General features: G+C 48.9%; 87 protein-coding genes (2 of these 87 cut by a window edge). 22 read left to right on the top strand and 65 right to left on the bottom strand.

Annotated features, from left to right (window positions below):
* The 11 genes from DWZ56_RS00270 to DWZ56_RS23395 all read right to left on the bottom strand — a co-directional run.
* Nucleotides 1-750: the 5' portion of a DNA-3-methyladenine glycosylase family protein gene (locus tag DWZ56_RS00270; RefSeq protein WP_118554386.1), read on the bottom strand. 66 nt of this gene lie to the left of the window's left edge; the window shows 750 of its 816 coding nt (coding positions 1-750); its start codon is at nucleotides 748-750; its stop codon lies beyond the left edge, outside the window.
* 49 nt (nucleotides 751-799) lie between these two features.
* Nucleotides 800-1,303 carry a GreA/GreB family elongation factor gene (locus tag DWZ56_RS00275; RefSeq protein ID WP_118554387.1) on the bottom strand — a complete coding sequence of 168 codons (504 nt, stop codon included), beginning with the start codon at nucleotides 1,301-1,303 and terminating at the stop codon, nucleotides 800-802.
* 18 nt (nucleotides 1,304-1,321) lie between these two features.
* The gene (locus DWZ56_RS00280; protein WP_118554388.1) at nucleotides 1,322-4,018 is read right to left on the bottom strand and encodes a sensor domain-containing phosphodiesterase; all 2,697 of its coding nucleotides are present in this window, start codon (nucleotides 4,016-4,018) and stop codon (nucleotides 1,322-1,324) included.
* A 156-nt stretch (nucleotides 4,019-4,174) separates the two neighbouring features.
* Entirely contained in the window at nucleotides 4,175-4,447 is a 273-nt protein-coding gene (locus DWZ56_RS00285; protein WP_118554389.1) for a DUF1905 domain-containing protein, read from the bottom strand.
* On the bottom strand, nucleotides 4,444-4,863 hold the full coding sequence (locus tag DWZ56_RS00290) for a DUF3842 family protein (RefSeq protein WP_118554390.1): 420 nt from the start codon (nucleotides 4,861-4,863) through the stop codon (nucleotides 4,444-4,446). Before DWZ56_RS00290 ends, DWZ56_RS00285 begins: the two co-directional genes overlap by 4 nt.
* A gap of 115 nt (nucleotides 4,864-4,978) precedes the next feature.
* Nucleotides 4,979-5,959: an alpha/beta hydrolase gene (locus tag DWZ56_RS00295; RefSeq protein WP_118554391.1), complete on the bottom strand. Its 981-nt coding sequence runs from the start codon at nucleotides 5,957-5,959 to the stop codon at nucleotides 4,979-4,981.
* A gap of 279 nt (nucleotides 5,960-6,238) precedes the next feature.
* Nucleotides 6,239-7,405, bottom strand: coding sequence for an iron-containing alcohol dehydrogenase (locus DWZ56_RS00300; RefSeq protein WP_118554392.1), 1,167 nt, complete (start codon nucleotides 7,403-7,405; stop codon nucleotides 6,239-6,241).
* A 116-nt stretch (nucleotides 7,406-7,521) separates the two neighbouring features.
* On the bottom strand, nucleotides 7,522-8,622 hold the full coding sequence (locus tag DWZ56_RS23000) for a flavodoxin (protein ID WP_243094990.1): 1,101 nt from the start codon (nucleotides 8,620-8,622) through the stop codon (nucleotides 7,522-7,524).
* Nucleotides 8,623-8,652: 30 nt separating this feature from the next.
* A complete protein-coding gene (locus DWZ56_RS00315; RefSeq protein WP_118554393.1) occupies nucleotides 8,653-9,195 on the bottom strand; it encodes a flavodoxin family protein in 543 nt (180 codons plus the stop codon).
* 48 nt (nucleotides 9,196-9,243) lie between these two features.
* The gene (locus DWZ56_RS00320) at nucleotides 9,244-10,125 is read right to left on the bottom strand and encodes a DUF3737 family protein (RefSeq protein ID WP_330424808.1); all 882 of its coding nucleotides are present in this window, start codon (nucleotides 10,123-10,125) and stop codon (nucleotides 9,244-9,246) included.
* Nucleotides 10,109-10,483 carry a hypothetical protein gene (locus DWZ56_RS23395; RefSeq protein ID WP_330424809.1) on the bottom strand — a complete coding sequence of 125 codons (375 nt, stop codon included), beginning with the start codon at nucleotides 10,481-10,483 and terminating at the stop codon, nucleotides 10,109-10,111. The genes DWZ56_RS00320 and DWZ56_RS23395 overlap by 17 nt, the downstream gene beginning before the upstream one ends.
* A gap of 245 nt (nucleotides 10,484-10,728) precedes the next feature.
* Here DWZ56_RS23395 and DWZ56_RS00330 point away from each other — a divergent pair, with 245 nt between their 5' ends.
* Nucleotides 10,729-11,634, top strand: a complete 906-nt coding sequence (locus DWZ56_RS00330) for a LysR family transcriptional regulator (RefSeq protein WP_118554395.1) — start codon at nucleotides 10,729-10,731, stop codon at nucleotides 11,632-11,634.
* Here DWZ56_RS00330 and DWZ56_RS00335 read toward each other — a convergent pair.
* Nucleotides 11,608-12,405, bottom strand: coding sequence for a protein-ADP-ribose hydrolase (locus DWZ56_RS00335; protein WP_118554396.1), 798 nt, complete (start codon nucleotides 12,403-12,405; stop codon nucleotides 11,608-11,610). The two genes, DWZ56_RS00330 and DWZ56_RS00335, sit on opposite strands and share 27 nt — an antisense overlap.
* Before the next feature lie 78 nt (nucleotides 12,406-12,483).
* Nucleotides 12,484-13,317 (bottom strand): SIR2 family NAD-dependent protein deacylase, encoded by an 834-nt coding sequence (locus tag DWZ56_RS00340; RefSeq protein WP_118554397.1) that lies wholly within the window; start codon nucleotides 13,315-13,317, stop codon nucleotides 12,484-12,486.
* A 144-nt stretch (nucleotides 13,318-13,461) separates the two neighbouring features.
* On the opposite strand from DWZ56_RS00340, the gene DWZ56_RS00345 reads away from it, so the two are divergent.
* Nucleotides 13,462-13,791: a winged helix-turn-helix transcriptional regulator gene (locus DWZ56_RS00345; RefSeq protein ID WP_118554398.1), complete on the top strand. Its 330-nt coding sequence runs from the start codon at nucleotides 13,462-13,464 to the stop codon at nucleotides 13,789-13,791.
* 182 nt (nucleotides 13,792-13,973) lie between these two features.
* On the opposite strand, the gene DWZ56_RS00350 is transcribed toward DWZ56_RS00345, so the two are convergent.
* The 4 genes from DWZ56_RS00350 to DWZ56_RS23705 all read right to left on the bottom strand — a co-directional run bounded on the left by DWZ56_RS00350 (nucleotide 13,974) and on the right by DWZ56_RS23705 (nucleotide 18,585).
* A complete protein-coding gene (locus DWZ56_RS00350; RefSeq protein ID WP_118554399.1) occupies nucleotides 13,974-15,467 on the bottom strand; it encodes an IMP dehydrogenase in 1,494 nt (497 codons plus the stop codon).
* A gap of 300 nt (nucleotides 15,468-15,767) precedes the next feature.
* Nucleotides 15,768-16,793, bottom strand: coding sequence for an RQC-minor-1 family DNA-binding protein (locus DWZ56_RS00355; protein WP_118554400.1), 1,026 nt, complete (start codon nucleotides 16,791-16,793; stop codon nucleotides 15,768-15,770).
* Nucleotides 16,794-16,913: 120 nt separating this feature from the next.
* Nucleotides 16,914-18,341: a plasmid pRiA4b ORF-3 family protein gene (locus tag DWZ56_RS00360; protein ID WP_243094993.1), complete on the bottom strand. Its 1,428-nt coding sequence runs from the start codon at nucleotides 18,339-18,341 to the stop codon at nucleotides 16,914-16,916.
* 88 nt (nucleotides 18,342-18,429) lie between these two features.
* A complete protein-coding gene (locus DWZ56_RS23705) occupies nucleotides 18,430-18,585 on the bottom strand; it encodes a DUF4238 domain-containing protein (protein ID WP_118554402.1) in 156 nt (51 codons plus the stop codon).
* A gap of 383 nt (nucleotides 18,586-18,968) precedes the next feature.
* Here DWZ56_RS23705 and DWZ56_RS00370 point away from each other — a divergent pair, with 383 nt between their 5' ends.
* The gene (locus DWZ56_RS00370; protein WP_118554403.1) at nucleotides 18,969-19,808 is read left to right on the top strand and encodes an alpha/beta hydrolase; all 840 of its coding nucleotides are present in this window, start codon (nucleotides 18,969-18,971) and stop codon (nucleotides 19,806-19,808) included.
* A gap of 28 nt (nucleotides 19,809-19,836) precedes the next feature.
* Nucleotides 19,837-21,345 carry an alpha/beta hydrolase family esterase gene (locus DWZ56_RS00375; RefSeq protein WP_118554404.1) on the top strand — a complete coding sequence of 503 codons (1,509 nt, stop codon included), beginning with the start codon at nucleotides 19,837-19,839 and terminating at the stop codon, nucleotides 21,343-21,345.
* A 23-nt stretch (nucleotides 21,346-21,368) separates the two neighbouring features.
* Here the strand turns inward: DWZ56_RS00375 and DWZ56_RS00380 are convergent, their stop codons facing one another.
* Genes DWZ56_RS00380 through DWZ56_RS00405 form a run of 6 tightly spaced genes read right to left on the bottom strand, consistent with a single transcriptional unit; the run spans nucleotide 21,369 to nucleotide 29,516 of the window.
* Nucleotides 21,369-22,973, bottom strand: coding sequence for a response regulator transcription factor (locus DWZ56_RS00380; RefSeq protein ID WP_118554405.1), 1,605 nt, complete (start codon nucleotides 22,971-22,973; stop codon nucleotides 21,369-21,371).
* Nucleotides 22,970-24,709 carry a sensor histidine kinase gene (locus tag DWZ56_RS00385; protein ID WP_118554406.1) on the bottom strand — a complete coding sequence of 580 codons (1,740 nt, stop codon included), beginning with the start codon at nucleotides 24,707-24,709 and terminating at the stop codon, nucleotides 22,970-22,972. The genes DWZ56_RS00380 and DWZ56_RS00385 overlap by 4 nt, the downstream gene beginning before the upstream one ends.
* Before the next feature lie 58 nt (nucleotides 24,710-24,767).
* The gene (locus tag DWZ56_RS00390; RefSeq protein WP_118554407.1) at nucleotides 24,768-26,147 is read right to left on the bottom strand and encodes an MATE family efflux transporter; all 1,380 of its coding nucleotides are present in this window, start codon (nucleotides 26,145-26,147) and stop codon (nucleotides 24,768-24,770) included.
* A gap of 58 nt (nucleotides 26,148-26,205) precedes the next feature.
* Nucleotides 26,206-27,669, bottom strand: a complete 1,464-nt coding sequence (gtfA, locus tag DWZ56_RS00395; RefSeq protein ID WP_118554408.1) for a sucrose phosphorylase — start codon at nucleotides 27,667-27,669, stop codon at nucleotides 26,206-26,208.
* A gap of 5 nt (nucleotides 27,670-27,674) precedes the next feature.
* Nucleotides 27,675-28,562, bottom strand: a complete 888-nt coding sequence (locus DWZ56_RS00400; RefSeq protein WP_118554409.1) for a carbohydrate ABC transporter permease — start codon at nucleotides 28,560-28,562, stop codon at nucleotides 27,675-27,677.
* 24 nt (nucleotides 28,563-28,586) lie between these two features.
* Nucleotides 28,587-29,516, bottom strand: coding sequence for an ABC transporter permease (locus DWZ56_RS00405; RefSeq protein WP_118554410.1), 930 nt, complete (start codon nucleotides 29,514-29,516; stop codon nucleotides 28,587-28,589).
* Nucleotides 29,517-29,771: 255 nt separating this feature from the next.
* Here DWZ56_RS00405 and DWZ56_RS00410 point away from each other — a divergent pair, with 255 nt between their 5' ends.
* Nucleotides 29,772-31,328: an ABC transporter substrate-binding protein gene (locus DWZ56_RS00410; protein WP_118554411.1), complete on the top strand. Its 1,557-nt coding sequence runs from the start codon at nucleotides 29,772-29,774 to the stop codon at nucleotides 31,326-31,328.
* A gap of 80 nt (nucleotides 31,329-31,408) precedes the next feature.
* Here the strand turns inward: DWZ56_RS00410 and DWZ56_RS00415 are convergent, their stop codons facing one another.
* Complete coding sequence (locus tag DWZ56_RS00415; RefSeq protein ID WP_118554412.1) at nucleotides 31,409-32,209, bottom strand: alpha/beta hydrolase; 801 nt, start codon at nucleotides 32,207-32,209, stop codon at nucleotides 31,409-31,411.
* Between the two features lie 338 nt (nucleotides 32,210-32,547).
* On the opposite strand from DWZ56_RS00415, the gene DWZ56_RS00420 reads away from it, so the two are divergent.
* The gene (locus tag DWZ56_RS00420) at nucleotides 32,548-32,871 is read left to right on the top strand and encodes a type II toxin-antitoxin system Phd/YefM family antitoxin (protein ID WP_118554413.1); all 324 of its coding nucleotides are present in this window, start codon (nucleotides 32,548-32,550) and stop codon (nucleotides 32,869-32,871) included.
* A gap of 78 nt (nucleotides 32,872-32,949) precedes the next feature.
* On the opposite strand, the gene DWZ56_RS23710 is transcribed toward DWZ56_RS00420, so the two are convergent.
* The 7 genes from DWZ56_RS23710 to DWZ56_RS00450 all read right to left on the bottom strand — a co-directional run bounded on the left by DWZ56_RS23710 (nucleotide 32,950) and on the right by DWZ56_RS00450 (nucleotide 42,561).
* Nucleotides 32,950-33,252 (bottom strand): PDDEXK nuclease domain-containing protein, encoded by a 303-nt coding sequence (locus DWZ56_RS23710; protein WP_330424810.1) that lies wholly within the window; start codon nucleotides 33,250-33,252, stop codon nucleotides 32,950-32,952.
* A 7-nt stretch (nucleotides 33,253-33,259) separates the two neighbouring features.
* Nucleotides 33,260-33,565: a DUF1016 N-terminal domain-containing protein gene (locus tag DWZ56_RS23715; RefSeq protein WP_330424811.1), complete on the bottom strand. Its 306-nt coding sequence runs from the start codon at nucleotides 33,563-33,565 to the stop codon at nucleotides 33,260-33,262.
* A gap of 441 nt (nucleotides 33,566-34,006) precedes the next feature.
* Nucleotides 34,007-35,056 (bottom strand): hypothetical protein, encoded by a 1,050-nt coding sequence (locus tag DWZ56_RS00430; protein WP_118554414.1) that lies wholly within the window; start codon nucleotides 35,054-35,056, stop codon nucleotides 34,007-34,009.
* A 28-nt stretch (nucleotides 35,057-35,084) separates the two neighbouring features.
* Nucleotides 35,085-38,162: an SIR2 family protein gene (locus DWZ56_RS00435; RefSeq protein ID WP_147369364.1), complete on the bottom strand. Its 3,078-nt coding sequence runs from the start codon at nucleotides 38,160-38,162 to the stop codon at nucleotides 35,085-35,087.
* 324 nt (nucleotides 38,163-38,486) lie between these two features.
* Complete coding sequence (gene rlmD / locus DWZ56_RS00440) at nucleotides 38,487-39,845, bottom strand: 23S rRNA (uracil(1939)-C(5))-methyltransferase RlmD (RefSeq protein ID WP_118554416.1); 1,359 nt, start codon at nucleotides 39,843-39,845, stop codon at nucleotides 38,487-38,489.
* Between the two features lie 126 nt (nucleotides 39,846-39,971).
* Nucleotides 39,972-40,922, bottom strand: a complete 951-nt coding sequence (locus DWZ56_RS00445; protein WP_118554765.1) for a 3'-5' exoribonuclease YhaM family protein — start codon at nucleotides 40,920-40,922, stop codon at nucleotides 39,972-39,974.
* A gap of 292 nt (nucleotides 40,923-41,214) precedes the next feature.
* Complete coding sequence (locus DWZ56_RS00450; RefSeq protein ID WP_118554417.1) at nucleotides 41,215-42,561, bottom strand: S1C family serine protease; 1,347 nt, start codon at nucleotides 42,559-42,561, stop codon at nucleotides 41,215-41,217.
* Nucleotides 42,562-42,771: 210 nt separating this feature from the next.
* On the opposite strand from DWZ56_RS00450, the gene DWZ56_RS00455 reads away from it, so the two are divergent.
* From DWZ56_RS00455 to DWZ56_RS00465, 3 genes are all read left to right on the top strand, one after another.
* Nucleotides 42,772-45,183 carry an endonuclease MutS2 gene (locus DWZ56_RS00455; RefSeq protein WP_118554418.1) on the top strand — a complete coding sequence of 804 codons (2,412 nt, stop codon included), beginning with the start codon at nucleotides 42,772-42,774 and terminating at the stop codon, nucleotides 45,181-45,183.
* A gap of 86 nt (nucleotides 45,184-45,269) precedes the next feature.
* Nucleotides 45,270-45,977 carry a response regulator transcription factor gene (locus tag DWZ56_RS00460; RefSeq protein ID WP_118554419.1) on the top strand — a complete coding sequence of 236 codons (708 nt, stop codon included), beginning with the start codon at nucleotides 45,270-45,272 and terminating at the stop codon, nucleotides 45,975-45,977.
* Nucleotides 45,974-47,383: a HAMP domain-containing sensor histidine kinase gene (locus tag DWZ56_RS00465; RefSeq protein ID WP_118554420.1), complete on the top strand. Its 1,410-nt coding sequence runs from the start codon at nucleotides 45,974-45,976 to the stop codon at nucleotides 47,381-47,383. Before DWZ56_RS00460 ends, DWZ56_RS00465 begins: the two co-directional genes overlap by 4 nt.
* 102 nt (nucleotides 47,384-47,485) lie before the next feature.
* On the opposite strand, the gene DWZ56_RS00470 is transcribed toward DWZ56_RS00465, so the two are convergent.
* The 12 genes from DWZ56_RS00470 to DWZ56_RS00530 form a co-directional block, all read right to left on the bottom strand.
* Nucleotides 47,486-49,042, bottom strand: a complete 1,557-nt coding sequence (locus DWZ56_RS00470; RefSeq protein ID WP_118554421.1) for a cation:proton antiporter — start codon at nucleotides 49,040-49,042, stop codon at nucleotides 47,486-47,488.
* A 61-nt stretch (nucleotides 49,043-49,103) separates the two neighbouring features.
* Nucleotides 49,104-49,460, bottom strand: coding sequence for an arsenate reductase family protein (locus DWZ56_RS00475; protein WP_118554422.1), 357 nt, complete (start codon nucleotides 49,458-49,460; stop codon nucleotides 49,104-49,106).
* A 53-nt stretch (nucleotides 49,461-49,513) separates the two neighbouring features.
* Nucleotides 49,514-51,319 (bottom strand): glycerophosphodiester phosphodiesterase, encoded by a 1,806-nt coding sequence (locus DWZ56_RS00480; protein WP_118554423.1) that lies wholly within the window; start codon nucleotides 51,317-51,319, stop codon nucleotides 49,514-49,516.
* Nucleotides 51,320-52,505: 1,186 nt separating this feature from the next.
* Nucleotides 52,506-53,762 (bottom strand): ABC transporter permease, encoded by a 1,257-nt coding sequence (locus tag DWZ56_RS00490; protein ID WP_118554425.1) that lies wholly within the window; start codon nucleotides 53,760-53,762, stop codon nucleotides 52,506-52,508.
* Nucleotides 53,759-54,676, bottom strand: a complete 918-nt coding sequence (locus tag DWZ56_RS00495; protein WP_118554426.1) for an ABC transporter ATP-binding protein — start codon at nucleotides 54,674-54,676, stop codon at nucleotides 53,759-53,761. The genes DWZ56_RS00490 and DWZ56_RS00495 overlap by 4 nt, the downstream gene beginning before the upstream one ends.
* Before the next feature lie 48 nt (nucleotides 54,677-54,724).
* Nucleotides 54,725-55,837: a DUF2812 domain-containing protein gene (locus DWZ56_RS00500; RefSeq protein ID WP_118554427.1), complete on the bottom strand. Its 1,113-nt coding sequence runs from the start codon at nucleotides 55,835-55,837 to the stop codon at nucleotides 54,725-54,727.
* Entirely contained in the window at nucleotides 55,838-56,176 is a 339-nt protein-coding gene (locus DWZ56_RS00505; protein ID WP_118554428.1) for a PadR family transcriptional regulator, read from the bottom strand. It abuts the gene before it with no gap.
* A gap of 341 nt (nucleotides 56,177-56,517) precedes the next feature.
* Complete coding sequence (locus DWZ56_RS00510) at nucleotides 56,518-58,137, bottom strand: response regulator transcription factor (RefSeq protein WP_118554429.1); 1,620 nt, start codon at nucleotides 58,135-58,137, stop codon at nucleotides 56,518-56,520.
* A gap of 27 nt (nucleotides 58,138-58,164) precedes the next feature.
* Entirely contained in the window at nucleotides 58,165-59,952 is a 1,788-nt protein-coding gene (locus tag DWZ56_RS00515) for a cache domain-containing sensor histidine kinase (protein WP_158584364.1), read from the bottom strand.
* A 92-nt stretch (nucleotides 59,953-60,044) separates the two neighbouring features.
* Nucleotides 60,045-61,592, bottom strand: coding sequence for an extracellular solute-binding protein (locus DWZ56_RS00520; RefSeq protein ID WP_118554431.1), 1,548 nt, complete (start codon nucleotides 61,590-61,592; stop codon nucleotides 60,045-60,047).
* Nucleotides 61,593-61,605: 13 nt separating this feature from the next.
* Nucleotides 61,606-62,460, bottom strand: coding sequence for a carbohydrate ABC transporter permease (locus DWZ56_RS00525; protein ID WP_118554432.1), 855 nt, complete (start codon nucleotides 62,458-62,460; stop codon nucleotides 61,606-61,608).
* Nucleotides 62,457-63,347 carry an ABC transporter permease gene (locus tag DWZ56_RS00530; protein WP_118554433.1) on the bottom strand — a complete coding sequence of 297 codons (891 nt, stop codon included), beginning with the start codon at nucleotides 63,345-63,347 and terminating at the stop codon, nucleotides 62,457-62,459. Before DWZ56_RS00530 ends, DWZ56_RS00525 begins: the two co-directional genes overlap by 4 nt.
* Before the next feature lie 260 nt (nucleotides 63,348-63,607).
* Here DWZ56_RS00530 and DWZ56_RS00535 point away from each other — a divergent pair, with 260 nt between their 5' ends.
* Together DWZ56_RS00535 and DWZ56_RS00540 are read left to right on the top strand one after the other, a co-directional pair.
* Nucleotides 63,608-66,190 (top strand): exo-rhamnogalacturonan lyase family protein, encoded by a 2,583-nt coding sequence (locus DWZ56_RS00535; RefSeq protein WP_118554434.1) that lies wholly within the window; start codon nucleotides 63,608-63,610, stop codon nucleotides 66,188-66,190.
* A gap of 153 nt (nucleotides 66,191-66,343) precedes the next feature.
* A complete protein-coding gene (locus tag DWZ56_RS00540) occupies nucleotides 66,344-66,772 on the top strand; it encodes a hypothetical protein (protein ID WP_118554435.1) in 429 nt (142 codons plus the stop codon).
* 77 nt (nucleotides 66,773-66,849) lie between these two features.
* On the opposite strand, the gene DWZ56_RS00545 is transcribed toward DWZ56_RS00540, so the two are convergent.
* The 6 genes from DWZ56_RS00545 to DWZ56_RS00570 form a co-directional block, all read right to left on the bottom strand.
* A complete protein-coding gene (locus tag DWZ56_RS00545; protein ID WP_118554436.1) occupies nucleotides 66,850-68,895 on the bottom strand; it encodes a beta-galactosidase in 2,046 nt (681 codons plus the stop codon).
* An 18-nt stretch (nucleotides 68,896-68,913) separates the two neighbouring features.
* Entirely contained in the window at nucleotides 68,914-69,930 is a 1,017-nt protein-coding gene (locus tag DWZ56_RS00550) for an FAD-dependent oxidoreductase (RefSeq protein WP_158584365.1), read from the bottom strand.
* Nucleotides 69,902-71,497: an FAD-dependent oxidoreductase gene (locus DWZ56_RS00555; RefSeq protein WP_158584366.1), complete on the bottom strand. Its 1,596-nt coding sequence runs from the start codon at nucleotides 71,495-71,497 to the stop codon at nucleotides 69,902-69,904. The genes DWZ56_RS00550 and DWZ56_RS00555 overlap by 29 nt, the downstream gene beginning before the upstream one ends.
* 64 nt (nucleotides 71,498-71,561) lie before the next feature.
* Nucleotides 71,562-72,401 (bottom strand): carbohydrate ABC transporter permease, encoded by an 840-nt coding sequence (locus tag DWZ56_RS00560; protein ID WP_118554439.1) that lies wholly within the window; start codon nucleotides 72,399-72,401, stop codon nucleotides 71,562-71,564.
* A gap of 3 nt (nucleotides 72,402-72,404) precedes the next feature.
* The gene (locus tag DWZ56_RS00565) at nucleotides 72,405-73,280 is read right to left on the bottom strand and encodes a carbohydrate ABC transporter permease (protein WP_118554440.1); all 876 of its coding nucleotides are present in this window, start codon (nucleotides 73,278-73,280) and stop codon (nucleotides 72,405-72,407) included.
* A gap of 79 nt (nucleotides 73,281-73,359) precedes the next feature.
* Nucleotides 73,360-74,751, bottom strand: a complete 1,392-nt coding sequence (locus tag DWZ56_RS00570; RefSeq protein ID WP_118554441.1) for an ABC transporter substrate-binding protein — start codon at nucleotides 74,749-74,751, stop codon at nucleotides 73,360-73,362.
* A 175-nt stretch (nucleotides 74,752-74,926) separates the two neighbouring features.
* Here DWZ56_RS00570 and DWZ56_RS00575 point away from each other — a divergent pair, with 175 nt between their 5' ends.
* From DWZ56_RS00575 to DWZ56_RS00600, 6 genes are all read left to right on the top strand, one after another.
* Nucleotides 74,927-75,664 (top strand): response regulator transcription factor, encoded by a 738-nt coding sequence (locus DWZ56_RS00575; RefSeq protein ID WP_158584367.1) that lies wholly within the window; start codon nucleotides 74,927-74,929, stop codon nucleotides 75,662-75,664.
* The gene (locus DWZ56_RS00580) at nucleotides 75,661-77,445 is read left to right on the top strand and encodes a sensor histidine kinase (protein ID WP_118554443.1); all 1,785 of its coding nucleotides are present in this window, start codon (nucleotides 75,661-75,663) and stop codon (nucleotides 77,443-77,445) included. The genes DWZ56_RS00575 and DWZ56_RS00580 overlap by 4 nt, the downstream gene beginning before the upstream one ends.
* A 352-nt stretch (nucleotides 77,446-77,797) precedes the next feature.
* Entirely contained in the window at nucleotides 77,798-78,451 is a 654-nt protein-coding gene (gene sdaAB, locus DWZ56_RS00585; RefSeq protein ID WP_118554444.1) for an L-serine ammonia-lyase, iron-sulfur-dependent subunit beta, read from the top strand.
* 122 nt (nucleotides 78,452-78,573) lie between these two features.
* Nucleotides 78,574-79,440: an L-serine ammonia-lyase, iron-sulfur-dependent, subunit alpha gene (gene sdaAA / locus DWZ56_RS00590; protein ID WP_118554445.1), complete on the top strand. Its 867-nt coding sequence runs from the start codon at nucleotides 78,574-78,576 to the stop codon at nucleotides 79,438-79,440.
* A gap of 37 nt (nucleotides 79,441-79,477) precedes the next feature.
* The gene (locus tag DWZ56_RS00595) at nucleotides 79,478-80,746 is read left to right on the top strand and encodes a DNA polymerase Y family protein (protein ID WP_243094996.1); all 1,269 of its coding nucleotides are present in this window, start codon (nucleotides 79,478-79,480) and stop codon (nucleotides 80,744-80,746) included.
* A 23-nt stretch (nucleotides 80,747-80,769) separates the two neighbouring features.
* Nucleotides 80,770-81,282 carry a signal peptidase II gene (locus DWZ56_RS00600; protein ID WP_118554446.1) on the top strand — a complete coding sequence of 171 codons (513 nt, stop codon included), beginning with the start codon at nucleotides 80,770-80,772 and terminating at the stop codon, nucleotides 81,280-81,282.
* Nucleotides 81,283-81,429: 147 nt separating this feature from the next.
* Here the strand turns inward: DWZ56_RS00600 and DWZ56_RS00605 are convergent, their stop codons facing one another.
* The 3 genes from DWZ56_RS00605 to DWZ56_RS00615 all read right to left on the bottom strand — a co-directional run bounded on the left by DWZ56_RS00605 (nucleotide 81,430) and on the right by DWZ56_RS00615 (nucleotide 86,982).
* On the bottom strand, nucleotides 81,430-82,089 hold the full coding sequence (locus DWZ56_RS00605) for a GTP pyrophosphokinase (RefSeq protein ID WP_118554447.1): 660 nt from the start codon (nucleotides 82,087-82,089) through the stop codon (nucleotides 81,430-81,432).
* 1 nt (nucleotide 82,090) lies between these two features.
* Nucleotides 82,091-83,086: a S1 RNA-binding domain-containing protein gene (locus DWZ56_RS00610; RefSeq protein ID WP_118554448.1), complete on the bottom strand. Its 996-nt coding sequence runs from the start codon at nucleotides 83,084-83,086 to the stop codon at nucleotides 82,091-82,093.
* A 182-nt stretch (nucleotides 83,087-83,268) separates the two neighbouring features.
* Nucleotides 83,269-86,982 carry an ABC transporter permease gene (locus DWZ56_RS00615; RefSeq protein WP_118554449.1) on the bottom strand — a complete coding sequence of 1,238 codons (3,714 nt, stop codon included), beginning with the start codon at nucleotides 86,980-86,982 and terminating at the stop codon, nucleotides 83,269-83,271.
* Nucleotides 86,983-87,198: 216 nt separating this feature from the next.
* Here DWZ56_RS00615 and DWZ56_RS00620 point away from each other — a divergent pair, with 216 nt between their 5' ends.
* A complete protein-coding gene (locus DWZ56_RS00620; protein WP_118554450.1) occupies nucleotides 87,199-88,032 on the top strand; it encodes an HAD family hydrolase in 834 nt (277 codons plus the stop codon).
* Between the two features lie 239 nt (nucleotides 88,033-88,271).
* Entirely contained in the window at nucleotides 88,272-88,598 is a 327-nt protein-coding gene (locus tag DWZ56_RS00630; RefSeq protein ID WP_118554451.1) for a cupin domain-containing protein, read from the top strand.
* A gap of 62 nt (nucleotides 88,599-88,660) precedes the next feature.
* Here the strand turns inward: DWZ56_RS00630 and DWZ56_RS00635 are convergent, their stop codons facing one another.
* The 5 genes from DWZ56_RS00635 to DWZ56_RS00655 form a co-directional block, all read right to left on the bottom strand.
* Nucleotides 88,661-90,334, bottom strand: a complete 1,674-nt coding sequence (locus DWZ56_RS00635; RefSeq protein ID WP_118554452.1) for a hypothetical protein — start codon at nucleotides 90,332-90,334, stop codon at nucleotides 88,661-88,663.
* Nucleotides 90,315-92,438 carry a glycoside hydrolase family 88/105 protein gene (locus DWZ56_RS00640; RefSeq protein ID WP_118554453.1) on the bottom strand — a complete coding sequence of 708 codons (2,124 nt, stop codon included), beginning with the start codon at nucleotides 92,436-92,438 and terminating at the stop codon, nucleotides 90,315-90,317. Before DWZ56_RS00640 ends, DWZ56_RS00635 begins: the two co-directional genes overlap by 20 nt.
* A gap of 75 nt (nucleotides 92,439-92,513) precedes the next feature.
* A complete protein-coding gene (locus DWZ56_RS00645; RefSeq protein WP_118554454.1) occupies nucleotides 92,514-94,151 on the bottom strand; it encodes an ABC transporter substrate-binding protein in 1,638 nt (545 codons plus the stop codon).
* A gap of 33 nt (nucleotides 94,152-94,184) precedes the next feature.
* Nucleotides 94,185-95,063, bottom strand: coding sequence for a carbohydrate ABC transporter permease (locus DWZ56_RS00650; protein ID WP_118554455.1), 879 nt, complete (start codon nucleotides 95,061-95,063; stop codon nucleotides 94,185-94,187).
* Nucleotides 95,064-95,080: 17 nt separating this feature from the next.
* The gene (locus DWZ56_RS00655; RefSeq protein ID WP_199679531.1) at nucleotides 95,081-96,013 is read right to left on the bottom strand and encodes an ABC transporter permease; all 933 of its coding nucleotides are present in this window, start codon (nucleotides 96,011-96,013) and stop codon (nucleotides 95,081-95,083) included.
* A gap of 181 nt (nucleotides 96,014-96,194) precedes the next feature.
* On the opposite strand from DWZ56_RS00655, the gene DWZ56_RS00660 reads away from it, so the two are divergent.
* Together DWZ56_RS00660 and DWZ56_RS00665 are read left to right on the top strand one after the other, a co-directional pair.
* Entirely contained in the window at nucleotides 96,195-97,406 is a 1,212-nt protein-coding gene (locus DWZ56_RS00660) for a response regulator transcription factor (RefSeq protein WP_158584368.1), read from the top strand.
* 33 nt (nucleotides 97,407-97,439) lie between these two features.
* Nucleotides 97,440-99,224, top strand: coding sequence for a cache domain-containing sensor histidine kinase (locus tag DWZ56_RS00665; RefSeq protein WP_118554458.1), 1,785 nt, complete (start codon nucleotides 97,440-97,442; stop codon nucleotides 99,222-99,224).
* A gap of 399 nt (nucleotides 99,225-99,623) precedes the next feature.
* On the opposite strand, the gene DWZ56_RS00670 is transcribed toward DWZ56_RS00665, so the two are convergent.
* Together DWZ56_RS00670 and sfsA are read right to left on the bottom strand one after the other, a co-directional pair.
* Entirely contained in the window at nucleotides 99,624-105,752 is a 6,129-nt protein-coding gene (locus tag DWZ56_RS00670) for a glycoside hydrolase family 99-like domain-containing protein (protein ID WP_118554459.1), read from the bottom strand.
* Nucleotides 105,753-106,058: 306 nt separating this feature from the next.
* Nucleotides 106,059-106,739 (bottom strand): DNA/RNA nuclease SfsA, encoded by a 681-nt coding sequence (gene sfsA, locus DWZ56_RS00675; RefSeq protein ID WP_118554460.1) that lies wholly within the window; start codon nucleotides 106,737-106,739, stop codon nucleotides 106,059-106,061.
* A 200-nt stretch (nucleotides 106,740-106,939) separates the two neighbouring features.
* On the opposite strand from sfsA, the gene DWZ56_RS22640 reads away from it, so the two are divergent.
* The gene (locus DWZ56_RS22640) at nucleotides 106,940-107,182 is read left to right on the top strand and encodes a FeoA family protein (protein ID WP_158584369.1); all 243 of its coding nucleotides are present in this window, start codon (nucleotides 106,940-106,942) and stop codon (nucleotides 107,180-107,182) included.
* A 79-nt stretch (nucleotides 107,183-107,261) separates the two neighbouring features.
* On the opposite strand, the gene DWZ56_RS00685 is transcribed toward DWZ56_RS22640, so the two are convergent.
* The 6 genes from DWZ56_RS00685 to DWZ56_RS00710 form a co-directional block, all read right to left on the bottom strand.
* Nucleotides 107,262-107,900: an HAD family hydrolase gene (locus DWZ56_RS00685; RefSeq protein WP_158584370.1), complete on the bottom strand. Its 639-nt coding sequence runs from the start codon at nucleotides 107,898-107,900 to the stop codon at nucleotides 107,262-107,264.
* Complete coding sequence (locus DWZ56_RS00690) at nucleotides 107,890-109,647, bottom strand: DUF4091 domain-containing protein (protein WP_118554463.1); 1,758 nt, start codon at nucleotides 109,645-109,647, stop codon at nucleotides 107,890-107,892. Before DWZ56_RS00690 ends, DWZ56_RS00685 begins: the two co-directional genes overlap by 11 nt.
* Nucleotides 109,648-109,713: 66 nt before the next feature.
* A complete protein-coding gene (locus DWZ56_RS00695; protein ID WP_158584371.1) occupies nucleotides 109,714-111,822 on the bottom strand; it encodes a helix-turn-helix domain-containing protein in 2,109 nt (702 codons plus the stop codon).
* Between the two features lie 117 nt (nucleotides 111,823-111,939).
* Complete coding sequence (locus DWZ56_RS00700) at nucleotides 111,940-113,703, bottom strand: extracellular solute-binding protein (protein ID WP_118554465.1); 1,764 nt, start codon at nucleotides 113,701-113,703, stop codon at nucleotides 111,940-111,942.
* Nucleotides 113,704-113,771: 68 nt separating this feature from the next.
* Nucleotides 113,772-114,674, bottom strand: a complete 903-nt coding sequence (locus DWZ56_RS00705) for a carbohydrate ABC transporter permease (RefSeq protein WP_118554466.1) — start codon at nucleotides 114,672-114,674, stop codon at nucleotides 113,772-113,774.
* Between the two features lie 11 nt (nucleotides 114,675-114,685).
* Nucleotides 114,686-115,343, bottom strand: partial view of an ABC transporter permease gene (locus DWZ56_RS00710; RefSeq protein ID WP_199679532.1) — the 3' portion only. The gene runs 272 nt beyond the window's last position; the window shows 658 of its 930 coding nt (coding positions 273-930); the start codon falls outside the window, past its right edge — the gene reads right to left on this strand; it ends in the stop codon at nucleotides 114,686-114,688.

The raw sequence follows: 115,343 nt of genomic DNA on the forward strand, positions 1-115,343 counted from the left end.
CGCATAGCGTTCGAAGGGAAAGCCCTGCGGATACTGTTCTTTCAACACCCGTTCAATATGAGTATCGACAGGGAAGGCCTCTATATGATGGAGGGCGAAGAGACATATGCAGTCGGCCACCTTTACGCCGACTCCGCAGAGCTTCATAAGCTCTGACTTTGCCGTCTCATAGTCCATGCCCTCAAGCGCTTCCAGACAGAAACTCCCTCTGTCCACCGCAGCTGCGGCCTCCTGAATATAGCGCTTGCGGTAACCCAGGCCGCAGGCGTTAAATCCTGCCTCGTTGAGACAATGCAGCTGTGCCGGCGTAGGAAAGGCATAGTAGATATCTCCCCTAAGATTTGTACACCGCGTGCCAAAGGTCCTGCACAGGGATTCCACACATTTCCGGATCCTGGGAATGTTGTTTCTCTGCGACAGAATAAATGTGATCAGCATCTCCCAGGAATCCTGCCGCAGGATGCGTATTCCGCTGCCAAAGGATGCGGCACGGCGCATGTAGGAATCCTCTTCTTTGATACAGGCCTGTATGGCGCCGTAATCGGTATCCAGATCGAAATACTTACGCCACCGGCCCTCAAATTCTTCCTCATCACAGGAAAATATGACTTCTGAACCTGACTGGCGTATCTCCAGCCAGTCGGATCCGGCCGTCAGCACAAAGGTGTCCGGCGCTGTCCTGACCAGCCGGAAGCATTGCCCGGAATCTGCGATCTGTCCTATATCAAATTGGCTTAGCGTTCGTCTCATCTCTTCCTCATCTCTTCCTCATCTCTTCCGCTTCTCCGCTTTTCTCCGATTAAAACTTGCGTATCCGGTCTTCCTCATCCCCCACGCTTTTATCGATCGATCTGATCACCACATAATAGCCCCGTTTTTCGTCAATCTTCACGTATACCCGGTCGTTCACCCTGTGATGGACGATCGCCCTTCCAAGAGGAGAATCGATGCTGATCATGCCGGCCAGCGAATTTCCCCTTATGGTAGTCACCAGCTTATAGGTTTCAGTTTCATCGTCGTCCTCAAAATATACTTCCACCACATTGTTCAGGCCGACCTCGTTTTCTCCCGATTCATCGGACACGATTCTGGCGGTCCTGATCATTTTTTCAAGATAGCGTATGCGGCTCTCGTTTTTGTTCTTGTCCTTCTTCGCCGCATGATATTCGAAGTTCTCGCTCAAATCACCCTGTGCCCGGGCTTCCTTTACCGCCTCCAGTGCCTGTTTGCGCACCACCAGCCTGCGGTATTCGATCTCTTCCTCCATTTTTTTAATATCACTTTCCGTCAAACGGTCATACATCGGATTCAAGCCTCCTGTTTACAGATATTTCTTTTCATATTCCTCTATCGGTATCGGCCGGCTGAACAAATAGCCCTGTACCAGCTCCACGCCGCAGCCTTTTAACGCCGTCAGCTGTTCTTCCTTCTCAATTCCCTCCGCAATGAGCTTTATTCCCATCTCCCTGCAGAGCTGTGCGATGGTCTTAACGATTCTGCGCGTCTTCGGATTGTCCGCCACATCGTCCACCATGGTTTTATCCAGCTTGAGCACGTCAAAATCCACAGCGGTCAACAGAGAGAGATTCGCATACTCCGTCCCGAAATCATCGATCGCAACGGCAAATCCCGCCCGCCTAAGCTCCTCAATGAGTTCCTTTAACTCGAAGTCCTTAGCATCGCGCATGCTTTCCGTGATTTCGATCTCCAGATAATTCGGTGAGATTGTGTACTTTTCACTGATATCTACCAGTCTCTTTACAAAGCCCGGCCCGGTCAGAGATGCGCGTGAGAAATTAACGGAAACCGGAAACGCCTTTTTCCCCTCATTCACCCACTTTTTCAGCTTGGAACACACGAACTCAAATACGAAAAAGTCGATCTGCATCACAGAGCCCGCCTCTTCAAGCAGCGGCAGAAAATTCCCCGGCAGAACCAGAGCGCCTTCTCTTGGCTGATAGCGGATCAGCGCTTCCGCTCCCACTGTGTTGCCCGCATCGGAGGATACCTTGGGCTGGAAATACACGACAAACTGTTCCTTGCTGATCTTGTCCTGCAATACCTTAGGATCTGTCAGAGGCAGCACTTCATCGCTCTCATGGCGGTAGCGGACTGTGGAAGGATGCCTGCGGTAATAATCCTTCTTATCCTCATACATCCTGGAATCGGCATCTCCCACGATTTGGCCGATATCTTCAACGGTTTCTGACCAGCAGGACCCGATCGCAGCCTTGCAGTTCTGGTCCGCATGGAAACATCGCTTGAGCTGCTTGACTCTGTCCGCAAAAAGATCGCTGCTGATCTTATAGCTTATGATCACAAATTCATCTCCGCCAATCCGGTAATACTCCGCATCCCCAAAGACTTCCCGCATCTTCTGCGCGCTTTCCTGAAGCACTTTATCCCCAAATGCATGGCCGCAGCGGTCGTTGATCTCTTTCAGACCGTTCACATCCAGAAATACGATCCCCAAGGGAGCGCGTTCATGAGACAGCGCCTTAAGATCCTGAATATATCGGTTGCGGTTATAAAATGTCGTCAGTGTATCGTAAAAACTCAATCTGGAAAGCTGCTGCTCATTATCCGCCCGGCGGTAGCTTAACATCAGAAAGTAGCAGAGGGTCTGAAGCAGGGAAGCGATGTTCTGGAGACGCTGCGGCGGCGGATTGTCCACTCCCAGATAACCTTTCAGCTCGCCGCCCTGCTCCATAGGTGCGGCTACCAGACTGCGGATGTTCTGCATAGTGAGCACCCGGTATTCCTCCGGTGATGTGTCTTTAAGCTTCTCAACATCTTCCACTATCACACATTCGTTCTTTGAAAATACGGATCTCCAACGGTCGATCAGGCTCTCCGGCATTCCCTGAAGCTGCTCACGCTGCGGTATTACCCCCATAGCACACCATTCAAAATCATTGTACATCCGTCCGTCGCGGATAAAAAAGAGATATGCACGCTCCGCAGATAAAAAGCTGCCGAGCCGTTTTAGGACTTCGGATACGCCGGCTACAAGATCCTGCCCCTGATAGAGAATCTGCACACTTCCCATCACCATTTTTTCCGCATCCAGCGTGAACTTAAGCTGCTGCTTCTCCATCTCTGACTCCGTGGTATCAAATGCGATCTCCATTCGGGCCGGCCGGCCTTCCCACTCGATTATGCGGTCCTTAAGCAGATAATGCCGCTTTGTCAGCGGATTGGTATATTCCCATGTGTAATTTTCCCCCGGACTTAAATGCTCATTGGTGCAGAACGGGCAGGGCGTCTTTCGTCCCTGCAGAAGGGCATAGCATTTCCTGCCGGTAAAATCCTCAATGCCGAAATTTTTGCGTCCGGCTTCATTAAGAAAGAGAAGCTCATAGGTATCCATATCGGAGACATACATCAATTCGGAGATCTCATCCATCGGAGCCCGCAGCTCTCTGGATATTTTGCTTAAATAGCTGCTTCTCTCCCGATTCTCAACCTCCTGCTGTCTAAGCACCTCCCGTCTTTTGTTCTGTCGCCAGCCGATCCAAGACAGGAGGATACAGGCCGCGCCAAATGCGACTGCAACATAAGCCATGATCTGCCTAGTCTGATACACGCGCTTTTCCGTATACTTTTCAGCCTCCTCCACCGCGGTATTGGCCAATTCGAAATAATCCTCGCTTAAACGGAACAGTTCATTGCCGTCAGCCCCCTGACGGACCCGGCCGATCTCCGCCTTAAGCTCTTCCCAGCCATCCTGCATGACGGATATTATCCGCTGAAATTCATTGCTATTAAGTCTGATCAGGCCGTTCTCCCCACTGCCGGTGGAAAGTTCTTCCAAAAGGCTGTCCAGATACCCGATCAACACATCGTCGGGCTCATGGGCGAGTTCCTGCTTGATCAGGCGCTGCGTGCCGCCCCGCACCACTCCCGCATAATTAATTACTCTGGCATTGCCCTGCAGCGTATGGATACAGGCCAGGGATATACCCACCGATATTATAAGCGCCAATCCCAGCACCGCTGGAATTATTTTTCTCTGCATATGCTTTCTCCGCCCACTTATGTAATACGACCATCATAACAAATTTAGCGCGAAAGTACAACCTAATCCGCCCAAATGGCGCAGGGCATATAAGCCGCCCAAATGGCGCAGGGCAGAGCATGCCCCTCATTGGGATACGCTCCGCCCTGTCATACGCTACTGTCTCTCTGTAATTGTTACATGCACTGTATCGCCCGGCTGTTTGCCGATCGCCGCCCGTATATCCTTGCGCAGTCCGAGGATATGGCACGGAGTTCCCATGCGCACGATGCTCCCATCGTATTCCGCCGTATCGAATACGGCATGTACCTTTACCCGGCCTTTCCCAAACTCCTTCTTTACATCAAAGGGGATCTCCACATATGCCCCGTCGATATCCGGGACCTTTTTGATCACGGCATCGAACTCATAAACTTCGCTGCTGCTCATATATGCTCCTTTATCAGATCTACCGCCCGGTCCGTCAATTCACCCGCCGTAAGCGTGCCGCTCATCCCAGCCACAAGGATCTCACAGCGGTTCATGGGGATGAGGATCTTTACTGCCCGGCTCTGCCCCACCGCTGCAGCCATAACCGGAGTGACCTCTCCCAGCAGGCTGTCAGCCACCACGATGCCCACCGGCCCGACAATAATATCCGCATACCGGCATGCCGCAACAACCGGATTCTCGCCGGTTGCCGCATTCTCAGCGCCGCCTTTGATCATGTTGGAAGTGGCAATGCTGTTGGTCCCCACCGCGATGATCTCCTCATCCGGCAGCGAAGCCTTTATTTTTTCAATCAGAAGCTTCCCGATCCGTCCGCCCTGACCGTCGATTACCAATACTGTCTTATGTTCGCTCATGCGCGCTTCTCCTCATTCTGATACAGATATTTGGCGGCATGTCATGTGCCTGGCCGCCTCCCTTTATTTTAGCATAGAATGGACGCTGCCGCCAGGGGGGCAGATCGCTCAACTACTATTCGCATTTTCTAAGGCCATCTGCTTCATTGGCTTTGCAGATCCATTGTGTGGACAGATCCATAGCCGCTCTGCAGGCCTGCGTCTGATCCAGGGAATTCAGCATGACAAAATCATGTATGATCGCCTGAAACTGCACGGAGATCACGGGCACTCCGGCCTCCCTAAGTTTCACCGCATAGGCCTCTCCTTCGTCACGCAGCACATCCGCCTGACCGCTTAGGATCATCGCGTCGGGGAGACCCTCCAGCTGGCTCGTATCCGCACGCAGCGGGGATGCAAATATCTGATCTCTGTCCCGGCAGCTTGCGGTGTACTGATCCCAGAACCAGATCATCCCGTCCCTGTAGAGATAATAGTCTTCGGCAAAGGCGCAGTAAGAGGCGGTATCAAAACATGCATTGGTCACTGGATAGTACAGAAGCTGCTTTTGAATATGAGGCCCCCTTTTATATTTTGCCATCAGCGTCATAGCGATCGCCAGCTGGCCCCCGGCGCTGTCCCCGGCCACCGTCAGCGTATCCGGATTCATCGAGAAGCCTGCCCGGGCTGCAAGTTCCTGCACCATGCACAAGACGGAGTAGCACTGCTCGATGGCAATGGGATATCTGGCCTCCGGAGCGCGGGAATACTCAGGGAATATCACGATGCACCCTGTCCTTGCGGCCAGCTCCCTGACCAGTTTTTCATGGGTATGAAAGCTTCCGAATACCCATCCGGCTCCGTGGATGTAAAAAATCACATTCGCCGGGCTGCATACCTGCTCCGGTATCACCGTATATACAGAAACCGCACCCCATCTGCCGGTCATCACCGAAGTGCATTCTATCCGCGCCGGATAAAGAAAAGCCGGCGCGTTCTGGGTCTCTTCCAGGATTTCCCTCCCCTTAGCCGGGGGAAGCTGATAAATTCTCGGGCACTTCATGCTCTCATTGCTGACAGCCTCCGCCGCCTTTTCCAACTGTACCGCTCGTTTCATATAGTCTCCTTTTATGATCTTTATGCTCTATCATATGCGGCGGTACAACTTTTCCGTTCAAACAGGATCAAATGTTTCGATCGCCTTATCTTAGCCGGGGGAGAATCTCCCCCAGGACCTCTGCCGCACGGTTGAGCTACCTCGCCAACTGCGTGCTCCTGCCTTACAGACGCGCCAGGGCCACCAGGCATCTGTGGGAACAGTACCGTGCGGCAGGCCCATCGGTTGGCTCGGGGGCAGATTTGAACAAAGGCTGTCTCATCAGTTTGAGACACCGGGCTATAGGCTTTCTTTAAAAATATCCACGATTTCCACACGATTAAGCGCCTTGTAACCGCCGTCCATCAGAAGGGTGGCATCGGCCAGACCCTCCACCATATCTTCGTCTGCTCCCAGCTCGCGGATATTCGTGACAAGGCCCAGTTCCTTCATCCAGCACTCCATGGCGGTAAGGCCCTCGCGGGCGATCGCTTCATCCGTTTTGCCGGCGGCATCCACATTCCATACATTCACTGCAAAACGACGGAATTTCGCAAGGCCATAGGGCAGAATATGCCGGTAGTAGGGCAGTGATACGGCGGCCAGCGTCATGCCATGTGTGGCGTCGGTATACGCGCCCACCGCCTGGCCCAGCATGTGAACCATCCAGTCGGTGCTCTTGCCCTGGGCGATCAGAGTGTTCAGCGCCCAGGTCGCCGTCCACATGAGGTTGCTGCGGGCCTCGTAATCGGCAGGGTCTTTAACCGCGATGCGGCTGGCATGGAGCACCGAACGCATCAGCCCCTCGGCAATGTAATCTGAGGTGTTGTCGTCCTCACCGGAGAAGTACTGCTCGCAGATGTGGTTGAAGATGTCATAAATTCCGGACACCATCTGATATCTGGGCAGCGTGAAGGTGAAACGTGGGTTGAGGATGGAAAACTTCGGGAAGACCTCTGTGCCGAAAACATGACCGATTTTACGCTTCTGCCCGTGGTTGGTAATCACCGCGCCGCCGTTCATCTCGCTTCCGGTGCCCACCATCGTTAGCACGCAGCCCACCGGTACAATCTCGCAAGTAGGTTCTTCAAAGTGCAGATAATATTTCACCCACGGGTCCTCTTCGCAGTGGACAGACACCGAAACCGCCTTGGCGTAATCGCACACCGAACCGCCGCCCACGGCGAGGATCAAATCCGCCTTGCAGGACCGTGCCCGCTGCACACCCTGGTACAGCTTTTCCACCGTGGGGTTAGGCATGACGCCGGGATCCTCGGTGACAGACTTGCCGCACTCCCGCAGCACAGCCAGAACCTGATCATAAATACCGTTTTTCTTAATAGAACCGCCGCCATAGCACAGCAGCACGCTGGGCCCGTATTGCTCCAATTCCTGTTTGAGATGGGCCATGGCGTCCTCGCCAAAATGCAGGCGGGTGGGGTTGCAATAACTAAAATTTCCAAGCATTTTCATCACTCCTATATTTATTCAATGTTTTCCGGTTTAATCCGGGATTTATTTTACTGATCGTAAGCAGAGTAAAACGTCCATATCCTCCAGCTTGAAATGATTGATACATGTAATTATTCCCCCATCGAGAAGGTGACAGTTACATCGCCGTTTCCAAGGGCTTCCTCCCATCCGTTCAAATCTTCAATCCTGCCAAGGCGAGTATAACTCCAGGAATTGGAACCATAAAAGATGACGACCTGGTTCCCTTGATATAGCACAATATCCCCCGCCTGAGTGGTGGTCTGACTGTTGCTGGTGGGAAGGCTTAGTCCCAAAGGGCCCACTTTCTCAAAACTGGAATAATCGCTCATCTGGATAACCACCGGAGCCTCGCGCATCATTTCGGTCAAAGCCTCTGCGGCATCGTTGTTTTCCGGAGTCGCAGTGAAAGTCTGCCCATCCACCTGGACAGTCCATTTCATCTGAGCCGCCTCCTTTTCTGTTGATTCTGACTGTGGGGACGTGGGCGCAGAAGGCTGGACTCTGGAAGACTCCTTGTCAGGCAGCGAGTCCGGCTGCCTGTTTTCCACCGGCAGGTTAAGGCTTTTGATCCATTCCTCTATTTCTGCCTGGGAACTTCCGTCCGCAAAACGCCGGCCGGGCAGCCAGTCGGCATCGGCCGCCAGGCCCTGGATATTTGTGCTGCTGGAACCGATCCCGCTGCTGCCGGAGGTACAGAAGGGAACAATGATTTTCCCACTAAAATCATAGCTCTCCAAAAAAGTGCTGATGATACGAGGGGCCTGGCCGTTCCAGATGGGGTAGCCCAAAAACAGGATGCCGCAGTCCTCCATTTTCCCCACCTCACCGGAAATTGCAGGCCGGGCGCTGGGGTCATTCTGCTCCGCCTGGGAACGGCTGGAGGGATCGCTGTAGTCTAAATCTTCTAAAGTATATGGGGTTTCCGGCACGATCTCATAGAGGTCGGCATCTAAAACATCCGCCACACCCTCGGCAAGCGTCCGGGTAGTGCCGGTGGCAGAAAAATAAGCCACCAACATTTTGCCACTCTCTTTACTGTCCATCGTTTCCGAGCCGGAAGACGCCGAAACCGTTTCCTTAGAAGAGGGAAAATTTGCGTTTCCCGTCTCTGCCGGAGCGGATGGGGTTTTGCAGCCAGAAGTGGCCAGTATACAAATAGCTGATAAAATGAGTGCTGCAAATTTTTTCACAGCCGCACCTCCTTGTGACTTTTAAACGGATTACTGAATTGCTTTTCCCATCTCACAGGCTTTTCGGAGCGCAGGGTGCCCAGCGATTTCGCCGGGATCGTTCACGCCGCCTGCAAACACCGTACCGGCTAACCGGGCGCGCTCAAAGCAGGCAATCCAGCCTTCCAAACCGCTGACCGCGCGGCCGTCCACACCTTCTTCATCCTCCGCAGCGGCAGACAGCATGTAAATATCCCGAAAAGCATAGTCCGAACCGAACAGGGAGTTGGCACGGTCAAGCAGCGTTTTCATCTGCCCGGACATTTCGTAGTAGTAGATGGGCGTGGCAAAGACAATCACATCCGCATCGTGCATCTGCCGGACGATTTCCACCGCATCATCCCGGATGATACAGCTGCCGTTTTTTTGGCAGGCAAAACACCCTGTACAAAAGCCAATGGTTTTCTTTCGCAGGCTGACCTTCTGCACCGTATGCCCGGCCTCCATGGCGCCTTTTGCAAAAGCGTCCGCGAGAGCCTCCGAATTGCTGTTTTTCCGTAGGCTGGTCGATAGAACCAAAATAAGTTTGCTCATAACAATATCTCCTTTTCTATGTTTAGTTAAGTGGTCAAATCGAAACCTTTATGCACAGGCGCAGTCACAAACCGCTTCTTTTTCCCCCTGCTGCCCATTCATCACGATCTCAGCTTTTGCGTTCTCATCATCCAGGATGATTTCGCCCACGCTGGGAACGGTGATGCGGCCCGCATAGGGATTCTTGATGCTGATGACCGGGGTGGTAACAGTTGCCTGCACCCCGCTTTTTTCAAAAGCGAAATCCGCCCCTTCCATCTCGCAGTCGATGAGCTTTAAGTTTTTGCAGTAGCACAGCGGCTGTGTGCCGATGATCCTGCAGTGCTCAAAAGTGACATTTTCGCAGTACCAGGCCAGGTATTCGCCCTTCACGGTGCTGTTTCTGACCACGATGTTTTTGGCGTGCCAGAAGGCGTCCTTAGTGTCGAACACACAGTCTTCAAACACCGAGTCCTCGATGTACTGGAAGGAGTATTTCCCCTCCATCCGCACGTTTTTAAAGTGCAGATTATCAGAGCGCATCATAAAATATTCACTCTGGGCTGTACAGTCTTCCATTTCAATGCCCCGCACCGACCAGCCAAATTCCGGAGAGATAATGTCGCATCCACGCATTTTCACATTGCTGCATTCCCGCAGCGCCTTGATTCCGTGCAGCTTGGTGTCGTTGATTTCAATCCGGTCCGAATACCACAGGGCGGCCCGGCAGAGCTTAGTCAGCTCCGAATCGCGGATTTGAAGCCCATGGCCGTGCCAGAAGGGATACCGCAGATTAAAGAAGCAGTGGTCTGCAGCGATGTCCTCGCACTCTTTGAAGGCGCTCTCCCCATCGGCGGGGCCGTCAAAGGAGCAGTTTTTTATCATTAAGCCCTTCCTGCCGTACAGGGCACGCTCCATATCAAATGTCTTTTTTTCAATGAACTCCATCATTTTTCCTCCTACTTTTCCTGTCACTAACCGCAGATTGATGACCTGCGCACACTTCAGTGTGCTTCCACTTTTTCCTGTCACCAACCGCAGGTTGATGACCTGCGCACACTTCAGTGTGCTTCCACTTCTTGCTCAGTTGATAAACCAGATAATCCAAACAGTCGATTTTCTTTTCCTCCCTGTGCACTTTTTCGAGAAGATGATCCCTGTGCACAGACAAGAGATTCCTCTGTTGCTGCATACTTCCGCTTTTTTCAAAGGAAAGAAAGCGTTCTATCGTCTCTAAGTCACATCCGGCGTCCTTCAGATTCTGGATAATCGCCTGGGCAGAAAGATTTTCAGGCATATTTTCGTCCATATTTCTCCGCTCACTTTTTCTTTATTTTGTTGGACTGATTCGTACATCCTTATTGCTCCGGCCTGCCGGCAGAAAGTGTTTTTGTCTTTTTTCGGTTTTAGTATATCTCCGGTTCTCTTATATAGCAAATACTTATTTATTATTGCTTTGTATAGTTGTATCCTATAAATGTTTCTGATATAATTAGGCCAGTAATAAAGTGTAGTTATTTGGTATTCGGGGTACGAATACTAGGAGGTGTTTTAATGGAGCTGCGCGTTTTACAATATTTTTTGGCGGTGGCAAGGGAGCAGAGCATTTCAGCGGCGGCGGAGTCCCTGCATCTTACACAGCCAACGCTTTCCACACAGCTGAAGGCTATGGAGGACGAACTGGGCAAACAGCTTTTAATCAGAGGGACGAAAGGTTCCCGCAAGGTGACCTTGACCGAAGAGGGTATGATCCTTCGCAAGCGGGCGGAAGAAATCCTCCAGCTGGTAAAAAAAACGGAGGAAGAGGTAACCCAGTCTGATGAAACGATTGCGGGAAATGTTTTTATCGGAGCCGGGGAAACAGATGGGATACGCTTTCTGATAAAGGCCCAGCATGCTCTGCAGCAGAAATATCCTCTAGTTTATTTTCACATCCAGAGCGGGGACCGCAAAGACATACTGGAATCTTTGGATCGGGGGCTTTGCGATTTTGGACTTATACTGGGGGAAGCGGATACCTCGAAATATGATTATCTGGATATTCCCAGTCAGGATACCTGGGGAGTTTTGATGCGCCAGGACTCGCCGTTAGCGGATAAAGAAGTGATTAAGCCGGAAGATCTGTGGGATAAGCCGCTCATTCTGTCCCGCCAGGAATGTTTAGAAGGCATTCTTTTGCCCTGGCTGGGAAAAGAACGGGGGCAGATCAGGAAAGTCGCCACTTATAGCCTTCTGTTTAACGCTTCCCTGATGGTTGAGGAGGGGCTGGGGTACGCCGTTTGTCTGGACAAAATTATCAACACCAGCGGCGAAAGCAAGTTGTGTTTTCGGCCGCTGTCCCCCAAAGTGGATATGAAAATGCATGTTATTTGGAAAAAGTATCAGGTATTTTCTAAAGCAGCAGATAAATATCTGCAGCAGCTGCGGCAGTCTTTAGAGCAAAACTTGATCTTCCCCTAACAATCTGCGGTAAATCTCCAGATCAATATCTTTATAAACATTAAAAACAACCCGTTGTATCCGATTATCTGTCTGTAGAAATTCTTTGACTGTTATCACGGCGATTTCAGCTGCCTCTTCATTTGGGAAGTGGAATTCGCCAGTTGAGATACAGCAAAAAGCGATACTTTTTAACCCATTGTCAGCCGCCAGTTTCAAACAGGAACGATAGCAGGAGGCCAGCAGTTCCCGATCTTGCCTCGTAACCCTGCCGCGAATAATCGGGCCTACCGTATGCAGAATATATCGGCAGGGCAGATTGTAAGCCGGCGTAATTTTTGCCCGCCCGGTGGGTTCGTCATGCCCCTGTGCTCTCATGATTTCGCTGCACTTTAAGCGCAATTCTATCCCGCTCTTTGAATGCACAATATTATCCGCACAGTTGTGAAGGGGGCAGAAACAACCCAAAAGTGCGGAATTGGCCGGATTCACTATGGAATCTATCCTCAGGCTCGTCATATCTCCCTGCCAGAGAATCATCCTGTCATCCATTTTCAGCGGTGATAAGTGATTCACATCTGTAATGCCCGCTGATTTATTTTCTGCAGTCAGATAATCATCCTGAATTTCAAGGAACTCCGGGCTGACAGGCGCAGGCGGCCGAACATTCATCAGGCTGCGCAGCAGATCTTTTTGGCCCTGCACACCGTCAGGTATCTGCACAGCCGAGTATTCATCTTTTTCCGACAGCAGATACTGAATCATCCATATTCTCTGCTCATCATGTGTCATAATTCTACTCCTTTCCCTCCGCCGGCAGTGTTCGTATAAGACAGCGGCGTGTTTCTTCCTGTGTGGTCCTCTCCTCTGTCATTGTGCTCTCACCTCATTTAGTATTTCTGCAATATCCCCGTCCATACACAGGGATCTCTCTGAGATCTCTTCAGGCGCCCAGGCCTGCCCGCGGTTCACGCAGATATAGAACGCGCGGTCCAGCTTCCGAGTCATCTGCCAGAACGGATATTTGATGATGACCGGGGTATTCATGCCCACTCCCAGCTCCAGAAACAGCACGCGTTTTTCCTGATTTTCCGCCAGGAAAACCTCATAGCGGGCTTCAGCCTCATGCCACGCTTCATCCTCCACAAAATACTGGTCACAGCGCAGATTCACTTCCATATTGCCGCCGCAGACCGGACATCTTGGCACCAGTTCCTCCGGAATCCGGCAGTTTCTCTGGAGAGCAAGCATGGCCCTGACCTGCGCCTCGTTATCATACAGTTTCTCATGGCATGCTCTGGCACACTGGAACTTTCCATAATCCCCCTGGGTAGCAAAGATTCTCTCCGGCTGAAAGCCTGCCAGCCAGAACTGATGGTCCACATTGGTGGTGATGACGAAATAGTTCTTATCCCGCACCAGATTAAGCAGATCCAGATAGGCTTTCCCCGCATCCTGATCATAGCGGTTATAATAGATATGGCGGCTCCAGTACGCCCATTTTTCCTCCTGTGTTTGGAACGGATAAAATCCGGCGGAATACATATCCGTCATATGATACCGCTCTATAAACTCGCTGAAATGGCGTGTAAACCGTTCCCCTGTATATGTGAAACCCGCTGCCGCGGACAGCCCGGAGCCCGCGCCGATGACCACGGCCTGCGCCTGTGCCAGCTGCTCTATCATGCTTTCTATACCGTTCATATACTCACCTTTTGCTTTCTCTGTATTTTTCAGCCGCCTTAGCCGGGCTTATCTCTTAATATTTTTAGATACTTACTATTTTGTACCTATGCATGTATAATAGAGGTAAATTCATTCAGTTTAAATCATTCAGGAGGTGCTTTCATGAATCCGACAAAAAAGATACCGGACTGTCCTGTGGAAATGACTCTGCAGCTCATCGGGGACAAATGGAAGGTCCTGATCATCCGTGATCTGCTGACAGGGACCAAGCGCTTTAGCGAGCTGATGCGTTCCGTAAACGGCATCACACAGAAAGTTCTGACCGGCCATCTGCGCGCCATGGAACAGGACGGTCTGCTCACCCGCAAAATCTACCCGGAAGTTCCTCCCAGAGTGGAATATACCCTGACTGAAACAGGATACAGCCTGAAGCCGATCCTCGAGTCCATGTTCCAGTGGGGGACCGATTACAAAAACGGCCTGAATCCTTAACGTTTCTATTCTTATCTTAAACCAGTATGGGATCTTTGAAAAGAATGCACTTTAAAGTGGTTTGGTATCAAAAGCGGGCCATAGTTACCGGAAGGAAACCATGACCCGCTTATACTTGATTAACATTTATACCGGTGACAGAGAAAGCTCTTTAAAACGTTATAAAACCGTCTTCGGCCGATCTATCTCTTGTCCCGAAGCGTAACATCATGCGCTCCGCCTTCCACAATGCTGGTCGCGGAAACCAATGTTATCTTCGCTTTTTCCTGCAGCTCCGGAATGGTCAGAGCTCCGCAGTTGCACATTGTGGAGCGCACTTTACTTAAGGTCAGATTCACGTTGTCCTTTAAGCTTCCGGCATAGGGCACCAGGGAATCAACGCCTTCTTCAAAGGAAAGCTTCTTCTCCCCTCCCATATCGTAGCGCTGCCAGTTTCTTGCCCGGGCGCTTCCTTCTCCCCAGTATTCTTTCATATAGCTCCCGTTAATATTGACTCTCTTGGTAGGGCTCTCGTCAAATCTGGCAAAATATCTGCCCAGCATTACGAAATCCGCTCCCATGGCCAGGGCCAGCGTTATATGGTAGTCATGCACGATGCCGCCGTCGGAGCAGACGGGAACATAGATCCCGGTTTCCTCATAATAGGCATCTCTGGCCTTTGCCACCTCGATCAGCGCGGTGGCCTGGCCCCTGCCGATGCCTTTCTGCTCACGGGTGATGCAGATCGCTCCGCCTCCGATCCCGACCTTGACAAAGTCGGCTCCTGCGTCCGCAAGAAAGCGGAATCCGTCCGCATCCACCACGTTGCCGGCTCCCACCTTCACACTGTCCCCATAATTCTTCCGGATATAATCGATTGTCAGCTTCTGCCACTCGGAAAAACCTTCTGAGCTGTCTATACAGAGCGCATCCGCGCCGGCCTCTATAAGCGCCGGAACTCTCTGCTCATAATCCCTGGTATTGATACCGGCCCCTACCATATAGCGTTTAGAGCTGTCGATGGACTCATTTTCATTCTTCTTATGCGTATCATAATCCTTGCGGAATACCAGATACACCAGCTCCTGGTTTTTATTTACCAGCGGCAGGCAGTTGATCTTATGCTCCCAGATGATATCGTTGGCCTCTTTCAGCGTGGTCTCCTCATCCGCATACACGAGATTCTCAAATCTGGTCATAAATTCTTTTACCTGAGTATCCGGACTCATACGGCTCACCCGGTAATCCTTGTTCGTAACTATTCCCAGAAGCTTTCCATTGGGACCGCCGTCCGCTGTCACAGGGATTGTGGAATGGCCTGTCCGTTCCGTGAGCTCCAGCACGTCCTTCAACGTCATCTCCGGTGACACATTGGAATCGCTCACCACAAAACCGGCCTTGTAATTCTTCACACGCCGAACCATCTTCGCCTGCTCTTCCACAGTCTGAGAGCCGTAAATGAAGGACAGCCCTCCTTCCTGCGCAAGCGCGATCGCCAGCCGGTCATCGGAAACCGACTGCATGATGGCGGAAACCATCGGAATATGTATGGATAACGCGGGCTCCTCACCTTTTTTATACCTGACAAGAGGGGTCTTTAAATCCACATTCGCCGGTATGCATTTGGCGGAGGAATAACCCGGAATTAAAAGGTATTCGCTGAATGTTCTGGACGGTTCTTCGTAATAGTGTGCCATGTCATCTCTCCTTTTCTTAATGTTTTTTTTGTAAATCATCTGCAATAGGTATCTGGATTATATCATATTTTCCAAATTAAGACGATACATTTGCCCACTTTATTTCAGCCTTTATTTCACCGCTTTATTTCGCCCAGGGGCAGCCAGGCTTTCATCCCGTACGGCTTCTCATCCGCTGCGTAATATGCTGAAATACCCCCAGGCACAAAATGCACCGGAGGTATCTGTTATGACATTTCAGCAACACAGTTCGTTGGGATAGGGTAATATCTAGATTTTATCGGTTTATATAGTTTTATGCTATACCTTTTGAAAAACCGTATACTTCATTGCGCAGTTTTTTCCGATCCCCATCTGATATTTTCGTATAATGTGATACCCCATATCCTCATAAGGCTGATGCATCGGAAGGGAAACTTCCAGTTCAATCGTATCATAATCCTTTTTTAACATGGCTTCCAATGCCTGAAGTGTCCGAACACCGTACGTTTCTAATTCATCGGGCATTTCGTAAAGTTCAACAATTCGGTTTTGCTCCGTTTGCGCAGTACCGATGATCTTATCGCAGCGCTTCACGATCCATACTGATTCGTTATCAATCAGTCCCTGGATCCGCTGCCTGCTGTAATACATATCCATAAATCTCACGACATCGCCACTGTAATATTTTCCGTAAACATTCTGCGCAGCGCTGTGAATCAGATTCATAATTTCCCGCCAGTTTTCCCTTTTTGCCCTGGACAGCTTCAAAATGCTCTCATCTCCCGGAACTTTAAGGGATGTGATCACAGCTGAAATACGGGCCTGCACCTTTTGAACCTCACCCATTTTCCAGTTTTCTAATAGAGGAATCAAACGTACATCCCTGCTGCTGCGGATTTTCTCGAGGACCTCGAATGCCACCTGCCGGTTCGCGTTTCGCAGACTGGGAAGTACCTCATACTGTCCTTTCTCCATGTCCTCGCAGCATTTTTCGTACAATTCCTCTGCATAGGTTTCCGCCTCAATCGACCATCCCCGTTCGGAAAACACCAGCACCGGAAGCTTCCAGTTATACTCGATCCTAAGATAATCTTCCCGGATCATCCAGTCGATCCGGCTTATGATCTCCTGAATCGTGATCTTTTGGTAAAAGCCATACGCCGGGCATTGGTCCAGCTTATGCTCCAGCACCTTCTTATCCTTTGAGCCTTTGAGAATTTTTGCAAGAAGATTCCGCCCGCCTACAGAAATCAGTTCATCCGCGGCTCGTAGTATCATTCGGATTTCCGGCTCTGAAAGAGCGGCTTGTGATTGTGTGGGGTATGTACTGTGTGAACGTGGCATTTCAATTTCCCTCCTTTTCCAGTCACCGGCCGAAGGCGGCTGACTGGTGTACTCTTCAGTATACTTCCGCTTAGCAGTTTTTATCCAAGCTGCTATTTTTACTCAGCATATTTAGGGGCGTTATTGAAAAGGCGATTCCTCATCGAACAAAGACAGCTGTTGGTATTCGTCCTTCCTGTATTTCCCATATTCTCCCCAGGTATATCCCTTCAACACGGCGGAAGGAAATTCATTGCGGAACTTAAGAAATATATTCCCCATAGCCTTTGTCATATGTATCTTATAATTCTCCATCTCCTCCTGAATCCAATAGAGATATTCCTGCTCCGGAGTCCCCGTGGCAATAAGCATTACTAATTGCTCCAAAAAATCAAACGCTTCATCCGGTATCCAGCCCTTCTCCTGAAGCAGATAACTGAACGTATTTACATAAACAGGATAGGCTGTCCGCCAGTCACCGGACCGCAGCGTATCCTGTATACCCTTACTTAATTTACAGTACCTCTTTACGGGATATTTTTCTCTTCCGTGCAGAACTTCTACGAGGACCGAATCAGAATAAACGCTGATATATGTCGTTCCGTCAGCATCTTCCATACAATTCCAGAACTCCCACCGGCTAAGCTTTTCAACTGCATCCTCAACCAGTTCCTTTGAACCTGCCAAAGTATCTGCATTCTCACAAAGCAGCTCATAAAGCATATTCCGCTCAACCACACCATAAATATTCACAAGAGACAACAGCGTAAATTCAAGATCACACCGTTTTTGAAGGTGTTCCAAAGCTTTATACTCTGTATCACCCGCTTTCCCCTGTTTCACTTTAAGGAAAAAATGCTCTTCACTCTCATCTATTTCAGTCAGACCTGCTTCCTCTAATCGGTACAGCAAATCTATTTCCTCATCTACGGCCATCACAAAATCCTTTTTGACCAGGCGAAGCCATGTGTTCTGAAGCAAAGCCGGTACTGCCATGAGCTTCTCTTCGATCACTCTTTCTTCTTCAATTTCCGGTGTACATATGATCTCTGCCGTTGAATCAGAATCGTCTTCGTCTAAATCGTCTTCATCTTCATCATCTTCGTCATAATCGCTTTCCCCATCATACCACAGTGCATCCTCTCCCGGATATTGGCACAGCTCTCCCTGGCTCTCTATCACCTTCACCGGTATTTCCTGATCCGCCTCCCTGACTTTCATCACAGTAATATAAAACTTCCACTCATCCCCGAAATCAAATAAGTAAAGATATTTATTTCTCACTACAGGATTGACATCCCGCAGGCGGACCTTGTCGGCGCATTCTCCCCGTTCCCCCATTGGATGATAGATTCCGTTGGGATCATAGGGCTTTCTGTTCAAACTAAACATATATAAATGGTCGTTGTCAAATTCAAAGGCTTTCAGAATCGAGGCGCTTAACTCCGCAAATGTCCGGTTGCCACTGATCTCCATAATCCGGTAAATATCGCTGTCTAACGCCCATGTGATTTTTAACTGATAGTATACATACGGTTTTTTGTCTGTTGCTGTTTTCTTTTTCATCATCCGCACTCCTTGCCTGTGTTTGTCTTTTAAGCTTCATTCTGTCGTTCACAGTAAATCACTTCCCTACTCACAATATCCTGTTTCGATTTTATCTCAAAACTATTTCTGCTCTTGGGTCATAATCAATGCTCGTAGCGTTACAATCATTCTCTATCTTCCAAACATTTATGCGCTTATTATTTTCCGAAAAACATTTCAAATACATTTGTGGTACATAATGTTGATTTTTCACAGCTCCACTCATATGTATCCTCCCCCTTCATACCATTCTTTTAGATTATATCATAGATTTTTAGACTTGGGGATGCTGTAGCATCTCGGTACACAGAAATGTTGTTGTCGATAGTAAATACTGCCAACAATAAAGCTCTCGACACTAAGCGTTTTGGCTTGTTGGGAAGTATCCCAAACCTTCTTTTTATTACCCAAACAGATACATTTGCTCACTTTATTTCACCACCCTGAACCGTTACACTTAACATAAAATCCGGTCAAAAAATCAACAATATTACATCGCATATCTGATAGTATCCCAATCTCTGCCTATGGTATCATGCTTTTATAGAAACGAAAGCTCCTGTGAACTCTTATATCACAGGAAGCCATCAAAAAACAGGGAGGTTCATTATGGCTTTAATGCAATTTTTCTTTGAAAGCAGATACCTGCAGGGAAATACGCTGGTGGATGTCATTCTGCCCGATCTGCCCCGGAGGCTGGAACCGAAGGAATTCTATCGGAACAATGTGAAATATCCCGTACTGTGGCTGCTGCATGGTTCCTATGGCGATGCAACAGACTGGCAGCGCCGAACCAATATTGAGCTCTATGCCACCGACAGAAATGTAATCGTCGTCATGCCTTCCGCATTGAACAGCAATTACTCCAACTGGTCCAATTATATGAACGGCTACCATTGCTATGACTATATCACTGAGGAGCTCATGCCCCTCGTCTATGGCTGGTTTCCCGCGTCGGAAAAGAGAGAAGACAATTTCATAGCAGGTCTGTCCATGGGCGGCCGCGCAACGATTAAATTCGCCGTAAATTATCCCGAAAAGTTCGGTGCAATGGCAGCTCTCTCTGCTACACCTACCGACTGGAGCGAAATGGGTCCGGATCATCCTAACATGACCCTGAATACCAACGCATTCCGGCTGAAAAACTCCATTACGAATGCCGGAGGTCTGGAAAATTACCTGAATTCCGAAGAAAACACCTGGAGAATCATCAATGAGAAGGCCAGTACGGGTGAACTTCCCCGGCTGATGTTTGCCTGCGGTTTGGACGAAGGCATGCTTCTTGACAACATGCTGAAGTTTAAAAAGCACGCCGAGGAAGATTTAGGACTTGACATTCACTATTTCTTCCTTCCGGGTTATCATCACGAATGGCGTTTCTGGGATAAGGCCATCCAGGAAGCATTGGATTTCTTTGGCCTGAAGCCAACCGGAGACAGCATTTTTTAGCAGGAAAAGTGGAAAGGCAGGAGATAAAATGAAAATACGCGTAAAGCTGCTCCCAGGCACTCCGAATGATTCGAATCGGGATTATCTTCCCGAGGGCATACTGGGGAGCGATATGGTCGTCAATGAAAATGGGAATAACTCGCAGCCCCTTCCCGAAAGACTTAGGAAGTTCCATGAAACTCTCCAGGATGGGTTCGAAGGCACCTGGTACGAATACGTGCCCTCCACCTATGATCCAGCAAAGAAAACCCCTATAGTATTCAGCATGCACGGCGGACTCATGACCGGGTGGGGGCAGTGTGTATACACGAGCTGGTCGATGATTGCGGAACGTGAAGGTCTCATCGTTGTTTATCCGGACGGGCACAGCAACCGGTTTTGGTCAATGGTGAAGATGACAGGAAGAAAGGCGCCTGCCAAATGCGCCGGGATTGCCATCCCTCCCGATACCGATACCGCAGAAGAAAATTATGACCAAAACTTTATCCTTCGGCTCATTGATCATATGAAGGCAAAGTATAATGTGGATGAATCCCGAATTTTCATGCAGGGAATGTCAAACGGTTCCGGTGTGACGCAGCAATTCGCGCAATACTACGGTGATCGCATTACCGGTGCCTGTATCTCTGCAGGCGCACACCGTATGCTGGCCTATACAGACGGAAATGGGCATTTGGTAAACCGCGCAGGCGCTCTTGACATTTGGCTCACCTGCCCGGAAAACAATTCCATATACCCCAAAAACCTGCCGCAGGAAGCGCGGGCAGCGAAGGAAGCGCGGTACTATTGGATGAAGGTCAATCAGGCTGCGCCCATCCCGCAGATCAAAATCGTCGGAGAAGATAATTTTGCCTTTTATCATGGTAAAAAAGCAAATCTTACCTTTTTGGATGTAAAAAACCGAGATCACGGGCAGACGCTGGACGAAGCCTGCATTTGCTGGGACTACATGTTTTCCGGATCCAGCCGGAAAGAGCACCAAATGATTCATACGGATACGCGGGAGCAGAGATCCGGCGATGGTTTTGCCGCCGCCTTCACCCCGGGTGTTGCGCAGGTTTGGTGGCACAATGAAGTCTATGCGCTTCCGGCTGCACCGGTGATGAAGCAGATGCTCAAGTATCATGGGCTGAATGGGGACAGCATCGTCCGTGGAGAATACCTGATGGTTCCCCTTCGCTTTCTTGCACAGATGTCCGGCGCACAATACTTCCCATCAAAGGATGGCCGGTCCGCCATTGTAGAATTGCCAAACGGAAGCGTTCTGCAATTTGCCCAAGGTGTGATCGGCTGCATGATTGACGATTCCTTGCGCTCTATGTCCTGTGAGACTATCCTAAGGGAACACGAGCTTTTGGTGAGTGTGGAATGGTATGCCCAATACATCCTGAATAAGACCATATCAAAATGCAGCGATGTTGTGTATGTCACCGACCATTTTGCGCAGCTGTCCTATTTTATGGCCGACTTGCTCAAGGACCTTCTCAATCACAGGGAAATGCCGGAAAACTTCATTCAGGATGCATTATCCCTGTAAACGGATAGCTGTCTTTGCGGTCATCAGAAATCCGGCTTATTTCTGCTCTGTCTGCGAAAGTCGCTCGGGGTCATATTTGTGATCTTCTTGAACATTTGGGTAAAGTATGGAAAATTACTATAGCCCAGTTCCAGCGCAATAATCGTAATTGGCAGCGAGGAGTTTTGCAGCAGATCCTTCGCTGCCATTATTTTGCAGTCAATGATAAAATCCTTAATATTTGTTCCTGTGTTCCGTTTGAACAACCGGGTAAAGTACTCTGGGCTTAAGTTTACGTGCCTGGCGACATCTTTAACGGACAGCGTCTCACTTAAGTTTTCCATGATATATGTTTTGGCTCTTTCCACATAATCAAGTTCCGGAAATGTCTGACTGCCTGCCTCCGCCGCCAAAATCAAAAAATTGACTGCATTCTTAAGGGATTCTATAGTATTATAGCTCTCCATATAGTCGGCATAGGACAGGGTGTCATTAAACAGAGAATTCACATCAATGCTGTTATCATAAAAATAGCGAAAAAACATCTGCGTCAGAAGCTGATGGAGTTCACACAGTTTCTGATACTTATTGGGGTATTGTGAGAATTTGCTGTCAATATATGAGAAAATATCCTTTTTCAGCACGCTCCCATAATGGTTTTTCAGCATCTCGCTCCATCTTGCAATATACTCCGTTGAGGAAGTAGGGATGGATTCAATCCCGCCGGCGGCACAAACTGCAAAAATACCGGGCGTATGCTCAATATTGTTCCTCATATCATTTCCCATTCGAACAAGCTCATTACGAATCTCGCAAAGAGGAAACAGTTCCCCCACATAGCATGCAAACTGCTTTTCCGGCAGACACAAGCCAAGCTGCCGGTAAAAATCTTCCAGCCTGCTCATCTGAATGGGCAGCCGGATGCCGTCCTCGTCAAAAAGGAGAACCAGAAACCTTCTGTGCCGGTCCATAAACAGCAAAAGCTCCGGCTTTGGCGATAGTTTTGCCGTTTCCGCGCTTGTCTCAATTGCCTCACGGATTTCCTTTTCGGACGGTGCATTTTGTGAATTGCAGGCAAACTCAAAGTTATTGATAATCAAAATCTGCGTCGGTGTTTTTTCGTGGATCCTGTAGCCGGCCTCCCTAAGCTCTGCTCTTGCTTCCGCAACGTCCTTCGGATTTTTATATAATAATTTTTGAGAAATCGTATTTAAAAAAGCATACTTGTTTGCCTCATAGCGCCGTCCCATTTCTCCCAGTGCTTTTGTCTTCCGGTCATTCTCAAGCTTGATGATTGCGCGTTTCAACGATGACTCAATGGCATGCGCCGGCGCCGGCTGCACCAAATAATCAAAGCATCCTAATCTCACACCTTCCTGTGCATAGAAGAAATCTGCGTGTGATGTCAATAGAATCCTTACTGTATCGGGATATTGCTCTTTTACCATCTGATTCAGCGCCAGTCCGTTGATTCCCGGCATTTCCACGTCCGTGAGCAAAATATCGACCGGAATCGTTTGGAAGATTTCCATTGCCTGTTCTGCGCCTGTCGCCGTCTTTACGCAGTCAATTCCGATTCCAGTAAAATCAACCGTGGCCTTCAGACCGGTAAGCACGCTTGTTTGATCGTCAACGATTAAAACTGTCATTTTGGGTTCCTTTCTGTTCTGGCTTCCTCTGAAATAAACGGCAGATAAATTACGGTAACAGCGCCGCAATTGGGCGCATTATAAAACGCAATATGGCCATCCCCCTGAAAAATAATTTTCATTCGGCGCTTCAAGTTGTTGATTCCCACATTGTATTGATCAAAATCGCCGACAGGCTCCGCGTTTAATTCATTGATTGCCTGTGGCGTATACCCCGCACCGTTATCGGTAACATGAATTCGCAGATAAGTTTTTCCTTCCGTTTCCACCTTGGATGCTGCGATCTGAAAAAGGAGTGTTCCGCTGTTTTTTCCGTTATGCTTGTATGTATTCTCCAGCAGTGTCTGAAGCAGCAGTCCGGGGACCCTGCAGGTTTGCAGTTCATTTGGGACATCATTATAAAGCAGAAACGGTCTGGGAAAATCAGCAGAGATTATTTTATGATAGTCAGAAACTTCTTTTAGTTCCTCCTTCAGCGTGATCAGCGAGAGCGTATCCATAAAGATATACCGCATATGTGCAGAAAATGCAGAAATCATCATCTGCATTTTCCCGGTTTCTCCTATTTCTGACATACTGTAGAGGCTTTTTAAACAGTTTAAAAAGAAATGGGATCTGGTTTGCAATTGGTAGTATTGGAGCATGGCATGTTCCTCTGCCATTTCCTTTTTTTGCTTCGCCAATTCAAGCTCCACCTTTTGGTTGAGCAGATTATTCAGTGCATTACGAATCTGATCAAACTCCACATATGTATCTTTATCTTTGGCTTGAATTTCCTCCGGACAGACGCTATCCTCCAGGTGCTGAGACATCGCTGCAATTTCCTGCAGCGGAAAACACAGGACACGCTTCAAAAAACGATAACAGAGCAGCGTAACGATATTGATCAGCAGTATCAGCGTAACAAAAAAGCTGATTTGCGGCATCAGTGATGAAACAATGGCCGACACCGGTGTAATCAGACTGATCCCTGCGTGAAGGAAATCAATCGGTTCCGTATATACAAACATATTGCAAATCTGCATACCCTGTGCCGTCTTCGCCCGATTCAAGTCCTCTGTGCACAGGCCCCTGCTCTCCAAAGCGGATGCATTGACGATGGCTTTCCCATCCTGATAGACAACAATCTCGCCGTAAGTTTGTTCCAGAGCAGGCTGATTATACTCCAAATATTCATTGAGATCCACAACAGAACACAGGTACAGCGAACGGGATGCATTGACATGATACGCCAGCACATGCCCATTGCATTCAAGCATTTTCCACATGCCATACTCCGATTCAGGCATTTCCGACACCAGCGCTTGCATCACATTCTTGCTGTCCATTTTTTCCGCAGGAGTTAAGTAATCCATGTCCGCACCAAAGAAAAACAACGCCCTGTCATGTACACAGTCAATAATGAATGTGGCACTGTAGGACGGTGTTCTGGACAGAACGATTCGCCGTATATTATATTCGGAAACCACGCGCTGGGCATCCGTACAGCGGGGCAGGGACAGGATCAAAAAATCCGTATCATTTGCCACGATATCCCGGTTAAAGGACGAGATAGAACCAAAATCCTTTTCCAGCTGCCGGATACTTCTGTCCAGTTCCTGCCTCATCGCCACCGTGATTCCCCGTTCCGCATCCGAAATGGCGTACAGTCCAAACGCAACCGCTAAAACAGACAGAATGACGATCATCACCATAAATACGCTGACAAACAGTTTCTGAACGGATTTTTTTCCCATATTGCTTCCCCCTTAGCCAATGGCAATCATTTTATAACAGATCCGGATATTTGTAAAGTTAAGAAGGCTCGCGTGCAATATTGGTTTCTTTTATCCATTTCCCGGATCGGAGACGGAACATATAAATGATTGCTTTGATTATATAATCCAGACGAACCGCAAGCAGGACAATAAACGGAGACATATGGAAATAAATCCCCACAAGGTAACCCAGCGGAATAGAGGCGCACCACTGAAAGACCACATCTGTAATCATCACAAATTTACTGTCTCCGCCGCCGCGCAGGACGCCCTTGCCCATAACCGACTGGATGATTTGGAAAATCACAATAATGGAATTTGCAATCATCATGGAGCTTGCAATCTCAACCGTTTTTTCTCCCACCGCGTATAGAGAAATCGACCATTCACCTAAAACAAGAATCAACAGAGAGCCCACCAGACCTATGCCACAGCCGACCAGCAGGAAAGTAAATCCGGCAGACTGCGCTTTCTCATACTGCTTCGCGCCAATTGCATGGCCTGTCATGATCCCGGCTGCACTTGCCGCACCGCCGGATGCAATCGTGCACATCCGTTCAATTACCTGGACAATCGCATAGCTGCTTACGAATTCCTTTCCCATGTGTCCAAGGATCATGCTGACCGCGTTGGCGGAGAGAGCTAGCAGGAAATCCCCGATGATGACCGGTATACCCAAGCGGAAAAATTCATGCACCAAATTCTTTCCGGGCAGCTTAAAAATGCCTGCCGGACGATATAAAAGAATTTTATCAATTTTCAGCACAAATACTGCACAGACAATCAGTTCCGCAACTCTGGCACATAATGTACCGACCGCCGCTCCTGCAAGTCCCATTGCCGGGAATCCAAGCTTACCAAAAATCAGCACATAATTGCCGGCAATATTGACGAAGAACGAGAAAATAGAAGTATACAGGCCAAGGCGCGCATTTCCTACCGAACGCATGACATTGGCCATCACCATACTGATTCCGTGGGGAATATAGACAAGTGAAGTGATCCTAAGATAGATCGTTCCCTCACGGATGACATCCGCGTCATCGCAGTAGAGCGACATAATTTTATCCGGAACTGCTGCAGAGACAACAGCAAAAAGGATTCCGAACATCACTGTCAATTGCAGGAGCAGGTCAAAAATACGAAGCACCGCGCTTTTCCTGGATGCACCCCAGCATTGGGAAGTCAGGATCAGGCCGGCTCCGCTCACGCCCATACATAAGCAGTTAAAAAAAGAGTAAAACTGATTCGCCAGGGAGGAGGCCGAGATGGCAACATCTCCCAAAGAACCGACCATGATGGTATCCATCATGTTAACGCCCTGATTGATGCAGCTCTGCAGAATCACCGGAATAAAAATCCGCATCACTTTTTGATAGAACTCTCTGTCTGTTATAATTTTGTCCTGAATCCTCATTTTTCTTTCCCATCCTCACAGTCTTATGAAATGATAGCCCAAAACGGCAGTACCAGGTCTACAGGATGAATTCCTGCATTTTCCCCGCTTCCGAAAACAGAATCTTGAAACGGTTCACCGAAAAATCCGCAATCAATTCTGCTCTCTCTGCGCTGCAGGTTCTCACAATATGGAGGATTCCGTCATTTTGATTGCCGTCCACCCAAAAATCTCCGGAAAAAGCAGGATGAGAATTACGAAATTTCGATAGCTTCAACAGTCTTTGGACTACAGGACGCATAACTGCCTGCTCTATCTCCGGAATCGTGTAATTATGCCGGTTCAGCCCTCTTCCCTCGCCGCCATTTTTGACAAATTCAATGTCATTTTCACCGGCAAGCATCCCGACATAATAAACCTGGGGAATTCCCGGAGCAAAATATTGTACCGCGCGCGCCAGCAGATAGGTCTCGTCATTGCAGTCCATGATGCTGTAAAATGTACCTGCCAACTGGTATCTGACCGCTTTCTTTCCTCCCTTGCGGATCATGCTGCCGTTTTGGATATACTTTTGTGCCAAAGCTGTGCGGGATTCCACTTTCTCCGCCACCGTCTCAATTTCCTCTTCCTCCAGCAATCCGGCCGCATCGATCACACCTACTCCGTCATGCGTGTCCAATGTAGTGAACTGATTTCTGGGGCAGATGTTCATCCAATGGATCAATCTGTCGGAACGCCCCGTAATAGTGGCGTGAAGCAGCAGCATAGGCAACGCAAAATCATAAACCCAGTATCCCCGTTCTGCCATTTTCTGCTGAATTCTGTAGTTTTCGTGAATCTCCGCAAGCATCTGTGTCCCGGTTTTCCGAAGCGGTTTCATCGCTATGTCCAGCACATCCCAAATCTCCGGCTCCACAAAGAAACAGGAGGTTCCAGGCTTTTTGCTTGCATAAGCAAATGCATCAAACCGGATGAGGGGGACATGTCTCGAAATTTCGCCCAAATTCCTATCGTAGTAATCTTGTGCTGCTTTAGAAAACGGATTGATATCCACCTGCTGCTCAAAGAATGTGTTCCAAAGCTTTACCTCTTTGCCATCATCCCGGATATAAATGTGAAACGGTCCGCCGCCCGGTCTCCTGCGGTAAAGTGCGTCCAGCTCCTGTTGTGACGGTTCCCCGTCCGGCCAAAACTCATCCCAGCGGATAAACATGTCCTTGTATTCGGAATCATCGCCCTTTGCCATATAGTCCCTGAACTCCTTCGATTGTGAGGAGATATGATTGAGCATGAAATCGGCGGCCAGGGCATACCGATCGGCCAGGCGGTCTATGTCCTCCCACGTGCCCCATGCCGGGTCCACCCGGCCGTACTCCACCACAGCAAACCCCCGATCTCCGGATGAAGGATAAAACGGGAGAATATGGATTCCGCCAACCGCATCCTTTAAATACCGGTTCACCACAGCTTCCAGGCTGCGCAGACTGCCCCCCAGGCTGTCCGGGTAGGTGATCAGCATAATTTTATTTTCCAATTGTTTCATATTCGTTATCCTTTCACAGAGCCCAAAGTAATGCCTTTAACAAACGATTTCTGGAAAAACGGGTAAATGAGCAGAATCGGCAGAACCGCCACAACGGCCAATGCCATGCGAACGCCCGTGGCCGGGATTGCGGAATGGTCAAATACGGTTCCGCTTACCTGCTCATATTTCAGCGCCGTAGTGCTGTTCATAACTGTCATCAGGAAGTTCTGAATTCCCAGCAGACCGGTTTTAGATTGGATATAATACATACCGTTCTGCCAGTTATTCCAATAAGCAATGGTGGACATTAAAGAAATTGTTGCGATAATGGGCTTGCTAAGCGGAACGACAATTTTTGTAAGGCACCGAAACTCACTTGCCCCATCAATTTTTGCTGCTTCCAGAATATCATCAGAGATATTGGAATGGATGTAAGTTCTCATCATAATGACATAAAACGCGTTCATGAGAAGCCCGGGGACAATCAACGCAAATATGGTATCCTTAATGTTAAGGAGCCTCGTATACACCATATAGGTAGGTACCAATCCACCATTAAACAGCATTGTGAAAAACAGAAAAAATGAGATTATCCGATTTCCCGGCAAATCCCTTCTAGACAGCGGGTAGGCAAACAGGACTGTCATCACTGCCGAAGCAAGGACGCCAACCACCGTTACGATTATACTCATTTTATACGCTCTTAACACACCGTCCTTTGCCGCCCATAAATATTGGTAGGTAGCCAGCGTGAAGTCTCTTGGGAAAATGGAATATCCATATTTCACCAGTGCTTCTTCCGATGAAAAGGAGCTTCCAATCAGGATCAGCAGCGGAATGACTGCGGACAGCGTCACAATGGTCAGGAGAACATATGCTGCAAATATCAATACTTTATTTTTGGTAATCATCTGTTACCCCTCCTTTCTCACGGATCAGAACATAGCGCTTTCACTGTCGAATCTATTCACAATTTTATTGGTGATGAGCACCAGGACAAAGCCCAGCATGGACTGAAGAAATCCGGCGGCAGCGGAACGGCTTATATTGTTCTGCTCAAGTAAGGCCGTATACACGTAGGTATCAATTGTCTGTGTCACATTTTGTAGCATCCCGCTGTGCATGGGAACCTGATAAAAAAGGCCGAAGTCGGAGTAACAGATCTTTCCGATTGCGAGAATAAACATAATAATGATGATCTTCCTCATGCAGGGTATGGTCACATTTTTTATCTGCTGCCAGGAACCTGCACCATCCATAGCCGCCGCTTCATAGAGCGATTTGTCTATACCGATCAGCGTGGAATAGTACAAGATCGAGGTATAGCCAAAGGACATCCAAATATAAACAATGACCAAAATAACAGGCCACGGTTTTGGATTGTTATACCAGCTAACCGGTTCCATACCAAAGAAACGCAGAATTGTCTGATTCATAAAGCCGCTGCTGGGACTTAAAAAGGAGAATACGATATAAGTAACTATTACAATGGACAAAAGATACGGAAACAGGATAATAATCTGGCTGACGTTTTTGAAAAAGCGGTTCTTAACGGTATCCATTGTGATTGCGATCAGCAGACCGAACGCATTGCCAATAAAAATAAAAGCCAGATTATAGCCAATGGTGTTGCGGAACATGAGAAACGCTTCCTTGGTCGAGAACAAAAACGAAAAATTCTTCAGTCCGCACCATTCGCTGTTCAATATTCCAACCGCATAGTTCACCTTCTTGAAAGCGATGGTCAGCCCGAACAAAGGCAGGTAATTATTCACGATCAGATAAAGGATGCCGGGTACCAGCATCAAATACAGCGACCAATACCTCCTCATTTTTGTGAGGGTTCTGTTCTTTTGTTTCGGCATTTTTACTCCTCCGGTATTCCCCTTACGGGTTTTTTTGTGTTTTTGTGCTGTTTTTATTCTATCAGATACCAAATTCCTTCTTCCATACATTATTCTGCTTAACAGTGTCACTTTTCTGATGCGAATACTTGTGCAAAAGCACGGAAGTCAAAAAAATGATATTTTCTTCTGAAAAAGTGATAGAACCGTAATACGAAAACATGCTATTTTTTAACTGGAAGCCATGTAAATGGCACACTATAGGAGGAAAATAAAATGAACGTCAAAAAAAGCCTTGCACTGATCTCTGCCGCCCTTATGATCTTCGGCACGCTTTGTTCCTGTACGGCGCAAACACAGCCCCCAACCACCGAAGCTTCCAGAACAGAGGGAACATCCGCAACGTCCGGATCTGCTTCAGACGAGGAAATTCCCGTAATCCGGCTGGGTTTAAACCAGCTCTGGTCCGACTGCCGCAACGAGCAGGAAGTCGAGGATGCCATGAACGCCATTTTAAGCGAAAAATATCACGTTAAAATTGATATCGTTCTGATTCAAATGGCATCCCTGCAAACGCAGATGAATCTGGCCCTGACCGGCGGCGACGACGCATTTGATGTTTACACATCCTTTATCTATCAGCCTATGAGCACATTGGTTTCCAACGGTCAGGCGATTGCGCTCGATGACTATCTGGACGCCAATGCTCCCGAAACAATGGAGCTTCTGTCCATCTATCCGGAAGCGGTTCTGGATTGCTGCCGGATTGACGGAAAGCTATATGCATTGCCGGCAATCAACACCTGGGCCATCTCGGACAACTACATGGTCCGGAAATCTGCTTCTGATAAAGCCGGCATTGATTGGGATAAGGTAAACTCTCTGGATACCCTCACCGAAGCACTGGTCAAACTGAAAGATGCAAACCCGGACAAATATTTCATTCCCGGAGCAACCGTATCCTATTTTGAGCCCAAGGATATCGACAATTTAGGGGATACCAACTATCTCGGTGTAATCACCGACCCATTAAACAGCACTACCGTGGAAAATTATTATGAATCCGAATACTTTATACACTTCCTCGACAACGTCAAGATCTGGAAGGAGCATGGCATCATCTCCCCGAACTCCATGAGCAATGACGAAACCAATCTGGGCAGTCTTGAAAACGGTATAGTTGACGGTACGATCGGGTATAGCTGGAATATTGAGGATTCGCTGTATAACATGAATTTCACGCAGCAATTTGGTGAAGACATTGTGGGTGCAGAATTCACCGACAGATATATGACGACCGGTAACGTTACGCTCTGCCTGTGGCATGTCTCTCCGTTCTGCCAGAATCCCGATGCCGCCGTCCGTCTGCTCAATGCGCTTTACACCGATCCCGAATGTGCGATGCTCATTGCAAACGGTATTGAGGGGAAGGATTATGTGTACGACGATGCCGGACAGCTAAGCTTCCCCGAAGGAGAAACAGGCAGAACCGTTGGCTGGAATTCCGGAAACGGCTCCTTCCTTCCCAACAGCTTCCAACTGCCCCAATGGAACAGCGCCAGCCCTAACTACAATGAAAATGTAGTCGCTGCAAACAAGTCCGCGATTCCCTCCAAGGCGCTTGGCTTCGTATGCGATACAGAGCCCATCGCAGATCAGATGGCCGCATGTGCAAATGTGATCGCACAATACTATCTTCCGCTCATTAACGGAGAAGTCGCCATCGATGAAGTTCTTCCCGTCTTCCAAAAGGCCCTGAAGGATGCCGGCATCGATGCCATTATCGCAGAAAAGCAGGCGCAGCTGGACGCCTGGCTGGCAAGTAAACGGTGAGGACTGCTTGCGCAGCATTAGCAATACGTTATATAAAAAAGGCTTAAATGTCTGTCAGCCAGACAATTTAAGCCTTTTTTCTAAACTTCACGGTGAAGGATCGGCAGCCAAGAGCAAATGGCCTTTTGCAGAGACAAATCCCAGAAATCCCACTCATGCTGATACCCCGGAACCTCCTCATAAAAAACGTCCAGCCCCAGTGTTTTCAAACGGTCTACACTGGTTGTATAATCGAGATAAGCAAGCGTATCATCCGAGCCGCAGGTCAGAAAAAATCGAGGCATCGATTTCCCACGTTCTACCTGCTCTTCAACATAGTTCCATGCGTCGTCTACTCCTCTCGGATCTCCGGTAATAAACGGTGGAACAGGGCTGTGGGCAATCCCATCCTTTGGATTGGAAGGTCCCCGGGCGCAGCCGGACATGCACAGCGCGGCGCAGTACTTTTCAGGAAATGCCACAGCCAGTTTAAAAGCGCCGGTTGATCCCATGGACAGTCCTGCAATGAAATTATCCTTCCGTTTATCCGAAAACGGAAAAACCGCATTCAGAAGCTTTGGCAGCTCATCTGCCACATATGTAAAGTATTTGGCGCCTTTTGGATCATCCGTATAGAGCGCATTGTAGTCAGCCGGCATTACCACCGCCAGCTTATGTTCCTCCGCATAACGTGCAATATTGGAATAGTGGAGATAATCGCTGTCATCTCCCGTTCCGCCGTGCAGCAGCCACAGAACCTGATACTTCCTTCCCGGCATGTAGACATCGCTGTATGTGAGTCCCTTCATACCGTCCCGAATGCTGAAAGTTGGCAGGCAGATTGTCACATTGGTTTGCATTCCAAGTGTCGCAGAGAAAAAATTCATTTTGATCACTGCCATCAGAATCGTCCTCCATATTTAAGTTTTTTGTCGGATTGGTAAATTACCAAAAACAGTATCCACATAGAGAAGAATATCATGCTGTACTGTAAATAAATATTGTTTTGGGAACTGTAATATGTTGTATTTCTGACTTTTTTAACTTTAGGCATCGTGTTCTGATGTTTTATATGTAAGTATAGGTTGGAATGACGTTCCCTATCACCTCTTTGGAAAACTGTGAAAATTTACGTTTGAGAGGACAGCGTTTTCCAGAAGATGGAGTTCTGGAGATTCAGATCTCCCCTCCCCAGCACTATATCATTAAAATTACATTATTATTAAAGGAGGAATCACAAATGGCTATCACTGCTGATGTAATGAACAGTCTTGTTTCTGTCACCCAGTTTAACAAAGGGCAGGCTTCCAAGATTTTTGACCGCCTGCGAACCGAACGCCAGCTTATTGTTCTAAAAAACAATGCTCCGTCTGCGGTCATCCTTTCTCCCAAAGAATACGAACGCCTGTCTGACATCGAAGAAGACTACCGTCTTCTCATGCTGGCACAGGAACGTATCGCTGGCGGCAGTCTGGAACACACAGTTCCTTTACATGATGCAATGGCTGACCTTGGAATCTCCGATGCCGAAATTAAAGAAGCGGAGGAATTGGATATCGAATGAGCTACCAGATTAATTTCATCCCCGAAGCACTGGCTGATATTTACCCCTCCACCAAAATTACACTATCTTGAAGTAAAGTTAATTTGATTTTTCTTTATCATATTCCAATGCTCTATACTCTCTTTGCAATTCTTGTAACAGTTCTTCTTCGCTTGGAAGGTATAGTTTATACTTTGAAGCAAAAATCTGTGTTTCATTTTCCGGCAACGTATACTTTACTACAGATTCACTTTTATCCGCACAAAGCACAATTCCTATGGGTGGATTATCTCCTTCATTCATCAATTCACGTTCATAATAATGTACATACATCTGCATCTGCCCCAAATCCTGATGTGTCAAATCTCCAATTTTTAAATCAATTAATACAAAGCATTTCAAAATATAATTATAAAAAACAAGGTCTATTCTGAAATGTCGCCCATATAATATCCTCTGGAACTTTTGCAGGCTCCAATTTCTGGATTTCTTCTGTAACCTTTTCCTTATTTTGACTGGATAGCAGCCTTTCATAAAAGAAAGAATTAATTTGCCTTTCCAACTGCCGTGTGCTCCAATTTGATTTTATTGCTTCTTCTGTATAGAATTCACGGGCATTTTCATTTTCCACGCGCATAAGCAGTCGATAATGTGTCCAACTCAATTCGTCACGCAGTGCGTGACTATTTGGAAATGTCAGATAAAACTGTCTCATGTATTTTTTTCCTTTAAGGATATTATATGCTTTTTCATTGCTACAATAATGATATAATTAGGACTTGATAATTGTACTGTTACAGAGTTTAGTTTTCTCCATGCAATATATCTTTTGCCAAAACGTAGGGGTTTTGCCAGATTGTATCTTTCGCCCGACAAAATCCTCATTTTTGAACCATCCGGCGTTATCCCCGTCCCCCTATCTGCGGAAACTTACCCATCTCACCTTCCGCAAAAACACAACTCCATTTTCCCCAAATAATCCCGCAAACCCGCCTAGAATCAAAGTTTCCGTACCAGCAGGCAAACGGTTTCAACATGCGGTGAAAGTTACTTCTTATATTAAATAGCGAAACTGAAACCTTTCGCTAAAAGATTTATGCCCCTCTTAAAGAGTAGATTATTACCTCCCTGTCTCATCAAAAATGCTTCTATATTCTTATGTAACTGCCCAACTACAATCCAGAAAATTTGGTATCTTATCCATACCGACTGGCTGGTAGCCCATTCCAAAAAGATTATCTGGTCCTAAGAATCCCAAATTAGGATACCCTGAATTTTCTTGCCCCAATTCTGCTAGTTTGTCATTTGATTCTATAGCCGATTGGATTGTCTTAGAAATAAAATAATTCTCCGTATATGCAAATATTATGTAGTTCAAAAACTGAAGAATTTTTTGCTCTGATAAGCTATTTATCTGGTGTCTCAGTTTTCTATATAATTTATCCCTTTTATGATAAAAAGCCAAGACAACGCTCTCTTCCTTTAACGGTAAAATTGCCAAGTGCATAAACTGCATTCTTACTGATTCGGAAATATCAAAAATATTATTAATTTCATTTCCTTCAAAATCTTTTGACAAGGCAATAGCACTCTGTGTTGCAATCGGAACTTTATAAGGCAACACTGACCAATATAGTATTTGGTATCCTCCTGAAATATTGTTATCGGCAATGTCCTTATGGAACTGTAATTCCTCTTCGTAATCTCTTACGTCTAATTCCTTAATTCCCTCTAAATTTTCTAAGTTAGAATACGCATGAAATTGTTTCTGTAGTTCTCGGTAAAGCTCTTTTTCCTGTCCCCTTTTACTCAACTGCAACAATATATTCTTTACAGCAATTTCTGCAAGCATTTTATCAGTTGGTATTGATTTCAAATTCTGCTCATCTTCATAATCTTGAAAAAAAGTTCCATCGCATTCATTGCAAATAAAATGAAATGTACCTGAATTATTTACCCCTTTTTCAATATCTACAACATCTATTCCCATCAACAATGAAGCATGCAAAACTTTTCCATTATCAGCAATATTTCTAAGAGATAATTGCGGAACTGAATGTGAATTGCAAAAACTTGTCTGGAGTTTTCCACATAAGATACATTTATCTGGCTTCGCACTGTTTCGTGCTGTTGAAAGCAATTTATTCATTTTTTTGCGAACATCAACAACATCCGTTCCTTCTGGTATATCAATTAACTTTGGCATGTACATTCCTTTTTATTGCCATAAGCCTTTACATAAAATATCTGAAATCATATGGCTTATCATAAATAACTACATCTTGCTTTGCTACCTGTGAAAGCATCTTAGCAAAATCCAAAGTAACTGGCAGAACCTTATAAAAACTATCCCCACTATTCCAATTCATCTTTGTCAACATCATTATCTCATTTACTAAAGTTGCTCCATCAGATTTTCCCATAAACCGTTTCACCAAAAGCGGTGCTGGAATCCCTCGACCATTTTTATAATAATTCATGTTCCTTCCAGCCAACTCATCATCCTGTACAGCTCCATGTGTCCAAATCAAAAACGTATTTTTGTTTAACTGAATAACAGTTCCCCGCTGTATAGGAAACTTTGATATGTCTTTCATGTCAGATGAATTAAATCGTATTGCTCTCCAAGGTGTATATTCTTGTATCTGCAATAATTCGATATCGTCTATTCCAGCCAAACCGCGCGTAATTCCCTCCATCTCCTCTTCCGTAAAAAAGGTTGTTTTATGAATTACCACTCTTTTTAAGTCATATGTTGGAACAGAATCATCATATAATTTTTTTAAATTTAACATCAATGTGCAGGCATCTTCATTTCTCATAAAAGGATTTTTCTGAATATACTGCGGATTTTTCAAAGGCCTCAGATATAACCGCATACCATTCCCTTCTGCATCAAATAATTGGCTACATCCAATAGAAATTTTTTCGCCATTATTGACTGATTGCACATAACTAAGCCCTACAAAAGCAGTATTTTTATTATATATTGCAGGTTTCCATAAGCGTCCAACTGCTTTAGAATAAAGCCCAGTAGATAACCCCCACATTATCTTTGCTGAATCATTATTTTTATCAGGTATCGCAGATTTTCCCTCAATCAATTGCACAACCATTCCTTTGTCCGCACAATATAGTTTTAATGAATCATGCAAATCAAAATATACTGATTCGTTTTTTATTTCTCGCAGGTGTGCCAAACAGCTCGGAATATATATTACCAATACATCAAATGACATCAGATTTTTTGCAAACACGTTAATATACCGGGTCAACCCTTTATAAAATGTAATCGCATCTAATTTTACTACCGCATTCAAATTATAAGTTCTAAATCTCGTGTTATCATTAATGCTCGGAATATCTATATCACGCCTAAATATCTTCTCAAATCCCAAGTATTCTGGTAAAAAATACCGTTCCTGTTTCAAATTTGTGACATATTGTTGCTTTAGTTTTTCCAAATGTGTTATGACTTCCTGATGTGTCTGATCTGGAGTTAAAACTGCTAATTTTATGCTATCCAAACTTGATCCATTTTTCAGACGTTCTATAGGTCCATAATTAACTAAACCTTTCAATTGATTAACTGCAACTTTACTTGCATCATCTACGGAAAAACACATCTTCGGTTCTTCGCATTGAAAACATTGAATCTCTGGCCATGATTCCTTCCTGCCAACACCTCCACTTGTGTATACAATTTTATTTAATTCCAAAACAAATCCTGCGATTCTAAAAGCCAATTCCTTATTGAAACATAATCTTTTTGTCCAGTCATTTATGCGTTGGCTAACATCTGGATTATACAATTTTGAAATATGAAAATTAATAACTTTCTGTTTATGCAATCTATCCATAGGTTTCCTGTTGTCTTTTTCAATGTAGAATGTTGGTAAAATAGTTAAGAGTATTTTCCTACCGACACATGACAAGAACACCTCAACTGCATCATAAATTATATTTCCATTCTCCTTTATGCTTACATTTGGATCAAAAAATTTGTTTTTTCCAAAACACATTAGTCCTTTTGAGATTAATGTCAATTTAATCAAATCATAATACATACTCCAGACAAATGAATAATCTTTTTGTATCCAATCTTCCGGGAATTTTTGCATTTCTATATCTGATTTTAATACTTTTTCAAAAGTCTTCTGCACTTCCACCTTATCCCCAAAAGCCCATACTTTACCCTTGAATAAAGCAGCCACAATTCTATCTGAATTATTTAGATAGTTCCTCAATTCTTTCCAAGATGTAATAGTTGTTTCAAACGCATAACTTTTTTCTGGATATTCTATTGTTTCAAATGTGTTTGTCTTTGTAAATACATTTCTCTTTTTCAATCCTCCAAATAAAATCGGTTTAATATAATCCGGATCTTTCCACCTTTCGTCAATTTCCTTATATGACTTTCCCATTGTCAAATACAATCTGTACATTAAATCATCGAAACTATCAATATCCACAATACCGGATTGCTCATTTTTAGAACAAGCAAATTCCATGAACTTCTCAGCACGTGCGCTTAAAACAGAGTTTTTAGGTTTACACCAAATTATTCCATATGGCAAACCATTTTGATTCACTATTTCCTCTAATACAGTCATTACTGAATTGTCATTTCCTGCATATCCAACTACGATAAGTCCTCTTTCACGCAATACGTCTTGAAGCTTTAAATTAATAGAATTTTCCAGTACGCGCAATTCTTCCGATGTATTCTTTAAATGATCTACCAAATAATCTCCGTGCAGTTTCAATATTGTAGGAAGCCCATCATTTAAGTTAAATCCTACACTATTCTCAATAGCAGAAGATATTATTTTTATAGAATGCCCCGCATCGATAGCATACGCACCAGCTTTAATCAAATCATCAAAATTAGTCGTACTTAAAAAATTTATACGTCCTTCGATAATTAATGCGCCCAAACAGAGATATCCCAAATAGGGCGTTGCATTCTTCACTTTGCTTTGTATATACAAGTCTCTGTCCCTACTATTTCCAAACAAATACTCAAAATAATGAGAATATTCTTCCGTTGAGTATAATCTTGGATGCTCTCCCTTTGCATCAAGGTAGACTTGTATTTCCCTTTGTGCAGTTTCCTTTGACATATCCTGGAACGCAGCCTCAGAAATCTTATTTTCTATACAATAGATTTTTCTCTTAAAATCCCATACCATTTGCCCTCCTGACATAATGCCAGAAGATATAGATGCTCCTGCGCCCAAAAGCATGGACATACTCCCATTCGGTTTTACCGAAAAACTACTTATAACATTGCTGATCGTATATTTTTTCAATTTTGTCACCCCACAAAACTGTATCTTAAAACGGATATCTAAAGACTTTATAATATTCTACCACATCCACCTGCACTTTACTATCTGAAAAAGAGCAAGAAAAAAGGCCCTTTTGACTTTCTACTTTTGCCCCTGAGTATCCCTTTTGCTAAAAAGTATGGGTTTTGTCAAATCGTTTTCACTCTTCGGCAAAACCCATTTTCAACTACCTATTAAACTCACATGGCGTTACCCCATCCCCACTTCCACGGTAATTTATCCATATCTATTTTCATAAAAACACAACTCCATTTTCTCCAAACAATTCCGCAACCCCGCATAGAATCAAGCTTTTCGCTCCAGCAAGCAGGCGGTTTCCACATGCACCGTCTGCCCAAACATATCCACCCCCTGCACCCCGCCAATTTCATATCCCCTGTCGCAGAGCCATCTCAAATCCCTGGCCAGTGTGGCGGAATCGCAGGATACATATACCACCCGTTGCGGCGCCATTTTCACAATCGTATCCAGCAGCACCTCATCACAGCCGGCCCTGGGCGGGTCCACCACGATCACATCGGCAGAAACTCCTTTCTGGCGGTACATCTCGGGCAGCACATCCTCGGCCTTACCCACATAAAACTCTGCATTGGCGATTCCGTTTATACGCGCATTTTTCTTCGCATTTTCCACAGCTGCGGGCACGATCTCCACACCGTAAACGCGTTTGGCTTTTCTCGCCAAAAACAGGGAGATGGTACCGATCCCGCAGTAAAGGTCCCATACCACCTCGCCGCCCTTCAGGCCGGCAAACTCCAGGGCTTTGCCATAGAGCTTTTCGGTCTGCTGCGGGTTGACCTGATAAAAGGACAGGGGGGAGATCTGGTAGCGGATGTCCCCGATCCGGTCCGTAATATATCCCGGCCCATAGAGGTTGATCAGCTTCTCTCCCAGTATCACATTGCTCTTTTCCTGATTGACACAGAGGGAAATGCAGCTCATGCCTTTTACAGTCAGCAGCTTCTCCTTCAGCTGATGTACGGCGGGCAGCCTGCGCCCGTTGATCACCAGGCAGACCATGATTTCTCCCGTATGATATCCCACGCGGATCAGCACATGGCGCACAAGTCCGCTGTGCCGCTCTTCATCGTAGGGCTCCACACGGTTCTCCTCCATATACTCCCTGATGAGTTTTAGGATCTCATCATTCACCGGCTGCCCCAGATAGCAGTGCCCGGTTTCAATGATGGAATGGGTCCGGCCGGCGTAAAATCCCATGAGAATTTTCCCATCTTTTGACCGTCCCACCGGATACTGCGCTTTGTTACGGTAATGAAACGGGTCCTCCATACCGATAACCGGAGGCACAGTGATATCCGAAAAGCCCCCGATCCGCTTCAGATGGTTTTCAATCTTTCTGCGTTTAAATTCCAGCTGGCTCTCATAGGACATGGCCTGCAGCTGACAGCCTCCGCACGGGCCCGCCACAGGACAGCGCGGCTCCACCCTGTCGGGTGAGGGTTCAATCATGCGCAGAATTCTGGCATAGCCGTAATTTTTCTTCGCCTTGATCACCTTTACTTCCACCAGATCGCCCGGCACAGCATCCTTTATAAACAGGGTATAGCCGCCGGCTCTGCCGATTCCCTGCCCGTCCTCCGCGATATCCTCTATCCTGACTTCTGCGGTATCGTTTTTTTCCATGACTGATCAATTTCCTTTCCTATATAAATGATAAATCCCTATGATAAACAAAGCCTCCCAAAAGTCAGCTCGCCGGCATCCTGCCACTTACAGCTTACCTCGGAAGGCTCTTGTTGTTCTGCACTTTTAATGCGCCGTTGTTTTCCTGATATTGGACTCAAACAGCCGGTTATATCCCAGCCATCCTTCCTCCTGCTGGCTGTTTGGGGACTCCAGCAGTTCCTTCATGGTCTCCAGCTTCGCGTCGGTATTGTCCGCAAAAGTCAGGGCCAGCGCCTCAATGATGGCCGGCTTCTTCGGAGAACCGTATTCATATTCGCCGTGATGGGCGAGTATGCAGTGCTTCAGCTCCGCTGCCGTCTGCACGGGAAAGTCCGGGATCTGACGGATCTTCTCTCCGATCATCTCAACTCCGATCACGATATGTCCCAGCAGCTGGCCGTCATCGGTATAATCGTTCTCCGGAAATATGGACAGTTCCTTCAGCTTGCCGATGTCATGGAACATGGCGGCAGCCAGCAAAAGGTCGCGGTTAAGGATCGGATACCTGGTGGTATAGAAATCGCACAGCTTCACCACACTGAGCGTATGTTCCAGCAGCCCTCCCACAAAACCGTGATGGATGCTCTTGGCCGCGGAATGAAAGCAGAATGCCTTGGCGAATGCAGCATCCTCAATAAAGAACATGGAGGCCAGTTTCTGCAGCTTGCTGTTCTTCATGGTTCCGATATAGGCAGTCAGCTCCTTATACATCTGGTCAATATTGTGTTCCGACACCGGCAGGAAATCCTTGGCATCGTACTCCCCTTCCATGGCCTTGCGCACCCTCTTGATATTCAGCTGCGTATTCCCCTGAAATACTGTTACATCCGCCTCCACTTTGATATAATCCATCGGCTCAAAGTGGTCGATGCCCGACCCCAGCTCCCAGATCTTCGCGTCCGCCGTCCCGGATTTGTCCTGCAGCGTCAGCGAATAATAGGTCTTTCCCATCTTTGTCTTCGCCACCTGTTTTGCCTTGCACAGATAGATGTCCGAGGTATGTTCTCCCTCGCGCAGTGTTGCCAAATATTTCATACTGTTCTCCTCTTTCTTTTGTGCACTGACATTTTTCAGCACATCGTTTATCTGAAACTTCTGTTTATCCCTGTCTTTACCGATAAAACCGGAAGCTGTCCCAAGCAATTCTGCTTCACACAGCTTCCGGCTGATTGCGATTCACACGGTGAAAGCGAGCAGTTACTATTTCACAGTTGCCGTAAACCTCCCGCGTACGACGGGGTAGAGTATGCTCCCCATTAGGACACGTTCTCGCTCCGTGAAGCGCGCATACTGTCACCAACCGCCAGGTTGATGACCTGCGCGAACCTCAGCGCGCGGTAAGCTTCACCTCAAACACGATCTCACGGTATTCTTCCTTGCCGCTTCGCCGGACGGTCACGGTGACGGTGCTGTCAGGTTCTCCGGCCTCCAGCCTGCTCTGCAGATCTTTCATGGTTGTAATTTCTTTGTCATCGATCATGGTGATCACATCGCCGTTCTGTATGCGGCTGACATAAGCCGGGCTGTCCTGGATCACTTCTGTCACATATACTCCGGAAGGCATGCCGGTCTGTTCCGTCACCTCATCCGGCACAGTCATGCCGTTGATTCCCAGATAAGGTACGGATTTGCCGTTATATAGCACCTCCAGCATCGGTTTTAAATTGGATATCGCTATAGCGCAGGTCATGCTTTCATCCACAAGTGTGCGATCCAGCACTCCCACGATCTCCCCGTCCAGATTCATCAGGAATCCCGCGCCTTTCTCGGGCAGGTTTAAATCGGTGTACAATACCCGGTAGATCGCGTCCACTCCCTGGACATCCGCGCTGATATAGGATATATGCCCCATAGCCACGGATCCGGACATTCCATAGGGCCTGCCGATGGCGATGACTGTATCGCCCGACTGCACACCGTAAGAATTGCCCAGAACCATCTTTTTGACAAGCTCTCTGGTCTGCTCCTGCAAGCTTAACACTGGCACGCTGGCCACGGCGATCCCTACATAGCGGTCAGATGCCTTGATCTGTGCCGAGCGCGTGGTGCCGTCCACAAAGGTCACCTTCAGCGCCCCGGGATATTCCGTCACATCATAGCTGGTCAGAATCAAAACCTCGGTATCCGTTATCTCCGCAATGATTCCTGAAAACAAGCCCTTTTTCTCCAGCTCATTGTTAAACCAGTCCACATCCGTCGTAACACCTGTCACGGTCACCATCCCGCGCTTGGTCTCTGAAAGCAGCCCGGCAATGGTCTTGCTAAGCAGTTTATAATCGGTGATGCTATATTCAGGCGCAGGCGCGCTCTCCGGTTCCGAGGGAAGCTCAATCGGCTCCGCAGTTGCTGTGGGCGTCTCTGATTCGGTTACCGATTCCGACTCGGATTCCGTTTCCACTGCAGGAAGGGTGGTCTCCGGTTCTACGGTGGGCTCGTCATCCTTCGGAATTGTGATTTCCTGAGTCGGCGCAGTTTCAGCGCCGTTTATCATTTCATCGAAATAAGGTCTGGTATATACAAAGGTCAGGCTGGCAACAGCTCCGAAAAGAATCGCGCATAAGAGCAGAACCAGAAATCTCCCCAGCCGTTTCCTAAGGGTTTCCGGTCTCTTCACGATCTTTTCCCTGATAAACTCCGCTTCTTTTTTCTTCGCTTCTTTATTTGGGTCCGGCATTTGCTTGACCTCCTTGGAAACTTCCTGCACTTACCCCTTCATTATAGTGGATAAGCCTCATATTGTGAAGTCTTTCTTTAGAAAATTTCTTTTCAAACCGCCGCGCTAATTGTTCACATATACTCGATCTTAGTGTATAATTACTGTTGACTCACTATCAATTTACTGTTTTTAGATTGCACGGTACCGTGCCGGAGGTTACAAATTTAAATGAATGAAAAAGCGCTGAAAACACTGGAATTTAATAAAATCATAGATATCCTGGAAGAATACGCATCCACTCCACTGGGCAAAAAGCACTGCCGGGACTTAATACCCATGACAGAACTGGAAGAGATCCGGCTGGCACAGAAAGAGACCAGCGATGCCAACGACCGGGTGCGGCTTAAGGGCAGCATCTCTTTTTCCGGGGTACGGGACATACGCGACTCCGCCAAGCGCCTGGAGGTGGGCAGCTCCCTTAGCATCCCGGAGCTTCTTAATATCAGCAGCGTGTTAAATGTGGCTGCGCGTGCGAAAAATTATGGCAGAAGCACACAGGATGACAGGCCGGAGCGCAGCGGTGAAGAGGAACGCGATACAGGTGATTCCCTGGCTGTATTTTTTGACAGCCTGGAACCGCTCACACCCTTAAACCAGGAGATCAAGCGGTGCATTCTCTCGGAGGAAGAGATAAGCGATGACGCCAGCCCCGGGCTCCGCCAGGTGCGCCGCGCCTTAAAGACCGCCAACGACCGGGTGCATACGCAGCTGGGAGAGATTATGAATTCTTCCCGCAGCTATCTGCAGGATCCCGTCATTACCATGAGAAACGGCAGATACTGTCTGCCGGTGAAATCCGAATACAAGGGCCAGGTGCACGGCATGGTTCATGACCAGTCCTCCTCCGGCTCCACGTTTTTCATCGAACCCATGGCGATCGTCAAACTGAACAATGAGATACGGGAGCTGGAAATCCGGGAGCAGAAGGAGATCGAGGCGGTGCTCGCCAATCTAAGCAATCTGGCGGCGGAGCATACCGAGGAGCTGGCCGATGATGTGCGCATCCTGTCCGAACTGGATTTTATCTTCGCAAAGGCGGCTCTCTCCAGGCATTTTAAATGCAGTGAGCCGAAGTTTAACACCAGGGGATATCTCAATATCAAAAGCGGCCGCCATCCGCTGCTGGACCCCCACAAAGTGGTGCCCATCGATATTCATCTGGGAGATACCTTTGACCTGCTGATCGTCACCGGCCCCAACACCGGCGGCAAGACCGTCTCCCTAAAGACGGTCGGACTGTTCACGCTCATGGGACAGGCGGGCCTTCATATCCCTGCCTTTGACGGATCGGAGCTGGCGGTATTTCAGGACGTATTCGCCGATATCGGGGATGAGCAGAGCATTGAGCAGAGCCTTAGCACCTTTTCCTCTCATATGACCAATATCGTGAAGATTCTGGAAAAGGCGGACGGGGAAAGCCTGGTGCTCTTCGATGAGCTTGGCGCCGGAACCGATCCCACCGAGGGCGCGGCGCTGGCCATGTCCATCCTGACTTTTCTGCATAATATGAAGGTGCGCACCATGGCCACCACCCACTACAGCGAGCTGAAAATTTTCGCGCTGTCCACAGAGGGTGTGGAGAACGCATGCTGTGAATTCGATATTGAAAGCCTGCGGCCCACTTACCGGCTGCTGATCGGCATTCCCGGCAAGAGCAATGCCTTTGCCATATCCAAAAAGCTGGGGCTGGCCGACTTCATCATAGAAAACGCGAAGGAATTCATCGGGGAACAGGACGAGGCATTTGAAGATGTGATCTCCGAGCTGGAGGCTTCCAGAAAGAAGTTAGAAAAGGAACAAATGGAGATCGCCCGCTATAGGCTGGAGATTGAGACGCTCAAATCCCAGCTGTCCGCCAAGCAGGAGAAGATCGAGAGCCAGCGGGAGCGCCTGATGCGGGAGGCCAATGAGGAAGCGCGGCGCGTGCTGCAGGAAGCCAAGGATGTGGCCGACGAGACCATCAAAAATATCACGAAACTGTCCTCTGACGCCGGCTTAAACCGCGCGCTGGAAAAGGAACGCACCAGGCTTCGCGAAAAGCTGGATAAGGCGAACGATGCGCTGGCGCTGAAAGCCCAAAAGCAGCCTGCCAAAGCGCAGAAAGCCAGGGATTTCAAGGTCGGGGATGCTGTCCGGGTGCTCTCCCTCAATCTGAACGGCACTGTGAGCACGCTGCCAAACGCCAAAGGGGACCTGTATGTCCAGATGGGGATCCTGCGCTCACAGGTCAACATAAAAGATCTGGAACTGATTCAGGAAGAAACGGTCAGCACGCCCGCTTCCATGAAGAAAAGCTCCGGCAGCCATATCAAGATGTCCAAATCCATGTCCATTTCGCCTGAGATCAATCTGATCGGCATGACAGTGGATGAGGCTCTGCCGCAGCTGGATAAATATCTGGACGATGCCTATCTGGCCCACCTTTCCCAGGTCCGTGTGGTGCACGGACGCGGCACCGGAGCCCTGAAAAACGCGGTGCACCGGCATTTAAAGAAGCTTAAGTATGTCAAGAGCTTCCGGCTGGGCGTGTTCGGGGAAGGGGACACCGGTGTGACCATAGTGGAATTTAACCTGACATAACTGCGTATACAGCAACCAGCAGCCATAGCGGTATCATGGCAGCTGCTCGTAACGCTCATCATTGAAACGACGATAGGAGAAGGCGAATGAGACAGAAAATCCTCATAGTGGATGACGATTCCAATATCGCGGAGTTGATCTCCCTGTATCTGACCAAGGAATGTTTTGAAACCATGACGGTGGGAGACGGCGAAGAGGCGCTAAGGGCCTTTGAGGAGTTCTCACCGGATCTGATCCTCTTAGACTTGATGCTGCCCGGCATGGATGGCTACCAGGTCTGCCGGGAGATCCGCAAGGAGTCCCAGGTTCCCATCATCATGCTGTCCGCAAAAGGGGAAATATTTGACAAGGTGCTCGGCCTGGAGCTGGGTGCCGACGACTATATTATCAAGCCCTTTGATTCAAAGGAGCTGGTGGCCCGCGTAAAGGCCGTGCTGCGCCGCACCTTTGTGCCGCCCTCACAGTCTGCGGCGGCTCCGGCCAGCCAGTCCGGCAGCTTCGTGGAATATCCGGATCTGATTGTAAACCTGACCAATTACTCCGTAATCTACATGGGGCATTCCATCGAAATGCCCCCCAAGGAGCTGGAACTGCTCTATTTCCTGGCTTCCTCCCCCAACCAGGTATTTACCAGAGAACAGTTGCTGGATCATATCTGGGGATACGAATACATCGGTGATACGCGAACGGTAGACGTACATATCAAACGCCTGCGTGAAAAGATCAAAGACCATGCCTCCTGGTCGATCAGCACCGTATGGGGCATCGGTTATAAATTTGAGGTAAAACGATGAAGAAAACCCTGCACCTGAAATTTGTGCTGGCCTATCTGGTCTTTGGACTGCTGGCATTTCTGGCCGTCTCCACCGTATCCTCCAGGATGACCTACCGCTATCTGATCCGCAAGGAAGCGGATGCGCTTTACACGGAAGTGAATACGCTGGCCTCCCAGTGCAGTGAACGTTATTCGGGAAAAGACATCAATATGACCATGCTCCGCCCTCAGTTAAATGCCATGTCCTCCTATTTAAATGCGGTGATCTGGATCGTGGACCGCCAGGGCACGGTGACCTATGACAGCAGCAGCCCCACAGAGCCGTCGGAGCGCACCATCGAAGGCTTCGATCCGGTGGACAGCTCAAAGAATTACCGGATCGGCACTTATTACGGAAGCTTCTCCGACAGTATGCTGAGCGTTTCGGCGCCTATTGTGGGCAAATTCAACACCTACGGATATGTGATCATCCATATGCCCCAGGCCTATATCCTGCGCTCCAGCAATGAGATCTTAAACATCGTGTACATCTCCTTTGTGATCATCTTCCTGCTGTCGCTGCTGATCCTGTGGGTGTTCCGTTTCGCGGTTTACAAGCCGATACAGAAGATCACCTATGCCGCCAATGAATATGCTACCGGCAATCTGAAATACAACCTGGACATACGCTCCAAGGACGAGCTGGGGTATCTGGCCGCCACCTTAAATTACATGTCCGACGAATTGAACAACATCGGGGAATACCAGAAAAAATTCATCGCCAATGTTTCCCATGACTTCCGTTCCCCCCTCACTTCGATCAAGGGGTATATCGAAGCCATGTTAGACGGCACCATACCGCCGGAAATGCAGGAAAAGTATCTGAATATTGTGATCAATGAAACGGAGCGCTTAAACAAGCTGACACAAAACATGCTCTCGCTCAACGCCTTAAGCAGCAAGGGCAGCTATCTGGATCTGGTAACCTTTGATATCAACCGCGTGATCAAAAATACCTGCGCCACCTTTGAGGGCACCTGCCAGGCAAAAAACATCACCTTTGAGCTCACCTTCTCCAGCAAAACCATGATGGTCTATGCCGATATGGGCAAAATTCAGCAAGTGCTTTACAACCTGATCGACAACGCGATTAAATTTTCCCACCACGATTCCTCCATATGGATTGAGACCTATGATAAATATGAAAAGGTGTTCGTATCCGTTAAGGATTCCGGTGTAGGGATCCCCAGGGACAGCTTAAAAAAGATCTGGGACCGTTTTTACAAGACCGATTCCTCCAGGGGGAAGGACAAGAAGGGTACCGGTCTGGGCCTTTCCATCACCAAAGAAATCATCCAGGCCCATAATGAAAATATCGATGTGATCAGCACGGAAGGCGTCGGCACGGAATTCATCTTCACGCTGCCTAAGAAGCCAAACTCTTAAAGGCTTTTCGCATCTGTAACGCTAAAATTGTGCGCCGTCGCCAGGCGTACACATAACAACAGTCCGGCGCGGGTTCTGATCAGGACCTGCGCCGGACTGTTGTTATGCATTCACAGCTTTCGGCTTTTTCTTTTTATGTTCCTTATGTTTCTTTTCTGCTTTAGAGCTTACCGCCGCATCGTTTTCCGGTTCTTTATCTTCCTGAAGCTGAGCCTTTTTTATGTCAGGCTTAGTGGAGATATCCGCCGCCGGCTCCGCCTTTTTAGGCCCCTTAACAGCCACAGTCTTTTCAGCCTTATCCTTCTTTTTCTCTTTTCCGGATGCGGTGGAATCCTTCACAGCTTTTTCATCCGGCTTCACCGGTTTCTCTCCCTTTTCAGGAAGTTCAGCCTTTTTCTGTTCTTTTCCGGCCGGTTCCTCATGTTTTATGGCATGGGACAAGTAGAGAGACGCTTTCGCGCATGCCGGTCCCACCATCTCATACAGCACGCTGGAAGAGAGGATGATGGTGGAAAGCATCACTCCCGGTCCGGCGGGCAGCATCCGTTCGGCCAAAGCCGCCAGGCCGATGGAAACGCCGGCCTGCGGCACCAGAGCCATGCCCAGATAGCGTCGTACCTCCGGCGCGGAACCGCCCACGCGGCAGCCTGCATAGGCGCCGATATATTTGCCGATGATGCGGACAAAGAAATACGCCACGCCAATGATACCGGCTGTCGCCAGGGCCGGCACATTCAGCCGCATGCCGGACAGAACGAAAAACATCAGCATGATCGGCGGTGTAAAGTGGTTCACCTGTTTAAACAGCTTCTTATTGCGGTTGAGATTCACATAGACGGTCCCCATCAGCATGCACGGAAGCAGCGGAGAGATATCCAGCAGGCTGCACACGCCGGTGAGAGCCATGATCACCGCGTTGATCAGCACGAGCCTGTGTTCCCGGGATCTGCGGTCGCTGATGATCCATCTAAGCAGGAAGCCGCATGCCACTCCCAGCGCCAGCGTCACCACATTCAGGGCCAGCGGAACCAGGACCGTTCCGATTCCCACCGCTCCGGCTCCGCTTTCCAGATTGCTCACGATGACTGCGCAGATGCTGAAGGCCAAAAGCGCCACCGCATCATCCAACGCCACAACCTGGAGTATGGTATCCACGATTTCTCCTCTGGCATGATACTGCCGGATCGTCATAATTGTGGAGGCAGGAGCCGTAGCCGAACCGATTGCCCCAAGCAAAAGAGCAAAGGGCAGGGACAGATGAAAGACAAACCGCATGCACAGAGTGACCAGCACAGCAGCGGTCAGCGCCTCAAAGCATGTGATGATCACCACCCTTTTACCGTTTTTCTTAAGCTGAGACAATTTAAAATATTCCCCTACACCGAAAGCGATGTAAGCCAGAGCAAGATCCGTAATAAAATCCATTCCTATAATTACCGAATCCGGCACCAGATGCAGCAGATACGGTCCGATCAGAACACCCGCCAGTATATAGCCGGTCACATTCGGCAGACGCAGCTTCTTAGTCAGCCTGGTCATCAGAAAGCCGGCAAACAGTATGATCGCAAGACTTAAGATCACTTCCGCTGACGTATTGGATAATGAATTTAAAAATTCAGCAGGCAATACAACCTCCCCCTTTCCAACGTATACCCGCATGTCAGTGTGCTGTCTGGCTGAATATAATCCAGTTAGCACACCAAGGTATGCTTACATATATTTACAGCAGTTTCTCTTCCCACTCCTTTTCCTTAAAGCCCACCAGCACAAAGTCTTTTCCTGCGACGAGCGGCCGCTTTACCAGCATGCCGTCTGTCGCCAGCAGGTCAAACTGTTCCTCTTCGCTCATATCCGGAAGCTTTTCTTTCAGTTCCAGAGATTTATAAAGCATTCCGCTGGTATTGAAAAAGCGCTTCAAGGGCAGGCCGCTTCTCCTCTGCCATTGTTTCAGTTCCTCTGCTGTAGGCCGCTCTTCCTTAATATGGCGGTCCTCATAACTGATTCCGTGGTCATCCAGCCATTTTTTGGCTTTCTGGCAGGTACTGCATTTGGGGTATTCCACAAATAAATAAGCCATGAGTATATCCTCCGTTCTGCACACGCTTATAGTGTGCTTCCTGTTTCATATATTTAATGTGACAGGATCATCGTCAGAAACTCCTGTACCGTCTCCGTCGATTTCTCCCGGTAAAGCTCTTCTCTTGCCAGCACCGGCCTGTCGGTAATGATATTATCCACCCCCATCCGCTTCATGCGGTTGATCAGTGCTTTATCGTTCACCGTCCACACATGGATCTCTTTACCTAAGCTGTGCGCCCGTTCTACCAGCGCCTCGGTTATAATCGTATAGCGCAGGCTGAAGAAATCAATCATGTCATCATCCAGAAAATACCCGTAAGCCGCCGACAGTATATATCCGGTCGGCAGATCGGGATTTCTATCTTTAACCTCCGAAAGGTAGCGGTAGCTGGTGGAGGAGAGCACCACCTGGCGTTCCATGTCATACTCCTCGATCAGATCCAGCACCTTATTTACCAGGTCAGTATTGTGCCCGTTTGATTTCAGCTCTATATTAAAATTAATCCTGCCTTTAAACTCGGCGAATACATCCTCCAGAAGCGGCACGCGCGTTCCCGCATACTGCGCGCTGTGCCCGCGGCTCGCATCGTACTGGGAAAGCTGGTCATACGTAACGTTCCAGATAGACTGTTTTATCCCTGTGGTCCGGTTTAATGAGTTGTCATGCAGAAGCACCACCTGGCCGTCCTTGGTTTCCTGCACATCGATCTCCACAAAATCGGCCAGGTTTTCCACCGCAAGCTCGATCGCCGGTATCGTGTTCTCCGGCGCTTCCCAGGAGCTGCCTCTGTGCGAGGTGATCTGAATCTCATGAAAGGCCTCCTCCGCCAGCACCGCGCCGTTATATACCATATCATAGACGTAGAGAGCCACCGCCGCCGCCCATACCGCCAGCAGCACCGCCCGGATGCGCCTGCGGACCTTGCCCGGCAGCTTATAGTGGTACTCCGGCATCAAGACGGCCTTCGCCTCCCCGTGATAGCGGTAATACAGGCGGGTCAGCATCCCCAGATTTACAATCGTAAATACCATGCTGCCAAAAAACAGCATTCCCAGTTCCAGATAGTCGCTGATCATCAGCACCAGCGCCAGCTGCAGACGGCTGGCCGCAAATGTCTTCACCAGAAATACCGACACCGTAAGCGCCAGAAGATACAGAAAGATCACCGTAGCCGCAGCAGCCATATTCCCCGCAGCCAGTCTGGCGAACAGGCCCGGCCAGTGCTTGAGCACCATGCTCCTGCTCATCTTCATGCTCTGCTTCCTGTCATGATGCTCAAACAGCATGGAAAATACGGCAAACACATGGGGCAGCAACAGCAGTATAAAAATTCCCAGCGCAACGTATAGAATGATACGAACCGCCAGCTTGCTCATGATGCCGGCCAGAAAGTAGTTCAACGGCTTGATATGAAGCCCTGTCTGGTATAAAAAGCCGAAATTAATGGCCAAAAACAGCCAGGCAAACAGAAATACAAGTAAAAACTTCCTGGGACGCAGCAGCTGCAGGCACCTGCCCATACCGGTAACCACCATCTTCCACAGATTCATGCGCTGCCCGGCTGCGGAAGCCTGAAAACCGACTGTCAAAACCGAAGTTTCCACACAGACCAGCAGAATGCCGACCAAAAGCATGCCAAAAAGCACCAGAAGCGTAAAAGGTTTGATTAGAAAAAACAGCATGTTCTTCTGTGTCAGATAGCTGTAACCTGCCATCTTAGCCGCATAGGCCAGCCCGCGGCTGGAGAATTCCCAGAAGATCACAATGGCGATGGTGCGGTATATCACTTCAAACAGCAGGATGATGTGAAGGTTTGTCTTAATGGTCTGAAAAGTACTTTTTAAAGAAAATTTCATGCTACGCCTCGATTATCTGTCAGTATAACGGTCCAAAAAATTACGCCGCTAATAGTATTTAGGCATTATATCACAATTCACCCCCTTTTCCTATGTTATGGTATCCAGAATTTGTGTTTTAAATTTGTCACATTTTTCAATCCAATACCGTGGCAGCTCATCATGTTTTTTACGGCATTCAAAGGTTGCGAAATGCTGTCACTATTCATAGTGCTGTAAGCTTCCCGCGCATGTCGGCAGCCGTGAACTATCAGTAACAAAATGTTACATAATATTCACTTTATCGCATTGCAATCCATGGGGTATTTGCTATACTGTTGTCAGAGCGTATGAGAAATTTCCCGTGAGGCCGCACCGTAACAGCTGCTGTAAAAAATCTCTGGAGCGTATCGCTGTTCTGTCTATGGCCTGTCTTGTATCCACTTCTGTTTCCCTCAGCCTTCTCTTTGTCCTTACATTTCCCGCAGCTCCACCGATCCACCTATTTATATTATTTTATGCACTGCGGTAATAACCGATCTGTAAAACTCGGTAAATGTATGACTGTCTATGCATTTAATCTGATCAGCAGCACAATGCCGGCAAATATGCTCATATGGAATTTCGAATACAAAAAGTTGTTACTATCCACAGTGCCGTAAACTTCCCATGTATGTCTGGGCAATGTATGGTCCTCATTGGGACACGCTCTTGCTCCGTGAAGCGCGCAGATCGTCACCAACCGCCAGGTTGATGACCTGCGCGCACATCAGTGCGCTTCCTTGTGCGGGCTTTGCGGGATCCCTATGAGGACCTTTGCTGGGCGCACCCTATTGAACAAGAAAGAATCCCGCTCGCGGGATTCTCCGCCTGCGGCGGGTCGCTTCAGCGACATCATTCCATTCCGCCGCAGTGCGTTCCTGCCCGGAGGGCTTTTTATTACATAGGAGAGTTCGAAGAACTTGGGCGCACCCTATATAATAAAAAAGCTGCTGCTCCGGCAGATGATACGATACATCTGCCGGAGCAGCAGCCCCATATTTACGGACGCAATTTGCCAATATATCTATAGTTATTTATTTTAAGCAGCAGCAATAGAATGACGGCAGCTGATCCGCTTTTTGATTCTTATCCCGTTTGAATATTTCAAGAATACCTGCTATACAGCATTCAATCCCAATTATAATCTGACCGATTTGCTGTGATTTCATTCTGATTTCTTTAAATCCTTTAAAGCCGCAGTGAGCTTGATCGGGTTGCCGTAGCGCAGGGTGCCCATGCGGTAGATCTTCGCGCCCAGAATCCCCGCTCCGAATATGGAGGCCACCAGGATCACGAAGGATACTATGATCTCCCAGGTATTCACTGTCCCCATGGCGATTCTGACAAACATCGCGCTGTAGGAGCTGATCGGCAGGAATGAGAGCACCTTCATGGCTATGCCGTCTACATTTGTAAGCTGAAGCAGCGCTATGAAATACACGATCATAACCACCATCATCAGGCCGCCTGAGCTCTTGCTGATATCCTCTGTCTTTGATACCAGAGCGCCCATGGCGCCGTACAGGAACGCGTAGAACAGATATCCGCCCAGTCCGAAGAACGCGAAGGAGATCAGCACCTCAGCCGGAATGTTGAATACCATATCCAGCATGCCGCCCCACAGGGATCTGTTCGCCTGATAGGAGAGCAGGACAGCCCCCAGGATGATCCCCACCTGGCACAGGCTGGCGATGGCGCCTGCAATGACCTTGCCGAATAAAAGGCTGTTCGGCGTAGTTGTAGTGACGAGCACCTCGATGGAGCGGTTGCTCTTTTCATTGGTAACCGCCACCGCTATCATCTGTCCGTAGAATACGATCAGCATGAATACCAGGATAACCAGTATATAGCAGTACCAGTAATTGCTTGTGGTATCTTTGCCAAGGACCTGTTCATTAGCAGTAAAGGAAGGGTACACTTTTGATTCCAGCTGTGTAAAATCCAGTCCGTTGGCTTCGCAGTAGGCCTTGCGCAGGCTCATGCCCAGAGCCGTTTCAAACAGACTCTTATCCTGGTCATACATGCCCTTGTTAAACACATAGTAATCGTATTCTTTCTCGGACTTAACCACGAATGCAGCGTCGGCTTCCTGCTTCTCGATCCTTGAGGTGATCGTTTCCATATCGGTAACGCTCTCCCACTGTGCGTCGGGGAACACCGCATCCAGCACCTCACTGTCCATCACACCGGCCTGATCATAAAGAAGCATGGTTTCCTTATCCGCTTCTTCGCTCTGGCTCTGATCCGGCGCTTCTTCCTGGGATGGCGTCTGGGTTCCTAAAAATCCGGACATATCGATCACTCTGGGCAGAAACAGCGCCGCTGACCCCAAGATCGCAAACAGCAGTGTGGTTATAACAAAACTTTTATTTCTGACATACTCTTTTAATTCATATTGCAGCACTACCAAGAACTTTTTCATTCCTCTTCACCCACCTTTGCTACGAAGATATCATTCAGTGACGGTTCATAGATACCGAAATGCTCGATGTCGATGTCGGACGCCATGAGCCGGTCCAACAGCTGGGATTTTGTCGCTTTTCCCTTAAGCCGCAGCACCAGAAATTCTTTTTTCTGTCTGTCCAGCTCCACCAGATCGGCCATGGAATCCGCAAGCTTTTCCCTAAGCTTCGTCAGCGTATAATTCTCCGCCGACAGGATCAGGCGGTCCTTGCCATAGTCCTTTTTAATATCCTTCAGATATCCCGACAGCACCACTTCACCGTGATTGATGATCGCGATGTTATCGCAGAATTCCTCCACATAGCTCATCTGATGGCTGGAGAAGATCACAAGCCGGCCGTCCGCGATCAGTTCGCTGACCACATCCTTTAATATCTGGGAGTTCACCGGGTCCAGGCCGCTGAAGGGCTCATCCAAAATCACGATGTCAGGGTCGCAGACCAGCGTTGCGGCCATCTGCACCTTCTGCTGATTTCCCTTGGAGAGCGTCTCCAGCTTTCGGTTTTCATACTCTTCCACTTCCAGCCGTTTCAGCCATTTCTTCGCGCCGGCCCTGGCCTGCGCTGTGGAAAGTCCGCGCAGTCTGGCCAGATACATCATCTGATCAATCACTGTCCGCTTGGGATAAAGCCCTCTCTCCTCCGGCAGGTATCCGATCTTAAACCGGGACGGAACAAAATTATTACCGTCAATTAAGATCTCACCGCTGTTTGGACGGAACACGTCCATAATAATACGCATGGTTGTGGTCTTTCCTGCGCCGTTCCGGCCCAAAAGTCCTAAGGCTCTTCCGCTCTCAACCGCAAAGGATACGCCGTGAAGTATCTCGGTATCGCCGAAGCTCTTTCTTAATTCCTTTACTTCCAGTTTCATTATTTTCCTCCATTTCTCTACGCATGATCTGCGCTGTCCATATATCTATTACAATTGGGAAAAAAACTCCCAAAAATATCCTATCACGCCGCCTACGGTGCCGCTGATCAGCATAACCAGCCCGTACCATCCGATAATGGAAACAAATCTTAAGCTGTTGTCATACTTCGGATCATTTAATGGCTCGGCGTTTTTCTGCTTCATACTCTTATAGATCACCGCACGTGTCTCCAATGCACAGACGAACTGCCAACCCTTGGCTTCCGCATCCTTCACGCTTTCAATCTGCCAGTCATTATTCATTCCGATCCAGTCCTTGCTGTCTGAAAACGCCTTGCCTCCCGCGGCTCTTTTTCTCTTATTGGTCAGATACTTGGTATCCATCGTATATATATAATCGGTCGCGTCCTGCTTTTGGAAAGTATACTTAATGACCGACATATCCTGAAGCATCCAGCCGTCCGCCGCCATTCTGGTCAGAAATCGTTTCAGACCGCGGTTAGTAAGCACAAGCCTGTATACCCACCTGCGTTTGGATTTATCATGGAACTCCTCCCATTCCTCCCTGGTCTGGCAGAGCTCGCTTATGTAGAGATCCCCGGTGCGCTGAAACCAACGGATTGTAAATAGGCAGAAAATCGTATATCCGGCCACAAAGAACAGGAACCACAGATAGGACAGTACGCTTTCCTGTATCACATACATCTCAATTCCAAACAGCAGCCCAACCACATCCACAAATAATAGCACCCCAGACAGCTGCGACGCCTTAAACTCCATCAGCCGTTTAAACTTTTCCGCATGCAGTTTGCGGGACTCTTCATCGTTATACAGTTCATTGATTTCATCCGGCGCATACTCCTTGCAGAAGTAATAATCCAGCGCCTCATCGTGCGCCACAACCTGCCAGCCCATCTCCCGGGCCATATCCAGAAAGATTTCCTTATGGCGGATATCCTTCAGCGACGGATGCTTCGGCAGATTAAAACGGTCGATCTCATACATCATCCGCCTTGGCTCTCCATGCTCAAAATCATAAATGCATCCCATATGTACATCTGTCAAAAACCAGCCGGAAAGCGCCATCTCCTCCAGCCAGAGCTTTTCTTTTATCAGGCTTTGAAAACATTTAATTTTCTTGATCTTACCTGTTCCCTGCATTCACTCATCCCCCGCCGATGTGCACTTAAGTATATCCCTGCCGTTATCCAACTGCTGGTTCAGCCTTTCTGTCTCTCTCACTAAAAGCTCAATGCCGGCATCCGTAATATGATAAGTCTTTTTGCCGCCGTCAACAGAGACAATGCGTATAATGTCATCTTCGACAAGACGGCCGACCATCGTATACAGCGTACCGGTTCCCAGCTGGATCCTGCCGTCTGTCAGCCGGCTGACAAACTGCATGATCGCATAGCCGTGCCTCGGTTCCATAACGGCAAGCAGTGTGTAATAGGTGGTCTCTGTCATCGGAATATATTTCTTTATCAGGTTATCCTGCATGCGCAAGCACCCCTTTTAATTGTAACCATATTTCTATCAGCCAACCCAAACCCACCCCTTCTGATTTGAAATTCTCCGGATCTTTCAACAAAATAAGTCAGGATTTCCCTCCTTTGCAGGTGGAGGGGTAATATATCAGTTTAGTTTATGTCGTATGCCAACATGTCGAGTCTCGACATATATTCTGTCGACATATTAGCAGAAATAAATCTGCGTGTCAACTGTTTTTTATTGCCAGCGACGTAAATGCCATCGACGTAGAAACGTGTCCGTTTGCAGATGCTACAGACTTCCTGCACACAGCAGAGCACAGCGGTTGATCCCGGCTATGCCGGGAGCTTTTAAGAATCCCGCATATGACCCTGCCGAAACTCACCAGGAGTAAGACCTGTCATGGACTTAAACAGCGTAGTAAAATACTGTACACTCTGATATCCCAGTTCATCACAGATTTCATAGATTTTCTTATCCGTACTCCATAACAGATGCTTCGCCTTTTCTATCTTCGCGCTTTTACAGTAGTCCACAAAAGACATACCTACTTCATCTTTAAATAATCTGCTGAAATAGGATGGGCTTAAGCCAACTGCATCCGCGGTGTCTGTCAGAGTTATATTAACAATATGGGAATTGATGTATGCTTTGGATTGTTCGGCAATCCGGCTGTATATCTCTCCGCTCCTAGCCTCCATAAGCGCTGCCGCCTCCCGGTGTATCCTGTAAAATGCCTCATGCAGTGATGCAAGATCCTCATTTCTCCCCAGAGCTCTATAAAATTTTCTGCATGCATCCATCAGACTTTCCACTTTAATGTTATATTCCTGCATAACATGAAGTACAATCGAGAGCAGCTGATGATATACCATACTTGCATAAGTGTCTGCCGGATCATTCAACTCTGTGAGTTCTTGCAGGGTCTCTCCAACCAGCAGATCGGCTTCATTCACTGCTCCAAATAGAAGTTTCTCTTCATACCGGGCAAGAAATCCGGTAATGTCATCCAATAAACCTTCTCTGCCGGTTTCCCTTACAGGTTTTCCGGGAACCTCTCTTCCCAATTTAAATCCAACGTTTTTTTTCAATTGAGATTCTGCCTGCTTCAAAGAAACAGGAAGTTCACCGGGGGTATCCACAGGCTCACCAATACCGTAGTGCAGTACCGTTTTTTGTTTCTGCCGCACCATATCACGTAAAAAATGGCATATCGTCTGCAAACTGGGACTAATTTTTTCTTTTTCAAGTCCGGTCGAATACAATACCTGTATTTTCCCTATCCGCATATCGCTTGGCAGCATATCATAATCCTGTTTAACCAGATCTGAGAGCATCTCCAACGTTTGTTCTTTCACTGCAAAATCAAACAGCAGCGGATCACTCTCCTGACTGTCTATGAGACTTTCTATTATAAATGCGCCAAATTTTCGGTTTTTGATACGAAATCCGGTTTTCATCATTGCTTTCTCCAGCAGATGCTCTGAAACTGAAATCCCGTTCATCCACATTCTAATAATATATTCAGAAACAAAACCTCGGTTTTTCCGATAAGCCTTCTCCAGATATTCCTGATATTCCCTCTTTTCCCTTTTCTCATTCAGGCGTTCTGTACTCATACAAATTTCACGTATCAAATCCTTTGGCTTAACCGGCTTGACAAGATATGAAGCAACATTCAGACTGATAGCCCTTTTTGCATAAGAAAATTCCTCAAAAGCACTGATCAGCAGAATTTCCGAATCCGGCAATTCTGTGCGTACTTTTTCAATAAATTCCAGGCCGTCCATTCCGGGCATTCTGATATCCGTTAAAATTATCTCAGGCCGTTCCTGACCACATATGTCCATCGCTTCTAAGGCATTGTACGCAGCAAAAACTTCTTCAATATCATATTGCCGCCAGTTAATTCCATGAGTAATTCCTTCTACCATATTAGGTTCATCGTCTACCACAAGCATTTTATACATTATCTCCCCCAAAATCCACTTATCTTGCTAACACCTAATGTTATTCAAATACAGATCCTGGATTGTCGGATACTTTGTAACAAGGATCAGCACGGTTGTACCACATCCTTTTTTACTGTATATCGACAGGCCGCAGGATTTTCCATAGCATATTTTAATCCTCTCATTTACATTGGATAAGGCATAATAGCCCTTTCCATCCGTAGATCCCTTCTCCAACACCTCTTTTATTTCTATCAGACGTTCTTTATCAATTCCAGCTCCATCATCTTTGATCAGAAATACTAGACGGTCTTCTCTGCAAAAACCTTTGATAAGAATATTGGTATGGCCGCAGACTGGCTCTGTTCCATGAATAATCGCATTTTCCACCACAGGCTGCAGCATATGATTCATTAATTCCAGATCAAGTATGGAGTCATCCAGATCAAACTCGCAGTCAAACCGTCCCCGGAACCGGATCTTCTGGATTCTCACATACTGTTTCAGATTCTCCATCACACTTTTTACACTTATCATCATCTTTCCTTCATTTAAAGATAGCTTATAATAGCCGGCAACAGCGTCCACAAGATCTTCCAGCTCCTCATAACGGCCAAGCTGCAGCATCCAGTTCATGTTATTAAAAATATTATATATGAAATGAGGATTGATTTGCGCATGCAGAAGTTTCAGTTGTGCATCCTTATGCAGCAGCTCCAGGCGAAAATTTTCATTGAACAGCCGGTTGAGTTCTTCCGCCATATCATTAAACAAACGGAATATATGGCTGAACTCATCTTTTCCCGCTTCCAGTACTTCCACCTTAAAGTTACCGTGTTTAAGGCGCTCCATCTGATCTGCCAGTTTCTTCAACCGGCCAAACAGTCCGTGCAGCACTATGCTTACTGTAATACCTGCCATAGTCAGGTTCAGAAGTGTGAGTATCAGAAGGTAGCGGTCCAGCTGGCTCGCCGGTCTCATCAGTTCCTTTATGGAACAGAAAGAAACCAGGTTCCATTCCGGATAAGGCAGCCACGAACGGCTGAATATATATTCCTCACGTCCGATCTTCTTATAAAAAAGAGCATCCTCTGGTGAGTAATCGTTTATAAATGCCAGGTCTGCCAGCTTCGCCTCCGCATCAGCAGCCACCGCACCCATCAGAATCGCACCACCTTCATCCGTTAAGATATTATTCGGACCATCCATTCCGGCCAGGATTGCAGAAAATCGAATACAGTTGATATTTACCGCAACAAAACCGATCTTTTTGCCCAGAACCGAAGAATATAGAGGACGCAAAATTGTAACCTGATCCTGACTGCGTGTGTTCCAATAGTGTATATGTTCTCTGTAATCAGTCGTTACCCTATTTTTAAAATCCTGTTCCATGAGCGCATTAAACCACCCAACGGTATCTGGATCCAGTCTGGATGTGGCTCCGTAGTCGCTGGTAAACAACATTTGATGTGGCTCTATATATATATCGATCGCGTCCACCATATCGCTGGATGCTCCAATGGTTTTAAGCAGTTCATCAAATTTCCGGATCTCCATTCGATCCATCTGTGCATCCTCTGTCTGTGCATATGTCTGAAGGAAAGCATTGGCTGTAAATATAGAAGCCACATTATCCGCATTTTCAAAGATCAGTTCCACATATTCGCGAATGTGAAATATATTATCTTTCATGTCAGATGATACGATGTCCCGGATATTCTTCTTATACACCACTGAGAAAATCAAATAAAAACATACAGTGCTCATAAGAAATGCCGCACTTAACAGCAGCATTATTTTCTGTTTACTGCTCAGAGTTTTTCTGTCACTCATAAACTCCCCCCTCGTATGACTTTGTCTCTTAAAACGACAGTAAACCCTGCCGCAGGCATACACCATACGGCAGAGCTACTCATACCAGACTATTACTGATTCGCGTTCAGTTCCTCCAGCATCTCGTCACCTCGTATGCTCTTCCAGAACCCTTCATAGCTTTTATAAGCATCCTCCATACTCTCATTACCCAGCACTATGGAAACTACCGTTTCATTCATCGTGCTCGTATACGTGGCTACATTTTTATCATACAGATCCGAAACGCCCAGAGTAATGTTATACTTAGGTCCGATCGTTCCCGGAGCCTGGCTGATTTTCTGAATATCTAGCTGTTTCGGATAAGCCTCATCCGTAATACCTCCCCATTTAAAATCCAGCTGATCCACGACCGGAAATGCCAGCGTCAAATTTCCCACATTAATGGAATAGCCACTGTCAGCCGCGGCGGCTGAAGGGGTAATCACCCCATTTTCTACCGTATAATGTACGCCTTCCACACCCACTCTCGTCATCAATACCCCTTCATCTGTAAAGAATAGCCATGATAACACTTCCATAGCTTTCTCTTTATGCTCGCTTTTCGCAGAAATGCACAAACCGTTTTGAAAGGATTCATTGAGATTTCCCTTGTGTCCATTCGGCCCCTCCAGAGTATATATCGGAATAAAATCCGTATAGGCATCTACTCCTTCAGATTGTGTCAGATAATACAGGTAATTATAGAAGTAATCACATACTGCCGCCGCTTTTCCCGTAAACACTTTTTCACGCATCATAGAATTTTCGTTCGTAATGAACTCCCGATCCAGAATGCCCTGATCGTACAAGTCTTTGATATATAAGATGGCCTCTTTCATTTCCTCTGTTTGAAATCCATCAATATATTTTCCGTCCTCTCCCTGTACAATGCCCGCATACGCGCCGAAAAAATTATAAAACAGCTGAAAATTGCCAAGAAATTTTGGGAAAGTGAACGGAATCATCTCCGACTGATTCACCTTTTTCATCTCTGTCACAAACTCATCTGTCGTCATCTCATCTTGTATATCTAACCCATACCGATCAATGGCATCTTTACGGACCCAAATAATTTTATTCATGGGTCTGTCATTAGGTACGCCGTACAGTTCACTCCCTACCTGAAAGGCAGAAAGATCAAAGTCCTTAAGCACATCAAAATTAGCATCCTTTTCCAGATATTCATTCAGAGGCGCCGCATATCCGCGTATACCGTACAATGGGATATTATCCTGTGCAGACTGTACCACGTAAATATCAGGGATCTCTCCAGATGTCAGCAGCACGTTCAGACGATCCTGATAATCACTGGATGGGGGAGAGATCATTTCAATCTGAGTATTGGTCTTTTCTTCGATCACCTTTTTAAAGGCTTCCATCATTTCGGAATCGATGCTCTTGCCCCAACTGGTCTGCGGCATACAGAGAGATATTTTTACAGGCTCCTCATCTCCTGCCTGGCTATTTTCATCTTGCATCCGCACAGTCTCAGTGTTCCCTGTCATTGCGTCCGTTCCGTCGGCTATTCCTGCCCTGGTATTGTCTTTAACGCACCCCGCGAACAGAACTGACATGCATAATACAATCGTCAAAAGGAACGCCACCATCTTTCTCTTCATATCCAAACCTCCTTCATCCTTTCACAGATCCCAGCATAATGCCGGATATAAAATACTTTTGTATAAACGGGTACAGAACCAGTACGGGCAGCATTGCCACCACCATTACTGCCATCTTAAAATTATTAACAGCTACCTGTGTAGTCACTTCGGATTCACCCTGAAATATCAGCTGCCTTAACAGTACCTGTAACGTATATTTCTCCCCCTTATTAATAAACATTACCACCTCGAAGTACCGGTTCCAATGGCCAACCGCATAAAACAACGTGACTGCTGCCAGAATTGGGACCGATATTGGCAACACAATCCGGATCAGAGTCTTCAGCTCAGAGCATCCGTCCAAACGGGCGGATTCGATCAAGCTTTCCGGAAGTGTTCGGAAATAATTCCGCATTAGAATCAGGTTATAGGTCCCAACAGCCACCGGAAATATTAATGCTCCATAGCTGTCGATCATTTTCATATCCCTTACCACCATATAAAGCGGAATAATTCCCCCATCCAGAAACATGGTAATCAAAACCGCATTCATTAAAAAACTACGGAACATCAGCCTTTCCTGGGAAAGGGCATAGGCCATCGTAGTTGTCAATGCCATGGAAAAAGCTGTAGCTGTCACAGTGATTCCCAGCGAATTTAAAAATGCCCTCATATATCCATGACTTTTGAACACACGGATATAACTTGAAAAATCTATGGCCTCTGGTATCAGCACGAATCCTTTCTCCGCTGCCAGCTTATCCGGTGACAGCGATGTAATTACCACCATCCACAACGGTACTGCAATCATTGCACAAACCGTCAGTATAAATATCATATTCACCGCTTTAAAAACTTTACGTGACCTGCTCTCTCTTAGTTTCATAAAATGTCTTCCTTCAACACTTTTTTGCTGAAAATATTGCAGGATATAATCAATATCAGGCTCACAGCTGATGTAAACAGTCCGATTGCTGTCGCATATCCGATATCGCCTCTCTGCATTCCTTCAAAATAGGAATAAGTTTTCAGCACGTCCGCCACATTTTTTACCGAATCATTCATCATAACAAAAATCTGTTCAAACATCTGCAGTACTCTGGATACTGTTAGAAGAAGCACAGTGGCAACCGTGCTGCGGATACATGGCAGCGTGATATGCCACATTCTCGCTATATACCCTGCTCCATCTACAGCCGCAGCCTCATAAAGCTGGGTATCCACCGTGGAAATGGCTGCTATGTATATAACCGTACCGTATCCAACCTCCTTCCAGACCTGTGATCCCACCAGTACTCCACGGAAATAACGGCTGTCCGCCATAAAATAGACAGGTTCCTTTCCAAATACCTGAAGAATCTGGTTTACAATTCCATCAGAAGGAGACAGCATCAGCGTGAATATACCGCCTACCACCACCCAGGAAAAAAAATACGGAATGTATACGGTGAACTGTACAACCTTCTTCATTTTTTTCCCCAGCTCATTCATGGATAGAGCCAGCAATATTGGAAGCGGAAAGTAGATCACTATATTATAAAAACTTAAAATCATGGTATTCTTAAAAGCCCGAAGGAAGTTGGGCGATAAAACCAGCCTTCTAAAATTATCCAGTCCGGTAAAAGACGGATTGGCGGTGGTACCATAATCAGTAAAGGCTTTGCTGATATACCAAAGCGGAAAAAACTTAAATACGGCAAACCATACAACCCCCGGTACCACCAGAAGAAAAATATATTTCTGCCTGCAAAACTTTTTTAGAAATAACTTCATTAAATGTATCCTCCCGGTCTCGCATTCAGCCATCCCCTGGGAGGACGCCGGCCGGCCGTCCACCCCGAAACACTGTAACTATACCATGCTTCCGATTTCTGAGACAACATAACATAATTGCCATTTCTTCCGTTTTCTTTACCTGATTAAATCTCCCATATAAAAAAAGAAAAAGAAACCCTTTTAACTGCTGGTATATTGAGATACATTTCTTTATAATGGACGTAACAGCTATCAATTATGTCCGAATGGAGGAAATAATGAAAGAGAATGTCAAACTAAAATGGCTTAATGCGCACGGCCAAATTCTGCCGATCACCTGGGGCGTTCCCTGGAAAAAAGGAATGCTGGAACCGGGGGAACTACCTGCTTTAAAAGATAAGACGGACCATCTGGTTCCATGCGGGTGCAGAGCCACCGCTTATTGGCCGGACGGTTCTGTCAAATGGACTGCTCACAGCGCACTTCTGGACGGAACGCAGGAGTATTATCTGGATACATCCTGCTGCTCGCAGCCTTACACAGAATCCGTCAGATTAAAGGAGGAAACCGGCGGCATAATCGCAGACTGCGGTCCTCTTATTTTAAAATTTTCTAAAAAAGGGCGGCGGCTCTTTGAACTTGTTTCACTGTACGGTGAAAACAGTCATGCCGCCTGCGGCATCACCGCCCATGCTCTGCGCACGGAGCGCTCCGGTACAGTAATGCAGACCAGAACTGACCTGTGCAGCGGAGAAATCACCGGCGCTGAGATCGAAACGGATGACGGAATGCACTGTGTGGTCCGCAGCTGCGGCGAGATACGCTTAAGCGAGGATATTCCGCTTCTTACATTCATCCTTCGGCATTACCTGTATGCAGGCTGTGCGGATATCAGAGTAGTTTGCTCCATACAGTGGACCTGCCCGGACGTCTCCGTCAAACTTGCCGGATTGAAACTGGATTATGATGTTCCAATAGACGGGGAGCTTTACAATCGTCACATCGCATTTGCAGGCGAAGATGGACTGTTTCTGGAGGCAGCACGTCTCCTGCACTGCCAGCATGATCAGGGCGCCAGATTCCAGCGTGAGCAGCATCAGAACCGCCCGGTAATTCTTACCCCGCATAATGAGAATGAAGAATGGTTCACCGAACATCTCGGTGAGGCCGCCATTTGGAATCATTACCGCTTGAATCAGCATTCCGAACGCTCCTATTTCATAGAAAAAGCTACTCATACCGGCTGCTGCCGCATACATGCGCATTCCGGCAGCCGCAGCAGCGGCTTTTTATACCTGTGCGGAGAAAAATATGGCGTTTCTTTTTCAGTCAGGGACTTCTGGCAAAAATATCCTTCCGCTTTAAGCGTAGACGGTCTTGCAGAAAATACCACAGCAGTCGGTCTCTGGCTCTGGTCGGATGAAGCGGCTCCCATGGATTTCGCGCCCTACGATGACCGCGGGCATGGGTTGCAATTTGCCTATGAGGGCAGCTCTCTGGGGAGTGACCCTGCGGGCATCGGCAATACTTCCGAAATATTTATCCGTTTTTACGGACAGCCCGTGACAAAATCAGAGCTCTATGCTCTGTCCCAGGATCTTCAAAAAGACCTGTATCCCATATGCTCTCCTTCCTATTATCATGACAGTCAGGCTCTCGGCGTTTGGGGACTGCCGGACAATTCCGCCGCTGCCCTTCCGTTTGAACATCTTGCAGACAGCCTCCTGCAGTTTTATAAGGATGAAATAGAACGCAGAAGCTGGTACGGTTATTGGAATTATGGGGATGTGATGCACTCCTATGATGAAGTACGCCACACTTGGCGGTATGATTTCGGCGGATGTGCCTGGCAGAATACGGAGTTTGCTCCCAATCTGTGGCTATGGACACATTTTCTTAGAAGTGCTGATCCGGTCGCATTTCGGTTAGCCCGCTCCATGACCCGCCATACAAGTGAAGTTGACTGCTACCACAGCGGCCCTTACACCGGTATGGGCTCCAGGCACAATGTGGTTCACTGGGGATGCAGCTGCAAGGAAGCCCGAATCATGATGGCTTTCCTCCACCGCATCTTTTACTATCTGACGGCTGATGAACGGATCGGCGAAATCATGGAAATGACTGTGGATGTAGATTACCGTGTTCTGGAAAAGGATCCGATGAGCATGTACTATCCCGAAGCAAAGCAGCATGACATTCATGTCAGAAGCGGTCCTGACTGGACTGCCTTCGCTTCTAATTGGATCACTCATGATGAGCGCACAGGAGAACATAAATATCTGAATAAACTGAAAAAAGGGATGGATTCCCTGTCCGCAGATCCTATTGGACTGATGGCGGGCCCAACCTTTCTGTATCATCCCGATGATGGCCATCTGCATCCTATGGGGGACAACAATTACCACTACCATATGATCATCGCCCTTGGCGGCGGTGAAGTTCTGTTTGAACTCATGAACCGTTTTCCGGAAGACAAAAAATTCCAGGAAGCCGTGGCCAGGCTGGGTACAGCTTATCCAATGGCAGAAGACGAGGTGAACAAATTTACATTCGGTCGGGTAACAGATAAACACTGGATGGTGTGGACAGTGCCGGTTCTAAAGATCATCGCATTTGCCGCGGCATACTATCAGGACAGGGAACTGGCTGATTATGCCTGGAATATGCTGCGCCGGGAAGCAGATACCATCAGCGAAAATGGAATACTTAAAATTATTCCGGTTCCCGCAACCGAATGGCCGGGAGCTCTGGCAGAATGTATCCCAACTCCTGATGCATCTGTCAGACAGTTTACAAATAACGCCGGTCAGCTCGCACTGACCTATTTTCAGATGCTGGAACTGATACCGCCCAGTCATTAATGCTGTAGTGATATAATCGCGAATGAACTGCAAAATTCATCCGTTTATTCATAATTTACCGCAAAATCATCATACTAACACTGATACGGACGTTACTGTTTAAATGTAAGCAAAACAGTACGCCATAAATCTGAATAAACGGAGGGAATCCAAATGACATCCGACGCATGTTTACTGAACGATATTTACCAGAATGCACGCATGGGCATCCAGTCCATTCCTCAGCTGATCGAGATGACCGACGACCAGAAGTTCCGGGAAGTCCTGAAAGATCAGATGGCCGAATACCAGACCATCGCATCCACGGCGGAAATCATGCTGGCACAGCGCAAGGAAAAACCGGAGGAGATCGGCAGCATGGCAAAAATCTCATCCTATCTGATGACCGAGATGAAAACCATGACCGATAAATCGGTCTCCCATATGGCGGACATGATGATCCAGGGCAATACCATGGGCATGACCGCTATCATCCGCAACATGAGAGAACATGAGGACGCGGATATCGGGGCAACATCTCTGGCGGAAAAGCTTTTGGCTACGGCAGAGCACAATGTAAGTGAAATGAAGAATTTTCTTTAACTGTTAAAGACGTGCGCCAGGCGCACGCATAAGAGGCAGGGCCCAAATTTCATGGTTGAAATTTCAGGCCCTGCCTTTTACGCCGGAATACCGTTCACGGCACATTTAATCACTGCAGCCTCCAGAGGTTTCAGAGTCATGGTATGATCCACCTGTCTTCGGCCTATCATATCATATCCCGGCGGGACAGTAATCTCCTGTTCTGTATCTGAAAAATTAATGAAAAACCAATACCGGCAGTTTCCCTTCTGCCTGACAGACAGATCCACTCCGTCAGGCAGCAGCGCCCTGTCGCATGTCAGGGGCTTTTTTCTGAACAAAAGCCTCCCATACAGTTTCACAAGGAATTCCGGCTCGGCATGTGCCGCCAGATACCAGGTCTCCCCCATTCCAAAGCGGTTTAATGTCAGTGCCGGCGTATCCGCATACCAGTCTCCGTCATAAACCGCGCAGCACTCCGCGGTCTCTGTATGGATCACCTCGCAGAAATAATTGCAGCTCCAGCTCCCGTTAAGCCCCAAATCATTGTCCGGCAGCATGCGGATTCCATTTGTTTCCTTGGGATACAGGGTATCCAGTTCCTCCGCCCACACACCGGCAAGCGCCCTAAGCGGCCCCGGAAATCCCCCGGTGAAGCACAGATCCGACGCATCCACTATTCCGCTAAAATAGGTGAGTAAGAGAATTCCACCAGCTTTCACAAAGGTTTCCAGCTTCTCCTTAAGCCCGTCCTTAACCAGATAGAGCATGGGCGCAGCTACCAGCTCATATCCGTTAAGCGGCTGCTCCTCATCCACCAGATCCACGGTAATCCCATATCTTCTAAGCGCGGCATAGTGTTCTCTCACAGTGCTTTCATACTTTTTATCCTGTCTCGGTCCTTTCGCCCCTTCGATGGCCCAGCGATTATTCCAGTCATACAGAAGCGCAGCTTTTGCCGCACATTCAGAGCCGGTTATTTCTCCTATTTCTTCCAGAAGTCCGCCCAAACAAGCCACCTCGTGAAAGATCCTCGTCTTCTCATGGCCGGAGTGTCCCACCACCGCCCCATGAAATTTCTCATATCCGCCGCGGCTCTTCCTCCACTGAAAATAAATGACCGATTCCGCTCCGTGAGCCACCGCCTGAAGGCAACCAGCCAGATGCATCCCGGGCCGCTTAGGCTTACCCACCTCTGTCCAGTTTGTCATGGAGGGGGTTGTCTCCATCAGTAAAAAAGGGAGGCGTTTTAAGGATCTGGCCACATCATATTCAAACGCGGCGTTTACGGCCACCTCGCGGTCCGGCGCACTGCCCCACTCCGGATAGATGTCCAGGCCCGCTATATCCAGCGACGGCCCCAGCCTCGGATAATCCACTTCAATAAAACTTCCGATCATATTTGTAGTTATAGGCACATTTGGCGAGAAGCGCCGCACGGCGCCGATCTCCAGATCCAGAAATTCTTTCGTCTGATGGGTCACAAATCTCTTCCAATCCAGCTCCAAGCCCTGCAGTGCCTTCTCCCCTCTAAAAGACGGCGAAACGATCTGTTCCCAGCTCGTATAGGTCTTTGACCAGAAGGTGGTCCACCATGCATGGTTCAAACGTTCCAGCGTGCCATATTTACTTTTTAAAAAATTCCTGAAGGCAGCCTGACACAGGGGACAGTGGCATTCCCCATGGTACTCGTTGGAAATATGCCAAGCCTTCACTGCGGGATGGCATCCGTAGCGCTGTGCGAGCATCCGGTCTATACGGGATGTCAGTCTCCTGTATGCAGGTGATGTGTAGCAGTGGTTCATCCGCATGCCGTACAGGTTTCTGTGCCGGTCCTCTCCCATGCGCAGGACCTCCGGATATTTTTCGGCGAGCCAAGCTGGCCTGGCTCCGCTGGGCGTGGCCAGGATCACTCCGATGCCATTCTGCCAAAGCCGGTCAATCACAGTGTCCAGCCATTCAAACTTCCATAACCCTTCTTCAGGCTCCAATGCCGCCCAGGCAAATACCCCCAGCGTGACGGTGTTTATATGTGCCAGCTTCATCATCCGGATATCCTGTTCCAGTATTTCCGGCACATCCAGCCACTGCTCCGGATAATAGTCCGCTCCGTGCAGAATCCCCTTCCTGTTCCATACCGCCATATTTTTCTGCCTCCCAAGTCAGCCCAACTCTATCCGGCCAAGCGCTTTCCCAGCGCCCTCGATACCTGCAGCAATTGCATTAATATTATCGTACTCCTTTGTATGTTGATTAAGCAGGATCAGCGTGTCATATGGGTTTGAATCGAAAATGCGCAGCCCATAGCAGCTAATGAGCGGTGCAACATGAATGATATCGGCTTCCCCGAATCCTTCCAGATTCTCCCTCATCCAGTCGCGCAGCCTATATGCCAGAATCCTCAGCCCTGCACGGGCATCTGAAAGTGTAAAACAGTCCACAGCCTTCAAATCAGCCGACAGGCCGTACAGCACCGTCTCGCCCAAACACCTGCTGTGCAGGAAAAGCAGCCGCTCTGTATACAGCTTTAAATCTCCCCGGTCTGCAGAAAAACCGCAGACGACGGTTCCTGTCAGGCTTTCTCTTGTTTCCTCCAGGATGGATGCGGCAGCCAGCCTTAGACTGTCTGTTCCAATCCCATTGAACTTCACGCCGGCGACTGCACATCCTCTCCCCTTTTTCCAGGCAAGTCCGGCCATGCAGCCTGCTTCCGTCAAATCTGTACCGTCTATGACAACGGAAGCCTCCACATTCAGCCATCCGTTTTTCGTACAAAAACGCAGCCCTGCCGGGAGCTTTGAAGAAGCGTCTTCCCTCCACAGCATATCGGCCGGATACACATGGGTGAGAACCGTGACTCCGGCCGCATCCAGCATCCGCCTTAGCACCACTTTCAGTTTCTGATCATTAAAGAGCGTACAGTCCTCTGTGCTTTGCCCCGGCTGCTCTGAAGCATCCCGCAATATATTCTCCGCATACTCCCGAACCTTCGCAGAATCTGCCTGCTGCAGCGGTATATAGGTCATGAGTCCTCCGGAAGCCATGCCTCCAAGAGCACCACCCTCTTCTGCCAGAAGGACCTTTTTCCCTTCCCGGGATACTTCCAGTGCGGCAATACATCCTTCCAGACTGCCGCCAATTACCAGAACATCACACACAAATGTCTGTCTTTCCTTCATTTTTCTCCTCTCCGATTTCCCCATTGCCAGCCGGCTCTCCCGCCTCGGCAAGCAGTCCCAGCTCTTTCAGCCTTTTTTCCCCGCCAAGCCACACATCCTGTTCCAGCAGCTCTTTCTGGAGTTTATGGATATCAAGGCTGCGCACCGTAATCTTTAAGCGGGCGGCCAAAGCTGCAGCAGCGCCCGCCGCCTGTCCCAGCGCCATGCCCGCGGACTGATACCGAAGCATCGTCTGCGGCACTGCAGATACACCTTTTCCGCTGGCAGCCAGCAGGTTCTCCACTCCTTTAGGTACCATTACCCCAAAAGGTATGTCCACGGTGGCCCTGCTCACAAATTCTCCGGTGCGCTTAAAATTCATCTGCCGGGGCCTGCAGGCAATCACATCCGGGGCATAAATATCCTCTTCCTTATCCGCTGATTTAGCATAGCGAGGATCGTCCGTCAGACCGCGCAGGATATTGTATTCAATATCCGTCCCGTTAGCAGTGGGATCGTCCGACACAATCTTATCCGCCGTTGTATGTTCATCCTTATCAAAGGTTATGCTGCCTTCGATTCCTCTGCTCACCCTAAGCGCCAGCTCATCTGAGATCTGTGCCACATATGCATGCTCAAATCCCGGAATATTTTTCACCATGAAATCAGCCACATAATAGACAGCCTCATGGGCCCTGCTCTCGGCATCTGACAGCACGAACGGATCCAGAGAACGGATTCTCCACATCTGTGAATTGATCACCGCCGTGTCCGTGCCTTTCCTTCCGATAATACAGCAGGAATCCATCGCGAAGATGTCACCGAGCTCTCTCTTGAAACGCCCTTCCTTTATCGCATCCTGGAACAGATCCCAGTCTTCACCTCCGGAATGCGGAAAATACAGCACATCCCGTTCCAGCCATACCTTCTCAAACTCTTCAAAATTCTTCATTGCATCAATTCCGACCGGAAATGTTTCGGGATGATTCTTAAAATGCCGATACAGTTTCTCCAGATCCACATTGGCAAACTTAAAGGTCAACGTGGCCATGCCGCAGGCATATCTGACCGGAGCGTCAGCTCCCCATGCCATATCGCACTCGCCGGTGGTATCCACCACCTGCTCTGCCCGGATGAGCGCAGGGCCGTCCGGAGTATTGACATATGCTCCAGCCGCTCTGTTCCCAATCCTATACGGTTCCATAGCCATGGTCCGGTACAGTACTTTTACGCCGTAATCCGCCATCATCTCGTCAAAGGTCACCTTCATCTGCTCCGGATCATGCACCAGCCGTCCGTCCGGATACTGCCACCTTTCAGCCGCCGCATTTTTCTTCACCATGCGCTGCATCCATTCCAGTCCTATGCCCCGCATAACCAGACGGCCGTCCCTTGTCACATAATGATTATATACATTTGAAATCATGCTGGAGGCGGCAATTCCGCCCAGATAAGTCCCCCGTTCCAGGAGAATCACATCCGCACCGGCTTTCGCTGCACCAAGAGCGGCCGCACAACCGGCACAGCCGCCGCCGCACACCAGCACGTCTGCCGCCGCTATTTCTCTTATTTCTTTCATTTCTCTCATTTCTGCCTCATTTCCGCACATCCGCCGCGCAGCCTGATACCGGCCGGCGCGCTCCGGATCACTATTAATTTTTCATACCGGTCGTAGCTATCCCCTGAACGAAATATTTCTGCAGGAACACAAACAGGAGAACGACGGGAAGCAGGCTGACGCAGGACATGGCGATTATGCTGTTCCAGTTCACAACAGAATCCGCATCGATTGCCAGCCTAAGTCCCAGCGATACCGGATAAGCCTTCACCCTGTCAATATACAGCAGAGGGTTAAAAAAATCGTTCCATGTCCATACCGTCTGAAACAGGGCGGCCGATACAATCGGGGCTTTCGCCAGAGGCAGGATCACTCTGATCAGAATCTGCCATTTGCCCGCACCGTCAATATAAGCCGCCTCATCCAGATCCGCAGGGATTCCTCTGAAAAATTGCACCAGCAGATAGGTAAAAAAAGGATTTGCCGCCATGGCCGCCATTATGTAAAACGGAATATAGCTGTTAAGCCATCCGAAATTATTGAACAGAATATATCTGGGAATCATGATCACGGTATTGGGCAGCATCATGGTGGACAGCATCACTGTAAACAACACCTTTCTGCCTGCAAACTCAAAACGTGAAAACCCATAAGCCACCAGACAGGCGGATGCTGCTGTGAGCAGGACCGTAGGCGCCACCATCTTGCAGGAATTCAGCAAAAACAGAGAAAACGGCACCGCCGCAGTGGACTTCCATCCGTTGATGAACCCTTCCAACGTGAATTTCTCCGGCAGCAGCGCGATCGATGTAAAAATTTCCGCGTTATCCTTAAATGCGGCGAAAAACAGCCACAAAAGCGGATATCCCATTATGACAGCCGTCGCCGTAACAACGATATAGAGCCCAGCCTTCTTGATTTTTCGTTTTACCATGCCTTACACCTCATCTCCGTAATAAACCCATTTTTTGGACAATGCAAAGAAAATCAGAGTAAAGCTTATGATGACAGTAAATAGAATCCAGGAAAGCGCGCTGGCATAGCCGATCTTCATATCCCGAAACGCCGTGTCGTACAGGTACAGCGAATAGAGATAGGTCTGTTTCACAGGTCCGCCCTTCGTTATGAGATAAGCAGGTGTGAAGATCTGAATGATCTCAATCGTCTGCATGATCATATTAAAAAATATAATCGGAGATATCATCGGAAGCGTGATATTCTTGAATACTTGAAGAGGCCTGGCCCCATCTATTTTGGCAGCTTCAGTGATATCCGCAGGGACATTTTTAAGGGCAGCCAGAAAAAGCACCATCGGAGCGCCCATCTGCCATAAAGGCAGCAGCATCATTACATACAGCACCAGATCCGGATTCCCCAGCCAGTTAGGTCCGCTGATGCCGGCCGCTCCCAGGAGCAGATTCAACAGACCGTCCTTTTTAAATACATATTTCCAAAGAACTGCCAGCGCTACGCTGGATCCCAGTATGGAGGGCAGGTAAAAGACAGTGTAGTATATCCCCCTGCACCGTCTTAGCTTATTCAGCATCAGGGCAACTAACAGCGCGCTGCACAGCTTCAGGGGAACGGATATACCCGTATACAGCAGGGTCTTTAACAGCGAGCTAAGGAATGTTTTATCCTGTGTAAAGATGTTTTTGTAGTTTGCAAGTCCAGTAAAGCTGATGTGAAACATATCATAGTCCGTAAACGAATAGATCAGGGATACCACAAACGGATACAGCGTCAGTATCAGGAAACCGGCCAGCCAGGGTGCTATGTAGAGATAACCCAGATATTTATCCTTTTTATGCATAATTCATACCAAGCCTTTCAATGCCTGCCGCACAGCTGCCTTGGGGCGGCTGTGCGGCTTGAAGTGTACAGCATTCCAATCATCTGCCGCTTCCGGCCAGATCCCCCAGCACCTTAGTCAGATCCTGTATCATACCGTCGGAGCCTTCCGATGGCGAGGATACGCCGTAGATCACCTTTTCCATGTATTCCACAAATACGGCCTTAACCGAGGAATTCAGCTCATAAGCGCCGTTTTTCAGCGATATGGTATCGTTGGATATCTTAACCCCCTGTGACATTAAATCGCTTAGCATCTGATTGCTTTCCAGCGCATTCAGCGCGGTCCTGCTGCCCGGCACACCGCGGACTGTTCCCAGAATCAGCGATGCCTCTTCACTGTTTAGAAACCATTCCAGAAATTCTGCCGACGCTTTCTGATGGGCCGTATCCACATTTTTATTGATCGCCACCATCAGAGACGGACAGCATTCCTGGCCGGAAATCTCTGCATCCTCAAACATCGGCATGCCGGTTACGCCGTAATCATAGGACAGGCCTGCAATTTCCGTATCAATATTGGAGAAAAACAGGAATATACCTCCGATATTACCGTTTAACCATAGCGGGTTGTTCTGCATGGAATCATACAGCACCGCCTCTTCATAAGGCTGGGACACTCCTTCGTCAAAAATCTTCATAAAGCTTTCATACGCCTGTGTCATCTGTGATTCGTCAAACCCCAGGGTGAAATCATCCCGCACATCGATATCATTTGTGATCTGCTCCAGCATGGGCTTTAATATGTAGCGCAGATATCCGTCGGTCACGGATGTGGTCATATAGGCTTCGGGATTCTTCTCATGCAGCTCTTTGCCTATGCGTATAAAATCGTCCCATGTCTCCATCGCAAGATTCCCGTTTTCGTCACACCAGTCAGCCAGCAGCGACTTATTATACAGAAATACCGTGCCGTTATAGCCAAATGGCAGCACTACTGTCTGGCCATCCATGATACAGTAATCCGTCATCATCTGCTCTGGAACTGTAGTCAGGTCAATGCTGTCTTTATAGCTGCCAAAATCCGCAAACGCATCACCTCTGGCATAGAGCTCGGCAACCCAGCCCTGATCCACCTGGAAAAAGTCAGGGGCATTGCCGCTTGCCAGCTGCGTTACCAATTTTTCGTAGTAACCGGAAAAGCTGGAATACTCCGCCTCGACTGTCACACCGGGATGCGCTTTCTGATATACATCGATCGCCTTTAAGGTTGCCTCATGTCTCGCATCGCCGCCCCACCAGGAAAATCTGAGCGTAATTTCCTCCCCTTTTGGGGTCTGCGGCGCGTCTGTCTCCGTCTCTGCGCTGCTCCCGCTCTCCTGTTGCACAGATGACTGTTCCCCTTCAGTCTCTACAGTGGCCTTCTCGCCGCAGGCTGCCAGCGTTAACGTCAGCAAAAACACCATAACCATAGACAATACCTTCTTTTTCATTGATAACCTCCTCTTATGATTTTTTATTTTGCTGCTGTCTGCATTCTAACATCCGTCCCGCTTTTCTCACAGTTCTTTCCATTGACAAAACTTCTCATCACATGCTAACATGGGGAAAATGGTATCTTTATATGATATAAAGACTCACTAAAAGGACTGATGGGCGATGTATTCCTTGATTATTGTTGAAGATGATGATAATATCCGAAGTGGGCTGGTGCATCTGTTCCCATGGGAAGAAGCCGGCTTTGACGTCACCGGCGATTTTTCCAACGGCCAGACCGCATGGCAGTATATCCAGACCCATGACGGTATCACCGCGGTGCTCACGGACATCCGCATGCCGGTGATGGACGGATTGGCTCTCACACAGAAAATCTATGAAAATTTCCCGGATATCCATGTATTTCTGGTCTCCGGTTACCGTGATTTTTCCTATGCCCAGGAGGCCCTGCGCTATAACGTGCGCGACTTCCTGTTAAAACCTCTGCGTCACTCCGTACTCATGCTGGCGTTTCTTAAACTGAAGGATGAGCTGGACAAAAACGGCGTGGCAGAAGGGGAGTCCACCCTGTCCAATCAGTATTACGAACAGATTATCCGCAATGTCAAGGCATATGTGATGGAAAATCTTCGCTCTGCCAGCCTGGAAGAGGCTGCTTTTCTTGTGCATCTAAGCGGCGGCTATCTGTCCCGCCTGTTCAAAAGCCACACAGGGCTCTCCTTCTCCGAATACGTACTGAAAAAGAGGATGGAGCGCGCATGCGTCCTCTTAAACGATGCCCGCAACCGGATCTATGATATTTCAGACGCCATCGGTTATGACAATCCGAAGAACTTTTCCAGAGCCTTTAAAAACTTTTATAATCAGTCGCCAAAGGAATATCGTGAAAAAGGGGGAAATTCTTCATGAGAAGACACAGGCATATGCAGCAGAAATATTTTATCCGGCAGCTGACCCAGCACCTGTTTATCATCACGCTGCCAATTCTGCTGTTAGGCTGCCTGCTGACTGGTTATTCCCAAAACAAGCTGCAGCAGGAACTGGCCGTGTACGCGGAGCGCTCCAAGACCTATGTGCTCTATAATGTCACAGACCTGTTCGATACATTTTCCGAAGAGACCGCACTATTTTCGTCTTCTCCGACCATAGCTCTGTCCATCAGCAAACTCTTAAACCAGAAATCGCTGGATTACCGTGACAGCGTCTACAAATCCTTGATTCCGCTCATCATAAGCACCACCACTGACATCAGCAGCTACGTGGATTCCGTATACATATATTACGACAACCCATATGGCAACTATTTCAGCAGTTCTAAACAATACACCAGCATCGGCGCGCCCAACAGCACAGATACAGAGTGGCTGTCTGTCTATAAGGAAACGCCCGCGGATATCAAGCAGTGGATCGCCCTGCGCCAGGTCCGCCACTATGCCTTTGAGAACACAAAGGAAACTCTTTCCCTATTCCGCCGCTTTGACTATCTGGAGGGCGTTATGGTGTTGAATCTGGATGCCGCAAAGGTCTCCGCCATGCTGGACGCCAATCAGATCTATCCCGGAGCCTGTACGTTCATCACGGACGCCAAAGGCAATATACTGCTCGGCAGTGCGGGCTATGAGGCGCTGACCGGAGACAGCTCAAATACAGCGGCCGGACTGCTCTCCCCTAAGGATAATCCCTACGATACCGCCGTTTTGCAGCATACCCGATACATCTATTATACTTCCGCTATCCCCGGATATAATCTGGAAATGATTTCCCTGCTCCCTTCATCGGAAGTATTCCGGCCAGTCCATACACTGGTGATTGCCTTTGCACTCCTGACTCTCTTCAGCATCTTTCTAAGCTTCAGCTTAAGCTGGTCGGTTACCAGCAGCAATTTCCGCCAGCTTCACAACCTTCTGGAACTCTTTCACCAGGCGGAGCATCAGGAGCTGCCGGCCGAAACCTTCCGGCCGGATGCCCAAAATGAGTATGATATTATCTTCAACAACATCGTTCAGACCTTTATATCCACCAATCTGCTCAAGCTGAATCTGACCCAGGCCAAGGTGCAACAGAAGGACGCCCAGCTGGCCGCGCTGCAGCTGCAGTTGAACCCCCATTTCATTTTTAATACGCTGCAGACCATCGATCTGGAGATCCTCAAGTTCCAGTCATCCGATAACCATACCAGCCTGTTGATCCACAATCTGTCCGATATCCTTAAATACTCTCTGGAAAACACCTCCAAAACAGTGCATATCCGCGATGAAATCCGAATCTGCAAGGCCTATGCCGAGATACAGAAGCTGCGCTACCGCAATCCGTTTATCCTCTATTGGGATTATGACGAAAGGCTGCTGGAGCGCCCCATTATTCATCTGATTCTGCAGCCGCTGCTGGAAAACAGCCTGCAGCATGGAATAAAGGAAATTCCCCAAAAGGGACTCGTAAAGATTAAGATCCAGGAACGAGGCGGCAGGATTCATATCTATATCATAGATAACGGCATCGGCATCTCCAAAGACCGGCTGGACGAGCTTCGCCGGCTTCTTCAGGCGCAGGAACAGGTACGGACCAGTCATATCGGCATCTTTAACACCAATCTCCGCCTTGTGCTCACCTATGGGGCAGATGCGGGGATCGATATCAAAAGCCGGGAAGGCCGTGGAACCATCGTTCATTTCAGCCTGCCGTTATGCTGATCAACAGCAGTTGCTGCTGTTCACAGCTGCTGCAAGCCTCCCGCGTATGACAGGGCAGAGTATGCGCCTCATTGGGACGCGCTCTCGCTCCGTGAAGCGCGCAGCGGTTCTAATGCTGCAAACTACGCAGCAAAAGAACCGGCGAGCTTCAAGGGATCCCTATGAGGAGTATACTCTGCCCTGTCATACGCTGGTTTATCGGCACCTCTGAACAGTAAACAGCAGTCGCTGTTCAAAAACCAATTTCGGTCCCCCCTTGTATATTCCCCGAATCTTTTCTATAATGAAAACAGTTGAAAAAGAATCCCGTTAGTGTGTCAAACACAGAATTGATACAAAGGAGAACTCGTTCATGAATATCTTTGAAATACTCGGCCCCACCATGGTCGGCCCATCCAGCTCCCATACCGCAGGAGCCGTGCGGATCGGCCTGGTGACCAGAAAAATACTCGGGGGTGTTCCGGTGAGCGCCGAAATCGGACTGCACGGTTCCTTTGCCGCCACAGGCATCGGCCACGGCACGGACCGGGCGCTTCTGGCCGGGCTTCTGGGCATGGAGCCGGATGACATGCGCATACCGGACAGCATGCGGCTGGCCCGTGATTTTGGCCTCTCCTATCATTTTTCGTCGGTGAGCCTGCGGAATGCGCACCCTAATACCGCCCTTTTGACCGTTAAAAATGCGGAGGGCGGCACGGTAAAGGTACAGGCGTCTTCTCTTGGCGGCGGACGCATCATGGTTAATAAACTAAATGATATCACCGTCAATTTCACCGGTGAAAAGCCCACCCTGATCGTTCAGAACATCGACGAGCCCGGACATCTGGCGGAAATCGCATATGCCCTTTACTATAAGGAGATCAATATCGCCACTCTGCAGCTGTACCGCAATCAGAAGGGCGGCTATGCATTCACCATTGCGGAGACGGATAATGAGATACCACAGGAATCCATAGAGACTTTGAAAGAACTCGACGGGATACTGAAGGTAACCTATATCCATTGAGGAAAAAGAATCCCGCTCGCGGGATTCTCCGACTGCGGCGGGTCGCCTTGGCGACATAATACCTTCCCGCCGCAGTGCGTTCCTGCCCAGGAGACGAAGGAATATACAGGAGGAGCATCAATATGCCTTTTGATTCGGTTGAATCCATATTAAATACATGCAGAGAACAGGATAAGCCCTTTTGGGCTGTCATCCTGGAAGATGATATACACGAACGGGGAACGGACCGGGAGGAATCCTTCTCCCGGATGAAGCAGCTGTGGCACAACATGCTGCAGGCGGATGAAACGTATGACCGGAATCTCAAATCCGCCAGCGGCATCGTAGGAACGGACGGCGGCAGGATGCTGGACTATCTCCACTCCAACGATTCCCTCTGTGGGGGTTTTATCGGCTCTGTCATCGCCGGAGCTCTGAAAATGGGAGAATCCAACGCCTGTATGAAGCGCATCGTAGCGGCTCCCACCGCCGGAGCCTGCGGTGTGCTGCCCGCAGTTTTAATCCCCTGCTATCACCGCTTTGGCTGTCCGGAAAGCCGGATACTGGAGGCGCTTTACACCAGCGCCGGCATCGGCCAGGTCATTGCGTACCGGGCATCCATCGCGGGGGCGAGCGGAGGATGTCAGGCCGAGATCGGAAGCGCCAGTTCCATGGCTGCCGGCGCACTGGTGCAGCTTAGGGGCGGCACGCCGGAACAGATCGCGGATGCAGCCGCCATGGCTCTTAAGAATCTGCTGGGACTGGTCTGCGATCCCGTGGCGGGGCTCGTGGAGGTGCCATGCATCAAACGCAATGTCATCGGCGCCATGGGTGCGGTGGCGGCGGCCGATATGGCGCTTGCCGGTATCCGGAGCAATATCCCTGCCGATCAGGTCTTCGACGCCATGCGTGAAATCGGGGATAAGATGGACGCCTCCCTGCGCGAAACCGGTTTCGGAGGCCTTGCGGCCACGCCGGAAGGAATCCGTTTGAGGGACCGGCTGTCTTAACCGGCGCCGTCCCTGATGAAAGAGGAGGCACACAAAAGTGTGCGTAGGTCATCAGCCTTCGGCTGGTGACATTAGAAAGGAGAGAACTGTTATTTCAACTCCATTAATCTTTCATATTGACGTTAATTCCGCATATCTTAGTTGGGAGGCCGTAGACCGGCTGAAAAAGGGGAATTCCCCGGATCTGCGTACAATCCCTGCGATTGTGGGAGGCGACCAGGACAAACGCCACGGCGTGGTACTGGCGAAATCCGGCATAGCAAAAAAATATGGGGTAAAAACAGGCGAACCTATTGTGCACGCCTTGAAAAAATGTCCGAACCTGACGATCATCCCCACTAATTTTGAATTATATCACAGAAATTCCCAGGCATTTATGGAGATCCTACGCAGATATGCGCCCGTCGTGGAACAGTACTCCATCGATGAGGCATTTGCGGATATGAGTGGGACGGAAAAGCTGTACGGATCTCCAACCCGCGCCGCCGAACTGATCCGGGATACGATTAACAGAGAGCTTGCGTTTACAATCAATGTAGGGATTTCCACCAATAAACTGCTGGCAAAGATGGCCAGCGATTTTGAAAAACCCAATAAGATACATACGCTGTTTCCGGAAGAAATCCCGTTTAAGATGTGGCCGCTGGATGTGGGAGAACTGTTTTTTGTGGGGGACGCGGCTAAAAAGAAATTAAACGAGCTGGGGATCTATACCATCGGCGATCTGGCGAACGGCGATCTGAACATGATACGGATGCATTTAAAAAAGCAGGGAGAAGTGATCTATAACTATGCAAACGGCATCGATATCTCCGATGTGCTGCATAAAGAGCCCGCCAACAAGGGATATGGCAATTCCATCACGCTTGCCCACGATGTCACCGACGCGGATGAAGCGAAGGCTGTGCTGCTCTCCCTCTGCGAGACGGTGGGCGCACGGCTTAGGGCCGACGGTATGAAGGCCAACTGTGTATCCGTGCAGATCACTTACAACAATTTTGTGAATCGTTCCCACCAATGCACCCTATCCGCCTCCACCAATGTCACCACTGAGATCTACGATCTGGCTTTGCAGCTGTTCGATCAGCTCTGGGACCGCCGCACGCCCATACGGCTTTTGGGGGTGAGCACCAGCCGGGTGAGCTCTGAGAGCTACCGCCAATACAACCTGTTTGATACTGAAAAATACGAAAAACTGGAGAAGCTGGACACTGCGGTGGATAAAATCCGCAAAAAATATGGTGAAGACGCGATCAAACGAGCCCGCTTTCTGGAGGATAAGAAAGAGGAAAAAGAATCCGGCTGACCTGCGCTCTTGAAAGGATATTCATGACAAAAAAGAAAGCCGTTCCCCTGTACCTATTTCTGATCCTCTTGGACCAGGGTATCAAACTGATCATACACTTTCATTTTATGGAATCTTACATACCCATTATCCGGCCCTTCTTTTATTTTGATCCGGTGCTCAACACACAGTATTCCTGGATTAACAGCATGTTTGGCCTGGGCCTGTCCCGCGGATTTCATATTATGATCTGCTTTTTGGTCGCCGGTCTTGTCTGGCTGCTGCAGCGCCACCTTTCTCTTTCCGATGAGAGGAGCGTCCTGACAGATCTCATGTTTATTTTCTGTTACTCCAGCTGTACCTGTGCGCTGATCGACCGCATATTCTGGAATGGATCGCTGGACTTTCTGGCTGTAAAGGGCCTGTTCATATTCGATCTGAAGGATATCTATATCGACCTTTTTATAGCCGCCCTGCTCATTCAAAATAAAAAATTCCGGCGCCGTCCTTTTGCCGACACTTTAAAAAGCCTCTGGCGGGCACGGCGGAGCAATTGATAAGGATGCGCCCTTATTCACCGGAAAACAAAACGGTGCGGCAAAAGACAGCCAGAAGCTGCTTCGCCGCACCGTTTTTTCATTCAATAGGAAATTGCCCCCTGCGCTGCGCTTGACGGCAGGATATGCCCAAATGTGCTCTGTTCTCTATGCCAGTTCCGGTGAATCCGGACGGTCCGACACGTTCATTTCCTGCACCAGTTCGTTAAGGGCCAGCATGCGGTCATCCAGTTCATTGATCATATCCGCACAGGCTTTTAAGTCATCCTGGATATGAGCGGGTGTCATCCCCTCATATTTATAATAGATCTTGTGCTCCAGGCTGGCCCAGAAATCCATGGCAATCGTTCTGATCTGAATCTCCACCTTGGTGTCCACCGGCCCGTCGGACAAAAACACCGGAATGGATACCACCATATGATAACTCTTGTAGCCGTTAGGCTTGGGATGCTTGATGTAGTCCTTGATCTGCAGCACGATCACATCATCCTGATTGGCAATCATCTGAGCAATTCTGTAGATATCCGAACTGAAGGAGCAGATGATGCGGATCCCCGCGATATCATGGAGGTATTTCTGCATATTTTCAATGGTTTCTTCGTGTCCCTGTTTGCGCAGTTTCCTCACAATGCTCTCCGGCGACTTGATCCTGGATTTGACATGTTCGATGGGGTTGTAATTATGTACATGCACAAACTCATCATTCAGTATCTCAATCTTGGTGCCGATCTCCTTGAGCGCCGAGGTATACAAAAATATCAGGGTCTTCCATTCATCTATCTGCGCATACTGCTTTGGTAATGCCATCTTACTCTACTTTGAAACCTGCTAACAGCGCCCCCAGACTGGTCGCCGCCTTTCCGTCTTCCTTATAATCAAAAACCTCTTCTGCAGCTTCTTTTTCAGCCACATCCTGCAGCGCTTTTATGCTCAGGCTGATCTTATTATTGGCATTGGAGATCACTTTCACCTTTACCTTATCACCTACTGTCAGCACTTCGGAAGGTGTCTTGATTCTCTTCATGGAAATCTGGGAAATATGCACCAGACCGGACAGGCCGTTGTCCAGATTGATAAAAGCGCCGTAGGGCTGAATGGAATCCACGGTTCCTTCGAGAACAGCTCCAACCTGGCATTTCGCTATTTTTGCGTTTTTGTCTTCCTGTCTCTTCTGTCTGGCCACTTCCCTGCCGGATAACACCAGTCTCTTCTTCTCCGGATCCGCCGTAATCACCATAACATCGATGGTTCTTCCCAGCCAATCCTCCGTATTTTCCACATAGCCGGCGTCCAGCTTGGATGCGGGGATGAACGCGCGCACGCCTTCCACATTAGCCACAACGCCTTTGTTCACAATGCCGTTAATCTTAACCGGAAATACGGTTCTCTCATTCAGCATGTTTTCAAATTTCTCCCATAACAGGGTATCGTTGGCCTCTTTGCTGGACAGCACAATATTGCCCTCCCCGTCATCGGTCTTGATAACGGTCGCGGTGATGCTGTCGCCAACCTGTACTTTATCCTTTAATATGCAGTCCGGATCACTGCTGAAGTTCTCTTTCGTTATGATTCCCTGGGCATAATACTTAAGATCCACCGCCACCTCGGTTTCTGTAACGCCGATCACAGTACCTGTCAGAATATCGCCTTCGGACACCTTCTGAAAGGATTTCTCCAGTTCTTCCTTGTAATCGTCCATGGACTCCACAGGCTCGGCTGCCACCGCAGCTTCCACATCCGCTTCCGCGCGGTCCTCCGCCATGTCCTCCAGAATCTCCTCATTCAGTAACTTTTCGTCGCTCATTCTTTTTCCTCCGAATCCTCTGTTTTTTGCATAGATTGCAAATCTCTACCCGGAATCGCCTATGCATCCCCCGCAGCCTCTGATTTGCCGAGATTTTGCATGCCTTTTTATTATAACATCACCCACCTGTATTTGCAAACCTGATCCGCGCAAGATTCATAAAAAATTAAGAACTACCGTAATTATTCTATGCTCTTCAGGGACTCCACCATATCAATTTTTTTAAGTTTAAAATACATGCTGAAGTTGACTGCTACCGTAAAGAACAGGGTGAGCAGAGTGCTGTAGAGATAGCTTAAGGGTTTAATTGTGCGGCCGAACATGATCATATCGATCTCGCAGGTGCGGATGACGAACTGGTGAAGCACGATGCCCAGCGCTATTCCGGCGATAATGCCGAATACGGTCAGGAATACATTCTCTCTGTAGACGTATTCCGCCACTTCATTGTCGTAAAATCCAAGCACCTTAATGGTGGCAAGCTCCCGGCGGCGCTCGGTCACATTGATGTTGTTCAGGTTGTAAAGCACTACAAAGGCCAGCAGTCCGGCGGAGATGATCAGCACCCATACCACCAGATCCAGGGAGCGCATCATATCCTGCACCTTGGATTCCAGCTCGGTCACAAAGGAGACGGAGCTGATCCTGTCATCGGATAACAGCTCATTGCCCAGCTGCTCCTGCGCCTCTTTGGAGGTGTCCTGGAATTTTAACAGCAGCTTGTTGTAGTCCGGCTCGCTGCCGTAGAGCTGTTCATACAGCGCAGGCGTCATGTAAACATAATGGTATAAGTAATTTTCCGCGATGGCCTCTACCGTCACCGTATGGCTCATAGTATCGCTGTCTTTTAGTATGATCTGATCTCCTGCCGATACACCCAGCAGGCGGGCAAGTTTTTCCGTGATGATGACGCCGTCATTGGACAGGGCATAGCGTTCCTGCGTGACACGGTTCTTTAAAACCAGGAAATCGGATACCTGATCCATATACTCCGGGACAAAGAGATAGCCGGACTTCGTAATCCCGTCCTTTTCAAAATCGATGGAATTCTGGCGCACAAACATGCTCTGCGTGATGTTGTCATAATCCTCCACCACCTCTGTGGCCAGAGCCTCTCCTTCCGTCCTCTCCAGGTCCTCATCCAGGGTCAGCTCTCCGTCATAGATCCAGATATTTTTATACTGGTTGTTCACAATCTGCCGTATGGAGTCTCCCAAGCCAAATCCCACCATGAGAAGCGCCATACAACCTCCGATGCCGAATACGGTCATGAAAAAACGCTTTTTATAGCGGAACAGATTGCGGACTGTGGATTTCTGGGTGAAATTCAGCCGTTTCCACAGGAAGGTGATCCGCTCCAGAAGCACCCGCTTCCCTTCCTTAGGCGCGGGCGGGCGCATCAGCTCGGCAGGCGTGGATAACAGTTCTTTGTAGCAGGCCGCGTAGGCCGCTCCTACCGTACATGCTACCGCCAGGAGCACCGACGATACGGCCAGATCCATATGAAGCGGCAGAACCACCACTTTCAGATTGCTGTATAATATGCTGTATGCGGCTATGATTACGGCCGGCAGGACTTTGCTGCCCACCAGCACGCCCAGTATGCCGCCGGCCACACTGGCGGACAGGGCATAAAGCAGATACTTGGCCGCAATGGACGCCTTGCTGTAGCCAAGGGCCTTCAGCGTTCCGATCTGTGTCCGCTCCTCCTCGATCATCCTCGTCATCGTGGTCAGGCTGACCAGCGCTGCCACCAGAAAGAAGATGGCGGGAAAAACCTTTCCAATGGCCCCGATCCGTTCGGCGTCCATATCAAATTCCACATACGTCTGTATGGAATTGCGGTCCAGCACATACCATTCCGGTTCCTTTAGATCTGCCAGCTTTTCTTCGGCATCCGCCACCTGCTGCCTGCCGTCCGCAATTTTCTCCTCGGCATCGGGCACCGATTCGTCAAATTCCTTCCGGGCATCCGCAAGCTTCGTTTCCCCATCCGCCACTTCCGCCCGCGCATCCGCAAGCTTTGCCTCGGCATCCGCGATCTCCTGGCGGTGGGATTCCAACTCGGCCCTGCCGCTCTCAAGCTCCTTTCTTGCGTCCGCAAGCTGAACCCCGCTCTCTGCCAGCTGCTCTTTGGCATCCGCAAGCGACGCTTCTGCGTCAGCGATTGTCCGCCTTGCCTCCTCAAGCTGCCGCTCTCCGTCGGCAAGCTTTGCCGGCGCTTCGGCAAAGTCAATCTCCTTTTCATTTAAAACCTTCCCGGCCTCTTCCAGCTGGGCTTTGGCATCGGCGATCTGAGCCCTGCCGTCTTTTATCTGCGCTTCATAAGAAAGGAGCGTCTGTCTGGACTCCTCCAATACCGGCGTCTGCTGTGCGGTCACGGTCTGTACCACCTGCTCAAAGACCGCCGTGAAATAAGGGCTGTTTTCGTCAGCTACACCGGCCTGATTCATAGCGGTTCTGATGCTGTCCTGCGCCATCACGGCCTGTTTCGTCAGCTCGGATGCCATCGTAACCTGCGCAAGGCTGGCCTGCAGCCGGTCAAGCTCCTCCGGAGTCTGTCCCCCGGCGTTTATCAGATCGTTTATCTCCCGTATCTGTCTCTCATATTCCTGCAGGCCAGCAAGCGTCTGCTGCAAAGATGCCAGCTGCGCCTTTCCATCGTTATACTGTTTCCATCCGGCCTTGACGGCCTCCTCGTTCTTATTCAGCTCTTCTTCCTTAGCGGCCAGCTCGCTTCTGCCGGAATTGAGCGTTCCCTTGGCGGATTCCAGCTGCCTTCGGCCATCCTCCAGCTGCGTGCGCGCATCTGCCAGCTCCTGCTCCTTTTTCGCCAGCTCCGCCTTTCCGTCTGCAAGCTTCTGCTCATTTTCTGCGATCAGGGCTTTTGCCTCGTCATACGCCTTCTGCCCGTCATCCACCTGCTTCTGCCCATCGGTAAGCTCCTTTTCCCCATCCGCAAAGGTCTTTTTCCCGTCCGTAAGCTCCTTCTCTCCGTCCGCAATCTGTGCCCTGGCATCCTCAAGCTTCTCCTCAGCATCCGCAAGCTCCTGTCTGGCATCCTCGATCTGCCGCTCACCGTCCGCGATATCCGCCTTGGCGTCCGCGATCTTCTCATCCGCCTCCGCTCTCACGGATGCATAACGGATCTCACAGCGCCCGTCAGCTATGGCCTCTATCTGATCCGTGATTCCGGATATTCTGTCCTCATAGCTGTCCGAATAGCAGAGCAGGCCGTCCGCGCTGTCCACCGATGCATAGATTACGGTATAGACGTCCAGGACGAAGCTCTCCGGCTCCACCATCACGAACGCGTCGGTCTTTCCGCTTCCGATGCCCGAAGTACCGCGATCCCAGGACAGGTAGTAGGAATAGCTGCCGCTGCCCACAATGGTAAAGGTGTCAGTCTTCAGCGTATCCAGCACATCTTCGCCCTTATCGGCCTCGAAGGTGAGCGTATCGCCTACTTTCAGTCCCCGTGCCTCCATGAACAGGGAATCCACGAAGCATTCGTCCGGCGCTTCCGGAAGACGCCCCTCTTCCACGGTCATACGGTTTATGTCGTCTGCCAGCGACATCACATTGACCACCAGCTTTTTGTCTTCATCATAGGTCAGAAATTCCGCCGAATATCCGCCTTCAGCCCCGCTCACGCCATCAATCTTCCTGATCTCCTCCAGATCGTCCTCCGTAAGCCCTAACGTTCCCAGGATACGGATATCCATCAGGTTGGTTTCATCGAAATACTGATCCGCTGACTGGCGCATATCCGGCTCCGCCGAACGGACACCGGCATAAAATGCCACTCCCAGCGCCACTATAAACAATATGGACAGATATCTGCCCATGCTTTTTCTGATTTCCCGAAAGAAGTCTTTTCTCTGTGACCCTTTCATAGCCTTCTCCAATCCAGTCTTTATGTTTAATGTGTCTTTTCTCCTGCCCCTAATTATAACATCACCCCTGCAATGTTCAACTAAAGAAAGTGTGAAAAAAAGCTAAAACTTTCCTGACTCCTCAGTTTACAAATGGACGGGCACAATCTATAATAACATCAGATGCAAATATTCATCTGGTAAGACGGCCGTACAGGCCGTCGAAGGAGGAGCTACGTGAACATTCAACTTCTGGCCTTGGATCTGGACGGCACAGTCCTGACCGTGACCAAGGATCTGTCCATGCGTAATATCGATGCCATACGCCGCGCCGCTTCCCGGGGCATACGGATTATTCCCACATCCGGACGCACCTTCGGCAATATACCGGAGGAGATCTTAAGCCTTCCGGGCGTAACTCACACCATCACGTCCAACGGCGCCGCCGTTGTGGAGATGAAGAGCGGGCAATCCATTTACCGTCAGGATATCAGTGCCGAAACAACCGCTGCCATCCTGGAGATCTTAAAGGAATTCCCGGTACAGCCCAGCGCTTACATCGAAGGGCAGATGTATGACTACGAGCAGATAGACTTGGAAAACCTGAAAGCGGTCCACGGCATCGGATCTCTGGACAAACGGATCCGCGTGCCGGATCTGGCTGAATTCATAAGGGAAAGAGGGGTCGGCGTTGAAAAGCTCTTTGTCCTCTATCTGGACAGGTCCTGTGCGGTTGCCGTCAGGGAAGCTCTGGCGGATATTCCGGGCATCCTCTTTACCTCATCCGGAGAGTGCAACATGGAAATCAATGCCGCCGGTGCTACCAAGGGAAATGCGTTGGCGTGGCTGTGCAGCCGCCTTAACATCCCAAGAGAGGCTGTTATGGCCATCGGGGACGGCCACAACGACCTGACGATGCTCAGTTTTGCAGGCTATCCCATCGCCATGGAAAACGCAGTGGAGGAACTCAAAGCTCAGGCGGTGGATGTGACGCTCTCCTGCGAAGAAAGCGGTGTGGCCCACGCGATCGAGCGCTATCTGGACAGGATGGACATCCGATGTGAAAATTGATAGAAAGGCAGGCTTATAAGCAAGCTTAACGCCTGTCTTTACACCAATTTTTCCGCCGGCTTAAGCGTTCAGACGGCGCATCTTCTTGACCGATAAAGCCGGTCAAGAAGCATCGGATGTCCATCCGATGTGAAAATTGATAGAAAGGCAGGCTTATAAGCAAGCTTAACGCCTGTCTTTCTATCAATTTTCCCGCCGTCTGAACTGTTACAAATAGTATATTGTGAAGGAGGCAGTTTATGTTTAGTTTTAATCAGGATATAACCGCCAAGGATCTAGGCGGCGGGGTAACCCGTAAAGTGCTCACCTACAGTGATAATCTGATGGTGTGCGAACTCACGTTTCAGAAGGGGGCAGTCGGGGCGCTGCATTCCCACCCCCACGAGCAGGTGGGTTATGTGATCTCAGGTTCCTTTGAGGTGGAAGAGGAAGGCCAGGAGAAGAGAATCCTTAAGGCCGGGGATACCTACCAGATCGCGCCTGATGTAAGGCATGGCGTTGTGGCGCTGGAAGATTCCCTGCTGCTGGATGTTTTTAATCCGATGCGGAAAGATTTCATTGAATAGAGCAGTGGCAAGAGGGGCCGGCGCAGCGCGTCAGCCCCTCTGAATATATATGGGCAATCGGTTTACAGTTTATTTTTGCGGGTCACACTCCCCCAGCCGTTAAAATCCAGAATCACTTTATCCGTCTCTATCACACCGCTTCCCCATTCGGAGAATACGCAGGGGCTGTCATAGGTTTCATACGGAAAGCGCACCTGTATGCCGTCAATCAGCCGTGTATGCCTGTTCATTTTCAGATTTGCGTAGGAAAGCGTCATGGTTCCGGCGTCAAATTCGGGTTTTCCCGCCTTCACCATCGCCTTGAACTCTTCATATCCCCCGCACTCTTCCTTCACGGAAACTGTACAGACGACGGCATGCTTGCGGCCATAGCTTCTGACCTCCACATCCTTTAAGTCTTCCCTGCCTTCACATATCCCTTCGGAAAACCACAGCGCGGCATAAATTCTGCCGGAGGCCTTCATCCAGAGATAATTTCCTTCTTTTTCTGTCTCAAGATGCCGAAACGGCACGCGGGCATGGATGAAATGCTCTTCCTTTTCCGGTATGTCATAGGTGGCCATAGCGATATTTTTATCGCTGAAAAACTGCCCGCAACAGCACAGCAGATCCCCGGTCCAATAACCGTGTTCCTTCCCCTCCGGGCCGCAGCTTCCGGGATGATGGCTGAAGATGCGGATATCCGGAGCCGTCAGTATAGACAGCTCCCACTCATGCTGCTGGTGATGGGCATACCATGCGGCCTCACTCCCTTCGGGATAATCATCCTGCCAGGTAACCCCGCCAATCATGTAATCGGGAGTAATGAAAATCTGTTTGTTGATGCTTCCGGGCACCTGAGGCACCTGTCTGTGAGGAGTATTGTAGGTAATGCTGTGCAGATGCTTGCACTCCCTGTTTACCCAGCGCTCAGGCCTGCTGTTTAACACGTCATACACATAATCCGCCGGGACAAAACTGCTGGCCGCTGCCTCCAGACATGCCGTACAGTCATCTGCCGTTCCGAAATACAGCTGATACAGCCGGTGCATCCCCATGGTTCGGAAATCCGAGGTGTCCCCTTCATAGATTCTGCCGTGGGCTCCGCCGTAATAGCCCTCCTTAGAACAGTCCATAATCATATCAAGGAGCATAACGTTCGCCGACATCTCCGCATACTTTCTAAGTTTTTCTTCCGCAAAATCGAAGAGATTCAAAAGTACGGTAAATACCTCCAGCCCGTAGCCAGCGGAATCAAACTCAGCCCATCCCCTCTGTGCGCGGAACCTGATAAAATCCTGCAGGAATCTGCGGTCTTCCTCGAGGACCTGGCCCGCGGACATGCCATACTGTTCAAAATAGGCGTCCGGATATTTTAATGCATACAGGTATCTGGATTCATGAAATAAAAACATATGATTCTCAGATTTATATTTGCTCTCAAAATCCCACTTCGTAAAGAACCTGTGTATGAGCTTCATGGTCTCTACCGGCAGTTTGTTCTCCACGCTGTGGCATGCTCTTATAAGCTTATGGGCTACAAAATCCGGCTCTCCCTTAAGGTCCCTGTTCGTTCCTCCGGGATGCGGCAGTTCAAACCACTTCGCCGCACGGTTCAGCCCTTCCATTTCCTCTGCGCTCACACTCGCGCCAAAAATCAGCCGGGCAATGCATTTCGTTCCGTAAATAGAATTGCCGGGCACGGTATTCTCATCCAGCAGTTCTCGAATCATTTTGTCACGCAGTTTCTGATTCATTCTTCTCCTCCAAATCCTTTTTAAACGCTGCGTATTCTGCGCCGGCCGCCAAAATCACGCCGGTGCCGTGATCATCGTTTTTGACTGTGGGGATGGTATAGTAATATTCCGCCTCCATCGCGCAGCCGGAACCCATACACACCCCGTAGACATTGCCTTCCCCATCGATACTGTGAACCAAAAGCCCGTTCCAGGCCTTTTCCATACAGTCAAGAAAATCCTTTTCCAGCCATCCGTATTTCACGCCTCTGGTAAATGCCAGAAGAAACATGCCCGTACAGGATGTCTCCGGATAAGAGCCCTCTTCCCTGCGGTTAAGGACCTGGCGCCACAGGCCGCTTTCATCCTGCAGCGCACGGATGCTGTGCGCCATATCGTAAAACAGCTTTTTTTCTTCCGACACATCAATATATCCGTCTGCATACATCAAAAACTCCGTCAGGGTCCACACCACCCATCCGTTGCCTCTTCCCCAGGGAACACGGTTTGCCGCTCTCCTGCCAGTAAAATAGATATGTGAAAAGAGGTGTTCCTCTTCCATGTAAAGGCGCTTCTTAAATCCGCGTATCTGGCTCTGCGCCTTCCGGTACCACTCATCGTCCCCGGTCAGCCTGCCCATGCGCACCAGAAACGGGCAGCTCATGTACAGATCATCCGCCCACATGGTATCCCTGCGGTAATAGGTTCCGTCCTCCATTCTCGGGACGGAATGCTCCGCCTGGTGCCGGATTCTCTCAATCAGCGGTAGCAGTGCCCTGTCATTGCAATCCAGATATGCATCCGCCAAATTCATTCCCATCGTGCCGATATTGTCCAGCACACTCATATCATAGAGCCTGGGCATAAACGCGGGCATCACATGTTGTTGGATGTCATATTCGATATAATCAAAGTATTTGGCCAGCGCGCTCATATTCTCACAGAACAGTCTCTGCCCGTCGGTGCGTCCGGACAGGATGGCTGCATCGCGTATCCCATAAAACCCAACCATCAACGCATAGAACCACTGCCCGAAAAAGACGCTGTCCAGATAGATACGCAGCTCGCTTCCGTCACAAAATCTCCAGTAAATTCGGCGGCCCTTCTGATTCACAAATACTTTTGACAGATCCCAGTCATACTCCGGCCCGTGGCACTGCGTTCCGAAGAACGGGCCGATGCAGACTGCCCTGTCTCCGGTTCCTCTTATGGAAGTTAAAAACGGCAGGCAGAGCCGCTCGGTTTTAAGCCGCAGCTTCCATCCGTCCGCGGACCTCCTGCACCGAAACAGCAGCCGGTCCCCGGCCTTTACCCTTACGCTGCCTGTGCCTGCGCAATGACCGTCCGCCGCATAGCTGCCATTTATGAGGATACGCTCCACCGTTCCACCGTACTTAAGCACATGAGCGCAGGCCGCCTCCGTATAAACATAGCTGATATCTCCTTCTGTATACAGTTTCCGGAAATCAAATGTTTCGTCTGCGGCCAGGGCAGGCGGCCACCGGTAAGCGATCTCCGCGCTGTTCATATCCGTTCTGCCGTACTCTTCACGGGTCAGCGGAGGTGACAGCGCCACCCCCTCCTCACCGGCTCTTTCCTGGATCGGCAGTACCGCCCTTGCGCCAAAGAGATAATCGTTTGCCCACATGGAGGGGTACCTTTTTACAGAAATCAAAAATTCAAAGGCAAATTCCCTGTCCTCCTCCTTAACGCACAGGATCCTGACGGAATTATCCGCATCCGGCTTTACGCTCACCGGCAGATGGATGTTTATCTCTGCGCGCGTCTCCTTGCCGATGCCGTCATAGATGCATTGCTGTTCAAACCATACCCTGATGTTTCCGCTCACATTCAGGTAGATCTCTTCCGGTGTCTGGCATGCAATATAAAAATCTGCAATCACTCCGACCCCTGGCACGGCCCCTGGATATATACGGTTCAGATCCACGCGCTGGCTTCCCAATGTGCGGGTAAAGCCTGCGCCTTCACATTTTAAAAAGGGCCGGTAATAAACGCTGCGCTTCGGCCGCGTGACCAATGCGTTATCCATCACCGCGGATATGACGGCTTCCATATCCCGGCCGGAGGCTTTCATATCCTGTCCCAATGCTATTTTTTCGTTCATGGCAATCTTCCTGCTTTTCTATTGAATAATCAAGAGGCAGCAGTATATGCCGCCCCTTGATTCATGGTCACTTATTTACCGGTTTGCTGCAACCCATGCATCCAGCTGTGCCTGATAATCTGCTATCACTTCCTTTAGTCCCGCAGTGTTCAGCTTGTCGATGAACTCCTGGTAATATGCTTCAAACCCTGCCGAACCGATGGTGCCGTTCTGTAGCACGGAAGTATATTCCGCGATCACAGCGTTGATCTGCTCCAGCTGCTTGGATACATTTGTCGTGGACACCACAAATCCGTTATGGGAGGATGCTACGGTATCCGGAGACTCATTATACTTCTTTATGTTTTCAAAGTAGCCGTCCAGAACAGCCTGATTCTTATATGCATAAAAGCTGTTGCCCAGGATCCACTTCAGCCCTGCATAGGAAGTATCCACACCGCCCTGGGTTCCGTCATACTCGATGGTTACAATTCGGTCAGGATCGTTTGCATCCTTCGTATAATGTTTTCCTTCGATGCCGAACACCATTGTGTTATAGATTTCCCGGCCAAGATCCGTGCCTGTGGTCAGCGCCTCGATGAATAAGGCCGCTTCTTCGGGATGTTCGCAGGTAGAGGAGATACCGTTTCCGCCAGCTCCCCAGCTGTTCGGAATATAGTTATACTGCTGTGTGGGGATGGCAACAACCTCAAATCCCCAGCGCTCGCTGTAGGACTTCGCCACGCTTTCCGGATCGCCTACGGATTCATTGCAGGAGTAAACATAGGATGTCTCCTCCATCATCTTCTCATTTCTGTAGTTCAGATGATCCGTTGCGGCCCCGTCCGGCGCGAAGATTTTCTTATCGTACCAGTCGGCATAGATGCTCCACATTTCCTTATAGGTCTCTGTGGTATATGCATAGCTGACTGTGTCCGTGCCGTTTTCAATGATGAAGTTATTGCCCAGATGGTCAAACGGAGTGATGAAATAAAATCCCAGGATGCCGGTAGCATTTCCGTTTTCAAGGGTGTTGGCGTACTTTGTGTCCCCTTCACCGGCTCTTGCAGCCATCACGTAGTCTTCCAGCGCCGCGGCCTTATCCGCCAGGCTTAAATCCCAGTTCGTAAGAGTTGCGTACATCTCATCATAGTTACCGTACTTATCCATATATTCCTTAGGGAAAAACATAAAGCCCGCATTAAACGCATTCTGGTAATTGGGCACCATATAGATATGTCCGTCCACGGACCCCAGTTCCCAGAGCCATTCCGGCAGCTCCGCCCTAAGTTCATCGGAGATATAGTCTTCCATCGGCATCCAGCTGCCGTCTTCAACCTGCTGCGTAAAGTTTAAGCTCACGCTGTTTAAGATATCGATCTGGCTGCCAGAGGTCTGCGCCAGCCCAACCTGTGTCGCATAGTCAGCGGCTGGGAAGCAGTTGATATTGATGCTCACATGTTCCAGACCGGGATATCCCTTCAGGAGCTCATTCACCCTCGCCTCAACCTCTTCCGTATCCTGCTGCTGACCATTTCCTCTGTAATACCACTCCAGAAGCACCGGATCCTTAGGCGCTGCGGCTTCTGTACCCGGCTCACCCGCGGCCGTGGTGCCCGGCGCCGCGTCCGGCGCTTTAGTGCTCTCGTTCGCAGCCTTCTGTCCGCAGCCCATCATGCCTGCGGTCATCGCCAATGCCAATAACAATGCCAGTGTCTTTTTCCACCTTTTCATTCAAAATCCTCCTTATTATATAGTCATCTATTATTATCCCTTTACGCCTCCCAGTGTCATACCTTTGGTAAAGTACTTCTGGAAGAATGGGAAAATAACCAATACCGGACCCGCTGCAATAAGTGCCATCGCAAAGCGCAGAGTTTCCGCAGGAATCGTCTCGCCCGCCGTGAGCACGCCCGCTCCGGCGTAATTTTTCAGCATGTTGACCTCCCGCAGCAGCCTCTGCACCAGATACTGCAGAGAATACAGGTTCTGATCTCTGATATACAGAGTCGAGGTCATCCAGTCGTTCCATTTTTCAACCATAAACAGGAAGGCCACGGAAGCGATACTTGCCTTGCTTAACGGTATTACGATTTTAAAACAGATATATAATTCCTTTGCGCCGTCAATTTTTGCCGATTCAATTAATTCATCCGGAATCCCGCGGTAGCAGGTGCGGACAATCATCACATTATACGCAGACACCAGGCCTGGCAGAATATATACCATAATTGTATTGTTGATATGAAGCACATTGGTGATCAGCAGATACATCGGCACCATGCCGCCGGAAAACAGCATTGTAAAATATACCAGGAAATTTAACTGCCTTTTCCAGATGAAGTTGGGCCTAGAAAGTGGGTAGGCCAGCAGCGCCACCACCAATGTGGACAGCAGTGTGGATGCCGCAGTAAAAAATATGGTCACCCCATAAGCGCGGATCATCTGCATCGGACGGCGCAGCGCCAGGGTATAAGCTTCCAGGCTGAACTTGGAAGGGACCAGGTTGTACCCGTTCTGAAGCAATGTCGTCTCATCCGTCAGGGAACAGGAAATCAGCGTGATCACCGGCATCAGATACGCAAAAACGATCGCAATGAATACCGCATTCAAAATATACTGTCCCAGCTTTTTTCTTTTCTTCATTCTTCTACTCTCCCCCCTTAAAACAGGCTGTTTTCAGGACTGACCTTTTTCACTATCCTGTTCGTCACAAGCACCGTCACAAATCCGGCTGCTGACTGCGCCAGCCCCACCGCTGCGGACCGCGCGAGATTTCCCTCCTGAAGAGCCCGGAATGTGTAGGTATTGATGATATCCGTCGTGGGATACAGCGCGCCGATGTTCTGTGGAACCTGATAGAACAGGCCGAAATCACCGTTAAACAGATGCCCGATGTTCAGTATATTCTGGATGATAATGACCGGGATCAGATGGGGAATCATGACATGCCAGATCTGCTGCACTTTATTCGCGCCGTCCAGCTTCGCGGCCTCTAAAAGGCCCTCATCCAGACTCATCAGGCACGCATAGTAAATCATGCTTCCCACGCCCACCGTGGCCCAGACCTTGACGATCGTGAGGATAAACGGCCATGCGCCGGCCTTCATATACCAGTCCACCGGGTTCAGGCCGCAATTATTCAGGATCTGGTTTATATAGCCAAAGCGGTAATTCAAGAATATTTCCGCCAGAAACGCCAGAATGACGGTGGACAGAAATTTGGGCATCAGGATAATCGTATTGTAGGTCTTCAGCGCTCTTCTGTTCTTCACGCTGTAAAACATCAGCGCCAACCCAACGGATGCGATTGTTCCGATGAAGAGCCACGCGATGTTATAGCACATGGTATTGCGGATTGTCCTGACCGCATCTGCGGAGGTAAAAAAGAATTCAAAGTTATCCAGGCCGCACCAGGCGCTTCCCCAGATTCCTTTGAGCGGTTTAAAATCTTTAAAAGCTATCACTATTCCGAACATCGGCACATAGTTGAATAGAATGAGCAAAGCTATTCCCGGTATTGCCAGCATGCCCATGCTGATGCTCTCCCGAACTGCCTTTTTTGTTGGTTTTACTTTTGCCGTCCCTGTGCGCAACTTGAAATACCTCCCGTGCTTCTTTTGTAGTTTTATTATGAGCCCTGACACCTCTTTTCTCAATCCGCGTTTGATGCTATTCTTCTCGTTTCATGACGCATTTTCTCTTTACGGATTGCAATAACAATTTTCTTCCTATATTATGTAATTAAATTATTTTTTAGGGAGGCCAATGATATATATGTACCGTATTATGCTTGTCGACGATGAAATCGTATCGCAGAATATCGTGCAGCAATACATAGCGACCAGACTGCCCGGATATCAGATCAGCGCTGTTTTAAACAACGGATGGGAGGCTCTTCAGGCATTCCGCGACTCTCCTGCGGATATCATGCTTGTGGACATTCGGATGCCCGTCATGGACGGACTTACGCTCATTGAGAAGTTGAATGAAATAAGCAATGACTACGTTCCGATCATCATCAGCAGCTATGGGGAATTCGAATATGCCAAGACCGCCATGAAGCTGGGCGTAGCGCATTATCTCTTAAAACCGCTGGACTTTAAGGAACTCACCCATGCGCTGGAGGCCGCCGCCAAGACGTTGGAATTTAAAAGAATCGCCTATACCTCTCTCACGTGGCAGGACGATAACCAGGAGCTCTACCTGACGGATGTCCTCAAGGGGAAATATCCGGACAGGGCCTTAGCGCAGGCGGATTTTTCCGAGCTGGATTTTCCGTTTTCCTATGATTCCTGCAACGGCCTCTACATACGGATCGATTTTATGAACACGGATGTGTGGATGTACGGGAGAGACGCTCTGCTCACAGCAATGACTAACCTGATCAATCTGCTCTATTCTCCCAGTTACGTGCTTCCTGTATTCCGGAAACAGAACTGCTGCAATTATCTGCTGATTGACCCCAACCGCAATCCGGAATCATTTGACGAGCTGTGCGCACAGGTTCGCCAGATACTAAAAATCACAATCCGGATACAGCTGCTGTTTTCTTTTGATTCTGCAGAAAATCTGCGCTCGATCTCATCCGGCCGGCAAAACCGCGAGCTGACAGCGGATATGAAATCGGAAGAAGACCTGTCGGATACGGATAAGACGGCCATCCGGGCCAGCATTGAAAAAGCGATCGCTTATATGAAAGAGCACTATGCGCAGGATCTGACCCGGGACAGTGTGGCCGAAAGAATCTACATGTCCGGCGCCCATTTCAGCCGCTGCTTTAAGATGGTCACCAATATTTCCTATAAGGACTATCTCACGGAAATCCGCATGCAGAAGGCGATGGAACTGCTGAAAACCAATATCAGGGTTGCGGATATCGCCGAACGGGTGGGCTACCCCAACCCCAACCGTTTTAATATAAACTTCCGGCACTATACTTCCTATACGCCGTCAGAGTACCGCACCTATGTATTAAAAATGATTTAGCCGGCTGAAATAATTAAGAAGAAGAGGCAGGGTATGACAAGAATTAAAAAAATTATCGGAAGTCCTTTTGTCCGCAAATGGTTTCTTACGCTTCTGGCGTTTGTCACCACACTGTTTTTGTGTTTTATGCTGTATACTCATATTAATTCCACGAAGGCGCTGCAGATTGAATACACCTCCTACAGTGAACTGCAGGCGGAACGCATTGCCGGCCAGCTGGACGACAACTTTAAAAGCTACAGCAGAGTAGCCGCTCTGCTTTCCCTGAACAAGATGATCCGCATCTACCTCTTTGATGAGGATACGGATATCTTGTTCACAGATATCCACAGCCAGCTTAACAATCAGTTAGCCGCTTATACGGAGGGGTTTCCCGCCATTGATTCCATCTTCCTGTTTCCGGCTTCCGGGAAAGAAGTTTTTACATCGAATTTCGGCAATCCTGTCGCCTACCAGTCACTGAACGATAAAAACTGTCTCTCCATCCAGGAAGCGCCGGACACCATGGCTTTAGTTCCCCGCGAAAAAAACGAACGGTATCCGTACCTGATCACCATCTACCTGCCCCTGTTCCAGCAGGATCAAAAGAGCCTGATCGTATTGAACATCAACCTCTCGGATATCCCGCTGCTTAGGGATGTTTCAAATGATTCCATCCAGAAGATTTATATTGTCTCAGATGAGGGAGAACTGCTTCACCGGAGCCAGCAGCGCGACATGCCGGAACCGCTTGAGCTTGTCCCGCAGTTGCGGCATTTTGACAGCACGAAAGAATCCTACAGCCACTACGACAATGGCGACACGCCCTATATCTACTCCCAGCAACATTCCGAAAAGTATCCCTGGTACTATGTCACCGTGACCACACCCCAGAGTTACATGGAGAAATCCTATAACTTTTATGAAAACCTGCTCACGATACTGCCCTGGCTGCTGATCCTGACGCTGCTCGTGATTGTATGGCTGGTTTTGCTGGCCACACATCCGATGAGGACCATATCGGATTTTCTGGAAAATCCGCTTCCGGAGCTTCCCGACAACATATCCGAACCGGAAACTAAAAAAATCATACGCCATTTTATCAATTATATGCAGACTAACCGTTCTCTGTCGGAAGAACTGGAAAAACAGATGGAACAGGGCAATAAGGCCACTTACCGGGCTCTTCAGGCCCAGATCAATCCGCACTTTCTGTTTAATACCCTGAACCTGATCCGAAACATGGAGATCGAGACCCTGGGCTATGACCATGAGGCCCCCGAACTGACGCTTTCTTTAAGCAGGCTGATGCGGTATGCGCTGGACTGTGCGAATCTGGTGCCATTAAAAACAGAATTTTACTATACGGAACTGTATCTGCGCATCCTGAACCTGCGCTACAGGGAAAAGCTGCATTTTAACATAGTGGGGCTTGACGCCGTCTCCGATCTGCTGGTGCCGAAACTGATTCTGCAGCCTCTGATCGAAAACGCGGTCTTCCACGGCTGCGCGCCCTCGCTGGACACGCACAACACCATTCTCGTGGACACTATGAAAGAGGGGGAATTATGCACCATCACCGTCGATGACAATGGGGTCGGCATCCCCGCCGAATCGCTGGAACTTCTTCGCAGCAAGCTTAGCAGGATGGACGAGATTCCGAGCGATTCCATAGGCCTGCAAAATGTGGTCTTCCGCATGTATCTGACCTACGGCGATGCCTTTTGCTTTGCCATTGACAGTGAACCGGGTAAAGGAACCCGTATTTCTCTTACATTTCCGGCCGTATATACAAAGGAACAGCCGGAAGAGAAGAACGTAAACACGGGTTTGTCTTGAAATAGGCGTAAAGGTGCTGTATGATGGAAAAAAGAGGTGAAGTGTATGAAAAAAAGGGAACCACGTTGGTATATTCTTTGGTTTTTCACATCGGGAATGTGGGTTATTACATTTTCGATTAATCTTTCGACCAGCAATGCCCTTAATTGGCTTATTGTCTTACAGTTCCTTAATATATTTATTTCTTTTGCCGCAGGCATAGTGAATGCGCACCGGTATAAAGAGAGGCACAGTCAGGAAGAATACGATCGTTAAGGGATGCCGCGCATAGGCCACAGGGAAGCGGCTGCAGTATACGTATAAGCCCTGATGGATATTTTTACCGATGGCCATAAAAGAGGGGGGCGCTCTGGTAGAAACATCTACTTCTGCATCCCCCCTTAAGTCCTAAAACCTCGTTTACGCGGCGCTGTTTTCTTCCGTACCGCTCTCTGTGCTACTATACTCTGCGGCGCTGTTTTCCGGTGTGCTGCTTTCTTCCGTGCCACTTTCCTCAGCACCGCTCTCCCCCGCGCTGCTTTCTATGGTACTGCTTTCCGCCGCGGTGCTCTCTGTAGCGCTGCTTTCCGGCGTGCTGCTTTCCGCAGCACCGCGCTCTGCCGCGCTGCTTCCCGGTTCACTGCTCTCTTCGGCACTAATCTCCGCCGTGCTGCTCTCCACAGCACTGCTCTCCATTCTGCCGCTTGCATTGCCGTTTCCGCCGTCAGTCACCCCCATCGCCTTCTTAAGGAGCGGCCAGAGATCATCCGCAATCGCCTTCATTCCCTCATCTCCGGGATGGTTCAGCACGCCTGCATCGATATCCGCGACACCGAATGCAGCCATGAGCTGCTCTTTGTACGGATATCCCCGATACTGTGTATCCGTATACCCTGTCATATCCGCGTAATCCCAGCCATAGGCGTTTGCCGCAGCGTGAATTACGCCGACAATATCGCTTCTGGTAAGAACCGTGGAACCGATGATGACTTTCGCATCGCCATCGGGGTTAAACCTGTCGATGATCTTTTTGTAATCCCCTCTGTCAAAGATCTCATCGTTCTCAAAGGTATCGTCACCCTCATTGGCGCCGTTTTGTATATTGGCACCAAAGGTAGCAATTATGATATCCGCATTCCAATTCGCATACTTTTCCTGATTGTTGGAAATCTTGCTCCAATCATAGAAATATTTCTCGTATTCGGAAATATTGATTCCGTGTACCTCGGCGTAAGGATTGATCTCCTTTACTCTCGCCTCCAGCAGGTGAACATAGTCTTTATCTGGTGAAGTAGCCGCCATGCCCCAGTTGCCGAGCCAGCCCACACTTTCTTTCAGGCCATGCTGTGTGATAGAGTTGCCGATAATCAGTATCTTCAAGGAATCTTTTGCCTCATCACCGTCCAGTTTCTTTAAATACTGCACGGAGTCGATATAAATTCTGGTGCCGGCCTTGCACAGCTCCTCATTGCCGGATAAACCGAACAGCTGCAGATTGATGCGCTGCAGAACATCGCCGTCTTTCCAGCCTTCATCTACCTTAAATGTTACGTTTACATATCCTTCCGTATCCGTCGCATAGGTTTCAGTCATGGCAGCACCGCTTGCCGGCACATTGGTGCCGTTCTTAAACCACGGGATCAGTGTCAGATCTGCCGTATCCGCGCTCACCGCCGCGCCTTCCGGCACTTCAGCCTTAATGCGCACACGGATATGCGTGATATCCCCTTTCTCATATCCTAACGGCGAGATAGCTTCCGGGGTGCTTCCAACCTGCCCGCACGACCATATTCTTGGACAGTAATCGCCCTGCGCTGTGGGAGGCTGTACCAGAAGAGCCCCGTCCTTATGCTCTGTCGAAGTCGTCCCTCCCTGTGACCAGCCCTCAATATCATTGGTAAAGTAAGAGCTGTTCATATCAATTTTACAGTTCTTATCCAGGATTTCAAGCGAATCCAGGTAAACGGTTTTGCCGGCATTTTCCGCATTGTTCACGTCTCCAAACGGAAATACGCACATCCTGTCTATGGTGAGGCCGTCCCGCCACTCGGCTGCGGTATCCAGCGCAACGGTCACAGCAGTATATCCGTTTGCGGTGCATTGGTAGGCGATATCTTTATATTTCGCAGTTGTCACATTGCCTTGGGCGTCCTTTAACTCAACATGCAGCTCTAATTTCGGAGATTCCGTATCTGTACGGATCTGTAAAAGCGCATGGGTGGCATCCTCTGTCTTTAAATTTATCGGATTTTGGGTAACTCCATCTGTCTTATTGCTGGTCCACACTCTGGGCCTTCCGTCCTTGGCAGCTGTGATCACCAGGGCGCCGTCAGCCTGCTCCATCTTGGTAAGGCCACCCTGTGCCCATTTCTGCACAGTTTTCTCAAAATACCAGCCATATACTGCGTAGGGACTGGCCTGCGTCGGAAGGACCTCCGGTTCTTCCGCTTCACCGCCGGTATACTGAAGGATTTCAATGCTGTCGATATCATAGCTTTCACCGATATTTCCTTCAAAAGCATATACTCCCAGGCGGTTCAGCAGACCAGCCTGTGCCCACTGTGCATTTGTGCCGCAGTCAATCAGCAGTGTAGTGTATCCGTCCGGGTCCGTCTTTGTGCCGTAAGGCGCTTTAAAATCGATACCTCCGGTATCCATCGTACAGGTCAGCTTCAGCGTCGTATTCTCCACCGTGGATTTTACACGGATACGGATATGGGTGATGTCCTTTGCCGAAATTCCCATGGGAGCCTCCGGTGACCAGCATCTGACAGCGCTGTCGCTCGCCACTCCGTGCAGCGCGCCGTCTTTCCATTCACATTTATTCGGGCCTCCGTCCAGCCAGCCTTCCGTACCGATGTCAAAATAATAACCTTTTAATACCTTATACGGCTCATCCGAAGCTTCTTTGTCGATACTGAGCTTTTTAGCCTCCTCTTCCCATGTGACCGTATAGCCTTCCACCTGCTCAAATATATCTTTTACAGGTACGTAAATATTGCCGGCGATCACTTTTCCGCCGCATAATACGTCCGTTTCGGCACCGTTTATAACCATCTTATCGGAACCGTAGAGGAAACGGAAAAGATACCTGTTTTTCACAAAAAGCTCCACCGCCGTTTGATCCATCCGCTCGCTCCAGAATACGGTTATCAGGGAATTAAAGTCTTCCACAGGAAACATAACGGTATTGTTTACCAGTTTCACCGGCAGAGACGTATATACCTGTTCGCCGTCCAGATATACGGAAGCTTCTCCCATGCCCTTCTGGCGCATAACCTCTATGCTGTCGATCTCAAAGCTTCCGGCGCCTTCCATGGGATCAAGCCTGAACTGCGTGACGGTTCCCTGCCAGGCCGCCTTAGAACTCATATCAAATACAATTTCAACATAGCCATCCTCCGCCGCATTCGACCCGTTGTACACGCCGCTTACGCTTTTGGCCTGCGTCCAGGATGCATCTGCTTCGGTAATGAAGTAAACCGTTGCCGTATCCATTGTGCTGCTGCATTTCATGCGCACGCGGATCTGGGGGGCTCCTTTCGCACTCAGTTTCACGGGAGGTGACAGCAGTGCGGGATCCGGGTTTTCACCTTCTGCCGGAATTGCTGTCTGACCTGACATGGCGCCGTTTTTCACTTCAAATACGGACAGCCTGTGACTCCACCGATCGATTGTGGGCGTTTCCGTCCAGCCTTCAAAATTTCCTTCCGTATCAAAGTAGTACCCGTTTAGCACCTCCAGATCAGCTCTGCCCGGATCCTTATCCACCTTGACCACGTGTCTGTCCTGGATATACATATGGTGGATTCTCTTTAACTGTTTGTCTGTGGGCAGCACATCCTCATGGGAAGTATTGCCGTCGCCGAATATCTCTCTGACCGCATCCACATATCCGAAGCCGTGCAGACCGGAAGGCATGATGAAATGGCCTTCCCCGTATTCATTCCAGTTGTCCAGCAGTACCATTTTAGAACCCAGCGTAGAACCGTCCAGCGTGGGCATGAGATCATTTCTGGTCCATCTAAGCAGCTCTGTAAAGTCCTCTATCGTGCAGTATCCTCCCGGATTGCGTTCCCAGGCAAGATCGTCGCGGCCCATGCCAACCACAGGAATCAGACCGGATCTGCCGCCGGCAGCATTGATCGCATCCCTCATGCCGGTCATGCCGTTTTTCTGTACATCGATATTCGCGCTTGACATGCCCCAGCTGTATGCATACTGTCCGTCAAAGCCGGCCTGTTCTACATTAACCGCATCCCCCTTATTGCTGTTGGACATGATGACATAACAACCGTCAAATCCTGCATCCCTGCACGCCGCTCTAAGATAATCCAGCTCTGCCCGGACACCCGCAGAGCTGCCGCCAAAGTAACTCATCAGCTTGCTCACATTGTACATGCCGACCACCGGCTTATTGTCAATGACCAGATACCGGTCGTCTTTAAAATACTGCTCAATCCAGTAAGGAACCACATTTTCCCTGAAATCCTGCGAACCGGATACCGGCCCGCCCGCGCATTCCCATGTGATGGCAAATCTCATTTTATCACTGTAACGGGCATTGAAGTACCCCTCATGAAGCGCATATGCATTTCTTCCCATCTTGATCGGCTCATCATTGCTGCTCTGGGGCCGGTACCAGCAGAAAAGCTCATAGTCAATGCCGTGCTCCACTTTAAACTTCAGCTCCCAGTCAGCCACTTCCGGAAGAAGTTCATCATAAAATCCCAGATAGGGCTTTCTGTCCTCCCAGTCTGTCAGCCAGTCATAGCCGAAGTGCATGCCTTCCACCCAGAGATTGCAGCTCTGCAGGCCGACCAGAAGATCTTTATTGACACCGGTCTTTACAACCGGCACCGGTTCCGGCACATAATCCTTCGGATACGGAATCCAGTCCCTAACCACAATATCATCGAGATAGGCCGCGCCGGTTCCGGCGGTGAAGCTCATCTTTGAGAATTTCTCAAACGGCAGCCGTAACCCCGAAGCCCTGAGCTTGTGATTCAGATACAGCATCCCGCCCTCATCCGTCTGTTTGAGCATTACATGATACCACACGTTCTGCATGCAGTCATATAATTCCACAAATGTGCCGTCTCCATTGCAGTAACCGAACTTGTTGCCCTTTACCGCCATCTTGAACGCATTACCTTTCCCGTCCTCCAGAACCATGGCCAGCTCATCCATACCCTCCGGCAGTAAGAACTGGTATTCCACCCATGCGCCGTCCTGTTCATATGCTACGTCTCTGCTTAAAACAGCGCCGTTTTTCAGGAGCGCGCTGTAGGTATCCGGCCCCTGTGTGCCGGTCTTGTACGCTGCGGTCACATCGCCGGTTTTGGTCCATTCGTCAGACACCGCGCCGGTATCCGCATTCAGAAATTTCTCATTAACATAATAACCTGTATAGATTCTCACAGTGCCGAGATAAATGCTGCCCGTCCCTTCCTCGCTTGTCTCGATATACATCCTGTCAACTTTGCTGCATGCATTAAGAAAGCTCAATCCGCTGGCTGCTGTCACACCGTCCGCTATGACAGTATAGGTTCCGTCAGCAGGGCTGACGATCACCTTAAAAATAGCATAGCGTGCGGTGGGGAGCCCGCAGATCACCGTATTTCCGGAAGGAGTGACGGCCTCCAGCTTATCACCGTTTATCACAAAGCGAATGGCAGCGGTATCCTGATACCGCATATCGATAAAGGTACCGTCAAGTGTACCTGCGGCCTTCAGCGTGAATTCCCATACCAGATCTTCGGCTGTTTCGTTAAACGCTCTCTGAATATGAGCATCGGAATATTTGCTGTTATCTGTATAGCATGCACCGCCTCCTGACCTGCTTACCAGGGAAGTGGGTGTGAATGCATCCCAGCTGCTGAACCCCTGCACGCTGTCAGCATTTGCGGAAACCATTGTAAAATCGTCCCATACCAGATAATAACCGGCTTCCTCCGGGAAAACAGTATCGCCGCCCGGTTCGTCCTTATTGCCGGAACCTCCCGGATTGCCTGTGTCCCCTGTATTGCCTGTGTCCCCCGGATCTCCCGAATTACCGGTATTTCCTGTATTTCCCGCCTCTGCCGGGCTGTCCGGTTCACCGGCCCGGCCCTGACTATTGCTGTCTGCCGGCTTATTGGTGCCAGTCTGCACCGCTTCCAGCGGCTTTACAGATGTACCCGGTTTCCTTGAAGTGCCCGGATTTGCAGATGTACCGGGCTTAGCCGCAATACCTGAACCCGGCTTAGCCGATGCCTCCGGCTGTTCCGTCTTATCCGTTTTCGTTTCTTCCTCCTGCGTTTTTGTGGGCTGTGCCGTTACGCTTGGCTGCACCGTTTCTCCAGGCAAAGCTTCTCCGCCCGTTTCATCAGAAATACCTGTCTCCTGCCGCACGGCATCCAAAGGAACAGCCGGATCACCCCCTGCCGCCAGGTTGCCAAACTTCACCGCACACAGGATCAGTACCGCAATCAGGACAACAGATCCGACGCCTCCAAACGCGCACTCCCATTTATGCTTCCGCATAAATTGCATCAGTTTACCTTTCATTTGAAACCCCCTTCGAATGAATTTGCGCCTCAACGGCCCAAACCGATGAACCGCATTGAACTTTCAATTCTACTATACCTGATTTTTCAGAGGCAACCTATGATCGTTTGATGCTATTCTTCTCGTTTCGTTGCAACATTCGCTTCGAAGCCTTAAGTTACGCCTGGGGCGGGTCGCTTTCGCGACATGATTCCGCTGCGCCGCAGTGCGATCCACGCGGAGCGTTTTTATTACATAGGAATACTTTCCTGCAGCTTTTTATCTGCAGGCACATCAGCACCTCATCATGCAAGAACATCTCTGCCGTCATATCTTCACCGGCACCGGGCTGTCGATCTCCACGGTTCCCGGAAAAACCCGGCAGTCATACGCCAGAATGCGGACTCCCTGTAAGGATGCATACCGCAGGGCTTCCCCAAAAGCCGGATGCGTCTGCCAGTTTGGTTCAAGGCGCGTAACGCCTTTCATCTGCACCACAAAGAGAAGATAAGCTTCATACCCGGCCTTCACGCATTCCGCCAGCTCTTCCACATGCTTGACTCCCCTTTCGGTCGGCGCATCCGGAAAACGCGCCACGCCGTTCTCTTCCAGCGTAACGCCCTTCACTTCCATGAAAATCCGCCGTTCTCCGGCTTCTATGTAGAGATCAAAGCGCGAATTGCCGAAGACCTTTTCCCTCCTTACGGCTGTAACCCCCGGAATAAGGCCTCCGCCCCTCACCCATTCGGCGGCCATCTCATTGGGCGCCTGGGAATCCATGTTGACCAGCCGGTCCCCTTTATAAACACTTACCAGATCGTATGCCGTCTTTCTGGCAGGGTTGGCGCTTCCGGTCAGCAGAACTTTTGTCCCCGGTATCAGGAGCTCTTTACATCTGCCTGTATTTTTTACATGAACGGTTTCCTCCCTGCCTTCGATTTCCACCTGAGCGATAAAACGGTTGGGACGCGAAAGGAAAATGCCTTCGCTGATATTGCTGTACTGCATGGCTTCCTGATCCTCACTTTCTTTTTCGAATTCATCTTACCGTCTAAGCTATGGGCTGTCAAGGCATGTCTGGCTGTCACGGTTTTTTCGGGCGCTCATACTATATTATATCACCGAGCATCAGGCGGCCGGTGATCTTTACAGCCATCAGCTCCGGCCGGCTATCCACGGTGTTTATAGATATAACTTCAGGAGGCTTTATGGATACAGAATATATTCCATTAAATAATATAGAAATCGGCGACAGAGTATCAATCGCAAAAGTAAAGGCCGGGGATAACATCCGCAGGCGTCTTCTGGACCTGGGTTTTATTGAAGGCACCGATATACAGTGCGTGCTCAAAGGCAAGCGCGGCGAATCCGCCGCCTATCTGATCCGCAACACAGTGATCGCGCTTCGCAAGGAAGATTCCGCTATGATCTGCGTACAGGAACTGAAATAGTCCTGCCGCAGCAATAAATAAGAGCTCTGTGCAATGGAGCTGAAGCACCGAAACCGATGCTTCAGCTCCATTTTAAGTTTCATAATTCATAAAAAGATCGGATATACCTGTCTGTGATCCTCCGTATCTGCGCCTCATCCTCCGCTGAGGTCTCGTCAAATACCCCCACCGTATACAGCCCGGCTGTTTTGGCTGTAAAAAGAGCAGTCCTGTTATCATCAAAAAATGCGATATCTTTCATATCTGCGTCCATTTTAGCAGCCGCCAGGCGGTAAATATCCGGATCGCTCTTTACGGTCAGAAAATCCTCACAGCACCAGGTCTGTTCAAAAAAAGACAACATTCCCAGCCTTTCCAGGCACGGCTCATACATTCTGCGGGGACTTGCCGTTAGTACATACAGGCCGATGCCCTTATCTTTCAACTCTTTGAGGCATTCACAGACCCCATCTTTTGCCGCAATCCAGTTTCGGTAATGCGGGAGGGCATAGCTGTCCATTTCCCTCTTCATCTCATCATCGCTCATTGTGAGCCTGAAATGTTCCCTGAAATATCGCAGTGTTCCGGCATCTCCCAGCGGTGTGATCTCCCGCAGAAGTCCGGCTGGCGGATCGATGTCCTGCAGCTTTAGCAGCCTGAACATCTTATCCCTCCACACAGGCATCGAATCGACCAGCGTGCCATCAAAATCAAACAGACAGGCTTTCTTATTTTCCATCACAGATTTTCTCCACCTCCAGTCTGATCCTGCCATTACACCTCTCGCGCATATGGAGCAGCCACTGCGCTTCATGCGGATATTCACGGAAGGTGATCTCTCTGTCCAGCCCGCTCTCCAAAAGCTCAAGCACGGTTTCCCGGTCTGTCAGTGATTCCAGCAGCTGCAGCGCGCGCATGTCCTGCAGCCCTTCCATGAGGACCTCCTCCCTAAGAGATCCGATCGGTCCGTCCGCTCCCGGATACACCAGAAACGCGTCTCCTGAAGGGAAAGCGCACTCCGCATCCGTCACCTGGAACGGGTTGACCGGATGAGTGGACAATGCAGCGTTCCAGAAATTAAATCCCCAGTGCAAAAATCCCTTTATGCCGAACTTATAAAGCTGTACGCCCAGGATCCGGTTCCTCACCGACGGCATACTAAAAAAGCTGTTGGCCACCTCTTTATACTGGCCGCAGCAGTAATAGGTCCACAGATTTTCTGTCTTGTGCTCCAGAAACGGCCCGATATGGTCGCTGCTGCATATCGGCAGATCCACGCCCCCCTGCTCATAGAAATCATAGTCGGACAGCGCATCCATCACAGGCATGCCTTCTAGATACTTTTCCACCAGCTCCCTGGCGGACAGGTAGGCAGGAAGCTGCTTTTTTCCGGGCTCATCCGATATATGAAAGAAACACCGCGTTTTAAGACCGCGCTCCTTTATAAACTCTGTGAGGACAGGGAGGAAGGATTGCAGGAACTCCCTGTATTCCCGGCTGTCTGCAGGCGTATCCCAGCCAAAGATCCTTACCGGACGGCTGCCGGAACATACCTCTCTCTTTGAGCACGGGTATGCCATGATCTTAGGAGCAAATCCGGCTCCCCACTGCGTAAACAGATGAGAGAATTCCAGGTATTTCATCCCACAGCGGTCGCACAGCGCGATCCAGCGCTCCAATTTATCCAGCCCGAACTCGTATCCTTCCCGGGTCCTGTAAACATCCACCAACTGCACCGTTGTCCGTTCGCCGCCTGGAGCCGTATCCAGCGGCGGCGTAAACAGAGGGGTAAGAAGCATATTGACGCCGCAGGATGCGGCATTCATCATATATTTTTCCGTAAGCTCCCAATAAGCTTCGCTAAACACCGGCACCCGATACCAGTCGGCAATGCAGTCGGTATGAAACCACTGGGTATGAATCAGCGTCTGCTCCGGCAAAACGGCAGGAAGCCTTCGGATTTCGATGCTGCACGGTTCCGACGGGATGAAAGCCGCACCTGCCGGATCCTCTGGCGAGGTCTGCATGACTGTAAGTGTCAGATCATAGACGCCCTCCAAAAGTGCGCAGTCTTCCGGAACTGTGATCCAGAGGCTGCGCCACTGCCCGGGAATCAGGGTCAGAACCTCAGCCGACAGATCCACATCCTCCACCCCCTCTCGGATGACATCCACAGGGTAAAGAGGATCGGGATACAACCCCGGCGTTTTGCGCAGCACAAAGTCATCCCCGTCCGGATAATTGGGCAGCTGGCTCGGCACCAGCCCCACCTGCCGCACGGTAACATAGGGCGCCAGGGAACCGGACAGCGTTATTTTCCCTTTTATGAGGCGGTCACCTGTAAGACAGTAAACTGCCTGGAAGGAGTACCGCTCATTGAGCAGCATGGAGGCAAAGCTTAACGGCTGAATCGGACCAATATCCGCATCCGGAAAGATTTTCTCCAGAGAATCCGTAAAAAGCAGTTCTAAATATGGGTTTGTCATCTTGCAACCTCCTCTGCATATACCAATCATTCCACTTCAGCAGAACCGTATATGTCAATTATTCTTCTATGCGTCTCCGCGTCTGTATTTCGCCGGCGTCACCCCTGTTACGGCCTTGAACCGCTTTGTAAAATAAGAAATACTGCTGTAGCCAACCTTCCGGCATACCTCATCCACGGTTATATTTTCCTGCAGAAGCACCTTGGCCTCCTCTATCCGCAGAAACATCAGATAGTCCTTATACATTTTACCGGTATACTTAAAAACAGCCTGCCGCACCTCCGCCGTGCTGATATCCAGGTCATCCGCCACCTTTTCAATGGACAGATCATATTCTGCAAAATGTTCATTGACATACTCATAAATCCGATAGGACTGCGCGTCCTCCACCTGACTTTTCATATTCCGGAGCATTTCACAAAAATCGCGGATCAGATCTTCGGCAGCTTTCTTGAAATTATCCACATTTTTTGCCGATACAATCAGGCTGATACTTTTTCTGGATAGTTTTATTCTGCACTTTCTCGCCTGTCTGGTCACCTCACTTAGGAAATCCGCAAAAATATACTGCTGCAGGATCAGTGATACCGGTTTCTTATTCAGCTGTATCACCAAACGGTTCAGGCCGTTAAGCGCGCCGGTCTCATTTGCAACAGCCATCGCGGCACAGATCCTGTAGAGTTCCTCCGAATCATAAACAAATTCCTGCGGCTCCCCAATTCTGTACTGATTTTTGCTGTACTTCAGGTTATCCATACTTTCCATCCAGGATGCCGGCAGACTGGACAATGACTGGCAGATACTTCCGCTGCCGGAAAGCGGCACGCAGTCAAAACTTTCTGCAACACCGCAGATATCCTCCGTAAGCTCCTCTACCTGGTTCCTTGCGGCTATGCTGCAGATTACGCCCAGTCTCTTTCTCTTAAAGTAGCATACCGCATAGACGTACTCCTGCTCTTCATCGCAGGAAAGCTCTTCCAGCTCCTTCTGCAGTCCCGACAGAAATTCTTCCGAAATGTCCTCTTCTTTTTCATATGAAATGCTGATCACATAATAGTACGGCCCCGGCAGCCTGATCTGGAGCCTGTCCAGGTATGACGTCACATCAAAGGTTCCGCTTCCTTCGATCAGCGTCAGCAGAATCTGGTTTTTCAGCATTTCCTGCTTTTGCTTGATCTGCGCCTGGATCATCATATTGCTTTTAAGCATGCTGGCCATCATATGATCGATTTCTTCCAATGTATTTTCACAGCGGACATCCTCGGCAACCGCAATCTCACTGCGGTATTTATCGGACATTTCCATAATCGGCCTGTAACTGCTCTCTGCAAATCTGTTTGCTATTAAAAGCAGCAGAATCATACCTCCCAGCACCGAAACAAACTGCGTTATATACAGACCGTTCTGTATATAGTTCCTATGATCCGGCAGATAGCACAGTGTATAGAGTCCATTTGAAGAATCAGCCATCAGCACATGTTTCTGTTCTCTGCCGCATGCCGCCTCCCGGCTGCTGTATAGCAGCTCATTCTCACTGTACAGGGAGAGCGTCCCTAAAATTCCGCCGCTCACCATTTGAAACCGTTCTTCCAGCTCGTTTCTGTTTACCACAAAACAGAGCACCGCCCTGGACCGTCCCGTGCTTTCACTCACCGAAAAGGGAATCAGCACATATATGTTTCCGGATATGGACAGTGTGTGAAACGTATCTCCGGCTGCCGCAGCGTCCCTGATATCTTCCAGTTTTTCCCACATCCGTCCCCGTTCCTTCACCGACAGCGTTTTCAGATATGTATTTAAATCCATCGTGTAACCGGAAGCGTGAAAAATAGTATTTCCGCCGTAATAGAGAAAGCATTCCTTTGTCAAGGTGGAATAGAACTGGTACTGTTCCAAATCCTGAAGCAGGACATGTTCATTGTATTTATTTTTCCGAAATTGGGAGGGCTGGTATTCATTGCTGATAGAGATTCTAAGCGAAACCTCCTTCATCAGGCCGATCTGTGTTTCCCAGTCCCCCATCAGCAATTCCGTTTTCTTCAGATCGTTCTGTATCTGCGCCCGTTTGCTGATCATATAATCCGTACAGTAGAATATAACACTGAGAGCCAGACAGCATATCACCGCAATACTAAGATAAGACAGTTTAAACGGATTCTTTTTTCTTGTTCTCATCCTTTTTCGCTTCTCTCCTTCCCCCTCCTGCCTTGGCCGGATCAAACAGCACATTGAGGCCATTGCATTTAACTGCAGCGGCCTCAATCCCGGGTTCTTTAATTTCTCCGGTTTCTGTTACTGAATCGCGTCATAATATTCCTGATAAACCTGAACATATTCAGCAGCTCCGAGCCTCTCTATCTCATCAAAGTAACTGTCCAAGTCCTCAAGGGGCCTTGCGCCGGTGATAAACTTCGCCGTTTCCTGTGAAGCATATTCATCGATGGCTGTCTTCATTCCCGCCAGCCGCTCTGTAGTATCGCCGTCCAGATATACGGCACCCGGGAAAACCTCGGTGGTCCGGTATGGGCTCAATGTCCGGTCCAGGCACATGATACAGTACCACCAGGTATTTTTCAGGAGTGTTTCATCGCTGCGCAGTGCAGAAATATCCGTAACGCCTTCATAATCCTTCACATAGGGATATAATTCAGTCTCTCTCTCATCCCCGTCCTCAATATAGCTGCCTAAATTTGCCGCCGGAATCAGACGGATCTTGTTGACAAGATATGTTCCGCCGTCCGCCCAGCCGTCCACGCCGTTCACCACATCATTGTGCACCCAATTGCCTGTTTCGTCAAGACTTCTGCCACCGGCTCCGCACAGCCATTCATCCGGATCCACATCCTTGATCGCACCGTTTGCAGCTACAAAATAGTTGTGATACGTATAAAACCAGTCCAGAAAAGCGCAGGCCAGTTCCGGTTCCTCACAGGCCGAAGTTACCACTCCCTGGCCGCAGGAAGATGCGTTGGCTCTCACGGGCCACTGTGCCGTATTGTTATACTCACTGGTCAGGGGAATAGCGCCCCACCACGGGCTCACGTCATTTGTATAAAGGGAAACCATTGAATCCCATGTCCCGAAACGCCCTTCCTTAAATGTTGCTTCCGCCGTATTGATATCCATGGTAAAGAAATCCGGATGTATCAGTTCTTCTTCATACAGCTTTTTCATAAATGTCAGATATGCGCCGTATGCTTCCCTGTCGGCGGCGGGCAGTACCACCTTTCCGTTCCTAAGAGCGATGGAGAGCCCTTTCTCGTCGCCTCCCACATATCCGAAAGCGTTGAGGATATAAAAGCCGGGATTATGGCCGTTCCAGGCTCCGCCAACCGGATAACTCTTCGCATCCAGCTGTTTGAACGCTGTCAGCATATTATAATACTCATCCAGGGTCTCCGGCACTTCCATATTGCATTCTTCCAGCCAGTCATAGTTGAAAAACACTTGGGGGATGACCGCTATTTCATCGGGATCGCGCACGAACCCGGTTGACCACACATGCCCCTCCGAATCCTCTACGATGGATTTAAGTTCCGGTTTTTTCTCATAGATTGCGGTAAGATTCGGCATATATGTCTCGTTAAGATAGGGGGCCAGATCCAGGATCTGTCCTTCCACAGCACCGTATTTCACCAGCTCGCTGGCGCTTAAGCCGGCGCAAAGGATGAGATCCGGAAGTTCATCGCTGGCAAATGCCAGACTGATCTTTTCATCCCGGTTTTCACCGCTTAAAGGCGTTATCTCCAGCTTAATATTCATAACGTCTTCAATGAAGTCAAACATCCAGAATTCTTCCGGATTACTGACAACACCGTCCGCCATCCTAAGGTACACCTTCAATGTCTTCTCCATGCCTTCCGCCACAATCGGAAGAGCTCCGGATGAATCCAGCCATGACAGATCCTTTGTGGAACCGGAATTCTCCATCGAACCCTGTTCCGTCTTTTCCTGTTCTGTCTGTCCCTGCTGCGTTTTTTTCTGCCCGCAGGCGGCCGTTGCAGACAGCACAATCACAGTCAGCGCAAGGGCCATCCATCGTTTCCAACTCTTCATACAAACCTCCGTTCTGATTTAAACACCATAGTAGTTTATCTAAAAGCATGTGCTTTAAGATCTGTCACCTATCCCTTTACCGCCCCGATCATGACTCCCTTTTCAAAATATTTCTGCAAAAACGGATAGATTATCAGCAGGGGAGCGCTGGCAATAAAAATAATCGCATACTTCATCCCCTCTGCCGCATGGGCATTGGCCATCATCTGCTTCATGCTCTCGACATCTCCGGCTGCGTCAATGGTAATCGTCTGATTTGAAATCAGTATATCCCGCAGCACCAGCTGCAGCGGATAATATTTTGCCTTATAGATGTATAAAAGCCCGTTGTAATAGCTGTTCCAATGTCCGACCCCATAATAGAGAGTCAATACGGCGATAATAGGCTTTGCCAGCGGCAGCGCAATTCTGGTGAAACACTTCAGTTCCGATGCACCGTCCACATATGCGGCCTCATAGATATCCTGACTTATGCTTGCGGCAAAATACTGCCTAGCCACAATCATGTTATAGCAGTTTACTCCTGCGCCGACGATCATAGCAAGCGGGGAATCAATCAGCTTCAGATCCTTCATAAGGAGATAACTGGGAATCATCCCGCCGCTCACATACATGGTAAGGAAGAAGAACCACGATATCGCATTGTGGAAGGGCATCCGCTGCTTTGTCATCACATAGGCCAACGGAATCGTCAGCACCAGATTATACAATGTTCCCAACACCGTGTAAATAATAGTATTGCGGTAGCCGACCCACAGCCGTGATTCTTTGACTATGTTGCGGTAAGCCTCCAAAGAAAAATCTTTGATCCACAGAAGCGTCTTGCCTGCACCGACCTGTGTCGGATCGGAAAAAGAGGCGATCACACAGAAGTACAGAGGATAGGCGATCATAAATGTTATGAGCACGACTAAAAATGTATTGATCACATCAAACAGGGAAATCCCTTTTAATCTATGTCTGCTTTTCATGTTCGCCTCCTTTACCACAATCCGACCTCTGTCAGCTTTTTGCAGACCGCATTGGCCGTCACAATAAACAGGATGTTGACCAGATTATTGAACAGGCCGATCGCCGCCGAATAGCTTAACTGATGGTTTATAATTCCCACCTCATATGTATAAGTTGATATGATGCTGGACGCCTCCAGATTCAGAGGGTTCTGCAGCAAAAGCACTTTTTCAAACCCCACGGACAGCATAGAACCCATTTGAAGTATAAACAGCGTAATGATGGTGGGCTTTAAATGCGGCAGGTTTACATGCCATATAATCTGCATCCTGGAAGCCCCATCCATTCTGGCGGCCTCAATCAGCTCTTGTGATACGCCGGAGAGAGTAGCCAGATAGATGATGGTCCCCCATCCAAGGCCCTGCCACAGGCCCGTGATGGCGAAAATCGGCGCAAATGCCGACGGCTTCGCCATAAGGTTTGACGCTTCACCTCCCAAAAAACCGATAATCCGGTTGATCAGGCCGTCACGGCTCAAAAACAGTATGGTCATGGAGCATACGACCACAGTTGATACAAAATGCGGCGCATACGTGAGCTGCTGAAAAGTCTTTTTCAGTTTCCCATCCTTCATTTCATTCAGCATAAGGGCGAAGATGACGGCGCAGGGAAAGGTAGAAAGGGAAACC

The sequence above is a fragment of the Lachnotalea sp. AF33-28 genome, assembly GCF_003477885.1.
Classification (GTDB): domain Bacteria; phylum Bacillota; class Clostridia; order Lachnospirales; family Lachnospiraceae; genus AF33-28.

Bases quoted from the DNA above. Each gene is read 5' to 3' on its own strand.
- DWZ56_RS00275 (WP_118554387.1), bottom strand. From the start codon at position 1,303: ATGTATGACCGTTTGACGGAAAGTGATATTAAAAAAATGGAGGAAGAG.
- DWZ56_RS00280 (WP_118554388.1), bottom strand. From the start codon at position 4,018: ATGCAGAGAAAAATAATTCCAGCGGTGCTGGGATTGGCGCTTATAATA.
- DWZ56_RS00285 (WP_118554389.1), bottom strand. From the start codon at position 4,447: ATGAGCAGCAGCGAAGTTTATGAGTTCGATGCCGTGATCAAAAAGGTC.
- DWZ56_RS00290 (WP_118554390.1), bottom strand. From the start codon at position 4,863: ATGAGCGAACATAAGACAGTATTGGTAATCGACGGTCAGGGCGGACGG.
- DWZ56_RS00295 (WP_118554391.1), bottom strand. From the start codon at position 5,959: ATGAAACGAGCGGTACAGTTGGAAAAGGCGGCGGAGGCTGTCAGCAAT.
- DWZ56_RS00300 (WP_118554392.1), bottom strand. From the start codon at position 7,405: ATGCTTGGAAATTTTAGTTATTGCAACCCCACCCGCCTGCATTTTGGC.
- DWZ56_RS00315 (WP_118554393.1), bottom strand. From the start codon at position 9,195: ATGAGCAAACTTATTTTGGTTCTATCGACCAGCCTACGGAAAAACAGC.
- DWZ56_RS00320 (WP_330424808.1), bottom strand. From the start codon at position 10,125: ATGATGGAGTTCATTGAAAAAAAGACATTTGATATGGAGCGTGCCCTG.
- DWZ56_RS23395 (WP_330424809.1), bottom strand. From the start codon at position 10,483: ATGGACGAAAATATGCCTGAAAATCTTTCTGCCCAGGCGATTATCCAG.
- DWZ56_RS00330 (WP_118554395.1), top strand. From the start codon at position 10,729: ATGGAGCTGCGCGTTTTACAATATTTTTTGGCGGTGGCAAGGGAGCAG.
- DWZ56_RS00335 (WP_118554396.1), bottom strand. From the start codon at position 12,405: ATGACACATGATGAGCAGAGAATATGGATGATTCAGTATCTGCTGTCG.
- DWZ56_RS00340 (WP_118554397.1), bottom strand. From the start codon at position 13,317: ATGAACGGTATAGAAAGCATGATAGAGCAGCTGGCACAGGCGCAGGCC.
- DWZ56_RS00345 (WP_118554398.1), top strand. From the start codon at position 13,462: ATGAATCCGACAAAAAAGATACCGGACTGTCCTGTGGAAATGACTCTG.
- DWZ56_RS00350 (WP_118554399.1), bottom strand. From the start codon at position 15,467: ATGGCACACTATTACGAAGAACCGTCCAGAACATTCAGCGAATACCTT.
- DWZ56_RS00355 (WP_118554400.1), bottom strand. From the start codon at position 16,793: ATGCCACGTTCACACAGTACATACCCCACACAATCACAAGCCGCTCTT.
- DWZ56_RS00360 (WP_243094993.1), bottom strand. From the start codon at position 18,341: ATGATGAAAAAGAAAACAGCAACAGACAAAAAACCGTATGTATACTAT.
- DWZ56_RS23705 (WP_118554402.1), bottom strand. From the start codon at position 18,585: ATGAGTGGAGCTGTGAAAAATCAACATTATGTACCACAAATGTATTTG.
- DWZ56_RS00370 (WP_118554403.1), top strand. From the start codon at position 18,969: ATGGCTTTAATGCAATTTTTCTTTGAAAGCAGATACCTGCAGGGAAAT.
- DWZ56_RS00375 (WP_118554404.1), top strand. From the start codon at position 19,837: ATGAAAATACGCGTAAAGCTGCTCCCAGGCACTCCGAATGATTCGAAT.
- DWZ56_RS00380 (WP_118554405.1), bottom strand. From the start codon at position 22,973: ATGACAGTTTTAATCGTTGACGATCAAACAAGCGTGCTTACCGGTCTG.
- DWZ56_RS00385 (WP_118554406.1), bottom strand. From the start codon at position 24,709: ATGGGAAAAAAATCCGTTCAGAAACTGTTTGTCAGCGTATTTATGGTG.
- DWZ56_RS00390 (WP_118554407.1), bottom strand. From the start codon at position 26,147: ATGAGGATTCAGGACAAAATTATAACAGACAGAGAGTTCTATCAAAAA.
- gtfA (WP_118554408.1), bottom strand. From the start codon at position 27,669: ATGAAACAATTGGAAAATAAAATTATGCTGATCACCTACCCGGACAGC.
- DWZ56_RS00400 (WP_118554409.1), bottom strand. From the start codon at position 28,562: ATGATTACCAAAAATAAAGTATTGATATTTGCAGCATATGTTCTCCTG.
- DWZ56_RS00405 (WP_118554410.1), bottom strand. From the start codon at position 29,516: ATGCCGAAACAAAAGAACAGAACCCTCACAAAAATGAGGAGGTATTGG.
- DWZ56_RS00410 (WP_118554411.1), top strand. From the start codon at position 29,772: ATGAACGTCAAAAAAAGCCTTGCACTGATCTCTGCCGCCCTTATGATC.
- DWZ56_RS00415 (WP_118554412.1), bottom strand. From the start codon at position 32,209: ATGGCAGTGATCAAAATGAATTTTTTCTCTGCGACACTTGGAATGCAA.
- DWZ56_RS00420 (WP_118554413.1), top strand. From the start codon at position 32,548: ATGGCTATCACTGCTGATGTAATGAACAGTCTTGTTTCTGTCACCCAG.
- DWZ56_RS23715 (WP_330424811.1), bottom strand. From the start codon at position 33,565: ATGAGACAGTTTTATCTGACATTTCCAAATAGTCACGCACTGCGTGAC.
- DWZ56_RS00430 (WP_118554414.1), bottom strand. From the start codon at position 35,056: ATGCCAAAGTTAATTGATATACCAGAAGGAACGGATGTTGTTGATGTT.
- rlmD (WP_118554416.1), bottom strand. From the start codon at position 39,845: ATGGAAAAAAACGATACCGCAGAAGTCAGGATAGAGGATATCGCGGAG.
- DWZ56_RS00445 (WP_118554765.1), bottom strand. From the start codon at position 40,922: ATGAAATATTTGGCAACACTGCGCGAGGGAGAACATACCTCGGACATC.
- DWZ56_RS00450 (WP_118554417.1), bottom strand. From the start codon at position 42,561: ATGCCGGACCCAAATAAAGAAGCGAAGAAAAAAGAAGCGGAGTTTATC.
- DWZ56_RS00455 (WP_118554418.1), top strand. From the start codon at position 42,772: ATGAATGAAAAAGCGCTGAAAACACTGGAATTTAATAAAATCATAGAT.
- DWZ56_RS00460 (WP_118554419.1), top strand. From the start codon at position 45,270: ATGAGACAGAAAATCCTCATAGTGGATGACGATTCCAATATCGCGGAG.
- DWZ56_RS00465 (WP_118554420.1), top strand. From the start codon at position 45,974: ATGAAGAAAACCCTGCACCTGAAATTTGTGCTGGCCTATCTGGTCTTT.
- DWZ56_RS00470 (WP_118554421.1), bottom strand. From the start codon at position 49,042: ATGCGGGTATACGTTGGAAAGGGGGAGGTTGTATTGCCTGCTGAATTT.
- DWZ56_RS00475 (WP_118554422.1), bottom strand. From the start codon at position 49,460: ATGGCTTATTTATTTGTGGAATACCCCAAATGCAGTACCTGCCAGAAA.
- DWZ56_RS00480 (WP_118554423.1), bottom strand. From the start codon at position 51,319: ATGAAATTTTCTTTAAAAAGTACTTTTCAGACCATTAAGACAAACCTT.
- DWZ56_RS00490 (WP_118554425.1), bottom strand. From the start codon at position 53,762: ATGAAAAAGTTCTTGGTAGTGCTGCAATATGAATTAAAAGAGTATGTC.
- DWZ56_RS00495 (WP_118554426.1), bottom strand. From the start codon at position 54,676: ATGAAACTGGAAGTAAAGGAATTAAGAAAGAGCTTCGGCGATACCGAG.
- DWZ56_RS00500 (WP_118554427.1), bottom strand. From the start codon at position 55,837: ATGCAGGGAACAGGTAAGATCAAGAAAATTAAATGTTTTCAAAGCCTG.
- DWZ56_RS00505 (WP_118554428.1), bottom strand. From the start codon at position 56,176: ATGCAGGATAACCTGATAAAGAAATATATTCCGATGACAGAGACCACC.
- DWZ56_RS00510 (WP_118554429.1), bottom strand. From the start codon at position 58,137: ATGTATAAAATGCTTGTGGTAGACGATGAACCTAATATGGTAGAAGGA.
- DWZ56_RS00515 (WP_158584364.1), bottom strand. From the start codon at position 59,952: ATGAGTGACAGAAAAACTCTGAGCAGTAAACAGAAAATAATGCTGCTG.
- DWZ56_RS00520 (WP_118554431.1), bottom strand. From the start codon at position 61,592: ATGAAGAGAAAGATGGTGGCGTTCCTTTTGACGATTGTATTATGCATG.
- DWZ56_RS00525 (WP_118554432.1), bottom strand. From the start codon at position 62,460: ATGAAACTAAGAGAGAGCAGGTCACGTAAAGTTTTTAAAGCGGTGAAT.
- DWZ56_RS00530 (WP_118554433.1), bottom strand. From the start codon at position 63,347: ATGAAGTTATTTCTAAAAAAGTTTTGCAGGCAGAAATATATTTTTCTT.
- DWZ56_RS00535 (WP_118554434.1), top strand. From the start codon at position 63,608: ATGAAAGAGAATGTCAAACTAAAATGGCTTAATGCGCACGGCCAAATT.
- DWZ56_RS00540 (WP_118554435.1), top strand. From the start codon at position 66,344: ATGACATCCGACGCATGTTTACTGAACGATATTTACCAGAATGCACGC.
- DWZ56_RS00545 (WP_118554436.1), bottom strand. From the start codon at position 68,895: ATGGCGGTATGGAACAGGAAGGGGATTCTGCACGGAGCGGACTATTAT.
- DWZ56_RS00550 (WP_158584365.1), bottom strand. From the start codon at position 69,930: ATGAAGGAAAGACAGACATTTGTGTGTGATGTTCTGGTAATTGGCGGC.
- DWZ56_RS00555 (WP_158584366.1), bottom strand. From the start codon at position 71,497: ATGAGAGAAATGAAAGAAATAAGAGAAATAGCGGCGGCAGACGTGCTG.
- DWZ56_RS00560 (WP_118554439.1), bottom strand. From the start codon at position 72,401: ATGGTAAAACGAAAAATCAAGAAGGCTGGGCTCTATATCGTTGTTACG.
- DWZ56_RS00565 (WP_118554440.1), bottom strand. From the start codon at position 73,280: ATGCATAAAAAGGATAAATATCTGGGTTATCTCTACATAGCACCCTGG.
- DWZ56_RS00570 (WP_118554441.1), bottom strand. From the start codon at position 74,751: ATGAAAAAGAAGGTATTGTCTATGGTTATGGTGTTTTTGCTGACGTTA.
- DWZ56_RS00580 (WP_118554443.1), top strand. From the start codon at position 75,661: ATGAGAAGACACAGGCATATGCAGCAGAAATATTTTATCCGGCAGCTG.
- sdaAB (WP_118554444.1), top strand. From the start codon at position 77,798: ATGAATATCTTTGAAATACTCGGCCCCACCATGGTCGGCCCATCCAGC.
- sdaAA (WP_118554445.1), top strand. From the start codon at position 78,574: ATGCCTTTTGATTCGGTTGAATCCATATTAAATACATGCAGAGAACAG.
- DWZ56_RS00600 (WP_118554446.1), top strand. From the start codon at position 80,770: ATGACAAAAAAGAAAGCCGTTCCCCTGTACCTATTTCTGATCCTCTTG.
- DWZ56_RS00605 (WP_118554447.1), bottom strand. From the start codon at position 82,089: ATGGCATTACCAAAGCAGTATGCGCAGATAGATGAATGGAAGACCCTG.
- DWZ56_RS00610 (WP_118554448.1), bottom strand. From the start codon at position 83,086: ATGAGCGACGAAAAGTTACTGAATGAGGAGATTCTGGAGGACATGGCG.
- DWZ56_RS00615 (WP_118554449.1), bottom strand. From the start codon at position 86,982: ATGAAAGGGTCACAGAGAAAAGACTTCTTTCGGGAAATCAGAAAAAGC.
- DWZ56_RS00630 (WP_118554451.1), top strand. From the start codon at position 88,272: ATGTTTAGTTTTAATCAGGATATAACCGCCAAGGATCTAGGCGGCGGG.
- DWZ56_RS00635 (WP_118554452.1), bottom strand. From the start codon at position 90,334: ATGAATCAGAAACTGCGTGACAAAATGATTCGAGAACTGCTGGATGAG.
- DWZ56_RS00640 (WP_118554453.1), bottom strand. From the start codon at position 92,438: ATGAACGAAAAAATAGCATTGGGACAGGATATGAAAGCCTCCGGCCGG.
- DWZ56_RS00645 (WP_118554454.1), bottom strand. From the start codon at position 94,151: ATGAAAAGGTGGAAAAAGACACTGGCATTGTTATTGGCATTGGCGATG.
- DWZ56_RS00650 (WP_118554455.1), bottom strand. From the start codon at position 95,063: ATGAAGAAAAGAAAAAAGCTGGGACAGTATATTTTGAATGCGGTATTC.
- DWZ56_RS00660 (WP_158584368.1), top strand. From the start codon at position 96,195: ATGTACCGTATTATGCTTGTCGACGATGAAATCGTATCGCAGAATATC.
- DWZ56_RS00665 (WP_118554458.1), top strand. From the start codon at position 97,440: ATGACAAGAATTAAAAAAATTATCGGAAGTCCTTTTGTCCGCAAATGG.
- DWZ56_RS00670 (WP_118554459.1), bottom strand. From the start codon at position 105,752: ATGAAAGGTAAACTGATGCAATTTATGCGGAAGCATAAATGGGAGTGC.
- sfsA (WP_118554460.1), bottom strand. From the start codon at position 106,739: ATGCAGTACAGCAATATCAGCGAAGGCATTTTCCTTTCGCGTCCCAAC.
- DWZ56_RS22640 (WP_158584369.1), top strand. From the start codon at position 106,940: ATGGATACAGAATATATTCCATTAAATAATATAGAAATCGGCGACAGA.
- DWZ56_RS00685 (WP_158584370.1), bottom strand. From the start codon at position 107,900: ATGGAAAATAAGAAAGCCTGTCTGTTTGATTTTGATGGCACGCTGGTC.
- DWZ56_RS00690 (WP_118554463.1), bottom strand. From the start codon at position 109,647: ATGACAAACCCATATTTAGAACTGCTTTTTACGGATTCTCTGGAGAAA.
- DWZ56_RS00695 (WP_158584371.1), bottom strand. From the start codon at position 111,822: ATGAGAACAAGAAAAAAGAATCCGTTTAAACTGTCTTATCTTAGTATT.
- DWZ56_RS00700 (WP_118554465.1), bottom strand. From the start codon at position 113,703: ATGAAGAGTTGGAAACGATGGATGGCCCTTGCGCTGACTGTGATTGTG.
- DWZ56_RS00705 (WP_118554466.1), bottom strand. From the start codon at position 114,674: ATGAAAAGCAGACATAGATTAAAAGGGATTTCCCTGTTTGATGTGATC.